The sequence below is a fragment of the Thermosynechococcus sp. QKsg1 genome (assembly GCF_031586415.1).
Taxonomy (GTDB): domain Bacteria; phylum Cyanobacteriota; class Cyanobacteriia; order Thermosynechococcales; family Thermosynechococcaceae; genus Thermosynechococcus.
Window position 1 is genome coordinate 452,522 of the sequence record NZ_CP134200.1, and the last position, 115,343, is coordinate 567,864.

Annotated in this window: 112 protein-coding genes, 1 tRNA gene, 1 pseudogene and 2 CRISPR repeat arrays (2 of these 116 running past the window's edge); of the genes and pseudogenes, 50 read left to right on the forward strand and 64 right to left on the reverse strand. The window is 53.1% G+C overall.

The features are described from left to right. The 7 genes from RHP47_RS02280 to RHP47_RS02310 form a co-directional block, all read left to right on the forward strand. On the forward strand, positions 1–1,952 hold the 3' portion of the coding sequence (locus RHP47_RS02280; RefSeq protein WP_302679766.1) for a GAF domain-containing protein. Its footprint begins 229 nt before the window's first position; only the last 1,952 of its 2,181 coding nucleotides appear in the window; its start codon lies off the left edge, out of view; its stop codon occupies positions 1,950–1,952. A gap of 286 nt (positions 1,953–2,238) precedes the next feature. Next, entirely contained in the window at positions 2,239–2,808 is a 570-nt protein-coding gene (locus RHP47_RS02285; protein ID WP_286626422.1) for a cell division protein SepF, read from the forward strand. After that, a complete protein-coding gene (gene proC / locus RHP47_RS02290; RefSeq protein WP_286626424.1) occupies positions 2,783–3,604 on the forward strand; it encodes a pyrroline-5-carboxylate reductase in 822 nt (273 codons plus the stop codon). Before RHP47_RS02285 ends, proC begins: the two co-directional genes overlap by 26 nt. Positions 3,605–3,610: 6 nt before the next feature. Next, complete coding sequence (locus tag RHP47_RS02295; protein WP_190278169.1) at positions 3,611–3,868, forward strand: hypothetical protein; 258 nt, start codon at positions 3,611–3,613, stop codon at positions 3,866–3,868. Continuing rightward, positions 3,861–4,751, forward strand: a complete 891-nt coding sequence (dapA, locus tag RHP47_RS02300) for a 4-hydroxy-tetrahydrodipicolinate synthase (RefSeq protein WP_310840946.1) — start codon at positions 3,861–3,863, stop codon at positions 4,749–4,751. The genes RHP47_RS02295 and dapA overlap by 8 nt, the downstream gene beginning before the upstream one ends. A gap of 59 nt (positions 4,752–4,810) precedes the next feature. Beyond that, positions 4,811–6,556: a ribonuclease J gene (locus RHP47_RS02305; protein ID WP_310840948.1), complete on the forward strand. Its 1,746-nt coding sequence runs from the start codon at positions 4,811–4,813 to the stop codon at positions 6,554–6,556. A 356-nt stretch (positions 6,557–6,912) separates the two neighbouring features. Further along, a complete protein-coding gene (locus tag RHP47_RS02310) occupies positions 6,913–16,764 on the forward strand; it encodes a hypothetical protein (RefSeq protein ID WP_310840950.1) in 9,852 nt (3,283 codons plus the stop codon). A 43-nt stretch (positions 16,765–16,807) separates the two neighbouring features. On the opposite strand, the gene RHP47_RS02315 is transcribed toward RHP47_RS02310, so the two are convergent. Continuing rightward, a complete protein-coding gene (locus tag RHP47_RS02315) occupies positions 16,808–18,094 on the reverse strand; it encodes an AMP-binding protein (RefSeq protein WP_310840952.1) in 1,287 nt (428 codons plus the stop codon). A 50-nt stretch (positions 18,095–18,144) separates the two neighbouring features. Between RHP47_RS02315 and rsfS the strand changes: the two genes are divergently transcribed. The 6 genes from rsfS (at position 18,145) to RHP47_RS02345 (ending at position 26,146) form a co-directional block, all read left to right on the forward strand. After that, complete coding sequence (rsfS, locus tag RHP47_RS02320) at positions 18,145–18,564, forward strand: ribosome silencing factor (RefSeq protein WP_181496254.1); 420 nt, start codon at positions 18,145–18,147, stop codon at positions 18,562–18,564. Between the two features lie 3 nt (positions 18,565–18,567). Further along, positions 18,568–20,445 (forward strand): GTPase, encoded by a 1,878-nt coding sequence (locus RHP47_RS02325; RefSeq protein ID WP_310840954.1) that lies wholly within the window; start codon positions 18,568–18,570, stop codon positions 20,443–20,445. A 72-nt stretch (positions 20,446–20,517) separates the two neighbouring features. Continuing rightward, positions 20,518–23,316, forward strand: coding sequence for a cation-translocating P-type ATPase (locus tag RHP47_RS02330; RefSeq protein ID WP_302679772.1), 2,799 nt, complete (start codon positions 20,518–20,520; stop codon positions 23,314–23,316). 30 nt (positions 23,317–23,346) lie between these two features. Beyond that, positions 23,347–24,021, forward strand: coding sequence for a two-component system response regulator RppA (gene rppA / locus RHP47_RS02335; RefSeq protein WP_149817808.1), 675 nt, complete (start codon positions 23,347–23,349; stop codon positions 24,019–24,021). 4 nt (positions 24,022–24,025) lie between these two features. Beyond that, positions 24,026–25,420: an ATP-binding protein gene (locus RHP47_RS02340; RefSeq protein ID WP_310840955.1), complete on the forward strand. Its 1,395-nt coding sequence runs from the start codon at positions 24,026–24,028 to the stop codon at positions 25,418–25,420. A 111-nt stretch (positions 25,421–25,531) separates the two neighbouring features. Further along, positions 25,532–26,146, forward strand: a complete 615-nt coding sequence (locus tag RHP47_RS02345; protein WP_310840956.1) for a hypothetical protein — start codon at positions 25,532–25,534, stop codon at positions 26,144–26,146. Here the strand turns inward: RHP47_RS02345 and thrC are convergent. After that, positions 26,143–27,231, reverse strand: a complete 1,089-nt coding sequence (gene thrC, locus RHP47_RS02350; RefSeq protein WP_149817814.1) for a threonine synthase — start codon at positions 27,229–27,231, stop codon at positions 26,143–26,145. The genes RHP47_RS02345 and thrC overlap by 4 nt on opposite strands. Before the next feature lie 123 nt (positions 27,232–27,354). Between thrC and RHP47_RS02355 the strand changes: the two genes are divergently transcribed. Continuing rightward, the gene (locus RHP47_RS02355) at positions 27,355–27,969 is read left to right on the forward strand and encodes a histidine phosphatase family protein (RefSeq protein ID WP_310840958.1); all 615 of its coding nucleotides are present in this window, start codon (positions 27,355–27,357) and stop codon (positions 27,967–27,969) included. A 52-nt stretch (positions 27,970–28,021) separates the two neighbouring features. Here RHP47_RS02355 and cas5 read toward each other — a convergent pair whose 3' ends face one another. From cas5 to RHP47_RS02405, 10 genes are all read right to left on the reverse strand, one after another. After that, positions 28,022–28,687, reverse strand: coding sequence for a CRISPR-associated protein Cas5 (gene cas5, locus RHP47_RS02360; RefSeq protein ID WP_149817819.1), 666 nt, complete (start codon positions 28,685–28,687; stop codon positions 28,022–28,024). Continuing rightward, a complete protein-coding gene (cas7i, locus tag RHP47_RS02365; protein WP_286649834.1) occupies positions 28,687–29,559 on the reverse strand; it encodes a type I-B CRISPR-associated protein Cas7/Cst2/DevR in 873 nt (290 codons plus the stop codon). The genes cas5 and cas7i overlap by 1 nt, the downstream gene beginning before the upstream one ends. A 29-nt stretch (positions 29,560–29,588) precedes the next feature. Then, positions 29,589–31,106, reverse strand: a complete 1,518-nt coding sequence (gene cas8a1, locus RHP47_RS02370; protein WP_310840959.1) for a type I-MYXAN CRISPR-associated Cas8a1/Cmx1 — start codon at positions 31,104–31,106, stop codon at positions 29,589–29,591. Next, positions 31,103–33,298, reverse strand: a complete 2,196-nt coding sequence (gene cas3 / locus RHP47_RS02375) for a CRISPR-associated helicase Cas3' (RefSeq protein ID WP_310840960.1) — start codon at positions 33,296–33,298, stop codon at positions 31,103–31,105. Before cas3 ends, cas8a1 begins: the two co-directional genes overlap by 4 nt. A gap of 85 nt (positions 33,299–33,383) precedes the next feature. Next, positions 33,384–34,052, reverse strand: coding sequence for a type I-MYXAN CRISPR-associated protein Cas6/Cmx6 (cas6, locus tag RHP47_RS02380; RefSeq protein ID WP_310840961.1), 669 nt, complete (start codon positions 34,050–34,052; stop codon positions 33,384–33,386). A gap of 221 nt (positions 34,053–34,273) precedes the next feature. Further along, a CRISPR array of direct repeats spans positions 34,274–41,929; the repeat unit is 36 nt; unit sequence GTGCTCAACGCCTTACGGCATCAAAGGTAGAGGCAC. A gap of 252 nt (positions 41,930–42,181) precedes the next feature. Continuing rightward, complete coding sequence (cas2, locus tag RHP47_RS02385) at positions 42,182–42,475, reverse strand: CRISPR-associated endonuclease Cas2 (RefSeq protein ID WP_149817829.1); 294 nt, start codon at positions 42,473–42,475, stop codon at positions 42,182–42,184. 3 nt (positions 42,476–42,478) lie between these two features. Further along, positions 42,479–44,137: a type I-MYXAN CRISPR-associated endonuclease Cas4/Cas1 gene (locus tag RHP47_RS02390; RefSeq protein WP_149817831.1), complete on the reverse strand. Its 1,659-nt coding sequence runs from the start codon at positions 44,135–44,137 to the stop codon at positions 42,479–42,481. 46 nt (positions 44,138–44,183) lie between these two features. After that, a complete protein-coding gene (locus RHP47_RS02395) occupies positions 44,184–44,756 on the reverse strand; it encodes a Uma2 family endonuclease (RefSeq protein ID WP_149817833.1) in 573 nt (190 codons plus the stop codon). A gap of 20 nt (positions 44,757–44,776) precedes the next feature. Beyond that, positions 44,777–45,388 (reverse strand): hypothetical protein, encoded by a 612-nt coding sequence (locus tag RHP47_RS02400; protein WP_149817835.1) that lies wholly within the window; start codon positions 45,386–45,388, stop codon positions 44,777–44,779. A 12-nt stretch (positions 45,389–45,400) separates the two neighbouring features. Then, complete coding sequence (locus RHP47_RS02405; protein ID WP_226971990.1) at positions 45,401–47,155, reverse strand: RDD family protein; 1,755 nt, start codon at positions 47,153–47,155, stop codon at positions 45,401–45,403. Positions 47,156–47,366: 211 nt separating this feature from the next. Here RHP47_RS02405 and RHP47_RS02410 point away from each other — a divergent pair, with 211 nt between their 5' ends. Together RHP47_RS02410 and leuD are read left to right on the forward strand one after the other, a co-directional pair. Beyond that, the gene (locus tag RHP47_RS02410; protein WP_149817839.1) at positions 47,367–48,419 is read left to right on the forward strand and encodes an adenosine deaminase; all 1,053 of its coding nucleotides are present in this window, start codon (positions 47,367–47,369) and stop codon (positions 48,417–48,419) included. A gap of 9 nt (positions 48,420–48,428) precedes the next feature. Continuing rightward, on the forward strand, positions 48,429–49,019 hold the full coding sequence (leuD, locus tag RHP47_RS02415) for a 3-isopropylmalate dehydratase small subunit (protein WP_206201324.1): 591 nt from the start codon (positions 48,429–48,431) through the stop codon (positions 49,017–49,019). Here leuD and RHP47_RS02420 read toward each other — a convergent pair. After that, positions 49,012–49,968, reverse strand: a complete 957-nt coding sequence (locus RHP47_RS02420; RefSeq protein WP_190278172.1) for a glycosyltransferase family 2 protein — start codon at positions 49,966–49,968, stop codon at positions 49,012–49,014. The genes leuD and RHP47_RS02420 overlap by 8 nt on opposite strands. A gap of 90 nt (positions 49,969–50,058) precedes the next feature. Here RHP47_RS02420 and RHP47_RS02425 point away from each other — a divergent pair, with 90 nt between their 5' ends. After that, positions 50,059–51,024, forward strand: coding sequence for a hypothetical protein (locus RHP47_RS02425; protein ID WP_310840963.1), 966 nt, complete (start codon positions 50,059–50,061; stop codon positions 51,022–51,024). On the opposite strand, the gene RHP47_RS02430 is transcribed toward RHP47_RS02425, so the two are convergent. Genes RHP47_RS02430 through RHP47_RS02440 form a run of 3 tightly spaced genes read right to left on the reverse strand, consistent with a single transcriptional unit; the run spans position 51,021 to position 52,954 of the window. After that, complete coding sequence (locus RHP47_RS02430) at positions 51,021–52,496, reverse strand: right-handed parallel beta-helix repeat-containing protein (protein ID WP_310840965.1); 1,476 nt, start codon at positions 52,494–52,496, stop codon at positions 51,021–51,023. The two genes, RHP47_RS02425 and RHP47_RS02430, sit on opposite strands and share 4 nt — an antisense overlap. A 47-nt stretch (positions 52,497–52,543) precedes the next feature. Continuing rightward, positions 52,544–52,741 carry a lipopolysaccharide assembly protein LapA domain-containing protein gene (locus tag RHP47_RS02435; protein ID WP_024125597.1) on the reverse strand — a complete coding sequence of 66 codons (198 nt, stop codon included), beginning with the start codon at positions 52,739–52,741 and terminating at the stop codon, positions 52,544–52,546. Beyond that, positions 52,742–52,954 carry a hypothetical protein gene (locus RHP47_RS02440; protein ID WP_206201319.1) on the reverse strand — a complete coding sequence of 71 codons (213 nt, stop codon included), beginning with the start codon at positions 52,952–52,954 and terminating at the stop codon, positions 52,742–52,744. Between the two features lie 261 nt (positions 52,955–53,215). Here RHP47_RS02440 and RHP47_RS02445 point away from each other — a divergent pair, with 261 nt between their 5' ends. The 5 genes from RHP47_RS02445 (at position 53,216) to RHP47_RS02465 (ending at position 58,413) form a co-directional block, all read left to right on the forward strand. Next, on the forward strand, positions 53,216–55,240 hold the full coding sequence (locus RHP47_RS02445) for a GspE/PulE family protein (RefSeq protein WP_149817849.1): 2,025 nt from the start codon (positions 53,216–53,218) through the stop codon (positions 55,238–55,240). Positions 55,241–55,307: 67 nt separating this feature from the next. After that, positions 55,308–56,405, forward strand: coding sequence for a type IV pilus twitching motility protein PilT (locus RHP47_RS02450; RefSeq protein WP_149817851.1), 1,098 nt, complete (start codon positions 55,308–55,310; stop codon positions 56,403–56,405). Positions 56,406–56,441: 36 nt separating this feature from the next. Further along, the gene (locus RHP47_RS02455) at positions 56,442–57,662 is read left to right on the forward strand and encodes a type II secretion system F family protein (RefSeq protein WP_286626454.1); all 1,221 of its coding nucleotides are present in this window, start codon (positions 56,442–56,444) and stop codon (positions 57,660–57,662) included. Between the two features lie 8 nt (positions 57,663–57,670). Continuing rightward, positions 57,671–58,144: a J domain-containing protein gene (locus tag RHP47_RS02460; RefSeq protein ID WP_302679782.1), complete on the forward strand. Its 474-nt coding sequence runs from the start codon at positions 57,671–57,673 to the stop codon at positions 58,142–58,144. Further along, a complete protein-coding gene (locus tag RHP47_RS02465) occupies positions 58,141–58,413 on the forward strand; it encodes a DUF3143 domain-containing protein (RefSeq protein WP_310840967.1) in 273 nt (90 codons plus the stop codon). Before RHP47_RS02460 ends, RHP47_RS02465 begins: the two co-directional genes overlap by 4 nt. Here the strand turns inward: RHP47_RS02465 and RHP47_RS02470 are convergent. Further along, positions 58,410–58,763 carry a hypothetical protein gene (locus tag RHP47_RS02470; protein ID WP_149817857.1) on the reverse strand — a complete coding sequence of 118 codons (354 nt, stop codon included), beginning with the start codon at positions 58,761–58,763 and terminating at the stop codon, positions 58,410–58,412. The two genes, RHP47_RS02465 and RHP47_RS02470, sit on opposite strands and share 4 nt — an antisense overlap. 294 nt (positions 58,764–59,057) lie before the next feature. Next, positions 59,058–60,203, reverse strand: coding sequence for a cysteine desulfurase family protein (locus RHP47_RS02475; protein WP_302679783.1), 1,146 nt, complete (start codon positions 60,201–60,203; stop codon positions 59,058–59,060). 191 nt (positions 60,204–60,394) lie between these two features. Between RHP47_RS02475 and RHP47_RS02480 the strand changes: the two genes are divergently transcribed. After that, positions 60,395–60,467: transfer RNA gene (locus tag RHP47_RS02480), tRNA-Ile, on the forward strand. 77 nt (positions 60,468–60,544) lie between these two features. Then, on the forward strand, positions 60,545–60,916 hold the full coding sequence (locus tag RHP47_RS02485) for a ferredoxin-thioredoxin reductase catalytic domain-containing protein (protein ID WP_286626456.1): 372 nt from the start codon (positions 60,545–60,547) through the stop codon (positions 60,914–60,916). On the opposite strand, the gene RHP47_RS02490 is transcribed toward RHP47_RS02485, so the two are convergent. Further along, a complete protein-coding gene (locus tag RHP47_RS02490; RefSeq protein WP_310841387.1) occupies positions 60,913–61,116 on the reverse strand; it encodes a spore coat protein U domain-containing protein in 204 nt (67 codons plus the stop codon). The genes RHP47_RS02485 and RHP47_RS02490 overlap by 4 nt on opposite strands. Further along, a complete protein-coding gene (locus RHP47_RS02495) occupies positions 61,085–61,363 on the reverse strand; it encodes a spore coat protein U domain-containing protein (protein ID WP_310840970.1) in 279 nt (92 codons plus the stop codon). Before RHP47_RS02495 ends, RHP47_RS02490 begins: the two co-directional genes overlap by 32 nt. A 111-nt stretch (positions 61,364–61,474) precedes the next feature. On the opposite strand from RHP47_RS02495, the gene RHP47_RS02500 reads away from it, so the two are divergent. Beyond that, a complete protein-coding gene (locus tag RHP47_RS02500) occupies positions 61,475–62,809 on the forward strand; it encodes an MFS transporter (RefSeq protein ID WP_310840971.1) in 1,335 nt (444 codons plus the stop codon). Here the strand turns inward: RHP47_RS02500 and aguB are convergent. Genes aguB through rplC form a run of 32 tightly spaced genes read right to left on the reverse strand, consistent with a single transcriptional unit; the run spans position 62,806 to position 79,805 of the window. Further along, positions 62,806–63,663 (reverse strand): N-carbamoylputrescine amidase, encoded by an 858-nt coding sequence (aguB, locus tag RHP47_RS02505; RefSeq protein WP_310840972.1) that lies wholly within the window; start codon positions 63,661–63,663, stop codon positions 62,806–62,808. The two genes, RHP47_RS02500 and aguB, sit on opposite strands and share 4 nt — an antisense overlap. Then, positions 63,660–64,685 carry an agmatine deiminase family protein gene (locus tag RHP47_RS02510; protein ID WP_310840973.1) on the reverse strand — a complete coding sequence of 342 codons (1,026 nt, stop codon included), beginning with the start codon at positions 64,683–64,685 and terminating at the stop codon, positions 63,660–63,662. The genes aguB and RHP47_RS02510 overlap by 4 nt, the downstream gene beginning before the upstream one ends. A 9-nt stretch (positions 64,686–64,694) precedes the next feature. Continuing rightward, positions 64,695–64,970, reverse strand: a complete 276-nt coding sequence (rpmE, locus tag RHP47_RS02515) for a 50S ribosomal protein L31 (protein WP_149817874.1) — start codon at positions 64,968–64,970, stop codon at positions 64,695–64,697. Between the two features lie 39 nt (positions 64,971–65,009). Then, entirely contained in the window at positions 65,010–65,423 is a 414-nt protein-coding gene (rpsI, locus tag RHP47_RS02520; protein ID WP_149817876.1) for a 30S ribosomal protein S9, read from the reverse strand. A 1-nt stretch (position 65,424) separates the two neighbouring features. Further along, positions 65,425–65,883, reverse strand: coding sequence for a 50S ribosomal protein L13 (rplM, locus tag RHP47_RS02525; protein ID WP_149817878.1), 459 nt, complete (start codon positions 65,881–65,883; stop codon positions 65,425–65,427). A 16-nt stretch (positions 65,884–65,899) separates the two neighbouring features. After that, positions 65,900–66,754, reverse strand: a complete 855-nt coding sequence (truA, locus tag RHP47_RS02530; protein WP_149817880.1) for a tRNA pseudouridine(38-40) synthase TruA — start codon at positions 66,752–66,754, stop codon at positions 65,900–65,902. A gap of 6 nt (positions 66,755–66,760) precedes the next feature. Further along, entirely contained in the window at positions 66,761–67,111 is a 351-nt protein-coding gene (gene rplQ / locus RHP47_RS02535) for a 50S ribosomal protein L17 (protein WP_149817882.1), read from the reverse strand. 22 nt (positions 67,112–67,133) lie between these two features. Continuing rightward, on the reverse strand, positions 67,134–68,099 hold the full coding sequence (locus RHP47_RS02540; RefSeq protein WP_286649836.1) for a DNA-directed RNA polymerase subunit alpha: 966 nt from the start codon (positions 68,097–68,099) through the stop codon (positions 67,134–67,136). Positions 68,100–68,128: 29 nt separating this feature from the next. Further along, positions 68,129–68,521 carry a 30S ribosomal protein S11 gene (gene rpsK / locus RHP47_RS02545; protein WP_011055959.1) on the reverse strand — a complete coding sequence of 131 codons (393 nt, stop codon included), beginning with the start codon at positions 68,519–68,521 and terminating at the stop codon, positions 68,129–68,131. 42 nt (positions 68,522–68,563) lie between these two features. After that, on the reverse strand, positions 68,564–68,944 hold the full coding sequence (gene rpsM / locus RHP47_RS02550) for a 30S ribosomal protein S13 (RefSeq protein WP_024125578.1): 381 nt from the start codon (positions 68,942–68,944) through the stop codon (positions 68,564–68,566). Positions 68,945–68,977: 33 nt separating this feature from the next. Beyond that, positions 68,978–69,091: a 50S ribosomal protein L36 gene (rpmJ, locus tag RHP47_RS02555; RefSeq protein ID WP_011055957.1), complete on the reverse strand. Its 114-nt coding sequence runs from the start codon at positions 69,089–69,091 to the stop codon at positions 68,978–68,980. Between the two features lie 60 nt (positions 69,092–69,151). Continuing rightward, positions 69,152–69,376 carry a translation initiation factor IF-1 gene (infA, locus tag RHP47_RS02560; protein ID WP_011055956.1) on the reverse strand — a complete coding sequence of 75 codons (225 nt, stop codon included), beginning with the start codon at positions 69,374–69,376 and terminating at the stop codon, positions 69,152–69,154. After that, positions 69,369–69,956 (reverse strand): adenylate kinase, encoded by a 588-nt coding sequence (locus RHP47_RS02565; RefSeq protein WP_286626462.1) that lies wholly within the window; start codon positions 69,954–69,956, stop codon positions 69,369–69,371. The genes infA and RHP47_RS02565 overlap by 8 nt, the downstream gene beginning before the upstream one ends. Further along, positions 69,956–71,266 (reverse strand): preprotein translocase subunit SecY, encoded by a 1,311-nt coding sequence (secY, locus tag RHP47_RS02570; protein ID WP_149817890.1) that lies wholly within the window; start codon positions 71,264–71,266, stop codon positions 69,956–69,958. The genes RHP47_RS02565 and secY overlap by 1 nt, the downstream gene beginning before the upstream one ends. A 12-nt stretch (positions 71,267–71,278) precedes the next feature. Then, complete coding sequence (gene rplO, locus RHP47_RS02575; protein ID WP_149817892.1) at positions 71,279–71,743, reverse strand: 50S ribosomal protein L15; 465 nt, start codon at positions 71,741–71,743, stop codon at positions 71,279–71,281. 13 nt (positions 71,744–71,756) lie between these two features. Further along, positions 71,757–72,281: a 30S ribosomal protein S5 gene (gene rpsE, locus RHP47_RS02580; RefSeq protein WP_011055952.1), complete on the reverse strand. Its 525-nt coding sequence runs from the start codon at positions 72,279–72,281 to the stop codon at positions 71,757–71,759. A gap of 11 nt (positions 72,282–72,292) precedes the next feature. Then, entirely contained in the window at positions 72,293–72,655 is a 363-nt protein-coding gene (gene rplR, locus RHP47_RS02585) for a 50S ribosomal protein L18 (protein ID WP_149817894.1), read from the reverse strand. Continuing rightward, a complete protein-coding gene (rplF, locus tag RHP47_RS02590; protein ID WP_149817896.1) occupies positions 72,656–73,219 on the reverse strand; it encodes a 50S ribosomal protein L6 in 564 nt (187 codons plus the stop codon). Positions 73,220–73,237: 18 nt separating this feature from the next. Beyond that, complete coding sequence (gene rpsH, locus RHP47_RS02595; RefSeq protein ID WP_149817898.1) at positions 73,238–73,639, reverse strand: 30S ribosomal protein S8; 402 nt, start codon at positions 73,637–73,639, stop codon at positions 73,238–73,240. A 29-nt stretch (positions 73,640–73,668) separates the two neighbouring features. After that, positions 73,669–74,214: a 50S ribosomal protein L5 gene (rplE, locus tag RHP47_RS02600; RefSeq protein ID WP_024125571.1), complete on the reverse strand. Its 546-nt coding sequence runs from the start codon at positions 74,212–74,214 to the stop codon at positions 73,669–73,671. 58 nt (positions 74,215–74,272) lie between these two features. Further along, complete coding sequence (rplX, locus tag RHP47_RS02605; RefSeq protein ID WP_226971991.1) at positions 74,273–74,626, reverse strand: 50S ribosomal protein L24; 354 nt, start codon at positions 74,624–74,626, stop codon at positions 74,273–74,275. Then, positions 74,626–74,994 carry a 50S ribosomal protein L14 gene (gene rplN / locus RHP47_RS02610; RefSeq protein ID WP_149817900.1) on the reverse strand — a complete coding sequence of 123 codons (369 nt, stop codon included), beginning with the start codon at positions 74,992–74,994 and terminating at the stop codon, positions 74,626–74,628. The genes rplX and rplN overlap by 1 nt, the downstream gene beginning before the upstream one ends. A gap of 12 nt (positions 74,995–75,006) precedes the next feature. Further along, positions 75,007–75,255, reverse strand: coding sequence for a 30S ribosomal protein S17 (rpsQ, locus tag RHP47_RS02615; protein WP_011055945.1), 249 nt, complete (start codon positions 75,253–75,255; stop codon positions 75,007–75,009). Continuing rightward, a complete protein-coding gene (rpmC, locus tag RHP47_RS02620; protein ID WP_149817902.1) occupies positions 75,255–75,467 on the reverse strand; it encodes a 50S ribosomal protein L29 in 213 nt (70 codons plus the stop codon). The genes rpsQ and rpmC overlap by 1 nt, the downstream gene beginning before the upstream one ends. 2 nt (positions 75,468–75,469) lie before the next feature. Then, complete coding sequence (gene rplP, locus RHP47_RS02625; protein ID WP_149817904.1) at positions 75,470–75,901, reverse strand: 50S ribosomal protein L16; 432 nt, start codon at positions 75,899–75,901, stop codon at positions 75,470–75,472. Between the two features lie 14 nt (positions 75,902–75,915). Next, complete coding sequence (rpsC, locus tag RHP47_RS02630; protein WP_286626471.1) at positions 75,916–76,632, reverse strand: 30S ribosomal protein S3; 717 nt, start codon at positions 76,630–76,632, stop codon at positions 75,916–75,918. A 12-nt stretch (positions 76,633–76,644) separates the two neighbouring features. Then, positions 76,645–77,013 carry a 50S ribosomal protein L22 gene (rplV, locus tag RHP47_RS02635; protein ID WP_011055941.1) on the reverse strand — a complete coding sequence of 123 codons (369 nt, stop codon included), beginning with the start codon at positions 77,011–77,013 and terminating at the stop codon, positions 76,645–76,647. A 30-nt stretch (positions 77,014–77,043) separates the two neighbouring features. Beyond that, positions 77,044–77,322, reverse strand: coding sequence for a 30S ribosomal protein S19 (gene rpsS / locus RHP47_RS02640; protein ID WP_011055940.1), 279 nt, complete (start codon positions 77,320–77,322; stop codon positions 77,044–77,046). A 22-nt stretch (positions 77,323–77,344) separates the two neighbouring features. After that, positions 77,345–78,211, reverse strand: coding sequence for a 50S ribosomal protein L2 (rplB, locus tag RHP47_RS02645; RefSeq protein ID WP_149817908.1), 867 nt, complete (start codon positions 78,209–78,211; stop codon positions 77,345–77,347). A gap of 11 nt (positions 78,212–78,222) precedes the next feature. After that, entirely contained in the window at positions 78,223–78,525 is a 303-nt protein-coding gene (locus RHP47_RS02650) for a 50S ribosomal protein L23 (RefSeq protein ID WP_206201513.1), read from the reverse strand. After that, the gene (gene rplD / locus RHP47_RS02655; RefSeq protein ID WP_286668904.1) at positions 78,518–79,150 is read right to left on the reverse strand and encodes a 50S ribosomal protein L4; all 633 of its coding nucleotides are present in this window, start codon (positions 79,148–79,150) and stop codon (positions 78,518–78,520) included. The genes RHP47_RS02650 and rplD overlap by 8 nt, the downstream gene beginning before the upstream one ends. Before the next feature lie 16 nt (positions 79,151–79,166). Next, a complete protein-coding gene (gene rplC / locus RHP47_RS02660; protein ID WP_149817915.1) occupies positions 79,167–79,805 on the reverse strand; it encodes a 50S ribosomal protein L3 in 639 nt (212 codons plus the stop codon). Between the two features lie 367 nt (positions 79,806–80,172). On the opposite strand from rplC, the gene tgt reads away from it, so the two are divergent. The 7 genes from tgt (at position 80,173) to RHP47_RS02695 (ending at position 85,725) form a co-directional block, all read left to right on the forward strand. Next, positions 80,173–81,309, forward strand: a complete 1,137-nt coding sequence (tgt, locus tag RHP47_RS02665) for a tRNA guanosine(34) transglycosylase Tgt (protein ID WP_149817917.1) — start codon at positions 80,173–80,175, stop codon at positions 81,307–81,309. Beyond that, positions 81,293–81,766: a DUF2752 domain-containing protein gene (locus tag RHP47_RS02670; RefSeq protein WP_190278175.1), complete on the forward strand. Its 474-nt coding sequence runs from the start codon at positions 81,293–81,295 to the stop codon at positions 81,764–81,766. Before tgt ends, RHP47_RS02670 begins: the two co-directional genes overlap by 17 nt. A 3-nt stretch (positions 81,767–81,769) precedes the next feature. Then, complete coding sequence (locus RHP47_RS02675) at positions 81,770–82,741, forward strand: bifunctional 2-polyprenyl-6-hydroxyphenol methylase/3-demethylubiquinol 3-O-methyltransferase UbiG (protein WP_149817921.1); 972 nt, start codon at positions 81,770–81,772, stop codon at positions 82,739–82,741. A gap of 86 nt (positions 82,742–82,827) precedes the next feature. After that, positions 82,828–83,259 (forward strand): BLUF domain-containing protein, encoded by a 432-nt coding sequence (locus tag RHP47_RS02680; RefSeq protein ID WP_149817923.1) that lies wholly within the window; start codon positions 82,828–82,830, stop codon positions 83,257–83,259. Between the two features lies 1 nt (position 83,260). After that, entirely contained in the window at positions 83,261–83,758 is a 498-nt protein-coding gene (locus RHP47_RS02685) for a DUF177 domain-containing protein (RefSeq protein WP_149817925.1), read from the forward strand. Continuing rightward, the gene (locus RHP47_RS02690) at positions 83,755–85,254 is read left to right on the forward strand and encodes an AAA family ATPase (RefSeq protein ID WP_310840978.1); all 1,500 of its coding nucleotides are present in this window, start codon (positions 83,755–83,757) and stop codon (positions 85,252–85,254) included. Before RHP47_RS02685 ends, RHP47_RS02690 begins: the two co-directional genes overlap by 4 nt. A gap of 3 nt (positions 85,255–85,257) precedes the next feature. Then, positions 85,258–85,725, forward strand: a complete 468-nt coding sequence (locus tag RHP47_RS02695) for an SH3 domain-containing protein (RefSeq protein WP_286626482.1) — start codon at positions 85,258–85,260, stop codon at positions 85,723–85,725. A 3-nt stretch (positions 85,726–85,728) separates the two neighbouring features. Here RHP47_RS02695 and RHP47_RS02700 read toward each other — a convergent pair whose 3' ends face one another. Then, entirely contained in the window at positions 85,729–86,163 is a 435-nt protein-coding gene (locus RHP47_RS02700; RefSeq protein ID WP_149817931.1) for a hypothetical protein, read from the reverse strand. Between the two features lie 15 nt (positions 86,164–86,178). Between RHP47_RS02700 and RHP47_RS02705 the strand changes: the two genes are divergently transcribed. The 6 genes from RHP47_RS02705 to RHP47_RS02730 all read left to right on the forward strand — a co-directional run bounded on the left by RHP47_RS02705 (position 86,179) and on the right by RHP47_RS02730 (position 90,781). Next, a complete protein-coding gene (locus RHP47_RS02705; RefSeq protein ID WP_255451700.1) occupies positions 86,179–86,304 on the forward strand; it encodes a hypothetical protein in 126 nt (41 codons plus the stop codon). A gap of 2 nt (positions 86,305–86,306) precedes the next feature. After that, on the forward strand, positions 86,307–87,671 hold the full coding sequence (gene murD / locus RHP47_RS02710) for a UDP-N-acetylmuramoyl-L-alanine--D-glutamate ligase (RefSeq protein ID WP_310840980.1): 1,365 nt from the start codon (positions 86,307–86,309) through the stop codon (positions 87,669–87,671). Then, positions 87,668–88,840: an AI-2E family transporter gene (locus tag RHP47_RS02715; RefSeq protein WP_286626485.1), complete on the forward strand. Its 1,173-nt coding sequence runs from the start codon at positions 87,668–87,670 to the stop codon at positions 88,838–88,840. The genes murD and RHP47_RS02715 overlap by 4 nt, the downstream gene beginning before the upstream one ends. Positions 88,841–88,844: 4 nt before the next feature. Next, entirely contained in the window at positions 88,845–89,522 is a 678-nt protein-coding gene (locus RHP47_RS02720) for a hypothetical protein (protein ID WP_310840981.1), read from the forward strand. A 2-nt stretch (positions 89,523–89,524) separates the two neighbouring features. Further along, complete coding sequence (locus RHP47_RS02725) at positions 89,525–90,325, forward strand: DUF1838 domain-containing protein (RefSeq protein ID WP_302679792.1); 801 nt, start codon at positions 89,525–89,527, stop codon at positions 90,323–90,325. A gap of 303 nt (positions 90,326–90,628) precedes the next feature. Beyond that, positions 90,629–90,781, forward strand: coding sequence for a hypothetical protein (locus tag RHP47_RS02730; protein ID WP_190278178.1), 153 nt, complete (start codon positions 90,629–90,631; stop codon positions 90,779–90,781). A 5-nt stretch (positions 90,782–90,786) separates the two neighbouring features. On the opposite strand, the gene RHP47_RS02735 is transcribed toward RHP47_RS02730, so the two are convergent. Further along, positions 90,787–91,809, reverse strand: coding sequence for an aspartate-semialdehyde dehydrogenase (locus RHP47_RS02735; protein WP_149817941.1), 1,023 nt, complete (start codon positions 91,807–91,809; stop codon positions 90,787–90,789). A 182-nt stretch (positions 91,810–91,991) separates the two neighbouring features. Between RHP47_RS02735 and RHP47_RS02740 the strand changes: the two genes are divergently transcribed. Further along, positions 91,992–96,932, forward strand: coding sequence for a CHAT domain-containing protein (locus tag RHP47_RS02740; protein ID WP_310840983.1), 4,941 nt, complete (start codon positions 91,992–91,994; stop codon positions 96,930–96,932). A gap of 34 nt (positions 96,933–96,966) precedes the next feature. Here RHP47_RS02740 and ribH read toward each other — a convergent pair whose 3' ends face one another. Beyond that, positions 96,967–97,503, reverse strand: a complete 537-nt coding sequence (ribH, locus tag RHP47_RS02745) for a 6,7-dimethyl-8-ribityllumazine synthase (RefSeq protein ID WP_310840985.1) — start codon at positions 97,501–97,503, stop codon at positions 96,967–96,969. A 47-nt stretch (positions 97,504–97,550) separates the two neighbouring features. Continuing rightward, complete coding sequence (locus RHP47_RS02750; protein WP_149817947.1) at positions 97,551–98,003, reverse strand: hypothetical protein; 453 nt, start codon at positions 98,001–98,003, stop codon at positions 97,551–97,553. A gap of 134 nt (positions 98,004–98,137) precedes the next feature. Here RHP47_RS02750 and RHP47_RS02755 point away from each other — a divergent pair, with 134 nt between their 5' ends. The 6 genes from RHP47_RS02755 to RHP47_RS02780 are packed head-to-tail and all read left to right on the forward strand — an operon-like array spanning position 98,138 to position 103,678. Then, a complete protein-coding gene (locus RHP47_RS02755; RefSeq protein WP_149817949.1) occupies positions 98,138–98,971 on the forward strand; it encodes a thiazole synthase in 834 nt (277 codons plus the stop codon). Further along, positions 98,968–100,122: a glycosyltransferase gene (locus RHP47_RS02760; protein ID WP_149817951.1), complete on the forward strand. Its 1,155-nt coding sequence runs from the start codon at positions 98,968–98,970 to the stop codon at positions 100,120–100,122. Before RHP47_RS02755 ends, RHP47_RS02760 begins: the two co-directional genes overlap by 4 nt. Before the next feature lie 52 nt (positions 100,123–100,174). Further along, positions 100,175–100,345 (forward strand): photosystem II assembly protein Psb34, encoded by a 171-nt coding sequence (gene psb34 / locus RHP47_RS02765; RefSeq protein WP_149817953.1) that lies wholly within the window; start codon positions 100,175–100,177, stop codon positions 100,343–100,345. 40 nt (positions 100,346–100,385) lie between these two features. Then, positions 100,386–100,964, forward strand: a complete 579-nt coding sequence (tsaB, locus tag RHP47_RS02770) for a tRNA (adenosine(37)-N6)-threonylcarbamoyltransferase complex dimerization subunit type 1 TsaB (protein ID WP_310840988.1) — start codon at positions 100,386–100,388, stop codon at positions 100,962–100,964. Continuing rightward, positions 100,954–102,408 (forward strand): CIA30 family protein, encoded by a 1,455-nt coding sequence (locus RHP47_RS02775; RefSeq protein WP_149817958.1) that lies wholly within the window; start codon positions 100,954–100,956, stop codon positions 102,406–102,408. Before tsaB ends, RHP47_RS02775 begins: the two co-directional genes overlap by 11 nt. Positions 102,409–102,421: 13 nt before the next feature. After that, positions 102,422–103,678 carry an exonuclease SbcCD subunit D gene (locus RHP47_RS02780; RefSeq protein ID WP_399381608.1) on the forward strand — a complete coding sequence of 419 codons (1,257 nt, stop codon included), beginning with the start codon at positions 102,422–102,424 and terminating at the stop codon, positions 103,676–103,678. Here RHP47_RS02780 and RHP47_RS02785 read toward each other — a convergent pair. The 5 genes and pseudogenes from RHP47_RS02785 to RHP47_RS02805 form a co-directional block, all read right to left on the reverse strand. Then, on the reverse strand, positions 103,675–104,418 hold the full coding sequence (locus tag RHP47_RS02785; protein ID WP_310840992.1) for a DUF928 domain-containing protein: 744 nt from the start codon (positions 104,416–104,418) through the stop codon (positions 103,675–103,677). The two genes, RHP47_RS02780 and RHP47_RS02785, sit on opposite strands and share 4 nt — an antisense overlap. A gap of 69 nt (positions 104,419–104,487) precedes the next feature. After that, positions 104,488–105,396, reverse strand: a complete 909-nt coding sequence (locus tag RHP47_RS02790) for a serine protease (protein WP_190278180.1) — start codon at positions 105,394–105,396, stop codon at positions 104,488–104,490. 112 nt (positions 105,397–105,508) lie between these two features. Next, positions 105,509–106,120, reverse strand: a pseudogene (gene ureG, locus RHP47_RS02795) (urease accessory protein UreG). Further along, the gene (gene era / locus RHP47_RS02800; RefSeq protein WP_149817962.1) at positions 106,116–107,039 is read right to left on the reverse strand and encodes a GTPase Era; all 924 of its coding nucleotides are present in this window, start codon (positions 107,037–107,039) and stop codon (positions 106,116–106,118) included. The pseudogene ureG and the gene era overlap by 5 nt, the downstream one beginning before the upstream one ends. A gap of 9 nt (positions 107,040–107,048) precedes the next feature. Beyond that, positions 107,049–107,543, reverse strand: coding sequence for a biopolymer transporter ExbD (locus RHP47_RS02805; RefSeq protein WP_149817964.1), 495 nt, complete (start codon positions 107,541–107,543; stop codon positions 107,049–107,051). 76 nt (positions 107,544–107,619) lie between these two features. Here RHP47_RS02805 and gmk point away from each other — a divergent pair, with 76 nt between their 5' ends. Continuing rightward, entirely contained in the window at positions 107,620–108,195 is a 576-nt protein-coding gene (gene gmk, locus RHP47_RS02810) for a guanylate kinase (protein WP_149817966.1), read from the forward strand. On the opposite strand, the gene RHP47_RS02815 is transcribed toward gmk, so the two are convergent. Then, positions 108,192–108,914 carry an ABC transporter ATP-binding protein gene (locus tag RHP47_RS02815; RefSeq protein ID WP_310840994.1) on the reverse strand — a complete coding sequence of 241 codons (723 nt, stop codon included), beginning with the start codon at positions 108,912–108,914 and terminating at the stop codon, positions 108,192–108,194. The two genes, gmk and RHP47_RS02815, sit on opposite strands and share 4 nt — an antisense overlap. Positions 108,915–109,286: 372 nt before the next feature. Then, positions 109,287–111,258: direct repeats of the CRISPR family, unit length 36 nt; unit sequence GTGCTGGGATTCTTTCCCAGCCGAACTAATGGAAAC. Between the two features lie 166 nt (positions 111,259–111,424). Here RHP47_RS02815 and RHP47_RS02820 point away from each other — a divergent pair. Both RHP47_RS02820 and RHP47_RS02825 read left to right on the forward strand, forming a co-directional pair. Further along, positions 111,425–112,438: a zinc-dependent alcohol dehydrogenase family protein gene (locus tag RHP47_RS02820; protein WP_310840997.1), complete on the forward strand. Its 1,014-nt coding sequence runs from the start codon at positions 111,425–111,427 to the stop codon at positions 112,436–112,438. A gap of 14 nt (positions 112,439–112,452) precedes the next feature. Further along, entirely contained in the window at positions 112,453–112,809 is a 357-nt protein-coding gene (locus RHP47_RS02825) for a hypothetical protein (RefSeq protein WP_286626503.1), read from the forward strand. A gap of 1 nt (position 112,810) precedes the next feature. Here the strand turns inward: RHP47_RS02825 and RHP47_RS02830 are convergent, their stop codons facing one another. Then, positions 112,811–113,947, reverse strand: a complete 1,137-nt coding sequence (locus RHP47_RS02830; protein WP_310840998.1) for a trypsin-like peptidase domain-containing protein — start codon at positions 113,945–113,947, stop codon at positions 112,811–112,813. Positions 113,948–114,021: 74 nt separating this feature from the next. On the opposite strand from RHP47_RS02830, the gene RHP47_RS02835 reads away from it, so the two are divergent. Both RHP47_RS02835 and RHP47_RS02840 read left to right on the forward strand, forming a co-directional pair. Further along, a complete protein-coding gene (locus RHP47_RS02835; RefSeq protein WP_149817974.1) occupies positions 114,022–114,216 on the forward strand; it encodes a hypothetical protein in 195 nt (64 codons plus the stop codon). Between the two features lie 3 nt (positions 114,217–114,219). Then, a complete protein-coding gene (locus tag RHP47_RS02840) occupies positions 114,220–114,714 on the forward strand; it encodes a hypothetical protein (RefSeq protein WP_302679800.1) in 495 nt (164 codons plus the stop codon). Between the two features lie 295 nt (positions 114,715–115,009). On the opposite strand, the gene RHP47_RS02845 is transcribed toward RHP47_RS02840, so the two are convergent. Next, positions 115,010–115,343, reverse strand: partial view of a radical SAM protein gene (locus tag RHP47_RS02845; protein WP_310840999.1) — the final stretch only. 1,265 nt of this gene lie beyond the right edge of the window; 334 of the gene's 1,599 nt are visible here — the last part of the coding sequence; the start codon falls outside the window, past its right edge; its stop codon occupies positions 115,010–115,012.

Here is a 115,343-nt window from a genome sequence, read left to right on the forward strand (position 1 = left end):
GGATGACCCTCACCGCTAGTCATTACCCCGACTATTTTGCTGCCCTCGAACAGGAGCGCACGATTACGGCCCATGACGCTTGGCACGATCCCCGCACGCGGGAGTTTCGCAAGACCTATTTAGAACCTCTTGGCATTACCTCGCTGTTGGATGTGCCCATCTGGGTTGAAGGGAGCATGATTGGCATCCTCTGCCACGAACACATTGGTTCACCCCGCCAGTGGACCATTGCTGAAGAGCAGTTTGCCGCTTCCCTAGCGGATCTGGTGTCCTTGGTGGTGGAAAGTCGCGATCGCCACCGCGCCCTCAGAGCACTAGAGGAAAGCGAAGCCCGCTTAGCCACCTTCTTTCAAGCCACCTCTGAGGCAGTAGTCATCCATGAGCAGGGGACAATTCTTGATGTCAACGCCGCAACTGAACGGCTGTTTGGCTATACGGCTTCAGAACTAGTGGGGCAGTCGGTGTTGTTGCTGACCCATCCAGAGGCGCGATCGCTGATTTTAGAGCGAATTCAGCAGCCCATTGATATTCCCTTTGAAGCCCTTGCTCGCACCAAAAGTGGTGAAGCACTGATTGTTGAGGTTCAGGGAAAATCCATTCTCTATCGGGGGCGCTGGGCGAGGGTGGTGGGAATACGGGATATTACCCAACGCAAAACCGCTGAACAGAACGTACAATTGGCTGCCCAACGGCAACAACTGCTGGCGGAAATTGCCCTCCGCATTCGCCAAACGCTGGAACTGCCAGAGATTCTCAATACCACAGTGGTGGAAGTGCGCCGCTATCTCCTCAGCGATCGCGTGTTTATTGTCTCTTTTGATCCGAGGACAGAGGAGATTCAAGTGGTGGCGGCGGCGATGGCGCCCCAATGGCACACGAATCTTGAGGTTCTCCTGCAAAACGTGCATTACCGTTCACGGCTGCTGACCACACCGGCCACACTCTCCTGCGAGCGGGAAATGCTTGATCCCCATCTGCGACAGGTGTATGCAGCGCACCATATCCAGTCTTGTCTGCTGATTCCGATCCAACATCAGCCCCAGGGCCCGTGCTTTTTACTGGGAGTCCACCAATGTGACCGCCCGCGAGAGTGGCAGCCCTACGAGCGCGCTTTTTTGGAGCAGTTGGCGACTCAGGTGGCGATCGCCCTGCAACAGGCAGAACTTTATCAACAACTGGCGGCCTTAAATGCCAACTTGGAACAGCAGGTGGCCGAGCGTACCGAGCAGTTGCAGCAAAAAATGCGTGAACTAGAGGAACTCAACCACCTCAAGGATGTCTTTTTGCACGCCGTATCCCATGATTTACGCACCCCTGTCCTAGGTACCCTGATGGTGATTAACCATCTCTTGCAGAACAACACCAGCGACACGATTCCTGTGCCCCGCAGCACCTTGACCTGTATTCAGCATAGCCAGCAGCGGCAACTACATCTGATTGAAACACTGCTGCATATTCACGTGGATCAGCAACCTTCCCTCTCTTTGGCGATCGCCCCCACATCCTTAGCCACGCTTGTCAAGGCGATCGTGGCGGAGCTACAACCGCTGCTCCAGAAAAATAAAGCCACCGTAAAGCTTCAGATGGCACCAACCTTACCCCTAGTTCGCGCTGATCCCATCCAACTGCGGCGGGTCTATGAGAATTTGATTAGCAATGCCCTGAAACACAATCGCCCCGGCCTAACAATCACCCTCACAGCAGAGGTTCAGGAGGACATGGCTTACTGCACCGTTCAGGATAATGGGGTCGGTATTGGCTCTGACCAGCGATCGCGCCTCTTTGATCTGTATTACCGTGGCCGGGAAAGTCACCATCGCACCGGTATTGGTTTAGGGCTATACCTGTGTCGGCAAATTATTACGGCCCATGGTGGTGAGATAGGGGTTGAAGACAACCACCCGCAGGGGGCTACTTTTTGGTTTCGCATTCCCATAGCCAGACCAACATAAGGCATCATTACCCTTGACAAACCCAAGGCAAAAGCGAGACACTTAAGGCCAACCTCATCTTTTTGTCTCGGTTTCCTGTAAAATGGCCAGTTGAACCTTCCTGTTTTAACTCAACTCTCGTGGCCGTTTGTGCATAGGTTCCCTTTTAGCCACGAAACTAGGATTGTTAAGACATGAAACATATTCATTTGGTTTTTATCCCTCTGACCTGTCGCGGTGACTCAGCTACGGCATGTCAGAAAATTCTTACAACTCATACATTTATTGGGAGCAATAGTGAGTCGTTATGTTGGGCAAACTCCGTGACCTCATGGGCCTAACCCCAGAGACTGACATCTACGATGAGGAATACCCTCAAAGAACGGCACGAACACTAACCACGGAATCCGACGTGGAATCGCTGCCCGCATCGCGGCCAACCCTGAGTCACGACTGTGACGCCAGTCCGTCTCCCTCAGTTGCCACTGGCTCAGTGCCGACGGGATCAGCTCCTTCGAATGTGATTGGGATGCCCAATGCCGGTCGTTGGTGGGGGGCAGTGGCGGAAGTTTTGGTGATGCAGCCCCGCAGTTTTAGTGAAATGCCTGAGGTGATCAAGGCTCTTAAAGAGCGGAAGTCTGTGGTGCTAAATCTGACCTTGATGGAGCCGGAGCAAGCCCAACGCTCAGTGGATTTTGTTGCTGGTGCCACGTTCACGATTGATGGCCACCAAGAGCGCATTGGTGAGAGTATTTTCCTCTTTACGCCAAGCTGTGTCCAAGTGAGTACGCAAGTGGGGGGAGTGCGCCCAGCCGCAACACCGGTTGCCCCATCACCAGCTTGGGGAATGGATGCCCAACAACAGCGCAGTGCCTAGGGTGCCTGCCCTGGGGATCATTGGCTGTGGCCGCATGGCGGAAGCAATGCTTTCGCGGTTGCTGGCAGATGGTCTATTGCCAGAGCAGGTGTGGGTATCGGCGCGATCGCCCCAGCGGCAGCAGTATCTAGCCCACACCTATGGGGTTAGGGTGACAACGAACCTAGAGGTCGCTACCGCCGAAACGCTCCTACTGGCGGTCAAGCCACAGGTCTTTGCCGATATTGAGTCAGAACTGGCGGATACGCCGGTAGCTCAGGGCACTGGCGTTGCCCTTTCCATCATGGCAGGGATTAACAGTGGGCGGCTGCGGCGGCTTTTTCCCCAGCGGTTGATCTTTCGCGCCATGCCGAATACACCAGCCCAAGTGGGCGCCGGCGTGATTGCCCTTGCTAGCGATAGTGCAGCGACTGAAGCAGAGATCGCAAAAATTAAGAATTTGTTAGGTGTGCTAGGGCAAGTGGTGGCCGTCAGTGAAGGGCAAATGGATGCGGTCACTGCACTTTCTGGCTCAGGGCCTGCCTTTATTGCCCTTATTGTGGAGGCCTTGTGCGATGCGGGGGTGGCGGTGGGCTTGTCGCGATCGCTGACACAGGAACTCGTTTATGGCACAATAGCAGGCACAGTACAATTACTTAATGAGCGCGGGCTGCATCCAGCGCAACTCAAGGATGCGGTCACCAGTCCTGCGGGGACAACCATTGCGGGTCTCGAAGTACTGGAAGCTGCTGGTGTGCGTGGAACCCTCATGCAAACGGTAAAAGCGGCCTACGAGCGTGCCCAAGCCCTCAACTAAGTGCCTATGCCCAACTCTCCCACAACCGCTGCCCCCCCCGCCATCGAAGGCTTAGATGGGAAGGTGGTGTTCATTGACTACTTTGCCTGTGTCACTGCCATCACTGCCTTGAGTTTGAGCCAAATTTGCTACTGGCGTCTGTTGTCTCCCCTGTTGGGGATTCGCCGTCGGAGTGGTGGTGGGGGCGATCGCCGGCGCGTGTACAGCCGCGCGGTCACAATTCGGCAACTCAACAGGACTTGGCTGAGGGTGGACTGTGACTGACTTTGGACGTGTGATTACCGCCATGATTACGCCATTTACAGCCGATGGCGCGATCGCCTACGATGTGGCGGCAGAACTGGCACAGCACCTTGTGGCCAATGGCTCCGATAGCATTGTGGTTTGTGGCACCACGGGCGAGTCCCCCACCCTCACTTGGGAAGAGGAATTTCAACTCTTTCAAACGGTGCAGCAGGCTGTGGCAGGCAAAGCCAAGGTGATTGCAGGTACGGGTTCCAACTCCACCCGTGAAGCGATTGAAGCCACTGCAAAAGCCGCCGAATTAGGACTTGATGGTGCCCTCTTGGTGGTACCCTATTACAACAAACCCCCCCAAGAAGGACTCTATGCCCATTTTCAGGCGATCGCCCAGGCGGTGCCGGACTTTCCCCTCATGCTCTACAACATCCCCGGCCGCACAGGGCAGAACCTGCTACCAGAAACAGTGATCCGCCTTGCTGACTACCCAAACATTGTTGCCATCAAAGAAGCCAGCGGCAGCCTTGATCAAGCCAGCACCCTTCGTGCCCAGCTGCCGCCACATTTTCGCATTTACTCTGGGGATGATTCCCTAACGTTGCCATTGCTGGCCGTGGGTGGTTATGGTGTCGTCAGTGTGGCCAGTCACCTTGTTGGCCCCCGCATTCAAGAGATGATCCAAGCTTTTATCCAAGGCGACACAGCGACAGCGACTGCTATTCATTGTCAACTATTGCCCCTGTTCAAGGTTTTATTTGTGACGACGAATCCGATTCCGATTAAAGCTGCCCTCAGCCTGCAAGGTTGGGCGGTGGGTACTCCCCGACTGCCCCTCACATCTGCGAGTGACGCTGTGATTAGCCAATTGAAGCCTGTTTTAGATGCTCTTGGCCTACTGAAGTCTTAAGACAACGCTGGGCATTTCCCAAGCTGCACCTTTTTTGTTGTTTCATCGTAAGGAGACCTATGAGTCAATCCGCTGCAACTGCTGCCCTAAAAATTATTCCCCTCGGTGGGCTGCACGAAATTGGCAAGAACACCTGTGTTTTTGAATTCCAAGATGAAATTATTTTGCTGGACGCAGGGTTAGCTTTTCCCACTGATGGCATGCATGGGGTGAATATCGTCTTACCCGATATGACGTACCTGCGGCAAAACCGCGAAAAAATCAAGGGAATGATTGTGACCCATGGCCACGAGGATCACATTGGTGGCATTGCCTTTCACCTCAAGCAGTTTGATATTCCCGTCATCTATGGCCCGCGTCTTGCGATGGCACTGCTCCAAGGGAAGCTGGAAGAGGCAGGGGTGGGCGATCGCACCGAACTGCGCACGGTACAGCCGCGGGAGATGGTGCGTTTGGGCAAAAACTTCCTTGTGGAGTATATCCGCAATACCCATTCCATTGCCGATAGCTTCTCCGTGGCGATTCATACCCCCATTGGCGTGATTATCCACACCGGGGATTTCAAGTTTGACTTTACCCCCGTTGATGGCGAGTGCTTTGACATTCAGCGGCTGGCAGAACATGGAGAAAAGGGAGTTCTCTGTCTCATTAGTGACTCCACCAATTCGGAAGTGCCCGGCCACACCCCCTCGGAGCGATCGGTGTTTCCCAACTTGGATCGTGCCTTTAGCCAAGCAGAGGGGCGGATTATTTTTACCACCTTTGCCTCTTCGGTACATCGCCTCAGTATGGCCTTGGAATTGGCGCAAAAGCATGGCCGCGTGGTTTCGGTCTTGGGGCGATCGATGCTCAATGTCATTGCCCATGCGCGGCAGTTGGGCTACATTCACTGCCCAGACGATCTCTTTGTGCCACTGCACATGATGCACAAGTACCCCGATCATCAGGTGATGTACCTGACCACTGGCTCCCAAGGGGAACCCCTATCTGCCCTGACGCGGATTTCCAAAGGAGAACACAACAAAATTAAAATTCGCCCCGGCGATACTGTGATTCTCTCAGCTCACCCCATTCCGGGGAACACGATTGCCGTGGTGAACATGATCGATCGCCTGATGATGCAAGGCGCCAAAGTCATCTACGGTCGCGAACAGGGCATCCACGTCTCTGGCCATGCCTGCCAAGAGGATCAAAAGCTGATGCTGGCGTTGACCAAGCCCAAGTTCTTTTTACCCGTACATGGCGAGCACCGCATGCTGGTGAAACACGCCCAAACGGCTCAGAGCATGGGCATTCCCCCGGAGAATATGGTGATTATTGACAACGGCGATGTGGTGGAACTCACCCGTGACTCGATTCGGGTCGTCGATAAGGTGCCTGCTGGCATTGAGTTACTGGATCGCGGTGGCATTGTCAAAGCCCATGTGCTGCAAGAGCGACAACAACTGGCTGAGGAAGGGATTATCACCGTGGCGGTGGCGGTGGGTACTGATGGCAGTCTGAAAGCTACTCCTGAAGTCCACCTGCGGGGTGTGGTCACGGCGATTGAGCCACAGGCTTGGCAGGCTTGGGTACATGCCACGGTCGAAACCGCTTTGAGCGATCGCTGGAGTGAATATGCCCGCAACGGCGATATCGATTGGGCAGGGGTCAAAGCCCACATTGAACGGGAACTGGTGCGACTGGTGCGCCGTGAACTTCAGGGCAATGCCTCAGTCCTATTGCTTCTGCAACCCATCGAAGTCACCCCCACTGTGACGACAGGAATTCGGCGGCGTCGCAGCACGGCTTCTGTGGTTGGCTAGCATCAAGCCCCTTGGGCAGGAGAAGGTGCCTATTTTGTAGGGCATCCCTGCCCGTTTATTTTTGTTGCCGCTGCGCTAGCTAGCGTTGAAACGATCGGGGGCTTTCGGTTGATTTCTTGCCGAGCAATAACCCCTCAACACGTTCAACTGATTAGGAAGCAACTCAACCATAGTTAACAACTAAAGCTAGAATTACAATAACAGACTAGTACCAATATCACAAATAAAAATTGTGGCGCGCAATGGATATTGATGATTTTGATGTTAATTCGATGACTACTGCAGCTCAGCATCCTGACCCTTGTGTACGTCGGCAGGTAGCGCAGTCTGCTACTACTTCACCAAACATTTTACGGATGTTGGCCAATGACCCCGATAAAAAAGTGCGCCTTGCGGTTGCTGCCAATGGCAATACCCCTGCTGAAGTCCTAGAGGCTTGGCTATCGGAAGCTCAAAGCAATAAACCGTTAGCAGAAGCTCTTGCCAAGAACCTCAGTGCATCCCATGCTCTCCTGACAACTTTAGCACAACATCCAGCGGCCAATGTCCGCCGTAAAGTGGCGATGAATCCCCAGACCCCTCCAGCGACCCTCTATAAACTAGCTGAGGAATTTCCAGTGGCAGTAGCTCGCAATCCTGGGATGAAACTCCTTGTGCTCCAAGACAGTGAACTACAGAGCATCAGTGATGAAACCTTAATACGAATATTAAAGCTTACAGAGCCGCCGACTTGGGCATTGACAGTTGCAGTTCAGCGTCAAAGCGCAAAAGTAAGACAGCAGGCGGCTAGGGCAAAAACGATTCTTCCTGAACTCCTCGAAACCCTTGCTGAGGATGAGGATAGCGATGTTCGTGAAGCAGTAGCGGGGAACCCCAATACTCCTGCTTCTGTTTTGGAAACCCTTGCTGAGGATGAGGATAGCGATGTTCGTGAAGCAGTAGTGGGGAACCCCAATACTCCTGCTTCTGTTTTGGAAACCCTTGCTGAGGATGAGGATAGCGATGTTCGCAGAGCAGTAGCACGGAACCCCAATACTCCTGCTTCTGTTTTGGAAACCCTTGCTGAGGATGAGGATAGCGATGTTCGCAGAGCAGTAGCACGGAACCCCAATACTCCTGCTTCTGTTTTGGAAACCCTTGCGAAGGATTTGTATTTGGATGTTCGTGAAGCAGTAGCACAGAACCCCAATACTCCTGTCTCACTCCTCGAAACCCTTGCGAAGGATTGGGATGTTCGCAGAGCAGTAGCACGGAACCCCAATACTCCTGCTTCTGTTTTGGAAACCCTTGCGAAGGATTTGTATTTGGATGTTCGTGAAGCAGTAGCGGGGAACCCCAATACTCCTGCTTCTGTTTTGGAAACCCTTGCGAAGGATTTGTATTTGGATGTTCGTGAAGCAGTAGCACAGAACCCCAATACTCCCGCCTCTGCCCTCGAAACCCTTGCTGAGGATGAGGATAGCGATGTTCGCAGAGCAGTAGCACGGAACCCGAATACCCCTGTCTCACTCCTCGAAACCCTTGCTGAGGATGAGGAGAGTAGTGTTCGTGAAGCGGTAGCGGGGAATCCCAATACTCCTGCTTCTGCCCTCGAAACCCTTGCGAAGGATTTGGATGTTCGCAGAGCAGTAGCACAGAACCCCAATACTCCCGCCTCTGCCCTCGAAACCCTTGCTGAGGATTGGTATTGGGAGGTTCGTGAAGTAGTAGCACGGAACCCCAATACTCCTGCTTCTGTTTTGGAAACCCTTGCTGAGGATGAGGATAGCGATGTTCGCAGAGCAGTAGCACGGAACCCCAATACTCCTGCTTCTGTTTTGGAAACCCTTGCGAAGGATTTGTATTTGGATGTTCGTGAAGCAGTAGCACAGAACCCCAATACTCCCGCCTCTGCCCTCGAAACCCTTGCTGAGGATGAGGAGAGTAATGTTCACGCAGCAGTAGCGGGGAACCCCAATACTCCTGCTTCTGTTTTGGAAACCCTTGCGAAGGATTTGTATTTGGATGTTCGTGAAGCAGTAGCGGGGAACCCCAATACTCCTGCTTCTGTTTTGGAAACCCTTGCGAAGGATGAGGATAGCGATGTCCGCAGAGCAGTAGCAGAAAGACCTGACATTGTTTCGTTGATTGAGGAGGCTAAGAGCAACGACACCGCTACCATCCGACTAGCAGAGCTAGCTAGCCACTTTTATACGGATGTTCGCCAAGCAGTAGCGGGGAACCCGAAGACGCCTACCTATGCCCTCGAAATCCTTGCTGAGGATGAAGCTCAGGATGTTCGCGCAGCAGTAGCGGGGAACCCGAAGACGCCTACCTATGCCCTCGAAATCCTTGCGAAGGATGAATATGAGGCTCAGGATGTTCGCGCAGCAGTAGCGGGGAACCCGAAGACGCCTACCTATGCCCTCGAAACCCTTGCGAAGGATTTGTATTTGGATGTTCGTGAAGCAGTAGCACGGAACCCCAATACTCCTGCTTCTGTTTTGGAAATCCTTGCTGAGGATGAGGCTCAGGATGTTCGCGCAGCAGTAGCGGGGAACCCGAATACCCCTGTCTCACTCCTCGAAACCCTTGCGGAGCATTGGTATTTTCGCGCAGCAGTAGCGGGGAACCCCAATACTCCTGCTTCTGTTTTGGAAATCCTTGCTGAGGATGAGGCTCAGGATGTTCGCGCAGCAGTAGCGGGGAACCCAAATACCCCTGTCTCACTCCTCGAAACCCTTGCGAAGGATGAGGATAGCGATGTTCGTGAAGCAGTAGCGCGGAACCCCAATACTCCTGCTTCTGTTTTGGAAATCCTTGCGAAGGATGAGGATAGCGCTGTTCGCAGAGCAGTAGCAGAAAGACCTGAAATTGTTTCGTTGATTGAGGAGGCTAAGAGCAACGACACCGCTACCATCCGACTAGCAGAGCTAGCTAGCCACTTTTGTACGGATGTTCGCGCAGCAGTAGCGGGGAACCCCAATACCCCTGTCTCACTCCTCGAAACCCTTGCGGAGCATTGGTATTTTCGCGCAGCAGTAGCGGGGAACCCCAATACCCCTGTCTCACTCCTCGAAACCCTTGCGAAGGATGAGGATAGCGATGTCCGCAGAGCAGTAGCGGGGAACCCCAATACTCCTGCTTCTGTTTTGGAAACCCTTGCGAAGGATGAGGATAGCGATGTCCGCAGAGCAATAGCAGAAAGACCTGACATTGTTTCGTTGATTGAGGAGGCCAAGAGCAACGACACCGCTACCATCCGACTAGCAGAGCTAGCTAGCCACTTTTATACAGATGTTCGCCAAGCAGTAGTGCGGAACCCCAATACTCCTGCTTCTGCCCTCGAAACCCTTGCGAAGGATAAGGATAGCGATGTCCGCAGAGCAGTAGCAGAAAGACCTGAAATTGTTTCGTTGATTGAGGAGGCTGAGAGCAACGACACCGCTACCATCCGACTAGCAGAGCTAGCTAGCCACTTTTGTACAGATATTCGCGCAGCAGTAGCGGGGAACCCGAAGACGCCTACCTATGCTCTCGAAATCCTTGCTGAGGATGAAGCTCAGGATGTTCGCGCAGCAGTAGCGGGCAACCCGAAGACGCCTACCTATGCCCTCGAAATCCTTGCTGAGGATGAAGCTCAGGATGTCCGCCAAGCAGTAGCGGTCAACCCGAAGACGCCTGCCTCTGCCCTCGAAACCCTTGCGAAGGATAAGGAGAGTAATGTTCGCGCAGCAGTAGCACGGAACCCGAATACCCCTGTCTCACTCCTCGAAACCCTTGCTGAGGATGAGGATTGGTATTTTCGCGCAGCAGTAGCGGGGAACCCCAATACTCCTGTCTCACTCCTCGAAACCCTTGCTGAGGATTGGTATTGGGAGGTTCGCAGAGCAGTAGCGGGGAACCCCAATACTCCTGTCTCTGCCCTCGAAACCCTTGCGAAGGATGAGAGTTCGAATGTTCGCGCATCAGTAGCGTGGAACCCCAATACTCCTGTCTCACTCCTCGAAACCCTTGCTGAGGATGAGGATAGCGATGTTCGCGCATCAGTAGCGTGGAACCCCAATACTCCTGTCTCTGCCCTCGAAACCCTTGCGAAGGATAAGGATTGGGATGTTCGTGAAGCAGTAGCGTGGAACCCGAGTACCCCTGTCTCACTCCTCGAAACCGTTGCGAAGGAGAACGATTTGATTGGCTGCATAGCAGTAGCAACAAGACTGTTGATTGAGGAGGCTAAGAGCAACGACACTGCTACCACCCGATTAGCAGAGCTAGCTAGCCACTTTTATATGTCTTTTATTTATACGGGTGTTCGCGCAGCAGTAGCGGGGAACCCCAATACTCCTGTCTCACTCCTCGAAACCCTTGCTGAGGATGAGGATAGATATGTTCGCAGAGCAGTAGCGGGGAACCCCAATGCTCCTGCTTCTGTTTTGGAAACCCTTGCGAAGGATAAGAATAAGTATGTCCGCCAAGCAGTAGCAAGAAGACCTGAAATTGCTGCTTTAATCACGGAAGCTAACAGTGGCAACACTTCTACGGATCGACTAGCCGAACTAGCTAGCCACTTTTGTACGGATGTTCGTGAAGCAGTAGCGGGGAACCCCAATACTCCCGCCTCTGCCCTCGAAACCCTTGCGAAGGATGAGGATAGCGATGTTCGCAGAGCAGTAGCACGGAACCCCAATACTCCTGTCTCTGCCCTCGAAACCCTTGCTGAGGATGAGGAGAGTAATGTTCGCGCAGCAGTAGCGGGGAACCCCAATACTCCCGCCTCTGCCCTCGAAACCCTTGCGAAGGATGAGGATAGCGATGTTCGCAGAGCAGTAGCACGGAACCCCAATACTCCTGTCTCTGCCCTCGAAACCCTTGCTGAGGATGAGGAGAGTAATGTTCGCGCAGCAGTAGCGGGGAACCCCAATACTCCCGCCTCTGCCCTCGAAACCCTTGCTGAGGATGATGCCCTCGAAACCCTTGCTGAGGATGAGGAGAGTAATGTTCGTGAAGCGGTAGCACGGAACCCCAATACTCCTGCTTCTGTTTTGGAAACCCTTGCTGAGGATGAGGATAGAGTTCGCAGAGCAGTAGCGGGGAACCCCAATACTCCTGCTTCTGTTTTGGAAACCCTTGCGAAGGATAAGAATAAGTATGTCCGCCAAGCAGTAGCAAGAAGACCTGAAATTGCTGCTTTAATCACGGAAGCTAACAGTGGCAACACTTCTACAGACCGACTAGCAGAGCTAGCTAGCCACTTTTGTACGGATGTTCGTGAAGCAGTAGCGGGGAACCCCAATACTCCTGTCTCACTCCTCGAAACCCTTGCGAAGGATGAGGATAGCGATGTTCGCGCAGCAGTAGCGGGGAACCCCAATACTCCTGTCTCACTCCTCGAAACCCTTGCGAAGGATGAGGATAGCGATGTTCGCGCAGCAGTAGCGTGGAAGCCCAATACTCCTGCTTCTGTTTTGGAAACCCTTGCGAAGGATGAGTATTGGTCTGTTCGCGCAGCAGTAGCAGAAAGACCTGAAATTGTTTGGTTGATTGAAGAGGCTAAGAGGAACGACACCGCTACCATCCGACTAGCAGAGCTAGCTAGCCACTTTTGTACGGATGTTCGCGCAGCAGTAGCGGGGAACCCGAATACTCCTGCTTCTGTTTTGGAAACCCTTGCGAAGCATTGGTATGTCCGCGCAGCAGTAGCACGGAACCCCAATACTCCTGTCTCACTCCTCGAAACCCTTGCTGAGGATAAGGATAGATATGTCCGCCAAGCAGTAGCGGGGAACTCCAATACTCCTGCTTCTGCCCTCGAAACCCTTGCGAAGGATGAGGATAGATATGTCCGCCAAGCAGTAGCGGGGAACTCCAATACTCCTGCTTCTGCCCTCGAAACCCTTGCGAAGGATGAGGATAGGGATGTTCGCAGAGCAGTAGCGGGCAACCCGAAGACTCCCGCCTCTGCCCTCGAAACCCTTGCGAAGGATAAGGATTGGGATGTTCGTGAAGCAGTAGCGGGGAACCCCAATACTCCTGCTTCTGTTTTGGAAACCCTTGCGAAGGATGAGTATTGGTCTGTTCGCGCAGCAATAGCAGAAAGACCTGAAATTGTTTCGTTGATTGAGGAGGCTAAGAGCAACGACACCGCTATCATCCGACTAGCAGAGCTAGCTAGCCACTTTTGTACGGATGTTCGCGCAGCAGTAGCACGGAACCCCAATACTCCTGCTTCTGTTTTGGAAACCCTTGCTGAGGATGAGGATAGCGATGTTCGTGAAGCAGTAGCGGGGAACCCCAATACTCCTGCTTCTGTTTTGGAAACCCTTGCGAAGGATAAGAATAAGTATGTCCGCCAAGCAGTAGCAAGAAGACCTGAAATTGCTGCTTTAATCACGGAAGCTTACAGTGGCAACACTTCTACAGACCGACTAGCCGAACTAGCTAGCCACTTTTGTACGGATGTTCGCGCAGCAGTAGCGGGGAACCCCAATACTCCTGCTCCTGTTTTGGAAACCCTTGCTGAGGATGAGGATAGATATGTTCGCAGAGTGGTAGCGCGGAACCCCAATTTCCCTGTCTCGCTCCTCAAAACCCTTGCGAAGAACAACAAATGGGTTGTCCGCTCCCTCAAAACCCTTGTGAAGGAGAACAATTGGATTGGCCGCATAGAATTAGCAGAAATCCGCATAGCAATAGCAGAAATACCTGAAATTGTTTCGTTGATTGAGGAGGCTGAGAGCAACGACACCGCTACCATCCGACTAGCAAAGCTAGCTAGCCACTTTTGTACATATGTTCGCAGAGCAGTAGCGGGGAACCCGAAGACTCCTGTCTCACTCCTCGAAACCCTTGCGAAGGATACGGAGGAGTATGTCCGTGCAGCAGTAGCGTGGAATCCCAATACTCCTGCTTCTGCCCTCGAAACCCTTGCGAAGGATAAGGAGAGTAGTGTTCGTGAAGCGGTAGCGGGGAATCCCAATACTCCTGCTTCTGCCCTCGAAACCCTTGCGAAGGATAAGTATGTCCGCGCAGAAGTAGCGGGCAACCCGAAGACTCGTGTCTCACTCCTCAAAACCCTTGCGAAGGATAAGTATGTCCGCGCAGAAGTAGCGGGCAACCCGAAGACTCCCGCCTCTGCCCTCGAAACCCTTGCGAAGGATGAGGATAGGGATGTTCGTGAAGCAGTAGCGGGGAACCCGAGTACCCCTGTCTCACTCCTCGAAACCCTTGCGAAGGATAAGGAGAGTAGTGTCCGCGCAGCAGTAGCGGGGAACCCCAATACTCCTGTCTCACTCCTCGAAACCCTTGCTGAGGATTGGTATTGGGAGGTTCGTGAAGTAGTAGCGGGGAACCCCAATACTCCTGCTTCTGCCCTCGAAACCCTTGCTGAGGATGAGGATAAGTATGTCCGCGAAGCAGTAGCACGGAACCCCAATACTCCTGTCTCACTCCTCGAAACCCTTGCGAAGGATAAGAATAAGTATGTCCGCAGAGCAGTAGCAAGAAGACCTGAAATTACTGCTTTAATCACGGAAGCTTACAGTGGCAACACTTCTACAGACCGACTAGCCGAACTAGCTGGCCACTTTTGTACGGATGTTCGCGCAGCAGTAGCGGGGAACCCCAATACTCCTGCTTCTGTTTTGGAAACCTTTGCGAAGGAGAACGATTGGACTGTCCGCGTGGCAGTAGCGGGGAACCCCAATACTCCTGCTTCTGTTTTGGAAACCCTTGCGAAGGAGAACAAATGGGTTATCCGCGCAGCAGTAGCGGGCAACCCGAAGACTCCTGTCTCACTCCTCGAAACCCTTGCGAAGGATAAGGAAAGTGATGTCCGCAGAGCAGTAGCAAGAAGACCTGAAATTGCTGCTTTAATCACGGAAGCTAACAGTGGCAACACTTCTACAGACCGACTAGCTGAACTAGCTAGCCACTTTTGTACAGATATTCGCGCAGCAGTAGCGGGCAACCCGAAGACTCCTACCTATGCTCTCGAAATCCTTGCTGAGGATGAAGCTCAGGATGTTCGCGCAGCAGTAGCGGGCAACCCGAAGACTCCTACCTATGCCCTCGAAATCCTTGCTAAGGATGAATATGAGGCTCAGGATGTTCGCGCAGCAGTAGCACGGAACCCCAATACTCCTGCTTCTGTTTTGGAAATCCTTGCTGAGGATAAGGAGAGTGATGTCCGCCAAGCAGTAGTGCGGAACCCCAATACTCCTGCTTCTGCCCTCGAAACCCTTGCGAAGGATAAGGAGAGTGATGTTCGCGCATCAGTAGCGTGGAAGCCCAATACTCCTGCTTCTGTTTTGGAAACCCTTGCTGAGGATAAGGAGAGTGATGTCCGCCAAGCAGTAGCACGGAACCCCAATACTCCCGCCTCTGCCCTCGAAACCCTTGCGAAGGATGAGTATTGGACTGTTCGCGCAGCAGTAGCGGGGAACCCCAATACTCCCGCCTCTGCCCTCGAAACCCTTACTGAGGATTGGTATTGGGAGGTTCGTAAAGCAATAGCAGAAAGACCTGAAATTGTTTCGTTGATTGAAGAGGCTAAGAGCAACGACACCGCTACCATCCGACTAGCAGAGCTAGCTAGCCACTTTTGTACGGATGTTCGCAGAGCAGTAGCAGAAAGACCTGAAATTGTTTCGCTGATTGAGGAAGCTAAGAGCAACGACACCGCTACCATCCGACTAGCAAAGCTAGCTAGTCACTTTTGTACGGATGTTCGCGTAGCAGTAGCGGGGAACCCCAATACTCCTGCTTCTGTTTTGGAAATCCTTGCTGAGGATAAGGAGAGTGATGTCCGCCAAGCAGTAGTGCGGAACCCCAATACTCCTGCTTCTGCCCTCGAAACCCTTGCTGAGGATGAGAATAGCGATGTTCGCGCAGCAGTAGCGGGGAACCCCAATACTCCTGCTTCTGCCCTCGAAACCCTTGCGAAGGATGAGAGTTCGAATGTTCGCGCAGCAGTAGTGGGGAACCCGAATACTCCCGCCTCTGCCCTCGAAACCCTTGCTGAGGATGAGGATTGGTGGTTTCGCGCAGCAGTAGCGGGGAAACCGAATACTCCTGTCTTTGCCCTCGAAACCCTTGCGAAGGACGAGAGTTCGAATGTTCGCGCAGCAGTAGCGGGGAACCCGAGTACCCCTGTCTCACTCCTCGAAACCGTTGCGAAGGATGAGAGTTCGAATGTTCGCGCAGCAGTAGCGGGGAACCCGAGTACCCCTGTCTCACTCCTCGAAACCGTTGCGAAGGATGAGAGTTGGAATGTTCGCAGAGCAGTAGCGGGGAACCCCAATACTCCCGCCTCTGCCCTCGAAACCCTTGCGAAGGATAGGTATTGGGATGTTCGCAGAGCAGTAGCGGGGAACCCCAATACTCCTGCTTCTGCCCTCGAAACCCTTGCGAAGGATAGGTATTGGGAGGTTCGCAGAGCAGTAGCGGGGAACCCCAATACTCCTGTCTTTGCCCTCGAAACCCTTGCGAAGGACGAGAGTTCGAATGTTCGCGCAGCAGTAGCGGGGAACCCGAGTACCCCTGTCTCACTCCTCGAAACCGTTGCGAAGGGTGAGAGTTCGAATGTTCGCAGAGCAGTAGCGGGGAACCCGAGTACCCCTGTCTCACTCCTCGAAACCCTTGCGAAGGATGAGGATAGGGATGTTCGCAGAGCAGTAGCGGGGAACCCCAATACTCCCGCCTCTGCCCTCGAAACCCTTGCTGAGGATTGGTATTGGGAGGTTCGTAAAGCAATAGCAGAAAGACCTGAAATTGTTTCGTTGATTGAAGAGGCTAAGAGCAACGACACCGCTACCATCCGACTAGCAGAGCTAGCTAGCCACTTTTGTACGGATGTTCGCGCAGCAGTAGCGGGGAACCCCAATACTCCTGCTTCTGCCCTCGAAACCCTTGCGAAGGATAGGTATTGGGATGTTCGCAGAGCAGTAGCGGGGAACCCCAATACTCCTGCTTCTGCCCTCGAAACCCTTGCGAAGGATAGGTATTGGGATGTTCGCAGAGCAGTAGCGGGGAACCCGAGTACCCCTGTCTCACTCCTCGAAACCCTTGCGAAGGATGAGAGTTCGAATGTTCGCGCAGCAGTAGCGGGGAACCCCAATACTCCTGTCTCACTCCTCGAAACCCTTGCGAAGGATGAGAGTTCGCATGTTCGCGTAGCATTAGCGGGGAACCCCAATACTCCTGTCTCACTCCTCAAACCTTTGCTGAGTTAGGGATAAGTATTGACTTTCGTTTTGGTCATGCTTATGGTGGTGGCTAGGTCTCAATCGAGGATAATCGCACTTTTCCTTGGGGCGTGCGGGGAATTTGGGGCACAGAAATCCATTTCTTAGGGCATTTGTAGGCGCTGCACTGCTGTTTGAGCCATCGGCTGAGTTCCTCAGGGGAGGCATCTCCCACATAGAGGGCAATGACCTGCTCACCCCAAAGGGGGTCGGGTGCGCCGTAGATGTAGATGTCTTGGACAAGGCCACTATTAAGGAGTAAGGCCTCTACCTCTTCGGGGTAGATATTCTCACCACCACTGATGATTTTGCGGCTGCTGCGTCCCAAAATGTAGAGGCGATCGCCCCGCCATTCGCCGCGATCGTCCGTTTGGAATATCCCTTCATGGAATAACCCAGGGTAATAGCCAAGGGCAAGGGAGGCGGCCTGAATCTGAATCTCCCCCGTAGGGGTTAAAGCAATTTGGGCATGGGGTAAGACTTGACCACAGGAGCGATCGCCCGCTAAAAACTCCCCCTGCCGTTGGGCACAGATCATGCCAGCAGTTTCTGTCATGCCATAACTGAGACATAGAGGCAAGCGCTGGGTTGCTGCTTCCTCTAATAGTTGCGACCAAGTGGGGCCACCGCCCACGAAAATGCCCCTTAAATCCGCTAGCCATGGCAGAGGGTCTGCAAGCACCTGTTGCAGTTGCCGCGGTACCAGAGACAGCCACAGATCGCCATTGGCAGGAGGCGCCGTTTGCCGTAGATCCCGTAGATGGGTACCGAGATAGAGTTCTCCACCACTCCAGAGCGATCGCACCACGGGCATCAGGCCACTGACATGGTATAGGGGCAAAATACTCAGACAGTAAATCGCCCTTTGTTGTAAATGGCTTTGCAGCCCCATTACTGCCGCTTGAAGGGTCGCGATCGTGTGAATTGCCCAGCGCAACCGCCCTTGAGTGCCGCCAGTGGGAATCAGAATCCAGCCTTGGGGCAATGGTTCTTCAGAGCCTTGGGGGTCGAGGGGGGGCACCGTTCCCCAAGCAAGGAAATTTCTAGGCAGAATCGCTGCCACCTGCTGCCACTCTTGGAATTGCCAGTGGGGATTGGCCAGTAATAGGGGCGTCCCTGTGGAGAGCGCTGCGAGAAAACCACTGAGAAACGAGAGGGGATCGGGTTCTGCAAGAACGAGGAGAGTGGGTTGTTGCTCTTGGAGTTGCTCTTGATAGTTGGCTAATTGCTCGAGGAGTCTGGCGGTAGCAGTGTGCCATTGTCCGTTGTGGGGATACCACAGCCAGTGGGGGGCAATACTCGTAAGGTTTTGTAACAAATTTGCCCTACCCCTCCCTAAACCAATAGGTAAAATCAAAGGATAAAGGAGTGCGTTTAGGAGACAGCAGCCTGACTATTCAACAGATGCAACGGGTAGCCGCAATTACTGACCCTAGCCTTAAACTAGCATGGACCGCCGCCTATGCCGCCGACGATCGCAAGGGAGTGGATATCTGCCTTTTGGATGTGAGTGGTGTGTCCTACCTCACCGATTACTTTGTGATCATTACGGGACTCTCAAAAACCCAAGTGCGCGCCATTTATCAAGGGATTGAGGAGGCGGCTCTTGAACATTGCCAACGCCAACCCCAACATATTGAAGGCCAAGCGGAATGTTCATGGGTGCTGATGGACTACGGTGATGTGATTGTCCATGTGCAATTGCCCAAGGAACGTCAATACTACAACCTTGAGGCCTTTTGGGGCCACGCCCAACGCATTCCCTTTGAGTCACTAGTGACCACCTAGCCGATGCAGCCCTCTTGGTGGCAGTGGATTCTTTTGATCTTGCCACTGGTGGCGATCGCCAGCTTTATCCTCACCGCCGCCTCGATCCAAATTCATACTTGGGGACTGAGTTGGGTCTGGGCAGTAGTCGTGCTGATTCTGCTGCTGTGGCGGTGGGGGGTTGCCCATTGGCTCAAGGGTCAGTCGACAGAGATTGACCCCCGTCCCTTTGATTTGCCAAGAAGCAGTGATTCAGAAACGGATCAACGCGCCCTGAAGATTCTCCAACACACCCTTGAGCAGAGTCGTCAAGACCCGCCCCCTTGGGAAAATTGGCCACTCTTTTGGCAGCGGGCACACACCCTTGTCAGTGAGATTGCCAAAGTCTATTACCCTAATGCCCAACGTCCGCTGTTGCAAATCTATGTGCCCCAAGCCTATCGCCTGCTGCGGGACACGATTGATGATGTGGATCGCTGGCTGGAAACCCTCAACCCAATTTTGTCGCGGGTAACTGTGGGGCAGGCAGTGCGCGCCTATGAACTCTCGCGGCAAGTGGCACCCGTTGCGCGTTGGGGCTTTACGGCTTGGAATTGGGCGCAGTGGCTCCTCAATCCCAGTGTGGCGATTACCAAAACCTTTACCCAAGAGCAGCAGCAAAAGGCCAATCAAGCCCTGATTGCTAACTTGGGACTCACCCTGCGGGAACAGGTGCTCAAGGCCTTGGGACTGCGGGCGATCGCCCTCTACAGTGGCAGCCTCACCCCACTGGAATTGCCCACCCCCACCCCGCGCACAGATACAGGCACATTACAGGACATTTTAGAGCAGAGTCTGCCCCTTGCCCGTGCCGAAACTGAGCCTGTGAACGTCTTTCTCGTGGGTCGCACCGGCGCAGGCAAAAGTAGCCTGATCAATAGTTTATTTGCTACCCCCACCACCCGTGTTTCCCCCTTGCCCAACACAAACGAGATCCAGCAATACCGTTGGCAGGAGGATTTGACCCTGTGGGATACCCCCGGCTACGAAGATATTCGCGGTGCCGATATTCAAGCTCGCCTGCGGGAATTACTGCCGCGCATGGATGTAGTGCTGCTGCTAACCCCAGCGCTGGATCCTGCCCTTGCCCCGGACATCACCGCCCTGCAACTGATTCGCCAACAGGTGAGGGACTTGCCGATTGTGGTGGCGGTCACCCAAGTGGATCGGCTACGCCCCCTGCGGGAATGGCATCCCCCCTACGACTGGCAACGGGGTACCCGTCCCAAGGAAGTGAGTATTCGCGAGGCGGTGGCCTATCGTCAAGAACAGTTGGGCACCTATACGCCCCATATTTTGCCGATTGTCAACGGCACTGAAGAACGCATAGCTTGGGGACTCGATGCCCTCAGTGATACCCTTGTGAATTTAATTGCCCCCGCCAAGCAGATCCGCATGGCTCGCTGGCTTAGCGATCGCCAGACACGGCTTCACGCTGCTTCTCGCCTCATTGACACCTATTGCCACCGCATCACCACCAGTCAGGGCATTACCGATTTGCTCAAGCGACCAGTGCTCCAGTTTCTTTCGACCATGCTCACGGGGTCTGCCGCCGCTGCATGGCTCCTCGCCGAACAACTGCCCCTAGAACACCTGCCGGTGATTCTTTGTAAATTGCAACTGGCCTATGAACTCTACACGCTGTTGCAAAATGCCAGCGATCGCATCGAGGTACCAACGCGCCCCTTTGATCTGAAAACCTTGGCTCCCTTGCTGCTACAACGTCGTAGCCCCCTCGATCAAGACACTTGGGCAACGGGACACACCCTCGTAGAGTTTTGGACACGGCCTAAGCCACCTCTGACGCTGATGGCGCGCTATGAGGACTATTGGCAGCGCTTTGGTATGGTTCCAGCAAAATAGACGAAGATAAAGAAAGGATAAAAACCGTTCATCTCCTCACCCGCCATGACCTCCTCCAATGCCTCCTCCCCCATGGATCGTGAATCAGTTTGGCATGCTCTGAGTGCTGATGAAGTCATTAGCCGCCTAGGGAGCGATCGCCAACAGGGACTGAGTTGTGCAGAAGTGCAACGGCGACAAGTCCAATATGGCCGCAATGAACTCGTTGACAATGGTCGCCGCCCGCGCTGGCAGATTTTCATTGATCAGTTTCGCAATGTCATGCTGATCATGCTGCTCGTGGTGGCCTTCATCTCTGGCACATTGGAGATTCTCGAATCCCTCGAAGAAAACACCATTCCCTTCCCCAAGGACGCAACCGCCATTCTGGTGGTGGTCATTCTCAATGCCATTTTGGGCTATGTCCAAGAAGCCCGTGCTGAAGAGGCGCTCGCTGCGCTGAAAAGTATGGCGGCGCCCAAAGTGCGTGTCCTGCGTGAGGGCAAGGTCATGGAAATTGATTCCCCTGAACTGGTGGTTGGGGACATTTTCTTTTTGGAAGCGGGGGTCAAAGTGGCTGCCGATGGTCGCCTCCTTGAAGCCGTCAACCTGCAAATCCGCGAGGCAGCACTCACCGGTGAAGCAGAAGCCGCCAGTAAAAATGCTGCGCAAATCTTGCCCCTTGATACGGAACTGGGCGATCGCGCCAATCTAGTCTTTGCGGGCACAGAGGTCAACCAAGGGCGAGGAGCCGCCATCGTCACCGCGATCGGCATGGACACTGAACTAGGGAAAATTGCCGCTGCCCTGCAAGGGGTGGAGCAGGAACCCACACCTCTGCAAAAACGGATGACCGAGCTGGGAAATCGCCTAGTCGCCATTGCTTTGGTGCTGGTGAGCATTGTCGTGATTGCTGGGGGTCTCTACGATCTCTCACTGCTGCCGCATCTCATTGAAGTCTCCCTCAGTATGGCGGTGGCCGTCGTCCCCGAAGGCTTGCCCGCCGTGATTACCGTCACCCTTGCCTTGGGAACGCAACGGATGGTGAAACGCCATGCCCTGATTCGGCGGCTGCCGGCCGTGGAGACACTGGGGAGTGTTACAACCATTTGCTCGGATAAAACGGGTACCCTCACCCAAAACAAAATGGTGGTGCAGGCGGTGGCAACCTCCTCCTATCGCGCCAAGGTGAGCGGCAATGGCTATGAACCAAGGGGGGAATTTTATGACGCCAATACCGATGACCCCTCAGCCCTATACGAACGCCAACTGCTCCTTCTAGCGGGAGCGCTGTGCAATGATGCCCTGCTTAAACAACACGCAGCGGAGTGGGTGATTCTCGGCGACCCGACCGAAGGCTCTCTCCTGCCCTTGGCCGCTAAAGGGGGGATTGACCTCAAAGCATTGCAGGAAAAGGCTGAGCGGGTAGTGGAGTTTCCCTTTGATGCCGATCGCAAGCGCATGAGTACATTCTACCGCAGTGAGTCCGTTCCTGCGATTGCCGCCAAGGAACCCTACTGGATGATTACCAAAGGGTCACCCGAGCTGACCTTGGAACGCTGTCAATGGCGCCAAGTGGGGCAAGACATTCAACCCCTCACACTGGCGGAGCGTCAAGAGATTCTGGCGCAAAACAATCGCTTTGCCGCTCAGGGTCTGCGGGTCTTGGGCATTGCCCATCGCTACTGGTCAGCGCTGCCACCAGCGGAGAGTGTAGACACCAGTGAGCAGGATTTGATCTGGTTGGGGTTAGTGGGCATTCTTGATCCCCCGCGTCCGGAGGTACTGGCGGCCGTCGCCACCTGTCGCACTGCTGGGATTCGCCCGATTATGATTACGGGAGATCACCAACTCACAGCTCAGGCGATCGCCAGTCAAATTGGTATCTGTGAGTGGGGCGACTGTACCCTCACGGGTCGGGACATTGAAAAACTCAGTACCGAGGAATTGGATGCCGCCACCCCCACCGTCAGTGTCTATGCCCGGGTCTCGCCGGAACATAAACTGCGGATTGTCAAATCGCTGCAACGTCACGGTGAGATTGTGGCCATGACTGGGGATGGTGTGAATGATGCCCCGGCTCTCAAACAAGCGGATATTGGCGTAGCCATGGGGATTACGGGGACGGATGTCACCAAGGAAGCCAGTGATATGGTGCTCTTGGATGATAACTTTGCAACCATTGTGGCGGCTACCGAGGAAGGGCGAGTGATCTACAGCAATATTCGTCGCTTTATTAAATACATTCTCGGCTCCAACATTGGTGAAGTGATCACGATTGCCTGCTCACCCCTACTGGGACTAGGAGGTGTGCCTCTAACGCCCTTGCAAATCCTCTGGATGAACTTGGTGACTGATGGCCTGCCTGCCCTTGCCCTTGCCGTTGAGCCGGGGGATCCCGATGTCATGAAGCGTCCTCCTGTTAAGCCCAACGAAAGTATTTTTAGCCGTGGCTTGGGTTCCTATATGATTCGTGTCGGTTTGATCTTGGCGATCGTCGGCATCTCCCTGATGGTATGGGCCTACAGCTACACCGCTGAACATCTGGAAGGAGGACTCGATCCAAGACGTTGGACAACCATGGTTTTTACCACCCTCTGTCTCGCTCAAATGGGTCATGCCCTTGCCGCCCGTTCCAGTACACGGCTGACGCTTGAAATGAGCCCCACCTCCAACCTTTTTGTTTGGGGCTCAGTCATCCTGACAACGATTCTGCAACTCCTGCTGATCTACGCCTCCCCTCTGCGACGGTTCTTTGGTACCTATCTGCTCTCGGGGACTGAGCTAGCCGTGTGCATTGGCTTTAGCACCCTTGTCTTTGTGTGGGTGGAGCTAGAGAAACTGGTGTTGCGGCTATTCAACAAAGGCCAAGAACTAAAATTATTAGAGTAGTGTCTCTAGGTTGACTCAGGGTTTGGTTGGATGCGCATTCTCCTCGTAGAAGATGATCCAGAGCAACTAGAGCCGCTGAGCACTGCCCTCTCCCACGTGGGGCATCTGGTGGATGGGGTTCAGGAGGGAGAAACAGCCCAATGGCTGATGCAGGAAAAAACCTATGACTTGCTGATTTTGGACTGGATGCTACCGAAAGTCAGTGGCCTCGAACTGTGTAGCCAGTACCGTCAACAGGGGAAGAGCACACCCATACTGTTGCTCACCGCCAAAGATACCACTGCTGACAAAGTGATGGGGCTAGATGCGGGTGCCGATGATTATTTGATCAAGCCCGTGGATGTGATGGAACTGTTGGCGCGGGTGCGTGCCCTTGGCCGGCGATCGCCCCAATGGCTAGGCGATCAATTGTATCTGCAAGATTTAGTCTTAGATTTGCCCTCAATGACACTCCAACGGGGCGATCGCACGATCGTGCTCTCCACAAGGGAATACCAGTTTTTGGAGTTTTTTCTGCGTCATCCGGGGCAAGTCATTAGTCGCGAACAACTGGAACTGAACCTTTGGGAGTGGGACAATCAACCAGAAAGTAACGCCGTCAGTACCCAAATTCGCCGCTTGCGCCTGCGCCTAGGGGAGCTGGGGTGTGCCGATTGGCTAGAGACCATCTACGGTATGGGCTACCGCCTACAAGCCAGTTCCTAGAACGATGCTGAAGGGATTATGCCTAAAGGTTCAAGGATGGCAGCGACTGCCCCCCACCCAACGGGGCATTGTCATCATTGCCCTACCTGTGTGCTGTCTCTTGAGTACTGTGGGGGTGTTGATTTGGCTCAGTGCTAGCATTGCGGACTACGAAGGATGGGTGCGCCATACGCAACGGGTGCAGCTTGAGGGACGGGAGCTATTAAATCACCTCATTGATGCTGAAACAGGGGTGCGCGGCTATCATCTCACACGACAGGTGGGCTTTCTCGAACCGTACTACACTGCTGCCGCCCAATTGCCCTTAACCCTTGAGAATTTAGAGGTACTGATCAGCGATAATCCACACCAGTTAGAGCACTTTCGGCACTTCAAATCCTTAGTAGAAGAAACTTTTCACTTGTTAGCCCAGCAACTGGAGGACGCCCCCAACCTTTCTCTAGCAGAGACGGAGCAACGACTCTACTTTTATCAGCAATTGGAGCAAGCAAAACAGGCAATGGATCGTTCCCGTGTTGCTATTAACGCCTTCATGAGCGAAGAAGATCGCCTTTTGGCCGATCGCCAACAACATTTAGAGGCGCTGCGGCAGATCAATACCGTTGTGCTCCTATTGGCGGTGGTGGTGGGGTTGGGCAGTAGTGGTTTAGCAATTCATTGGTTTCGCCAACTCTATCAGGAAGTGGATCTGCGGGGACAGCGTCTTGAGGCCGCCTGCGATCGCCTAGCTCGATTTACGGCCAATGCTTCCCACCAACTGCGAGCACCCATTGCAGCAATTCTCAGCCATGCCCAAGTCGGACTCCTGCTGGCTCGACAAGCCCCTGAGCAGTCCCTACCTCGGCTAGAAAAAGTGGCCACGCTGGCGAAGGCCATGGGACAACTGGTAAATGATTTGCTCTTTCTGGCTCGCTATGAGGGGGTATCTCCCCCAGACTTTGCCACATCCTTTGATTTAGTGCCCTTCATCGCGCAAGTCGTCCAAGAATGGCAGGAAACAGGCACAGCTAGTCATCACTTTTATCTCGAAGTGCCATCGGTTCCTATGTTTATTCAGGGCGATCGCGAGATGCTCAAGCAAGTGATCCTCAATCTGCTCACCAATGCCGATCGCTATACCCCCAAGGGAGGCACGATTACGCTTCGGTTAGAACCGCAGGGAAGCTCAGCAGTAATTCACGTCAGTGATACAGGCATGGGAATTAGTGAAGCGGCCCTGCCCCATATTTTTGATTATTTCTATCGGGATGAGCGGGTGCGACAACAGGGCATTAGCGGTTCAGGGCTAGGACTAGCGATTGTGCGCCAAATCGTCCATCTTCACCGGGGCAGCATCACAGTTCACAGCCAAGAGAATCAAGGTTCTACCTTTACCGTCAGATTGCCCCTTGCTCCCTAGAATAGGCTGTCACTTTTACGTCACTTTCACTTGATATTCTCAAGCTGTATCTGGCACAAACCACTGCTCCAAGCGCCAGATCTGCTTACTCAAGTTGAATTGGAGGATAGGATGATGACTCTACGATGGCAACCTCTTGTGGCAACCACTGTTGCAGCAATTCTCCTACCGCTGGCGATCGCTCCAGCCGCAATGGCACGTCCCGGCTCTCCTTCATCTAGCTCTGTGGAACGGGAGGCGCGGAGTGCGTTTCGAGACCTCGCCAAAGCGCAATATGAAGGGATGCGGGCAAAGTCCATGAGTGGGGTAGATGCCAGTCTCTTGAGCTTGGGCGATCGCCTACTGGCCTCAGCCCAGCAACTTCAGCAAAGCGGCAACTACTTCCAAGCCAAGGAAACGGCCAAAGCAGCCACCCGTATTTATGAAGCTGCTCGCAACCTCGGTGAGGCTCGCACGGGTCAAGCGGATCTCTCCCGCAGTTACTTTGATGCGCCTTTTCAAGTGAGTCGTGAGTTGACCCGCACCGAAGCAGAAATGGCCTACTTTCGTGGGGGCAATCCCACCGTGCGCGATCTGTTTAGCCGTGCTCAGCAGTTAGCCCAACCTGCCAGCTTGACAGCACCGGCACCCACCACCGCCAATGTTGCCAGCTTAGCCACCAATCGAGCCGCAGTACAACTCTTGAAGGCCAGTCGCCACCTGATGCGAGCGGAGCGCGGTTTCTAAAAGCCCATGACCTTGGCTACAGTTTGCTCAGTGGGTTCAATGTGGCGGTGGAAGCGATCGCTCTGTTGCTTGAGCGCTGTTTCTGGATCCTTGAGACCATTGCCCGTCAGCACACAAACCACCGTGGCACCACTGGGCACCTGATCGGCCAATTTCAAGAGACCCGCCACAGAAGCCGCACTAGCCGGTTCACAGAAGATACCTTCCTCAGAAGCCAGCAGACAATAGGCATTCAGGATTTCCTCATCGGTGACGGCATTAAAGGCACCTTGGCTGGCTTCTTTGACGGCGATCGCCCGTTGCCAGTTGGCAGGATTGCCAATGCGAATGGCCGTCGCAATCGTTTCGGGATGGGTGACAACCTCGCCCTTGACAAGGGGGGCAGATCCCGCTGCTTGAAAGCCCATCATCCGCGGCAGGCGATCGCAACGATTTTGCTCACGATACTGGCAAAAGCCCATCCAATAGGCAGTAATGTTTCCTGCATTACCCATGGGAATACACAGCCAATCGGGGGCATTGCCCAAGCTATCCACCACCTCAAAGGCGGCGGTTTTCTGCCCCTCTAGGCGATAGGGATTGACGGAATTGACCAGCGTCACGGGGTAAGTTTCCGCCATTAGGCGCACAATCTCTAGGGCTTGATCAAAGTTGCCCTCAATGGCAATCACTTCAGCACCATAGAGGAGCGCTTGGGCCAGTTTTCCTTGGGCAACGTACCCTTCGGGCACCAAGACATAGGCCCGTAAGCCTGCCCGTCTCGCGTAGGCCGCTGCTGAGGCCGAGGTATTTCCTGTGCTGGCGCAAATCACAGCTTCGGCTCCCGCTTCCTTGGCCTTGGAAATGGCCATGGTCATGCCACGATCTTTGAAGCTCCCTGTGGGGTTGAGGCCATCGTACTTGACATACACCGCGACGTTGCGGCCAATGCGGGCTGCAATTTGAGGCACGGGAATCAGTGGTGTATTGCCTTCATAGAGGGTGACCACTGGGGTGCGATCGCTCACCGGCAAAAACTCACCGTAAGCGTGAATCAGGCCATGCCAAGCAGGACGGATGGGGGGAGCAGAGAGTGTTACAGGCACAGGTACGCAGTCAAAAAATATGAATAAATTTGAGGCTGAAGATAGAGATTAGCCACACAGTAGGATAATTTTAGCGAGCAGGGGTTGCACTTGCCAATTGCCGCCCTAGGGGAGAGCTACACAATGCGCTTAATTTTGATCCGCCATGGTGAGGCTGTGGGTAATGCCTCAGGTGTCATGTTAGGACGGCAAGATGTGCCCCTCACAGAACGGGGACGGCAGCAAGCCCTTGCCCTGCGGGAAAAACTCCCCTTACCCCATGCCATTTACACGAGTCCGCTGCAACGCTGCCACGATACGGCGATGCTCATGAATCCTCGTCCTGACCTAAAGGTTCAAGAGTTGGCGGAGTTAATTGAAATTGATCAGGGCATTTTCACAGGACTCACGTGGGCACAGGCGCAGGCGCAACATCCCGAGCTTTGTGAAGAGCTAGAAGAAAGTGACTACCTGATTCCAGTCCCCGAGGCAGAGTCAATGGCCATGGCCTGGCAGCGGGCAAAACAGGCTTGGAAACAACTCCGACGCCACAGGGATGAGCAGTGTGTTTGGTGTATTAGTCATGGCGGCTTTTTGCAGTGCCTGATTAGCGTTGTGTTGGGGAGCGATCGCCTGTGGGGGATGGAAATTCCCCCCGCTGCTTGGTTTGACTTTTCAGTACGAGTGGATTTAGATGGCCGCTTTGAGGCAGAAAATATCCGCTGGTGGCGCATCAATGCCTTTAATCAGTGCTCCTAGACGGCCAGCTCAGGTTAAGGTTGTTAACAAACCGCAATTTGCTCGATTGGCATCAAGATCTGCGAGCGGCGGAGGGTCGCGATCTTGGGGTTGGCACAGTTAGCTGCGGAATCCTGACCCAGCAATGGTCTTCAAATTCGTTGCCTAAGCGAAAGCGTTGAAAGGTTCCTTGGCTGCTCTGGCGATCGATCCAGATGGGCAGGCTAATGAGACCTCGATTGTCTTTAATGAGCCAGCGGATCGAGCCATCGTTGTCCCGATAGGGGCGTACACCATTGACCAGTGCCCACGACTCCCCCAAACTCAGGCCACCAAAGCGGGAAATTTGCTGGGGTGTGGTGAAGGCGATCGCCAGCCGATCAACCAGCTTCAGTGGTGCATTTTCCTCACTCGAATCAACTTTGACAACCACTTGCACATCTGTGAGCAGTTCATGGTGATTCGGCTTGGAGAATTTACTCGTGGAATAGGTGCCGAGGCGATTCTTACTGAACTTGTGATGCCGCTGTTTACGCAGAATGCGAGAAATGGGTGGGTCAGCACCAATAATGCCAATGGCCAGTTTGACACCCCGATGTTGATCCAAATTCTCTTCACCGATCAGGGAAAGGAGCATGCCATAGATCGTGGAGGGGGGTGGATAGCGGTAGGTCTCCTTAAAGTCGCGGGCAAAGCTGCGGGGAAAACTGGTACAGGGACAATCAACGTAAAGTTGCATTAGGCGGGCACCTCAAGCTTGAGTTGTTGCTTTAATTGTTCTTTGGCGTGGGCGATCGCTTCTTTGACCCCGCGATAGACCTGAACCCCCAATGCCTTTAACTGCTGACCATAGGGAGTATCGGCAATCTCACCGCCCACCAGTAGCTCATCAGCCTTCACATCCCCCACTTCAACCAGTCGCACTAGCCGTGGGCAGCCCACCGACTCCCCAATGCGCTTAAACACCTCCATAATCCAAGGACTGGGATCATCTGTGATGCGAAGCACAATGGACTCTGGCCGAAAGTCGTACAAAAAGCGGGCATGGTTGCCGCCGACATGACGCACCGCCCCAATGGCATCGAGGGTAAGGAGGGCACGTTCTGGTTTCTTCAAACTCTCTGGTGTGAGGGCGATCGTGTACTGATAGGCAGTGCAGTGTACTTCGGTGCTATGAATCGAAGTTTTTCCCTTTTCGCCGCCTTTAGAACCAAAGGCAATATCCCCCCAATAGGGATCCAGACTCATAGCGCGACTAATTTCTAGGGCACCCCGCCGTTTGGTCGTGGCATCTTCATTATCCTTCCCCTTTTTGGCGTCCATGTAGCCAAACAAGTCATCATCAATGTATTTTTCAGCGCTGAATTGTTCATCCTTGAAGCTATACTTGTCAGTCTCAGCATTAAATGTGCGATTCACCTCTTTTTCATAATGATTTTGAAAATACTCCCGCAATCCCCAACGGATCGCTTCTGCACTCACAGTAGTGTATTGATCATTGCCACGGGTGATTTTTTGCAAAGTTGAGAGAGTGCTCCCATCCCCTTCCCCCCGGTTATTGGCTGCAACAGCAGTGGTCGTTACAATTGTTGCAAAAAGATGTTTTGTCATTGTTATTTCTCCTAAGTTAAAGACAGCAACTATTCATCAACAAAGGAAAACATTTCCTCTTCCGTTACATTCACCTCATCCATTGATTCAGAGGCAACCTCAGCACCATTGAGAGCATCTCCCTTCTTACTGCTGTAGGTGGCGATCGCCAGCAGTACCAGATCTCTTGCTCGCCGCCAGTTTTCCTCACGGTGAATCCAGTGAACAATTTGCGGGCCTTTATCGCGAGCGGCTTTGCTACGAAACTGGCTTAGGAAATCCACCAATGCAGTAGCAAATTCCTGTTGCGTACTCGGACGTTGGAATCGGTAGATAACCTTATCGGTCACTTGCCCATAGTCTAATTGGCGACCTTGCTTCTTAGCTTGCTGAATCTGCCCGTACAGGTATTTACTAAAAGCACCTTGTACCACCTCAAAGAGCACCTGTTCATCGGGATTCAAGTGTTTGGTCATTTTTACCAACCCTTCACGTTCATAGAGCTTATTACGTTTGTAAAATTCAAAGAAACCTGCATACCAAGGCTGACCTCCAATTAAATTGTCACAAATCCAAGGCAGTGCTTTAGAAAGAGCTAACCAAGTTTCACCATTCTCCTTTTGTCGCACGTGCGCAGGAAAAACTTGGCGAGCGACTTCATACAACTCTAGGACTTCATCCGTAACTTCGACGCGATACACTGCCTGTTTCAAATAAGCTTGCTGAGCATCCCAGACTTGCTTGCCCAACTGGTAAACCTCACAGTAGTGCACGCCAAAGGGTTGCACTGCTTCGACCACCTTTTCCTGCAACAGGAAATGCAACGCAGATTCCCCTACCCCACTGCTACGAAAGTCTCGATAGGTGTACCCGGACATCGCGCGACGGCGCTTAACCCAGTGCTTTAGATTTTGAACTTCAGGAATAACCAGTGCTGAGCGGGCAGAGAGCTTGCCACCAACAGCTTGGGGAGGAAGTTGGTAGTAGCCACAGGCAAGGGGCAAAAAAAGCAACGCCAGAAAGCCCTGCGGCGATTCTTGATAGGGACCATTGACAAAACATTCCACCAGTCCGGGCAGATGATTTCCCTTCAGGGGAATTTCTTTCTTGAAGGCTCCCTTATTGTTAAAGGCCTCCTTGATGTCGCCGGTGTAATAACAGCTCTCTAGGGGCTTCACCTCAATCGAGATCTCTGGTTGATCCGGCTCAATTAAGAACGTGCGAGTGACAGAAGTGTTGCTGAGTTTGCGCTGCGTATTGTGCTGGAGGAATGTGGTGAGTACCCCTTGGGTAAACGTGTATTGCCCCTGGGCATCAAGCTTGAGGGCAGGAACCTCTAGATAGCCTTGGTGATTAATCTGATAGGTTTGCTTTAGCAGCCATGTCACAACCTCTCGATCACTCCCTTTCCACGCCAGTTCAACGACCTCATCGGTGACGTTCCAAGTTAAGGGAGCCTGTGAACGTTGGCTTTCCAACTCGGATAGGGCTAAGGCTAGACCCGCAATTCCTGCTCGATGGGGTAAAAGAAAGTTTGGATCAAAGATCGATAAGGTAAATTGGCTCACAATTTCACCTCCTGCCGGGAAGCGAACGCCCCTAGGTTTGGGTCATAGTGCCACTGCTCCTTAGGCGCAATCAAATATCCGCTCTTGTGGCGCCGCCAACCCTTGATATTTTTGGTAGCGGGTAGGGGGATTGTGTAGCGCATCAGTTGACTAGATTTGAGGAACGCAATCTCCTCCTGATCCTGTTCGAGAAGGGCAGTGACGGTATAGCCTGCTTCGCGCAACGGTGCAGGATACGTTTTCCATCTGCCATCCAGCCAGACAAAGTGATCCTTGGGTGTGTGTGGAGTGTTGAGTTTTTCTAACCAAGCGGCGAGCTGGGCTTGGCTAACCAGCTGACCGACAAACCCTCGCACCAGTGCCCAACCCGCATCCAGTTCATCTGCACTGTAGGGAAAACCAACCTTGTCATCGGGGTAAAAGAGGGCATCAAGGGCGTGGCCGCAGTACTGACGGTTGAGCCGTCCCAAGCGCTGGATTAGACCTGCAGGGTCAGCAATTTGAGTCACGAGGAGTGTTGCCGACAAGTCCAGCGACATTTCTGCCACTTGCGTGGTGATGGCTAGGACGGGTTGATTTTGTTTGAAGGCCTCTACCACTTTGCGGTGATGGTGCACGCGATCGCCATAACGAAAGCGACTGTGATAGAGCAGAGGTTGAAGTCCCTGATTTTTCGCTTGCTGATAGGTAGCGATCGCTGTATCCACCTGATTGCAAACCCACAGAACTCTACCGCCCTGGTCAAGTTCTTGCTGAACCCGCTCCCAATCTGGCTGTGCTAGCTCATGGAAACGATAGCGGGGCAGGTCTTCTAGCGTTTGAGGGCCTTGAATTATTGCAATTTCCTCTGCCACTGCCTGCTGAATCGCCGCCACCTGCGCCGGTAGAAATGAGGCAGACATCAGCAAAATCGGCGCTTTAACAACCTTGAGAAATCGCAGTAAGGCACCAAAGAGAGCATCGTCATAGCAATGAACTTCATCAAAGACGAAAGCAGCCTTGGCAAGAGCTGGAAAGCAGTACAGGGGACGGCGATGACATTGCAGGAGTCCCAAAACGGTATCCACAGTGCAAACATTGACCTTTGCCCCCCAAGCCTTGAAGGCTTCTAATTTCTGAGCGGCCTCATTAACAGCTCCATCACCATTGTCTTCTTCTTCTCCTGTGCAAGCCAACTCCAAATCAACAGCCGACCGAGAGTGCAACAGCTCTGACTCTACTTGGTTATGAACATAGCCCAGAAAGCCCTCAGTGCTGGTGCCGGTTGTTGGATAGCAGAAAAATAACTTGCGTCCAATGCCGTGGCGGAGCGCCCAATTATAAGCCCCCAAGGTTTTGCCGGTACCGCAACCTGCCCGTGCCAATGTTACCCGTTTCGACTTGTCTTTAAGATCAATCTGAAATGGGCGCAGTGGATATTCCCCCCGACGCGCATCAATGACCTTTTGTAAATCAGCTTCCGTGAGGGTATTCTCTAGCTCTGATCGAATCCACTCCTGAATATTCGTTGAAACCTGCGCCGAGGCAGAACCAATGGCATCTGCTGCAATCAGTAGCGCTTTAACAACGGCAAGAAACGCTAGATCTGGTTCCCATTCGATGAAAGCATTCAAGACTTTGTCACGCTTATCTTTGATTGTTTTAATATCCCATTTGATTAACGCAAAAGGAGGAATGATTTGAGGCAGCCCTAGGGTTCTCACCCCATAGCGAAGCAGCTTGTGGAAGGAAGGATGATGGACATACCAGTACAGGTAAGGGTCGCCACTGCCCTCGCGGATCTCCCCCAGTGCACCGGTGTTTCGCCCCTGCTGACCGCCTAATTTGAGGTGATGTCCTCCTGCTGCGGCGATCGCTGTCATCAAGTCAGCATTGGGGCATTGGCAAAGCCAGTTTCGGAACTCCCACGCCAGCAAGACAGACCCCACTTCATGACGGATAAGTTGTGGGTATTGCAAGGGGTTCTGTTGAGGCTGCACCGATGGATTTGAAGCCCTGAGGGGGTACCTGACCACCCCTTGAAATTGGTGATTGGCCTTACCCCAATCGTGCAGATAAGCGGCCAGTCGCGCCGTTGCCCGCAGGGTTTCCCTAGTGTCGTTGCTAAATCCAAACTGCTGGAGCAACCCTGTGCCCAGTGCATCAACCAAGGTGGTAATTGACTTCACAACCGCCGCGGTATGACCAGCCAAATGATACGTTCCTCTCCAGTCGGCGCTGCTTGGGAGTGAAGATTTTGCCAACAAAATATCTGGGTCTAGTTTTGGGGGTGGAGAACTAGGCAGCATTCGGTTCCTCCTTGACCGGGTAAAACCAGCCGCAGCCAAAATGTCTTCGTCCTCCTAATCCATGCCACTGCAACTTTAGAGAATCTTCAGGAGTTAAATCTTCAACAATCACGCGGTAGCCTACGACTTTTTTGCCTTTCACTTGAATCGTGCGCCGTGCTAAATCACCATTCGGATCAGAAGGAATAAATACCTTTCCCTGAATGCCTAAATGAGTTAGGCCTTTTTGACAAGATTCCAAAAAATAGCGGGGCACTTCTAGGTGATCAATTGCTTCTAATTTGAAAGTGACTAGGCGAGCTGCGAGGGTTCCTGAAGGCTCTGGCAATGTAATTCGAGGTTGCACAAGGCGAATCAGATGCCCCTGAATATCCAACACTTGGTTCTGGAAAAAGCGATACCACGTCTGCACTTGATCTGTAGGACAGCGAAGGCGAAAGCGTGAAGCACGATTTAGATAAATCATTCCCTCACCGTTAGGAATTCCAGCAATACTGCTAAGGCGAAGATCACTTGGTATATCTGAAGGTAGATCTGGCCGCCCCAATTGTTGCAACTGTTTTTTAATAGCAGAGTACAATGCATAGCCATGATCTGCTGGCAGTGTTCTTCCACGCAAGCTGTAATGGATTTCAAGAAAGTGATTGTGGCTAGTCATGACGCTATCTTATTATCCCCGCCTAATCTGAATGCTTTCCCTCAATTATGGGTCTCTGGAGCACTGCCAAGGGTAGCCACTGTCTAGTTTCAAGAATCATGCTAACGGATAACTTATAGTTGTCAACTTACAAAAATTTTAACTTCTACTGTAGGTAACCACAAGGAGCAAAAAAGCTTTTGGATACAATTTTTTATTTTTATTCAAGAAAGTTAACCAACCGCTGGGCTAGCCCACAGCACCAGAGGTAGAGGCACGTTTCTCTACTTCACTCAATTCTTTTTTGGATCTGTGCTCAACGCCTTACGGCATCAAAGGTAGAGGCACATAGTTGGAATTTTATGTTGCCCTTTGTATTTACTAGTGCTCAACGCCTTACGGCATCAAAGGTAGAGGCACTAGATTGGTGCGGACAGAAGAGCGGCTTCGTGTGCTCAACGCCTTACGGCATCAAAGGTAGAGGCACGGCACCGTCCAGTAAGTTTTATGCCCAAAAACCTGACGTGCTCAACGCCTTACGGCATCAAAGGTAGAGGCACACCACAGCAACATCAAATGCTCGGATGATATTTTGTGCTCAACGCCTTACGGCATCAAAGGTAGAGGCACTCAACAGGGGTCGGTCTTGGTGTAGGTGGTGCAAGTGCTCAACGCCTTACGGCATCAAAGGTAGAGGCACCCTAGGGCTGGAAGTAGTAGGGTTGCTTCCTGAACGTGCTCAACGCCTTACGGCATCAAAGGTAGAGGCACTTGATTCCTATTAACCACTTTGATCCACCCACTGTTGTGCTCAACGCCTTACGGCATCAAAGGTAGAGGCACCTTCAGTAATATCGCTTTCTTCTTTGAAAGCTAAGTGCTCAACGCCTTACGGCATCAAAGGTAGAGGCACATCTAGTAGAAAATCAACATATCTAAGTTCAATGTGCTCAACGCCTTACGGCATCAAAGGTAGAGGCACATAATCGTACACTTCTTCGTTTTTCGTTAACATGGGTGCTCAACGCCTTACGGCATCAAAGGTAGAGGCACTTCAAATTCTCAGCGGGTATACCGATACCCGTTCGTGCTCAACGCCTTACGGCATCAAAGGTAGAGGCACTCAAAGACTACAACTTTGACACCATTTCAGAGAGTGCTCAACGCCTTACGGCATCAAAGGTAGAGGCACACAGCAATTTGTTCTTCAGACATGTTTAAGTACTCTTCGTGCTCAACGCCTTACGGCATCAAAGGTAGAGGCACAGGTCATCGATGTTTTCTTTTATGACGAGGTGGCGTGCTCAACGCCTTACGGCATCAAAGGTAGAGGCACGCGCAAGGAATCACCACAATTCCAGAGCTAGCTAAGTGCTCAACGCCTTACGGCATCAAAGGTAGAGGCACCGAGCCGCAGCTTGAAGCAGTTGAGCAACGATTTCCTGTGCTCAACGCCTTACGGCATCAAAGGTAGAGGCACGAAGATACATATGAGAATTGGATTAATGACGAGGCAGATGTGCTCAACGCCTTACGGCATCAAAGGTAGAGGCACCCCACCAATTCCCCACTGGATGCCCACCAGTCACCCGTGCTCAACGCCTTACGGCATCAAAGGTAGAGGCACATCTTACAGGAATATGCCAAGCTTACCCCTTCTTTAGTGCTCAACGCCTTACGGCATCAAAGGTAGAGGCACCTAGATCAGCAGCCACTTCGTCAGGGTCGGCGTCAAGTGCTCAACGCCTTACGGCATCAAAGGTAGAGGCACAAAGCAGTAGGGAAAGTAGGGGCGCCTAGGGAAGGTGCTCAACGCCTTACGGCATCAAAGGTAGAGGCACCTACCGACTGCCTACTGGTTCCCTCGACTTTCCCGTGCTCAACGCCTTACGGCATCAAAGGTAGAGGCACAAGGAAGCAACCAATACCGCTATTGTCCCAATCGCGTGCTCAACGCCTTACGGCATCAAAGGTAGAGGCACTAGGAGCGCCTAGGGAAGTCTGCGGGAAAACTAGGAGGTGCTCAACGCCTTACGGCATCAAAGGTAGAGGCACTCGGTGGGTTCGCGGTGTTCGTAATCAACGCGAATCGTGCTCAACGCCTTACGGCATCAAAGGTAGAGGCACCAGCATAATCAGACACAACTAACTTAACAATATTGGGGTGCTCAACGCCTTACGGCATCAAAGGTAGAGGCACATCAGTAGAGGTTAACGGTTCTTTAGTGGTGGGGTGTGCTCAACGCCTTACGGCATCAAAGGTAGAGGCACGTTTGCGCAGGTAAAACATTTGCCAGCCCTTGGTGCTCAACGCCTTACGGCATCAAAGGTAGAGGCACCAGCTTTAGCATCAACTGCTTTCATGCCTACAGCAGGTGCTCAACGCCTTACGGCATCAAAGGTAGAGGCACCATTGCGCGCCACTATTGGGTTTGGCTCTTATCAAGTGCTCAACGCCTTACGGCATCAAAGGTAGAGGCACTTGAGTATACAAATCGCAAACATTCAGAATAATTGCAAGTGCTCAACGCCTTACGGCATCAAAGGTAGAGGCACATTTGTCTGCGAGGTATTTTGAAAAAAACTTTACTGTGCTCAACGCCTTACGGCATCAAAGGTAGAGGCACTTTCTGCATTTTGGGGAACTCAAGTTCCCTAAAACGTGCTCAACGCCTTACGGCATCAAAGGTAGAGGCACGATTTGACAAAGTTAGCACTGACAATTGTTTACTTCGTGCTCAACGCCTTACGGCATCAAAGGTAGAGGCACCCGCAAGGTCAATCATTCCTACAGTAACGTACCTGTGCTCAACGCCTTACGGCATCAAAGGTAGAGGCACTTCCCTACTTTAGGCGCCCCTACTGCTTCCCTAGTGCTCAACGCCTTACGGCATCAAAGGTAGAGGCACAGCATCTTGTTTTTTCAAGTTCTGAGACTGCGCCATGTGCTCAACGCCTTACGGCATCAAAGGTAGAGGCACAGTCTGTTCCAGAACTACTAATGTTGAGCGCCCTTAGTGCTCAACGCCTTACGGCATCAAAGGTAGAGGCACCCCCACAGACTTCCCCACAGATTGCCCCAGTTTCCCGTGCTCAACGCCTTACGGCATCAAAGGTAGAGGCACGCCGTGCCTCTTCAAAAGGATTTAAGCGAAACAAGGCGTGCTCAACGCCTTACGGCATCAAAGGTAGAGGCACTTTGTGGGGCATAATCTAAAGTTTGATTTATGCGTGCTCAACGCCTTACGGCATCAAAGGTAGAGGCACTCACGAGTAACTTGGGATTTTCCAATCCCAGGCAGTGCTCAACGCCTTACGGCATCAAAGGTAGAGGCACTTGCTGGATCAAAGTATACTCTCCATCGAACTTGACGTGCTCAACGCCTTACGGCATCAAAGGTAGAGGCACTTACTGCTGAGCGTATTTATAAGAAAACTAATAGGTGCTCAACGCCTTACGGCATCAAAGGTAGAGGCACATAATCAAGAAAACCAAGGCGAACAATCTCAAGGTGTGCTCAACGCCTTACGGCATCAAAGGTAGAGGCACTCAGTCATTCCTTTAGTAACGTACCTCGTGACTACGCGTGCTCAACGCCTTACGGCATCAAAGGTAGAGGCACTTACTCATGAATACCAAGTGTATGGTCAAGCTTCCGTGCTCAACGCCTTACGGCATCAAAGGTAGAGGCACCTGGGGCAATCTGTGGGGAGTCTGGAGCGCCTAGGGTGCTCAACGCCTTACGGCATCAAAGGTAGAGGCACCGACTCCTTCTGGGTTATACCAAAGAGCTGCCGATTTGTGCTCAACGCCTTACGGCATCAAAGGTAGAGGCACAAGAAAATCTTGGGGATTTTTTGACGTACGCTTGTGCTCAACGCCTTACGGCATCAAAGGTAGAGGCACATAGGTAGGTTTAGCAGCGACCTAATTTTATTCTGAAGTGCTCAACGCCTTACGGCATCAAAGGTAGAGGCACAAACTCTTTATAATTTGGTGAATAATGGCTAGCGTGCTCAACGCCTTACGGCATCAAAGGTAGAGGCACGCCATGACCCCCACACAGGTTTTTTGCGAATACTCGTGCTCAACGCCTTACGGCATCAAAGGTAGAGGCACTTGTTTCAAGTCATAAACAGTATTAACGGCCGCCCGTGCTCAACGCCTTACGGCATCAAAGGTAGAGGCACCGTATTCAGAAGAGTTCATTACGCTGTAGTCGTAGTGTGCTCAACGCCTTACGGCATCAAAGGTAGAGGCACCTCAACGCCTAGTAAATGAGCCTAGGTATAAATACTGTGCTCAACGCCTTACGGCATCAAAGGTAGAGGCACTTGGTCTGCTGCTGTTTCAAATAACGCTCATGAGCAGGTGCTCAACGCCTTACGGCATCAAAGGTAGAGGCACAGGCAAGTCCGCGGGAAAACTAGGAGCGCCTAGGGTGCTCAACGCCTTACGGCATCAAAGGTAGAGGCACGGGGACACGATTATTAGCTAAGGCAGAAATATGTGCTCAACGCCTTACGGCATCAAAGGTAGAGGCACTGGCGCAGAAGATCTCGGTAATTATCTGCGCCTTTCTTACGTGCTCAACGCCTTACGGCATCAAAGGTAGAGGCACAAAACAATGGCTAACGACTCATAATTCGCATAGACTTGTGCTCAACGCCTTACGGCATCAAAGGTAGAGGCACGCAGTTTACAGGTGACCAAGGAAAATCTTGAAAGTGCTCAACGCCTTACGGCATCAAAGGTAGAGGCACCTTAGGTACTGTCCAGCAGGTTTTATGCCCAAAAAGTGCTCAACGCCTTACGGCATCAAAGGTAGAGGCACATGGCATAACCAAAAACCTGATTATGCCAAATAAGTGCTCAACGCCTTACGGCATCAAAGGTAGAGGCACCTCCACCAGCAAGTGAGTCTGGTCTTGCGGGAGTGTGTGCTCAACGCCTTACGGCATCAAAGGTAGAGGCACTGGCGACTGTTTTCGCTATCTGGGGGCAGGTCTGTGCTCAACGCCTTACGGCATCAAAGGTAGAGGCACTTTCTCCCACGAGCGTTGCGTGGGAAATGGTGCTCAACGCCTTACGGCATCAAAGGTAGAGGCACGCCAGTAGGGAAAAGGGGAAAAGTAGGGGCTCCGCGTGCTCAACGCCTTACGGCATCAAAGGTAGAGGCACGCCCGGTAAGGGCCAAAACAATTGCACGCCCTGGACGTGCTCAACGCCTTACGGCATCAAAGGTAGAGGCACTCTAGTTACAATGTCTTCTTTCTTTGCATATTTGTGCTCAACGCCTTACGGCATCAAAGGTAGAGGCACAATTCCCTCACCTACTTGAGTGAGGGGTTTAAGGGTGCTCAACGCCTTACGGCATCAAAGGTAGAGGCACTTGCTCTAGAATACTTCTAAACTCTGCTAACCTTGGTGCTCAACGCCTTACGGCATCAAAGGTAGAGGCACAGCCCTCTTCAGGAGTTGGTTCCTGCTGAAGCTGAGCGGGTGCTCAACGCCTTACGGCATCAAAGGTAGAGGCACTTTGAAACGTTCTAGACGTCTGGTAAACAGATTCTAAAGTGCTCAACGCCTTACGGCATCAAAGGTAGAGGCACACCAAAATTTAGTTCAGCCTCAAAATGTATTTGCTGTGCTCAACGCCTTACGGCATCAAAGGTAGAGGCACGTAAAACAGTTAAGATTCCCTATAAGAAATGCATCGTGCTCAACGCCTTACGGCATCAAAGGTAGAGGCACATTTCATTAGGATCATAGAAATTCGTCCTGATATTGTGCTCAACGCCTTACGGCATCAAAGGTAGAGGCACATTATTGCTACCAGGCAGAATGGTACCATCGGGAAGGTGCTCAACGCCTTACGGCATCAAAGGTAGAGGCACCAGTCATCGTAGACCGCTTTTGGTACCTTTGTATAGTGCTCAACGCCTTACGGCATCAAAGGTAGAGGCACATCCAAGATTCTGGAAATGGAGCAATTCCTGTCGTGCTCAACGCCTTACGGCATCAAAGGTAGAGGCACTCAAGATATCTCTATAATTTTATTCCGCCCCCATGTGCTCAACGCCTTACGGCATCAAAGGTAGAGGCACAACGTGCGAGAGGGGCAATGGAGCCACTATGAAGTGCTCAACGCCTTACGGCATCAAAGGTAGAGGCACCTCTTCAAGGCTTGGGCTATCAAGTTGCTACAGGCGCTGGTGCTCAACGCCTTACGGCATCAAAGGTAGAGGCACTTTGTGATAACTAAAGTATCCCACCCACGTTTAAGTGCTCAACGCCTTACGGCATCAAAGGTAGAGGCACCTGCTGTTGTGTTCAGCGTGATCGTTTGAGCTTCATGTGCTCAACGCCTTACGGCATCAAAGGTAGAGGCACAGGACGACCAAATTGTCGATATTTTCTACTACGAGTGCTCAACGCCTTACGGCATCAAAGGTAGAGGCACATTGATTTGAGTTGCTAAAGACTGTATACCTGTATGTGCTCAACGCCTTACGGCATCAAAGGTAGAGGCACAGGATCAAACAAGAACCGCTCACATACAGGGAACGTGCTCAACGCCTTACGGCATCAAAGGTAGAGGCACCCATTAACCAGAGAACAGATATTATCGGGGTTAGGTGCTCAACGCCTTACGGCATCAAAGGTAGAGGCACTTTTTGTGCCAAACCACTACGAGAACGAATCGTTACGTGTGCTCAACGCCTTACGGCATCAAAGGTAGAGGCACTAATCTGCCCTAGGATGATCTAGTAAAAAGTCAAGTGCTCAACGCCTTACGGCATCAAAGGTAGAGGCACTTTAATCCAGACAGAACTCTTTGTCGTATAGACGTGCTCAACGCCTTACGGCATCAAAGGTAGAGGCACAAAATGGGCAGCAGATATAATCGTTTTCTGCTTGTGCTCAACGCCTTACGGCATCAAAGGTAGAGGCACCTAGCTCTAGGTATTGATACTTATTCCTCTTCAGAAGTGCTCAACGCCTTACGGCATCAAAGGTAGAGGCACGCCATGACCCCCACACAGGTTTTTTGCGAATACTCGTGCTCAACGCCTTACGGCATCAAAGGTAGAGGCACGGTTAGAGAGAGCACTTCAGTGGATTGTTTGATAGTGTGCTCAACGCCTTACGGCATCAAAGGTAGAGGCACATGGGTAAGTCTCAAATTTGTAGTGTGGCTTACCCTAGTGCTCAACGCCTTACGGCATCAAAGGTAGAGGCACTTTAAAGATTGTCGATCCATATTCATACCGTTTTGATGTGCTCAACGCCTTACGGCATCAAAGGTAGAGGCACCTGTTACAGCGCTTGAAAATATGGCACGTATAGGAGGTGCTCAACGCCTTACGGCATCAAAGGTAGAGGCACATAAATGAGGCGCATATAATGCAATATAACATATGCGTGCTCAACGCCTTACGGCATCAAAGGTAGAGGCACATACCAACAAAAAAACTAGGCAATTATGCCTAGTTTAGTGCTCAACGCCTTACGGCATCAAAGGTAGAGGCACCTGGGCGATTAATGCCCCAGAAAGTTTGTTGTTTTTGGCGTGCTCAACGCCTTACGGCATCAAAGGTAGAGGCACGAAAATCGTTCTGGAAATAGTAGCTCACCCTTTACGTGCTCAACGCCTTACGGCATCAAAGGTAGAGGCACGACTCCTTCAGCCCCAGAGCGTCCCCGACTACTCGTGCTCAACGCCTTACGGCATCAAAGGTAGAGGCACTTCCTATCCTTTGGCGTCCACTGGCGTCCACTGGCGTCCCCGTGCTCAACGCCTTACGGCATCAAAGGTAGAGGCACGGTCAACTGACTTGGAAAGATGCCCGCACAGGTAGTGCTCAACGCCTTACGGCATCAAAGGTAGAGGCACAGCGGCGCCCTAGAAATGCCTCTAGGACTAGCTTAGCACAGTCACTTTTCAAGCACCTCAGGCACTTTGTTTTTTTGTGACTGTAAAATTTTTAGCCTCGGACAGTATTCAGTTGTCAATCCCGCTCTGGGGAATAGGTTCAGAGATTTTCAAGCACCTCTAAATCTAACAAAAACTCTCAAACCTAGTCAAGGGGCTGTATTTGAATATCGGTGCGTTCGGAGAATATTTGAGTCCAGAGGTGCTTGTATGCTAAAAGATTTTGAAGTTCTGCTCCGACATTGGCCATGTCCCCGCTCGGTTGCAAGCGCATACCCGCTCAACGCATTGGCTGCACAATCCTACGATTAGGAGACTGTCTTCCTTTGTGAGGATTTTTTCTAGTTGCCAGCGCAGCTTTTCCCGCTCCCGTGGCGTGAGACGACAGCGAAAAATCGAGAACTGTAATCGTTCACCATAGCCCTCTAACTGCTTATAAGCCTGTCGCCATCGCTTGGGGTCGCGGATGTCGTAGCAGATGAGGTACCAATTTTTGGATTCACCCATGGGTCAACGCAAAATGAGTTTGCCAAATAGACCTGCTTCACCACACCATTCCTTTTCGAGCAAACGTACTTCCAGCTCCAAGATTCGCCGATAAGTGAGCGAGTAGTTGGTCACTGGATGTTTCCATGTTTCACCTTTGCGGGCTTCATAGAGTTCAATGAACTTACGCCGACCATAGTCACTTAGCCATACGTGATCTCGGTGTACCTCAAAGCACTCGTCAAAGTTCCACTGCATACGGTTAATCGAACCAATAACGACCATATCCACAAGGGGGACGCGGAAAATTTCCATCAAGTCCAACGCAAGGGGTGGTGCTTGGGTACGCGGCTGATGATAGAAGCCAAAGGCGGGTTCAAGACCAACAGTGAGAATGGCATTCATCACGTCCTTGAGGAGCATGCCATAGCCAAAACTGAGCAGCGCATTAAAACGATCTTTCGGGGGGCGGCGATTGCGACCGTTGAAGTGCAACTCCTTCGGAACGTGATCCCCCAGTAAATAGGGCAACGCTGAAAAATACAGGGCGCCAAGATTGCCTTCAATGCCGCGTAGAGCCTCTAGGGAATTGGCGTGGGAGATGCTGCTAATGAGCCGATCCATTTGCGTAGTGGTCTCTTGCAATGCAGGCAGAGCATCTTGGCGATTCCGCTGTCCTCGGAGTAACAGGCGACGCTGACTCTGTCCCCGGCAGTTCACCAGTAACTGGGCAAGACGTAAACATTGGTCTGGGTTCGTCAGGGCTTGATATTGACGAATACGCCGTTGAATACTGCCCTTGCGGTTGTCAATGCTGCCGATATAACGCCCACCACTGCTGATGAAGTGAACACCGACATCCTCATAGGCACAGAGATGAATGGCTGGGGTGGTAATTTGGGCAAATTTGTGGATAACAACTTGACCCACCTGCTGAATGGGCAGCTTTTGCTCAGGTTCATCGTCAATGGCAATCCGTAGCTGCTCGCCAGCTCGCCTGATTACCGCTTTGCCAGCCGTGACATGGATAATCTCACGCTCGTCATCTCGCGGAAATAACCGCAGGGGTAAATGCTCAGGATCTCGGGCGAGGCGGGCTTCTTCAGGCAGGCAAACAGGCGCCAAGGAGCAGTTGAGACAAAGTCTTTCGTTGCTACAGACAGGGGGACGTTCTAGGGAAGCACGCAGTTGACGCGCTTGCTCGATTGTGTCCCGCACCAGTTGGCGGCCTGCCTCATCCACAGGAACCCGTACAGTGACGTTATCGCGGTGATAGTGAATGCGGCCTTCGGGGACAGTGACGCCGAGAACGGTTTCTAGTAAACAGGCATAGGCCAGAATTTGTACCCTGTCGCTGTGCCAAGCTTGGGGCTGTTGCTGGCGATCGCGATAACAGCGACCGATTTTGTGCTCGTAGGGAATCAAATGCCCCTCTAGGGTACGCAGTGCATCAACCCGCCCCCGGAGGCCAAGGGCTACACTTTCCAGATTGAATTCTTGCCAATCTTCCCGTTCTAATTTTTGTAGCTCAGCGTGGAGCCGTCGCCCGGCAAAGACGGATTCATTTTGGGTGTAAAGTTCCTCAACTTCTTCGAGATAAAATAACCGCTGACAGTAGGCAAAAGCATGGAGAGAATTAACGCGCAGTGTCTCCGTTTCAGCGCAGGCAACGGTCTGTTCCATGATTGATATCTCCAGTGAGAAGATTCCACTGGTTTATCCATTGGCCTTAGGGAGAAAATGCAAGGCAAAAGTCAGGAAGAATTTCCTCTCCTGAAAGCGTTGTTGGCAGAGACACGCTCTCTGGTGTTTGCTGGGGGCGATAAATTTCTGCCATTTGTTGCTGGGGGACAATCAACCAGCCAAGGCGGCAACCATTGTCCATGTATTCCTGCATTTTTGCCCTTAAATGGGACAAGTCATCACTAGCAGACGCGAGTTCAATCACAAAATCGGGGCAAAGAGGCACAAAGCCTTGGCGTTCCTCTGGGGTTAGGCGCTGCCAATGTTCCTTGGTAATCCATGCAACATCGGGTGAGCGAATGGCGCCATTGGGCAGGCGAAATCCCGTTGAGGAGTCAAAGACCTCCCCTAGTTGAGTTTGGCGATTCCAAAGACTAATGTCAGCCGTGAGGGCGGCATTGTAGCGACCCGTTTCGCCGCCTGTAGGGGGCATAACAACCAATTCTCCCGCAGCAGTTAATTCAAACCGTAGATTAGGATTGGCTTTGATAATCTCTGCGAATTGCTCTTCAGTGAACTGAAGGGTTTTGGGTAGATACACGGGGGGAGCATGGTGCATAGCTATTGCCCCTCAAAGATCTAACGGTTTTTCCACCATTCAAAACTACGTTTCCATTCTCGCGATCGCGGGGGTAATTCCTGCAATGATGCTGCCACATGGTTAAAAACCTGCTCCATCACGGGTAAGGGCACTTGGTCTTCCGCTTCAAAGAGAATAGCTAGCCGCTGCCCCCCTTGGAGATGCATCAAATATAACTCTTGGTGAATCGGTCGGGGGGTTGGATAATAAAACATTTCACCACGGACTCGCCGTCCCAAAATTCGCCGCTCAATGCGTGCGGGGGCTGCTGAGAGAGGACCCCCCACTTGGGTAAACCGTAGCCAACTGCGCAACTCTTGATCCGAAAGTCCCCCCAGTACCTCGCTTGTTTTGGGTAGGCTAATCAGGCTCACCATTAACTCGTGCTCCCCCGGTACGGCATTGGCGGGATAGACCACAGCAACGCCATTTTCACCAAAAGAAGTGGGTGGCGAAAATTGTAGGGGTGTTTCAAAGGATAACCCCAGTAGTTGATAGCGTTGGGGGACAGGGGCAGCAGCCTGAATTGTCGGTTCACTCGCCCGACCCATGAGCAGGGGAAAGGCGCCCAAAAGGGTCAGACTACAACCAAGGGTCAGCAGCAAGCGCATAACGGCCTCACACTAGGGGGATGACTGGTATTGTTGACGATAGGCAGTGTATAGACCTTCTAGGAAGTCCTCAGCACTGAGGGTAGGCCAGTGGGCGGGATAGGTGGGCAGCAACAGGGGTTCTAATTGCTGACGCAGCTCTTGAGCCGCTTGATAGCGACCGACAGGACTCAGGCGATCGCGATTGTTGAGGTAATTGCGTACTAGGAGATACTGTTCGGGAGTCATCCGTTCCCAATGGGCGAGCGATCGCAACTCCTGCACCCAAGCCCCCTGTGGTTGCTGAAGGGTTGTAGCTTTAGGAGCCAACCGTGTCGCTTGTTCATCTTGAATCACAAGGGTACCCGCCACCATATCTCCCAAACGTTTTTCTGATCGAGATAACGCCACTAGGAGTGCCCCTATACCGAAAAAAGCAAAATCAATGGGTTGCAGCAGACTGCGCAGGGTTGCTTCCTTCAGACCAATGGGAAGGCCATTGTCTTGGACGACGCGAATTTCCGCAAAGCACTTGCCGGGGGTTTGCCCCTGCCAGTAGGTTTCAAAGAAAATGTAATAGCCGTTGTAGAGGGCAAACATTACCAACAGGTAAATGCCCAAACTCCAAGCTTCAATACTCTGGCCACTAGCGGGCAGCACCTCAATCAGCCACGGGTAAAGGGCATAGAAGTAGATGTACCCTGCCGCCAGCGAAAAAAGCACAAGTGCCGTGTAGAGAATCACCTGATCAATCAGCCAAGCCAAGACGCGGCTGCCAATTCCCCCAAGGGCAAAGTCCAACTCGATGCTTTCCGGTGTGCGTAGTGTGACCCGCCGCAACCAGCGCAGGGGATTCACTGCTTCAGGGCGGACTTGAAACGCTGCTCCTTCATTGCGGACTCGCAGATCCCAGTACAGAACTGCCTTGATCCCTTGCCAGAGGGGCAGGAGTAAAACCCCTACAAAGAGGCCAGCAACGGGAATAATCACCACGCTGTTGATAATACTGCCAAGGAGATTGGCGGGAATCGTTGCAAGGGAAGCAACAAAAAATACCGTTAGGGTATGCCATGCCTGTCCCTGCGTCAGTTGCCAACTGCGCCGAACGGATTTGAGGGGCGTACAGTCCGGTTCAAGGGCTAAGACCACATCAACAAGGGAGAGCCGCGCCATAAAGTAGCTAATCACCAACAGCGCAAGGAGCACTAGCAACAGGATACTGAGCAGAAAAGTTAAAAAGAAGAGACTTCTTGCGGGTTCCGTTTGGATATTCTGCTCGAGGAATTGCACTAAGGGGGATGCCACCAAATAAATTAAGTAGCCGATCGCCCCCAAGACCCCATACACCAAGAGCAAAATGACACCGACCATCAGAGTGGCCAGCAAATAATTCAGCATCTTGGGAAAAATGAAGCTGCGGGCTGCCGATTCTGATTCCTCAAGAGCCGTCAGGACAGCGTAAATACGACGAGAAAGCAGCGCACCACTGGCCATTAGCCGTGTCCAACCAAAGAGATACAAGGGCAAAGCCACGAGGATACTAATGCCTGTGAGCCAGAGAAAGGGGGCAACATTATCCATCGCCCCAGCAAGAATCCCCCCAACAATCAGTGCTACGGCCACGATCAGCACGGCGGCAATGGTGAGCAGAAAAAACCACGCATGGGCAAAAAGGCTCAAAAGAAAGTAGCGATTGCCCTGATGACGGTACAGTTCCAAAGCAATCGTGACGACATTGCCACTAGAGAGCGCAGAGGGGAGTCGTCCTCGCCGCCGAAAAGGCCACATTCGCGATACCCAACCAATTGGAGATCGAAATGATCCTAGCGTTTGCGCCCATTGGTTCCTGCGCCACCTTTGTAAAATTTGTTAACATTAGAACAATTTAATCCTTCGTTCATCACTGTTTTCGTTCTGTTTTCGATGGCTGAGGTGCGGGCATTGACCCCTCTGGCCAGCTTAGGTATTGATTGCGTTTTGGCCAGTTTAAGGAGCAGGTATGGCACTGTACGCAGAATTACATCGGCATTTGGGTGGCTCAGTGGTACCGCGGATTCTTTGGCGGTATTTTCAGCGGAACGATCGCGCCCTTGCAGATCGCTTTCCTGACTATGAGGAATTTGAAACCTTTTATACTCGCCCCCGCCAATCCCTTGAAGAATACCTCGAACTCCACACCCTAGTGGAGAGTGTGCAAACGCCGCAAACTTTGCCCTATTTCATCTTTCGCTTGATTCGCGGCGCCTATATTTTTGAAAACTTGGCCTATCTAGAGCTGCGCTATACCCCCTATCTGCGCACGGATCCGCAGCGATCCCAGAGCGATCGCATTGAGCAGATGGCCGACATTGTTAAAACGGTGGGTCTGGCTTGCCAAGTACCAGAATACCCGATTGTCACGAGCCAAATCCTCTGTATGCACACGCGGCTACCCTATGCGGTGAACCGTGCCATTGTTGATCTGGCGGCGAGTTTTCCGCAGTTTGTCTGTGGCATTGACTTGGCCGGGGGCGATAGCGTCTATGGCGATCGCATGGCGGAATTTATTGAACTCTATGCCTATGCCCGCGATCGCGGTCTCAAAACCACCGGCCACCTCTACGAAACGGTGAATGGCTGCTATCCCGAATTGCTACCCTACCTGCAACGCATTGGTCATGGCATTCAAATTCCCCTGCGCTATCCAGAGCTGCTCAAGGAAGTGGCGGCAGCCGGTCAATGCCTCGAAGTGTGCCCCACCACCTATTTTCAAACGGGTACCCTTGAGAGCTACGCGCAATTACGCCTCGTCTTTGAACGCTGTTTTGAAGCAGGGGTGGACGTGGCCATCTGTACCGACAACGCGGGTCTGCACAACGTGCGGCTGCCCTTTGAGTACGAAAACTTGCTCACCCACGACATCCTCAACTTCAAGGAGTTACAAGCCTGTCAGGAAGCCGCCTTTCGCCATGCCTTTGCTTGGCCCCATGCGCAACCGCCGACCCTATTGTTGAGTAACCTGCTTCAGGGCAATTCCCCCCAAAATGCACTGGCAGGCTGCGCAATCCAGTAAGATAGGCCTATGAGCAAGATTGAACGCATTACGGGTCGTGGCCTTCCTCTGCGGGGCAACGATATCGATACGGATCGCATTATTCCGGCACGGTTTCTCCGCTGTGTTACTTTTGATGGCCTTGGGGAACACGTTTTTGCTGACGATCGCCAGTCGGGGCAACACCCTTTTGACCTGCCTCAGTACCAAGGGGCACGGATTCTGGTGGTGAATGCCAATTTTGGCTGTGGCTCTAGTCGCGAACACGCCCCCCAAGCGATCGCCCGTTGGGGAATTCAAGCAATTGTCGGCGAAAGCTTTGCCGAGATCTTTGCCGGAAACTGCTTGGCAATGGGGGTTCCCTGTCTGACGGCAGCTCCAGAACAGGTACAAGCACTGCAAACCCTCTTAGAAGATCAGCCCACTACGGAACTGACCCTAGACTTACAGGCGCTGACCTTGACAGCAGGCGATCAAGTGATTCCCTTAACCATGGCGGAAAGTACGCGGCAAATGCTTCTTTCTGGTCAATGGGATGCCTGTGGTCAACTGTTGGCCAATCAGGACAAAATTCACGACGTTGCAGCGCGGCTGCCCTATGTGCGGTGGGCAGTTAGTTAACCCGTCGCAGTAGCCAAAGCCAAGCCCCAAAGAGCCAACGCCAGCCTTGCCAGCGGCGCGATCGCCCCAATGCAATCACCTCTGGTAGATCAAACAGCTGGTACACTGCCTGTGCCCGTTGCCATTGCCGTCGCCGCAAAAATCGCCATGTTCCCGCCAAGATAAACTGGTGAAAAAAGTCACACTGGCACTGCCGTAGTTCCGCTGGTGAGAGAATCGATAAATTCGCAGCGGCGGCAAAAATATTCCCTAGGGTAGCCAAGGTCTGGGCTTGAAACATCCCCATCGTCAGAGCTTGATCGTGGATCATGTAGGCAGCAGTGGCATGGGGAACCGTGTAAACCCCCTTCTGGGCAAAGAAGCGTAGCCATTGGTAGAGGTCTGTGGCTTCGCCGTAGGCGGGATCAAAATAGCCGACCTCCTCGAGGAGCGATCGCCGCCAGATCAAGGCGGGAAACCGTACAAACGAGGAATGACGCAGCAATTGCCTAAGGGCTTGAGCTGGGGAGAGCCATGTTTGCTGCCGGGGTATCTGCCGTCGCAAACAGCGTTGATGCGAATCCACCAAATGCACGCCAAAGAGAAAGACATCAAAGGCAGTGCCCTCCTTGGTGAGGATGTCGAGAATTGTTGGTATTCCTTGGGGCAGGAGGTAATCATCGTCGTGCAACAGCAGGATAAAGTCCCCTGAAGCCTTCGCCAAGCTGGCGTTCCAATTGGCCACCATCCCTAAGCGCTGGGCATTGTGTTGGTAGTGCCAGCGGCCTGACCATCCAGCCAGTAAATCCTCTACTGCTGTGGGGGTGGCAGAATCATCGGTAATAATGACTTCCACCGGATCGTGGCTCTCAGGGGGCAAGGCTGCGACAACTGAGCGAACCGCTTGTGCCAATCCTTGGGGACGGTTATAGGCCGGAATGCAAATGCTCAATAGGGGTGCTTGTGCCATTGTTGGGAACCTGCACAGGGTGCTGCATAATCCATTGGGGTGGTGCGTTCATCCAAGAGACTTTAGGGCACTGTTTTCGGAGCGATTGCTATGACCTCTGCCACCGTCGATCGCCAACGTTTGCAAGCGGCTTTGGCTTCCCTCAACCTTAGTTTAGAGGCAGAACTCACTCAATATCGCTGCCATCGCATGGTACAAGCCCATTCCCCCTTTGAAGCGCCGCCGGTTCCCGAGTCTGCAACTTGCCCAGAACCGAGTGTCACCCCTGCTGCTGCCGCAGAGCCGATTTCACAAACTGTTCCTCCCGTTGCCAGTTCTTTAGCCCTCACCCCTGAGACAGCACCAGCCACCGATGAACGCGCCAACGGGGGACTCGCCGATCCATTTTTCGAGTTTGATCCCACAGATTTAGCAGAACTCTTGCCCCCCTCCTATCCCAGTGATCCCCCTGCTCCCCAAACACCAAACCCAACAAAGCGTCCCTTTGCCTCTACCCGTGAACTACTCAAGCAGGCCCGAAAAAACCAACAGCGTCCTTGGTTCCAACGGCGTGAAAGCAATAGTCACCACCTAGTGCAACGCTGGTTAATTGTGGTTGGCATTCTTGCCGGCTTTAGTGGTGCAGCCCTGTGGTGGTTCAACCGCCGACCTGCCCCCGTTGCCACTGAATCACCTGCAACGCCAACAGCAGCATCACCCACGCCCCCCGTCGGCCCTGATATGACTGCGCGGGAATTTCCCGATGTCAATCGCAGCACCCTTGCCCAATTAGAACCTGCGGCGAGTCCATCAACCAGTGCATCACCCACCCCTACGGCCAGCCCAACCCCGGCTGAACCTGAACATACGACGCAGCTTTTTGTGGAAAAAATGCCCAATGGTCGCTACTATGTGCTGGCTCCCTACAAGGAACCTGCGGACTTAGAAAAAGTCCAAGCTGTGGTGCCGGATGCCTTTTTGGTGGGCAATGGCGACCAAACCAAGATTCAACTGGGGATGTTTGTCGATGAGGCCTCGGCTCAAGCGATGGTCAATCAGTTACGCGATCGCCTCTAGGGGATGAGCCAGCGATCGCTGGCATTGCCATAGCGTTCCTGCCACTGCGACCAAGTGAGATTTTCCCCCTCTAGGCGAAAGGGATAGGCCGCTTCACTCCACCAGTGGTTATCCTGCAATTTCAGCGTTTGCAAGAAGGGTTCCCCCTTGAGGGTGGTCAGGAGTTGCTCTTGGCGGCTACCAATCCAATTCCCCTCTAGGTACCAATCTTGAGAGGTCATCGTGACTTCCTCACCCGTTTCGGGTAGGGTGACGGTTCGAGGCGAAGGATCGCGGACGCCAATTTGTGCCCCTTGGTTTTCCCAAATCCAGTTGTGGCGCAGGGTAACATGGGCAGCCGCCCAGCCAAAAATGCCGGGGGTTTGTAGATAGTTCGGGGCAATGCTGTAGTTATAGGCAATTAAGGAATCTTCAATGGTCACTGGACCTGTGCTCGCCTCGAGGAAAAGACCGACAACGGCATTGCCGAGAAATTGCGATCGCCGAATCTCAACGTTTTGATTATCAGTATCAAGCCACAGACCGGCCGCTTGGTTCTCAATAGCGCGGTAGCGATCGAAGACAGCACGGCGCAGATGAAAGTACTTATCCCCCGCATCCCAATCGTAAAAGCCTGCCCATGCCCCCCGCCAATTATTCCCTTGAACCAGCACCTGCTGCACTGTGAAGTCCCGCAAATGAACCCCCGCCATGCCCCGCCAGCCATTTTGCAGAAACTGTGTTCGTTCCACCCGCAGGCGATCGCTCTGGTGACTTTCGAGGCCGCCCCAATTATTGCCCCAAAAAGTACAGTCTTTAACCTCAATGTCATGGCTGCGTTCAATGCGCACTGCTTGGGTAAATGTGCCACCATAGTGCTCAAAGCGTAGCCCCACCAAACTGATAAAACCACTGTCTAAGATGCGTAAGGCCTCACGGTGAACAGCCACTTCTAATTCACTGGGTGAGATACCCGCAGGCAATGCCACATATAGTTGCTGCTCTGCATCATCCACGTAGAAATCATTCCCCTGCAATTCCCTAAATGAGAGTCGCTGCCGCAGGGGAGTATCCCGCCACCACACCAGTTCGCCCCGCTGTGTCACGAGGGGTAACTCAATGTCATAGTTTGTCCACGGGTTACCCGAAAAGCCCCAAGACAATGTCCAAGGGTGACGGTAAATGGTGAACCTAGGCGTGCTGGAGACTTCTTGCCAATCTGACCATCGTTGGCTCCCTCGCACAATCACGCGTTCGCCTGCCTGAGCCACCAGTCGCAGGGGCGTCTGCCGCTGATGAATCGTTCCCAATGCCTCCCGATAAATGCCGCCATGAATGTAAATGTCGGTGGGGCGATCGTGCGCCTGTGCCCAAGCCAAAGCAGCAGCAATCGTACGGAAAGGGGTTACGGCATCGCTGGCTTGTGGATTGGCTGGATTGACTTCTAGGGTGAGGGGTGAGGCTGGAATGGCCGCAATTCTTGGTTGCCTCATCAAGCACAAAACAATCACAAGTACAATGAGCAGCGCGTGTGGCCCCTTCATCGCCGCAGTGGACGAGCTAGATAGGGCACCCACAGAGCGATCGCAGCCACAAAGATCAAGAGCAAGCCAAGGGGCATCTCAATGGATTGCCAAAATAAAAATTTTAGGGACACCGCTTTCGCATTCTGTACCGAAAAGAGGGCGATCGCCCCGCTGCTGATCATCCAGAGTAAAAAGAGCAAAAAGCGGCGCATTTACTTCCCTTCCGCTTGGCGGATCATCTCCTCCGTCTTATGGTAGCGGTTATAGACAGAAAACCCCGTAAACATGCCCTTAAGAAAGTCATTCAGTTGCTCGCGGGTACTGGCACTGGCCGTACTCAAAGGTGCCGGCAAAAAGCGATCGCCAAAACCAACAAAGACCAAACCAACCACCAGCACAGGCAAAATCAAGTCTTTGACACGCATAGAGCAAACCTCCACAGGATGATGGCGGAATCGAGAGGACGCGCTAACAGGGAGAACAGATAACTAATAGTTTCTAATGTGCCGCAGGATTGTAAATAATTTTCAGCCTATGCAAAAGAGGGCGATCGCGGTTACAAAGCGTCTATAACAAGAATTGTCAACAAAAATGTCAATAAACATAAACCGTGAAAATACCCATGAAATCTCTGGGAAGGTTGTTGCTACTATAGTAGGCAAGCCATCCAGACCCGAACGCGCCCTATGGTCAACACATCGTCATCTTCTTCTCGGAAAGCACTTACCGTGCGCGGCAGAGCCGCTAGCCCCACAGAACGAGCCATTGTTGCCTCCGGTTACGCCAGTATCGATCAGGTGCGAGAAGCCATGAACACCGCCCGCAAAACGGGCAAGTCCCTCGTAACCGTGTTACAGGAGATTACCGGCAGCACCATGCCCCCCGATGTGTTGCGCCAGTACCACAAGCAACAGCTTTTTGAACTCAAAGTGATCTACGGCGTTGATTGCCTCGATCCCGAACTCAATCGTTTCCCCACCGAGCAAATCGAGGAACTAATCAACACGATTGTACCGATTGACACCTGCCGCACCTACCAAGTCATCCCCATTGCCAAGCACCTCGACGCTGATCCCCCCTATCTGCTCGTGGCGATGGTGGATCCAGATAACCTCCAAGCCATTGACAACCTCACCCGCTTACTCCGCGCCCACAACCTCACCCTCAAGCGAATGGTGATCACCCTAGAGGATTACCAACGCCTCATTGACCCGATTCTCAATAAACAGGTAGCTGAAACCACTGCTGGCAAAAACGCCCCGGCCGCGATCGGTGACATCAACATCGAAGAAGACATCGAAGCCATGGGCGGCCTCGAAGAGCTGGAAGGGGAGCAGGAGGTTGACCTTGCCGAGGCGCTGAAAGGCGCAGAAGATGCTCCGATTATTGCCCTTGTCAACAAAATTTTGGCCAAAGCCCTCACCGAAGGCGTTTCCGACATTCACATCGAACCTCAAGAGGAATACCTGCGGATTCGTTTCCGCAAAGATGGGGTGCTCCACCAAGCCTTTGATCCACTGCCGAAGAAAATCGTGCCAGCCGTCGTTTCCCGCTTCAAAATCTTGGCTGACCTTGATATTGCCGAGCGGCGTGCCCCCCAAGATGGTCGTATCCGCAAAATGTTCCAAGGGCGACGGGTGGACTTCCGAGTGAATACCCTCCCCAGCCGCTGGGGCGAAAAAGTCGTACTGCGAATTCTCGATAACTCCGCCACCCAACTCGGTCTCGACAAGCTGATTACTGACCCTGAGAGCCTTGCTATTGTGCGGGAGATGACCAAGCGCCCCTTTGGCCTCATCCTCGTTACAGGTCCCACTGGTTCAGGGAAAACCACCACGCTTTACTCAGCGCTGGCTGAATGTAATAGTCCCGGTGTCAACATCAGTACAGCGGAAGACCCGATTGAATACACGCTCCCCGGCCTAACGCAGGTACAGGTTATTCGCGAAAAAGGCATGGACTTTGCCTCCATTCTGCGTGCCTTTCTCCGCCAAGACCCCGATGTGATTCTGGTGGGGGAAACCCGCGACAAGGAAACAGCAAAAACCGCTATTGAAGCTGCCTTGACAGGTCACTTGGTGTTAACCACCCTGCACACCAACGATGCCGCCAGTGCCGTTGCCCGTCTCTCGGAAATGGGGGTGGAACCCTTCATGGTCTCCGCTTCCTTAATTGGGGTCGTTGCCCAGCGACTTATGCGGCGGGTATGCAGTGAGTGTCGCATTCCCTATACGCCCACCCGTGAGGAACTGGCACGCTTTGGCTTGTCTGCCTCCAAGGATGTCAACCTCACCCTCTACAAAGCCAATAAACTCACACCCGAGCAGATTCAAGCAGCCAAAGCCAGTGGCCAGCCGATTTGTAGCAAGTGTGGCGGTGTTGGCTACAAAGGACGGGTCGGGGTCTACGAAATTATGCGGGTGACGGAGCGCCTGCAAAGCCTGATTACTGAGGGTGCCCCCACGGAGCGGATCAAGGAAGCGGCGGTTGAAGAGGGCATGAAAACCCTGTTGGCCTATAGCCTGAACCTTGTCAAAGAAGGGGTCACCACCCTCGAGGAAGTCGAGCGCGTCACCTTTACGGACACGGGTCTCGAATCAGAACTCAAGGCCAAACGTAAGAGTTCTTTAACCTGCCGTACCTGCGGTGCCGAGGCGCAGCCCGAATGGTTAGAATGCCCCTATTGCATGACACCCCGCTTTGTGGATTAACAAGATTATTAATGTCAGTGATGAACTTTCGTGTTGTTGACCAAACTGCTTAGACGAGGAACACCCTATGGAGCTAATGATTGAAGACCTAATGGAGCAAGTGGTGGCCAATGGTGGCTCCGATTTGCATATCTCCGCTGGCTTACCCCCCTACATTCGCATTAGCGGCAAATTAACCCCGACAGACTACGAACCCCTCACCCCAGAGCAATGCCAGCGCCTGATCTTCAGCATGCTCAACAATACCCAACGCAAGCACCTAGAGCAAAACTGGGAGTTGGACTGCTCCTATGGTGTACGTGGCCTAGCCCGGTTCCGCGTCAATGTGTATAAAGACCGGGGAACCTATGCTGCTTGCTTGCGAGCACTCAGTTCCAAAATTCCCACGTTTGAGCAGTTGGGATTGCCCAACATTGTCCGCGAAATGAGTGAGCGGCCACGGGGCTTGATTCTGGTGACTGGGCCGACAGGATCAGGGAAAACCACAACCTTGGCGGCAATGATTGACTTGATCAACAAAACCCGCGCTGAACATATCCTGACGATTGAAGACCCCATTGAGTTTGTCTATGAACCCATCAAGAGCCTGATCCACCAACGGCAGGTGGGGGAAGATACCAAGAGCTTTGCCAATGCTCTGCGGGCAGCGCTGCGGGAAGACCCCGATATTATCCTTGTGGGTGAGATGCGTGACTTGGAAACAATTCAGCTTGCCATCTCAGCAGCGGAAACAGGGCACTTGGTCTTTGGTACCTTGCACACCAGTTCAGCTGCCCAAACCGTTGACCGTATGGTGGATGTATTCCCCCCAGAGCAGCAGCAGCAAATTCGCGTCCAGTTGTCCAACTCGTTAGTGGCGGTCTTTAGCCAAACGCTGGTTCCTAAGAAAAATCCCAAGCCCGGTGAATTTGGGCGGATTATGGCGCAAGAGATTATGGTAGTGACCCCTGCTATCTCCAACCTGATTCGCGAAGGCAAGACCTCGCAGATTTATTCGGCAATTCAAACGGGCGGCAAGCTGGGGATGCAGACCCTCGAAAAAGTCTTGGCCGATTATTATCGTGCGGGCATCATCACCTATGAAGCAGCAATGGCCAAGTCCTCGCGTCAGGACGAGCTGCAACGTCTGATTGGTACGGGTACACCTGCGGCAGCAGCACGCTAGTTAGCAATTATTGATCAAGAGAAGGGGTATTGAGTCATGGCAACCTATGAAGTGCGGATCCGGGATGCCCAAGGCAAATACAGGACCGTTCGCGAGGAAGCTTCGACACCACGGGAAGCACGCATGGCCTTGCAATTGGAAGGGGTACAGGTTCTAGAGGTCAAGGAGGCCAAAAAACTCACCCTCAAGTCCGACCTCGACCTCAGCTTCCTCTCCAAAATTACGGTGAAGGATCGGGCGATCTTTGCGCGGCAGTTTGCGGCACTGGTGAATGCCGGTGTGGCCTTGGTGCGCGGAATCGGTGTATTGGCGGATCAATGTACCAACCCGAAACTGAAAAAAATCCTCATGGCGGTCAACAATGATATTCAGCAGGGAAGTACCCTAGCTGATGCCATGCGCCCCCATCCAGAGGCCTTTGATAATCTGTTTGTGGCCATGATCCAAGCGGGGGAAACGGGGGGGGTGCTCGATGAGGTGCTCAACCGTCTCTCGAAGTTGCTGGAGGATCAAGCCCGCCTCAATAACCAAATCAAGTCCGCTCTGACCTATCCCGTGGTGGTGGGTCTGTTGGCGGTGGGGATTTTCTTGGGGATGGTGATTTTCCTGATCCCTGTGTTTGAGGGTATTTTCAAACAGTTGGGGGGGGAATTGCCGCCCTTTACCGCCATGATGGTGGCGCTTAGTGAATTCCTGCGCACGCCGCAGTATATGGCATTGTTGATTATCTGTGTGGTGGGCTTGGTATTGGGGATTCGCTTTTATTACAAGACCCCGGCTGGCCGGCTGATGATTGATGGCTTGCTGTTGAAGCTACCCCTCTTTGGTGATTTGGTGGAAAAAACAGCGGTGGCACGGTTCTGCCGCACGTTTGGTTCGCTGTCCCGTTCAGGGGTACCGATTTTGCGCTCCCTTGAAATTGTCAGTGCCACAGCGGGTAACCAAGTGATTTCCAATGCCATTGATCGTGCCGCGAAGGAAGTCCAGACAGGGGGGATGCTCAGTCTTGCCCTACAACAGGAACGGGTCTTTCCAGTGCTGGCGACCCAGATGATTAACGTGGGCGAAGAGACAGGGGAACTGGATAAGATGCTGATGAAGGTGGCCGACTTCTATGAAGATGAAGTGGAACAGGCGGTGAAGTCCCTGACCAGTGTGATGGAACCCTTGATGATTGCGGTGCTAGGGGGTATGGTAGGGTCAATTCTGGTGGCGATGTACCTGCCCATGTTCAAGATCTTCGATCTGGTCAAGTAAGCCTTGCCATGGCACATCTGTCCCCGTCGCGAACCCACTACGACATTCTCGAGGTGGCACCCACGGCCTCGTTGACGGAGATTCGCCGTGCCTATCGAGAGAAAAGTAAGCTCTACCATCCGGATACGACGACGTTGCCGGTGGCGATCGCCCGCGAGGAGTTTCATCGCCTCAATGAGGCCTATGCAGTGCTGACCAATCCAGAGCAGCGGCAGTGGTATGACTTGCAATTACGCCTGCGGGCACAGTCAAAACAGTCAAGCACGATGGGGATAGGTGCCTCTTCTCGCTCTCAGGGGTCTGTTCGCTCTACTGCTGTGCCCCCCGACGATCGCCCCCTCTCGCCGGGGGAGCTATTTGCTCTGTTTATCTTGGGGGTCACCTTTGTCGGCTGTCTGGTTCTGGCGGTAATTGTCGGTTTGTCCCAACAGGGGCAAGAATGGATCTTGCAAATTGTCAGTCGCATCTCAGAACTTGGATGAACACTCTGCCTAATCCCCAAACCCCCCTCTACAACCATGCCCTGCCGCAAATTGAAGCATGGCTACAGCAAAAGGGCTGTGTGCGGGATGAAACCGATATTCACTGCTGGGAGCTAGATTGCCCCCAGTGGTCAGCTCGGATTTGCTTGGATATTGAGGAGCTACAGGTGGTCTATCACGATCGCCTTGAGGGCAGTGTGATTCAGCGCTCTTTTAAGTACTCCTGTCCCCGTGCCGAGGTGGAGGAAGCCATTTTTGCGGGGCCTTAAATGCCCACGGCCATCATAATCGGCATTGCAGGGGCTGCTTCTTGGGTGGCTTGATTCTTGATCCGCTTCAGGCCAAAAATCCAGAGGATTTGATCTTCGATGGCTGCTGCTTGCTCTTTTGCCCCTGCTTTCAACAGCAGTTGATGGGTCATCATCAGCTTCTCAATTTCAGCCACTTGGGTGCGGACTTCTTCCTCATCTAAATAAAGGCTCTCGAGCACCGCATTCAAGTCTGCTTCGGGATCAGCCACTAAGCAAGCCCCTTCCACCACGACGGATTTGAGCTGTCCTTGGTATTGCCGCAATAGACGGCGAATTGTGTAGGCAGTAACGGGCAATAATTTTGTCATGTTGTGTTCCCCCAACTACTTATGTCGGCATCTTGTGAATTGATTTCCCGCTGTCCACTTCCACCCATGGGCAAATTTTGTGGGGGATCAACAGGGGATATAACTGCTCGTTAAGGATTGATTTACTGTACGTTATTATTCTATGAACTTCGCAACTTGGGGATCATGCGTAATTCCACGTAAAAGCGCTTTTAGATGTGATTTAGATCACGGAAACCATGACATTATCGGCATTTGGGAATATTGTAAATTTATGTCAAGAAATCATAAATATTAAGAAATATAAATCTATCTCTAGTGGCGTAGTTGTTGAATGCTGTGGTGAATCTGCTGAAGCGCTAAATCAATCTCGGTCTCTGTGGTGGTACGTAATAAACCAAATCGCAGCGAAGCACGAGCAAGGGTGGGCGATCGCCCCAAGGCAAGAAGAACGTGAGACGGTGTTGGTTTGTCGCTACTACAGGCTGCCCCCGTTGAGAGGGCGACATGGGGATAGATGGCGCGCAGCAGAGCATTGCCCTCAACCCCACCAATACTGACATTGAGACAGTTGGGTAAACTCTGTTGCCAATCACCATTGAGATAAATGTCTCCAAGGGAGGCTAAGCCCTGCCACAGCCGTTCTTTCAGGTGCCGCAGATGGGGAATATCCGTGGCTTGACGTTCCTGAGCGAGTCGTACTGCTACCCCAAAGCCGACAATGAGGGGAGTGGCCAAGGTTCCGGATCGCCAGCCCTGTTCTTGATGACCGCCGTGGAGTTGAGGTGCCAGTTGGACGCGGGGGCGATCGCGCCGCACATAGAGGGCACCAATGCCCTTTGGTCCGTAGAGTTTATGGGCAGTCAGGGACATGAGATCCACCTGAAGCGCCTGAACATCCAAGGGAATTTTGCCCAAGGCTTGAGCGGCATCGGTGTGGAAGAGTACCCCGCGATCGCGACAGCGGCGACCAATCTCGGCCAAGGGTTGGAGCACCCCAATTTCATTATTGGCGGCCATCACGGATACCAAGATGGTCTCATGGGTAAAGGCTTGCTCTAACTCCGCCAGATCAATGAACCCTTTCTCATTCACCCCTAGATAGGTCACCCGAAAGCCAAGGGACTCCAAATAGCGACAGGGAGCAAGCACCGCATTGTGCTCCGTCTGCACGGTAATGATATGGCGACCGCGACTGTAGTAGGCTTCAGCCACCCCCTTGATTGCCAAGTTGTCTGCTTCAGTGGCACCACTGGTGAAAATGATTTCTTCGGGATGGGCATGGATGGCTGCGGCAATCGTTTCACGGGCAAGATCAATGGCGGCGGCGGCCTCCCAACCGTAGGCATGGGCACGATTACTGGCATTGCCAGGGCGATCGCTAAAATAAGGCAACATTGCGGCTAGTACTTGTGGATCAACGGGTGTGGTCGCCAGTCCATCTAAATAAATTGGCTTCATGGCAAAACCTCCGAGTAACCCCTGCATAGGGAGAGCGCTAACCGCAACACCTTTGAAAACCTCTGAATGATGGGGGACATTATAGGGGACAAACAAGGGAATCAAATGCTATCCCACTCTAGGTTTCCCACTCTTGGGTGTGTTCGAACCTTGTGAAAAGGGCTGTATATTGAAAAATAATAATCACCTGCCCAGGGTTGGCCGAGCGGATGAGGCAGCGAACTCATAATTCGCCATAGGCTGGTTCAACTCCAGCACCCTGGATATTTCAATCCCCTGAACCCTGACGGGGGGATCGCCTTCCGTTACACTGAAAGAAGTTTCGTGTCGCAAATTTTGCCATGAGTAACACCTATAAACCGCAACAGGCCTCCGACAAAAATCTTGAAGCCATGCGCAAGTTTGCGGAAACCTATGCCAAGCGCACAGGAACCTACTTTTGCTCAGATTTAGGGACAACGGCGGTTGTTCTGGAAGGATTGGCCAAGCATAAGGACGACTATGGCTCTCCCCTGTGTCCCTGCCGCCACTATGAAGACAAAGAAGCAGAGGTAGAAGCGGCCTACTGGAATTGCCCCTGTGTGCCCATGCGCGAACGGCGGGAGTGTCACTGCCTTCTCTTTTTAACTCCGGATCATCCCTTTGCGGGTACAGCCCAGGAGATTTCCTTTGAACAAATTCGCGAGGAAACCAATCGCTTTACGGTTTCTTAGTATTCCAGTGTCACTACAATCGTATCGCTGTAGATGCCCGCAGGCACAAACTGCCGGGTGGGAATGCGACCAAAAATTTCAAGGGTTGTAGGGGCATTATTCACAGGCACTAAGGTACGCAAACTGCTCCCACCGGTACCATCCCCCCAGATTTGGGTGCGAGCGGCATCAATGTAAAGGTTGTAGTCGCCCCCTGCCAGAGGTCATTTGTCGAGGGGTAAAAGAACCGGCATTGCCAGTGCTGAGGCGAATCGTAATTGCCCTTTGGACATTCGTACAGACGAAGATAAATTGACCAGTGGCATCGTTAGCAGAGGCACTAGAAGTACTGTAGGCGCCAAAGTTTAGGCCAGTCACGCTGTTAATGGTGCAGTTTGCAAAAGTAACTGTCGGTAGAGCTAGGCCGCTGGCGATCGCGAGCAGGATACTGAAATGTGGTCGCACCACTCACAAGTATTTAAGAACAACCTACGCCAATCATAGTTCATCCGTGATTTCCCTTGGCAGACATCCCCCTAGGGGGGATATAGTAAACGTGTGGGTTCTGAGGTGGCCACCATGACCTTTCAACTTCCTCCCCTGTTGCAGTGCCTACGGAATCGAGCCTTTGCCGGTCTCTATACGGCGCAAACGATCAATCTGATTGGGGATGCGTTCACATGGCTCGGCTTAGCACTCCTTGCTTTTGAGTTAGCAGGAGAGAAGTCTGGACTGTGGCTCTCCACTGCCTTAACGCTGCGGGTCACCATTTTTGTGCTATTGGCTCCTATTGCTGGTGTCTTAGCAGATCGATTGGATCGCAAGGGATTGATGGTGACTACCCATCTTGTGCGGATGGTTTTGGTGTCGTTCTTGCCGTTTGTTACTGACGGCTGGCAACTGTATCTCGTAGTGGCTTTGCTGAGTGGCTTTCACGCCCTTTTTACCCCAACCTACACGGCCACATTACCCTTGATTACGACGGCTGAGGAGTGCCCACCGGCGATCGCCCTCTCGAATGCCACGTACCAACTCCTGAGTGTTTTAGGCCCAGCCCTCGCAGGTAGTGTTGCGGCGTTATGCAGTACCCGTTCAGTGTTCTTTTTGGATGCTTTGACCTTTTTGGTTGCAGCGGTGTTGATTGCTTGGCTGCCCACTGCTTTGATCGTACCTAGAGCAGGATCAGTCCCCCCCCGTAGCGGATTTCTTGAGGAGCTAAGTGTTGGTAGTCAGTGCCTTTGGTGGGATGCAGCAATTCGCTATGGATTACTACTGCAATTGGTGGCGGCGATCGCTGGCGCAGAAATTTTGGTGAATACCGTCGGCTATGTTCAGGGCACGCTACAGGCAGGAAGTCAGGCCTACGGCTCAATCATGGCGGCATTTGGTGGGGGTGCTACTTTGGCTGCGGTGATTTGGGGTTCTTCCTGTCGCAGGATGAGTGCCGTGAGGGTGATGGGTCTAGGGGGGATACTGACGGTGCTGCCGTTGCTGGCTGCCTATAGTGCCAATGTCCCTACCCTCGCTCTGTTGTGGGCGATCGCGGGTATCGGTAAAACCCTCGTCAATGTGCCTATGCAGACGGTAATTGCTGAGAGAGTGGCCGTGGAATTGCAGGGTCGGGTTTATGGCGCTCAGTTTGCTTGGAGTCATCTTTGGTGGGTCTTGGCCTATCCCCTAACGGGATGGTTCGGCAGTCAGTTTCCAGCCCAACATTTTTTCTATACTGGCCTCAGTAGCATGGTGCTTTTCATCGCTTTTGTGGTGTTGACCCAACCGTGGCACTTGCGGCATCTCCCCGCTGGTTTTTGGCACACTCATCCCCATGAGCACGACAGCGAGCATGATCATTGCCATCGGCTACAGGCTCATCAGCACCTACACTTTCATCTCCAGCCAAGCCACGGCAATTAAATAACACCATCCGCAGTCAACAGGGCTTTGTAGAGGCCGGGTCGGCGATCGCGAAAGAAGCCATAGGCCGCCCGTAGGTGCTCAATTTCCTCTAAATCAAATTTATGGACAAGCACTGCTTCTTGGGTGCGATCGGCCTCAGCCACCAGATCTCCCCTTGGATTAGCAATAAATGAACTGCCATAAAATACTTGCCCCCCCTCATCACCCACACGGTTCGCTGCCACCACTGGAATCACATTTGCCACTGCATGACCAACCATCACCCGCTGCCACGGGTCTTTGGTGTCCAGTGTGGGATCGTGGGGTTCACTACCAATGGCAGTGGGATACACGAGCACTTCTGCTCCCATCAGGGTCATCACCCGTGCAGCCTCTGGAAACCACTGATCCCAGCAGATGCCGACACCGATTTTGCCGTAGCGGGTACGCCAGACTCGAAAGCCTGTATTGCCGGGGCGGAAGTAAAACTTTTCCTCATAGCCGGGGCCATCGGGAATATGACTTTTGCGATAGACACCGAGGTTGACACCCCCCGCATCAATCATGGCCACACTGTTGTAATAGACGGTGCCCGCCTTTTCAAAAAAGGACACTGGAATCACCACCGCCAGTTCCCGCGCCAAGGCCTCAAAGTGGGCAATTGTTGGGTGGTTTTTCACGGGGTGTGCCCGCCGAAAGTGACTCTCCCGCTCTTCCTTACAAAAATAGTGACCTTCAAATAGCTCTGGCAGGACAATGACCTGTGCCCCCTGCTGATGCGCCTGCCGCACTAGATCACTGAGGTGCAGAATATTGGTCTCAACATCATCGGTCAGTTGAGCTTGAATGGCAGCAACGGTCAGTGTTCTCATAGTTCCTGCTGCGTAATGCAATGGAAGGCGCCTCCCCCTTCTAAAATCATCCGTGCGGGAAGGCCAACGGTTCTGCGACTGGGAAAGAGCTTAGCGATCGCCTCAACCGCTTTGGCATCGGCTTCGACACCATAGGTGGGGACGACAACAGTGGTATTGGCGATATAAAAATTGACATAGCTAGCGGGTAAAATCTCCCCCTTTCGACTCGTCACCCGCCCCGGCGAAGGCACTGGGATTACCTCTAGGGAGCGCCCCTTGGCATCCGTTAGCGTTTGCAACTGCTCATAAATCGTCAGCAGGACATCGTAGTTCGGATCCTCAGGGCTGTCGGGCAGCATACAAACCACGGTTGCCGGAGCCACAAAACGCACCAGCGTATCGATGTGACCATCGGTGTGATCGTTGGCCAGTCCCGATTCAATCCAGAGGATTTTGCTCACGCCAAGGGCGGGCTTGAGGCGGGCTTCCACTTCTTCGCTGTCTAAATAGGGATTGCGGTTGGGGTTGAGGAGACACTGGCGGGTGGTAAGGCAGGTTCCTTCGCCATCCACTTCGATCGCCCCCCCCTCCAAGAATAACGGCACCGCCTCATAGGGAAGGCCGATGGCTAGAGCAAGGCGCACAGCCAAGTCACTATCGCCGGGAAGTTGATACTTCTTGCCCCAACCATTAAAGGGTAAACAGAGGAGTCGGCGCTCCCCTGCCTCATTGATTAAGCCCACAGGAGCGGTATCCCGCAGCCAAATGTCACCAAAGGGGAGCTGATAAAACTGTGGATTCAGATCCCCGAGATAAGAACGAGCAGTGGCTTCTCCCACCTCGTCCAGCACCAGAATCTTCAGTTGCTCCCCGCGGCACTGACCTGTTACGGGATCGGGGTCAGCGATCGCCCGACACAGGGCTGCAAACTCTGAGCGTACTTGAGGTAAGAGATCGCCCCACAAATCCTCGTGACTGGGGAAAGCTAACCAACAGGCGCGATGCGGCAGCCACTCAGCGGGCTGAAAAAAGGGGGACATGAAGAGCGATTAGCCCTTTTTGTTGGTTTTGGGTGCAGGTTTAGCGGCGGCTTTTTTCCCTTTAGCAGTTTGCTGGGGCTTGGCACCGCTGTATTTGCGGCGGAAGCGTTCCACCCGCCCTTCAGCGTCAACGATTTTCTGAGTACCCGTGAAGAAGGGATGGTTGCCTGACCAGATATCCACGTGTAGTTCGGGTTTCGTGGAACCCACGGTCATCACCACTTCACCGTCACAATAAACTTTGGCTTCGGGATACCACTGGGGATGAATGTTCGGTTTTGGCATAGGAGTCTCACCACAAACGAGAAGTAAAAAACAAACATCTTAGCGTTTTGAGTATTGGGGGGCTTTGCGGGCTTTGCGCAGACCGTATTTACGCCGCTCCTTGGCACGGGGATCGCGGGTGAGATAGCCTTCCGTTTTCAGAGGCTTGCGGTTTTCGATGTCCAGTTGACACAGGGCGCGGGCAATCCCTAAACGAATGGCATCTGCTTGCCCCGTCAAACCACCCCCCGTGGCATTGACATAAATATCATAGCTACTTTCAAGGCCAAGGGTTTCAAGGGGGGCTTTCACCAAGTTGAGATAGGTGGGGTTGTTTTGCAGGTAGTCAGCCCCATTGCGGCCATTGATCAACAGTTGACCGCTACCAGGGATCAGGCGCACCCGTGCCACCGCCGACTTACGGCGACCGGTTCCCAAATAAACTACCCGCTTAGACTGATCAGCAATCTGCATGTTAGGCTCCCGGAATCGTGTTAATGGTCAAAGGCTGGGGTTTTTGCGCTTGGTGGGGATGCTCTGGCCCAGCATAAACTTTCAGCTTGGTAAAGAGTTTACGGCCAAGGGAATTTTTCGGCAGCATCCCTTTGACAGCATGCTCAATAATCCGCTCGGGAATGCGGGCTTGCAGTTGATCAAAGGTTTCAATTTTCATGCCGCCGGGGCGTCCCGAGTGACGACGGTAGAGTTTTTGGGAGCGTTTTCTGCCAGTGATGGTGACTTTCTCGGCATTGATGACAATCACAAAGTCACCTGTGTCCATGTGGGGGGTGTAAATGGCTTTGTTTTTGCCCCTGAGAATACGGGCAATTTCTGCAGCTAGCCGACCCAAGCGTTGATCAGCGGCATCAATGACATACCACTGAGGAGCAAGGTCATCCACGGCGGGCAGTGGTGTCTTTACGGTACTGGTCATCACAAACTCCATGATTCTATGCAATGGACAATTCAGGGGTAATGGAGGCTAACTGAAACTGGGGCATCGCCTCGGTGCACAGGGCAAGGGGGAAAGGCGATTCAGGATAACCCACCCCCAATAGACAAAGGCCTACAGGGGGGGCAGCATACTTGACGAGGTGGCGTTGCTCCTGCTGCCAAATTTCCGTAAAACTGGCGGGCGATCGCTGGCCTTGCCCCACCTGTACCAAGAGTCCCACCAACAGGCGCATCATGCCGTAGAGAAACCCCGAAGCTTGCACCTCAATTTCCACAAGGGCACCGCGCCGCTGGCAGCTCACCGCCTGCACCTCCACCCAAGAATGGGCACGATTCGAGCCAGAACGGTGAAAGGCACTGAGGTGATGCCGCCCCAACAATGGCTGAAGCACGGCTGCCATTTTTTCCACATCTAAGGGGGCATAGTAGTAGTGCCATGTCCAAGGGCGCAGAAAGATATTGGGGCAGGGATCGGTATAGAGGGTATAGCGATAGCGACGCCACAGCGCGGAGAAACGGGCATGCCAGTGATCGGGCACCACCGCCGCCGCACGAATCACCACATCGGCGGGCAAGCGAGCATTGAGAATCCCCGGCCAACGATGAACGGGAATGGGCGAGTTGACCGTGACGTGAGCCACTTGACCAGCAGCATGAACCCCTGTATCGGTACGACCTGCTGCGACAACAGAGACGGGATGGTTGACAACACTGGCGATCGCCTGCTCAATCACCTCCTGTACCGTGCGCTGTCCCACCTGCCGTTGCCAGCCGTGGAAATGGGTGCCCTGGTACTGAATAAGCAGTGCCAAGCGTTGGCCACTCTGAGGAGGTGCGATCGCCGTCATCATTGCCTGCTACACCAGTTCAATGACTGCCAATTCGGCATTATCACCCCGCCGCCGCACACTGCGGATAATGCGGGTATAGCCCCCCTGGCGATCGCCATAGCGCTCTGGGGCTTGGGCAAACAGAGCATGCACCAGTTGCTTATCGTAGAGATAGCCAAGGGCACGCCGCCGTGCCGCCAAGGAGCCATCCTTTGCCAAGGTGATCATCCGCTCCGCCTCTGCGCGTACTGCCTTTGCCCGCGCTTTGGTGGTGGTAATGCGGCCATGGCGAATCAATTCAGTGGTCAGTGCCCGCAGCAGTGCTTTTCGTTGATCGGCTGGCAGTCCTAGCTGGGGAACCCGACGTTGGTGACGCATAGACAAACCTCATTCAATCTCTCTAGTTACGGGCAGCTTTTTGGGGCGGTAGCGTAATGCCCAAGTGTTTTTGCAGTGCCTCGATCACTTCCTCGGCAGACTTTTGACCAAAGTTTTTGATCTCCAGTAGCTCTTCTTGGGAATACTCAAGAAGGTCAGCCACCGTATTCACTTGGGCACGCTTGAGACAGTTGTAGGCACGCACCGACAAATTGAGTTGCTCAATGGGAATTTGTGCCGTTTCATCATGCTCGTCGGTGGTGGTGGCCTCGGAGGTGTGCAGGGGCACTTCCTTCAAGGGGCTAAAGAGATCCACAAGAATCGTTGCCGCCTGATTGAGGGCATCTTGGGGGGTCAAGCTGCCATTCGTCCAGATTTCCAGCTTTAGATAGTCTTGGAGTTGGCGATCGCCCTCTGTACCGGCACTGCGCACCGAATCAACGGTATAGTTCACCCGCCGCACGGGCATAAAGACCGCATCCAATTGCAGATAGTCCAAGGCAAGGCGATCGTCCCGTACCCGCTCCACCGAGCGATAGCCGCGATCCTGTTCAATCTTGAATTCCATCTCCAAGGTTGCCCCCGGCATCAGCGTGGCAATATAGTGGTTGGGGTTGACCACTTCCACTTCAGAGCCAAGTTGCACCATGCCAGCAGTAACCGTCAATGGCTCATTCTCAGGGGCTTGGGCAAAAAGGCGACCCATTTGGGGTTCTGAGGTGTGGCTGCGAATCACCAACTGCTTCATTTGCAGCAAAATGTCCATGACATCTTCGCGCACACCGGGAATTGTTGAAAACTCATGATTCACACCGGCAATGCGCACCGCTGTCACGGCACTACCGGGTAAGTTGGCAAGAAGAACCCGCCGCAGGGCATTCCCCACCGTAATCCCTTGACCGGGGGCGAGGGGGTGCAGCGCAAATTGGCCGTACTGCCCTTGATCCTCCTCAACCCGTGTTTCCAAACATTCAATTTGATATGCCATAGCTGTGCTCCCAAGTGACCCAAACCAACCTAAACCCGCCGCCGTTTGGGGGGACGGCAACCATTGTGGGGAATGGGGGTCACATCCCGAATGAGGGTAATTTCTAGACCTGCGGCTTGCAACGCCCGAATCGCTGTCTCGCGACCGGAACCGGGACCACTCACCATGACCTCAATTTGCCGCATCCCCTGATCAATGGCACGGCGAGCTGCATTATCAGCAGCAGTTTGAGCCGCAAAGGGTGTGCCTTTTTTGGCACCTTTGAAACCACTGGAGCCAGCGGAGGCCCAAGCAATCACCTCACCATTGGGGTCGGTAATTGAGACAATCGTGTTATTAAATGTGGACTGAATGTGGGCAACGCCACTGGGGACATTGCGCTTTTGCTTACGAGGGCCAGAGCGTTTTGCAGAGGGTGCCATAATCTATCCAAACCGTGAATCAGGTAGCAGGAGCGGAAAAATTTATTTCTTAGCAGCGGGTTTTTTCTTACCCGCCACAGTGCGGCGACCACCACGACGGGTGCGAGCATTGGTACGGGTACGCTGACCACGAACCGGCAATCCAAGGCGATGCCGCCGCCCGCGGTAGCAGCCAATGTCCATGAGCCGCTTGATATTCATGGCCTCGAGACGGCGCAGATCCCCTTCCACTTGGTACTCGTCAATCGCAGCCCGCAGTGCCGCAATATCGGCATCCGTCAAATCGCGAGTGCGGGTATCTGGGTTAACACCCGTTTTTGCCAAAATTTCTTTGGAGCGGGTCAAGCCGATGCCATAGATGTAGGTGAGGGCAATTTCAATGCGTTTGTCGCGGGGTAAATCAACACCAGCAATACGAGCCATGAATCTAGTTCCTATGTGTGCAACAACAGTGGGTTACCCTTGGCGCTGCTTGTGCTTCGGATTGGTGCAGATCACCATGACCCGACCACGTCGCCGAATGACGCGGCATTTTTCACAAATACGCCGTACCGATGCTCTTACTTTCATATCAGTTGCTCATGTAGTCGCAAATTTTATATCTTAGCAGAGTGGCCAACAAAGATCAAACTACTTTTTGCGCAGGCGATAGGTAATCCGCCCCTTGGTCAGGTCATAGGGGGTCAATTCCACCTTCACGCGATCGCCCGGCAAAATTTTGATGTAGTTGCGGCGAATCTTACCGGAAATATGGGCAAGGACATTAAAGCCATTGTCCAGATCCACCCGAAACATGGCGTTGGGCAATGACTCGGTCACTGTCCCTTCAATTTCAATGGCATCCTGTTTAGACACGGTTCACCTCCCCAATACGTGCTTGAATGGCAGCAGTTACCTCTTCGATCGTACGTGTTCCATCAATGTGTACAAACTTGGGATGACTCATGTACTGTCGAATCATTGGTAGGGTTTCCCGCTCATAGACCTGTACCCGCTTGAGGATGGTTTCAGGAGTATCATCGGAGCGCTGCTGACCATTGGCCGCTTGCTTGGCGCGATTGAGGGCGCGTTCTTGGAGAATCGCAGCAGGCACATCTAAGAAGAGCAAATAATCATAGTCTTGGTGAATGCTTTTGAGCATCTCCTCAAAGACTGCCGCCTGTGCCCCATTGCGGGGAAAACCGTCCAAAAGCCAACCCGCAGCCGTATCTGGCTGTTGCAAGCGATTGGCCACCATATCCACAATCACCTGATCCGGTACCAGTTCACCGCGATCCATATAGCTTTGAGCCTGTTGACCGAGGGGGGTGCCCGCAGCTCGCTCTGCCCGCAGAATATCCCCTGTGGAAATATGGGGAATCCCCAAAAGCGTGGTCAGAATTGCTGCCTGTGTCCCCTTGCCCGAACCGGGACCGCCAAACAAAATTAAGCGCATTACTGCTTCACCATCCCCTCATAACGTTGTGAAATCACATAGGTTTGAATCTGTTTTGAGGTGTCAATGGCCACCCCCACCAAGATCAACAGGGAGGTCGCCCCCAGCCCTTGAAATGTTGTTACTTTGGTTGCACTTTCGACTGCCGTGGGAATAATCGCCACCAGACCCAAAAAGATCGCCCCTAGGAATGTCAGGCGGTTGAGAACCCGCTCTAGGTAATCAGAGGTGGCTTTCCCCGGTCGGATTCCCGGAATACTGGCGCCCATTTTTTTCAGGTTTTGGGACATATCCACGGGGTTGACCACTAAGGAAGAGTAAAAGTAGCTAAAGAAGAGAATCAACAGTAAATAGAAAATCACATATAGCCACGGCGTCGGCCCTGCTGGAGAAACATAACTCGCAAATCGCGCCACGAGTTCATTGCGGGTAAACTGCGCTAAGGTCGAAGGCAGAATCAGTACTGCTGAGGCAAAAATGATTGGCATCACCCCCCCTTGGTTTAAGCGCAGGGGCAGGTAACTGGTTTGCTCGCGGTAGAGTTTGCGCCCCACTTGGCGACGTGCCGAAACAATAGGGATGCGGCGGGTACCCTCTTGCACAAAGACAATGCCAACAATCATGGCCAAAAAGACGGCCACCAGAATAACAATGCCGCCAATATTGCCACCACTTTCGGCGAGGGCGATCGTCTGACCCACTGAGGCAGGCAAGTAGGCAACAATGCTCAAAAAGATCAAGAGTGAGGCTCCATTACCCACGCCCCGCTCAGTAATCAATTCCGAAATCCACATCACCACCATTGAGCCAGCGGTCAGGCCAAGGACAATTTCAGCCACAAACCACGCCCCTGGATGCAAAGCCGCACCGGGAATGGAACTCACAAAAATGGCAATGCCAAAACTTTGCAGAACTGCCCAGCCCACAGCCACGTAGCGAGTAATTTGGGAAATTTTGCGGCGGCCGGCTTCTCCCTCATCCTTTTGCAGCCGCTCCAAGGAGGGGAGAGCAGCAGTCAGCAATTGCATGATGATGGAGGCGTTAATATAGGGCAGGATGCCGAGGGCAAAAATCCCAAGGGCAGAGAGGCCACCGCCTGAAAAGATGTCGAGGAAGCGAATCACGGCATTATCTTGGACGCTCTGGGCAAAAACGGCGCGATCGATCCCCGGAATGGGTAGATAAATCCCCAGCCGTACCAAGATCAATAGCCCAATGGTGATCAGGAGTCGCCCCCGCAGACCAGCCGCTTGAGCCATCTGCATAAAGGTTTCTTGGGCAGTGGGTGCCTTGCCGCGATTCACAATCATATTGGGGTTCCTCTATTCACTGTCGGCAGCAACGCAGGTCTCCACACATACCCCACCAGCAGCTTCAATCTTGCTGCGGGCACTGCCACTAAAGGCAGCGGCATGAACCTCTAGCTTGACGTTTAGCTCACCATCCCCCAGCACTTTGAGGGGATATTTGGCGGTGGTGAGAATGCCAGCCTCAAGGAGAGACTCAACCGTCACTACACTATTGGCGGGTAGGGTATTGAGACGACCCACGTTGATCGTAGTGTAAACCTTCCGGTTGACGAGGGGAAAGTGCTTGAGTTTGGGGAGACGACGGTAGAGGGGGTTTTGACCGCCTTCAAAGCCGGGACGGGTGGGGCGGCCAGAACGGGATTTTTGCCCGCGCATCCCAAAGCCACCACTTGCCCCTTGACCTGCGGCAATGCCCCGACCAATCCGCCGTTTGCGTCGTCGCGATCCCGCTTGGGGGTGCAGATCTTGAAACCGCATGGACAACTCCTACCTATTTGCTATAGAGGTTTTCAATGGGGATTTCCCGCTCCTCGGCAACTTCTTGGAAGGTGCGCAAGGCTGCAAGAGCTTCGAGGGCGGCGCGGGCATTGTTGAGGGGGTTACTGGAGCCTAGTTGTTTGGCCAGCACGTTGCGTACCCCTGCTAGTTCCAGAACGGTGCGCACAGAACCACCAGCAATTACCCCGGTTCCCGGTGCAGCGGGGCGAATCATGACGCGAGCAGCACCGCCTTCGCCAAAAGTGGGGTGGGGAATAGAGTTGGATTTGGTGATCGGGACATCAATCAGGTGCTTTTTGCCATCGGCCACACCTTTGCGCACCGCACCAATGACATCGGCAGCTTTACCGACGCCCACACCCACTTGGCCACGCTCATTGCCAACAACCACAATGGCGCGGAAGCTTAGTTTCTTACCGCCTTTGACTACTTTGGAGACGCGGCGGATCTGGACGACCCGCTCTTGCCAGTCGGTTTCTTTTTCAACTTTGCGGGGGTTTTTACGACGATTTGCCATCGGGTCATCCTCTAAAAGTCTAGTCCAGCTTCACGGGCGGCATCCGCCAAGGCCTTGACACGACCATGGTAGATATTGCCACCGCGATCAAAGACAACGCGCTCAATGCCAGCGGCTTTGGCACGCTCTGCAATTAGTCGCCCCACTTCAATAGAGGCGGCACAGGTGCTCCCTTTTCCTAGTTTTTGCCGCAGTTCTGGCTCAACACTGGAAGCGGCCACAAGGGTATGGTGCCGGGTGTCATCAATCACCTGGGCATAGATATGCTGATGGGAACGAAAGACAGCGAGGCGGGGGCGATCGCTGGTACCTTTGACTTTGCGGCGAATGCGCTGATGCCGACTTTGGCGAGCCGCAGTACGAGTTTGTTTCATCTATTTCTTCCCTGTCTTACCAACTTTACGACGCACAAATTCACCCATATAGCGAATGCCCTTGCCCTTGTAGGGTTCAGGGGGACGTACGGCGCGAATACGGGCAGAGGTGTTGCCGACTAGTTCTTTATCAATGCCACTGACAAGGACAATCGTGCCCTGCTGCACTTTTTTACCTTGGTTGTCCTCAATTTCTAGGGTAATGCCCTCGGGTGGCACAATCTCAACGGGGTGGCTGTAGCCCATACTGAGGACAAGGGTTTTGCCTTGGAGTTGGGCGCGGTAACCGACCCCTTGAATCTCCAGCTTTTTCGTAAACCCTTGGGAGACGCCTTCCACCATGTTAGCCAGTAGCGTGCGGCAGAGGCCGTGGCGTTCTTTAGCAGGTCGAGAATCATCGCGGCGTTTGACAACAATACTTTCGCCCTCTTGGGCAACATTCACCTCGGGCGGCAAAACCCGACTCAGTTGACCCTTGGGGCCTTTGACCGTGACCTGCTGCCCGTCTAGGGTGAGGGTAACATTCTTTGGCAGGGGGATGGGACGCTTGCCAATACGAGACATGTGGGACTTCCTCCGAGCTTACCAAACGTAACAGAGTACTTCGCCGCCAATGCCCTGCTTCCGTGCCTCGCGATCAGTCATGATGCCGCTAGAGGTGGAGATGATGGCAATGCCGATGCCACCGAGCACCCGGGGCAACTCACGGGAATTGGCATAGACGCGCAGACCGGGTTTGCTCACCCGCTTGAGCGCAGTAATAATCGGCTGGCGCTGCTTACCGCGATATTTTAGGGAAACCACAAGATGCCGTTTGATGCCGTCCCCTTGCTCTTCAAAATCGCGAATAAACCCTTCCGCTTTCAGCACCTGCGCAATACTGCGGGTCATGCGCGTGGCCGGAATGGTGGTGGTTTGATGACGCGCAAGGTTTGCGTTGCGGATGCGAGTTAGCATATCGCCAATCGTGTCATTTACTGCCATAGTTGCTCCTTAAAAATCTGCCTCCGGCGTTAGTTCTCACGGAACGGCATGCCCATTGCTTTGAGCAGGGCGCGTCCTTCTTCATCAGTATTGGCAGTGGTGATGATTGAGACATCCATGCCGCGAATTTGATCAATGTCGTCGTAGTTGACTTCGGGGAAAATCAGTTGCTCGCGCAAACCTAGGGTGTAGTTGCCCCGGCCATCAAAGCTTTTGGGGTTGACACCGCGAAAGTCACGGATCCGTGGCAGTGCCAAGTTAATCAAGCGATCCAAAAAGGCATACATGCGATCGGATCGCAGCGTCACGGCCACACCAACGGGCATGCCTTTGCGAATTTTGAAGCCAGCGATCGCCTTCTTGGCGCGGGTAACGACGGGCTTTTGGCCGGTAATCGTGGCAATTTCTGCCAGTGTGGCTTCAAGGGCTTTGGCATTTTGCGCCGCTTCACCCAGACCGCGGTTGACAGTCACTTTGACAATCTTGGGGACTTGGTGAATGTTTTTGTACTGGAATTGCTGCATGAGCTGCGGCACAACGGTTTTGTTGTAGTGATCTTTGAGGCGTTGGGACATGGGGCTTCTCCTAGGGGCATTCTCTGGGCTGGGTCAGAGAGGGGAAAACGGGTTAGACCTAATCAATGATTTCGCCAGTTTTCTTGAGCATCCGCACCTTACGGCCATCTTCGGTGTAGGTGTAGCAGATGCGACTGGCCACGTTTTGCTTGGTGGAGTAGAGCATCACCTTACAACTGTGAATCGGGGCTTCTTTGGTGATGATTTGCCCAGATTCGCCCTCTTGGCGGGGCTTGACGTGTTTGGTTTTTAGGTTCACCCCTTTGACAATCACCTGACTGGTCTTGGGGAAAACGGCGAGGACTTCACCGACTTTGGCTTTGTCACTGCCAGCGATGACTTGAACCGTGTCCCCTTTTTTCACGTGCATGCGATAGCGCACTGGCTTTTTGTTTGCTTTCTTGGCCGCCATTAGAGTACCTCCGGTGCCAATGAAACAATTTTCGTAAAGTTTTTATCCCGCAGTTCACGAGCCACAGGACCAAAGACACGGGTACCGCGAGGGTTACCCTCTTGGTTGATCAAGACAGCGGCATTGTCATCAAAGCGAATGCTCATGCCACTTTCACGGCGGATGGTTTTGCGGGTGCGCACAATGACAGCGCGAACCACATCGGATTTTTTCACTGCCATATTGGGGGTGGCATCTTTGACGGTGGCAATGATCACATCGCCGACACTGCCGTAGCGACGGTTACCGCCGCCGAGCACACGGATGCAGAGGAGCTTTTTGGCGCCGCTATTGTCGGCGACGTTGAGATAGGTTTCCTGTTGAATCATGGCTGGCTCTCCTTAGGCAGTGCGAGGACTGAGAATCTCGGCAATGACCCAACGCTTGGTGCGACTCAGGGGACGGGTTTCCCGAATGCGCACGCGATCGCCCACTTTGGCTTCGTTATTTTCATCATGGGCTTTGTAGCGGCGGGTTTTGACGACAATTTTGCCGTACTTGGGGTGGGGGGCGCGGTTTTCGACGGCAACGACGACGGTTTTTTGCATTTTGTCGCTGACGACGACGCCAACACGTTCTTTAACTGCCATTAGTCTTGGCCTCCACTGCGGCGACGTTCATTCTCAAGGGTTAAAAGCTGTGCCAACTCATGGCGCAGATGCTTAAATTGATGGGGCTTGACCTCTTGGCGGGTGGCTTTTTTGAAGCGCAGATCAAAGAGTTCTTTCTTAATGGCGGCAATGCGATCGCTCACCTGTTGATCACTCAGTTCCCGCAGGTCTTTCATTTTTGTCAGTGCCATTCTTAACCCTCCTGTTGTTCCTCTTCTTGATTGCGCACCAGAAAACGGGTCTTGATCGGCATTTTGTAGGCAGCAAGGCGCATGGCTTCGCGGGCAACCGCCTCCGGCACACCGGCAATTTCATACATAATGCGACCGGGTTTGACCACTGCCACCCAGTATTCCGGTGAGCCTTTCCCTGACCCCATCCGCGTTTCGGCAGGCCGCATCGTCACGGGCTTATCGGGGAAAATGCGAATCCAGATTTTGCCACCACGGCGGATATAGCGGGTCATGGCACGACGGCCAGCCTCAATTTGCCGTGAGGTGATCCAAGCGGGCTCAAGGGCTTGAAGGGCATAGTCGCCAAAGTGGATAGAGTTACCGCGACTGGCAACCCCCGTCATGCGACCCCGCTGCTGTTTGCGAAATTTTGTACGCTTTGGACTTAACATCGCTGGCTTCCCTGTTAGTTAGAGCGATTTTCAAATTGGGGTAGGCGGCGTTGGGGACTGCGGCGACTGGGTTCCCGTGTTACGGCTTCGGCTTGTCCCGGCAGTACCTCACCCTTGAAGATCCACACTTTCACACCCAAAATGCCGTAGATTGTGCGGGCGGTGCGGTAGGCATAGTCAATGTCTGCCCGTAGGGTATGCAGAGGAACGCGACCCTCTCGTGTCCACTCGGTACGAGCAATTTCCGCCCCATTCAGGCGACCCGCCACTTGGACTTTGATCCCCTCAATGCCTGCTCGCTGTGCCCGCTGAATGGCTTGGCGCACGGCGCGTCGGAAGGCCACCCGTCGCTCTAGTTGCTGGGTGATGTATTCCGCCAAGAGGCTGGCCTCAGCATCGACACGGTTGACTTCCACCACGTTCACTTTGATCGTGCGGTTGCTAGGGAGCATCTGCCGCAGTTGCTTGCGCAGTTCCTCAATCCCTTGGCCGCCTTTACCAACGACGACGCCGGGACGAGCGGTGCGAATTTGCAGCTCCACTTGATCCGCTTTGCGCTCAATGCGCACTTCCGCAATGCCAGCGTTGGCCAGTTGCTTGTTAATAAACGTGCGGATGCGGTGATCCTCCTGTAATAGCTCAGGATAGCGATCGCTATCGGCGTACCAGCGGGAGCGATGTTCTTGTGTAATGCCGAGGCGAAAGCCAATTGGGTGAATCTTCTGTCCCACGGTGGTATCCTTCTACGATTCGTCAGCAGTGTTTTGGGGCGCCACAGCAATCGTGATGTGGCAGGTGGGCTTGCGAATTTGGTAAGCGCGGCCCTGGGCGCGAGGGCGAAACCGCTTCAGGCAAGGCCCTTGATCGGCATAGGCTTGACTAATTACCAAGGTGGCGGGATCCAAGCCTAAATTGTGGGTGGCATTGGCTGCCGCCGATCGCAAGACCTTTGTAATCGGCTCACAGGCACGATAGGGCATAAAGCGCAGCATAATCAGGGCATCGCGGTAGGTGCGACCCCGCAGTTGATCCAGTACCCGCCGCACCTTGTGGGGTGACATGCGGACATACTTGGCGCAGGCACGGGCAGTAGGAGAAGAGGTAGAAACCATAGACGGCTATCCCAGACGCGAACAAGAGAATCAATGGCGGGCTTTTTTATCGCCCTTAACATGACTGCGGAAGTTGCGGGTGGGGGCAAATTCCCCCAGTTTGTGACCCACCATCTGCTCAGTGATGTACACGGGCACGTGCTGCTTGCCGTTGTGGACGGCGATCGTGTGGCCAATCATTTCTGGCACAATCGTTGAGGCACGCGACCACGTTTTGATCACTTCCTTGGCATTGCGCTCATTGAGGGCTTCAATCTTGCGTAAGAGATGATCCGCCACAAAGGGGCCTTTTTTTAATGAACGTCCCATAACCTAACTTCTCCGCAAAAACCTAAGACTGACGACCACCGCGACCCCGCTTGGAAGACTTCTTACGACGCCGCACGATGAGAGCATCGCTGAGTTTTTTCTTCTTGCGAGTTTTGTAGCCAAGGGTGGGTTTACCCCAAGGCGTGACAGGCCCGGGACGACCAATGGGGGCGCGCCCTTCACCACCACCGTGGGGGTGATCCACCGGGTTCATGACCGAACCGCGCACCTTCGGACGACGACCTTTCCAGCGATTGCGACCCGCTTTCCCTAAGCTGATGTTGTTGGCTTCAACATTCCCCACTTGGCCAATGGTGGCATAGCACTCCTTGCGGAAGAGCCGCACTTCACCCGAGGGAAGCTTGAGGGTGACCATATCCCCCTCTTTGGCCACTACTTGTGCCATCGCGCCGGCAGCTCGCACCATTTGCGCACCACGACCGGGGGTAATTTCCACATTGTGCACACTAGTACCCAAGGGAATTTTGCCCAGAGGAAGGGAGTTACCCACTTCAATAGGGGCATCGGGACTGGCAATAACCTCGGTGCCGGGGGTCAAATCTCGAGGATGGATGATGTAGCGTTTCTCGCCATCGCGATAGTGGAGCAGGGCAATGCGGGCATTGCGGTTGGGATCGTACTCCACAGTTGCCACTTTGGCGGGGACATTGAGCTTGCTGCTGCGGCGAAAATCAACAATGCGATAGCGACGCTTGTGGCCACCCCCCCGCCGCCGACTGGTAATGACACCGCGATTGTTGCGGCCTTTGTCGCGCTTGAAGCCACGGGTCAGCGACTTTTCGGGCTTGTCGGTGGTAATTTCAGCAAAGTCAGAAACAGTTTTTTGGCGAACGCCGGGGGTGTAGGGTCGGTAAACGCGAATGCCCATGATCTACTCCGTTAAACTTCGGGGAAGAGAACGATCTTGCTGTCGGGGGCAAGGGTGACGATCGCCCGCTTGTAGCGAGGACGATGACCAACAAACCGACCCACGCGGCGCTCTTTAGGGGGCAGATGATAGGTATTCACTGCCGTAACTTTGACGTTAAAGAGTTCTTCAATCGCAGCCTTGATTTGCGGTTTGGTGGCGCGCCGGTCCACATCGAAGCTGTATTGATTGTTTTCCAATAAAATCGTGGCCTTCTCTGTGATGATGGGGCGCTTGATGAGATCCGCAAGGGCGCGGGGTTGGACTTTAGTCACCGTACACCTCCTGAATTTTGGCGATCGCGCCAGTGGTGGCAACAATGCGATCGGCATAGAGTAAATCAAAAACATTCAATTGATCGGCACGCAGCAACTTCAGGGTGGGCACATTTCGCGCCGAGAGTGCCACCATTTCGGCAATGTCTTCCACCAGTAGCAGCACCTTTTGCTCTGGCTCAATGCCCCAGCGTTGCAGCGCGGTCACCAGTTCCTTGGTTTTGGGACGGGGCAAGTGATCGGCAAAGTCCTGAACCACAATCAAGTCTTCAACGCGGCTCATCAGGGCTGTGCGCAGGGCAAGTCGCCGCTCCTTACGATTCATTTTTTGGCTGTAGTCGCGGGGCTTAGGACCAAAGATCACACCGCCACCCCGCCAGAGGGGAGAACGGATCGAACCAGCGCGGGCACGCCCTGTTCCTTTTTGCCGCCAAGGTTTGCGACCGCCGCCACGCACCTCAGCACGGGTTTTGGTAGATGCCGTTCCCTGACGCGCATTGGCTAACTGCCGCAGAAGGGCACGATGAACAATATGACTGGCGGTTTCAGGTTTTGCTGTCGCCAGATCAAGGGTGGCTTCACCACTGTCGGCACCCTGCCAGTCTTTAACCACACATGCAACCATAACTACTCTCCAGCCCCTATTTGCGACCGACACCCTTGGCGGGGGTAATGCTCACTAGTGCCCCCGGTTTACCCGGTAGTGCCCCTTTGATCAGGATTAAGTTGCGCTCAGCATCAACGCGCACCACCTGCAACTTGCGAATGGTGACTGCCGTATTGCCCATGCGACCGGCCATCCGCTTGCCGGGGAAAACCCGACCCGGGGTGGTTCCTGCCCCAGTGGAACCGGGTAAACGGTGGTTTTTTGAGCCATGCGCCATTGGACCGCGCTTAAAATTGTGGCGTTTTTGATAGCCCGCAAAGCCTCGGCCAATGCTGGTGCCGTGGACATCCACAAGCTGCCCCGGACTAAAAATGTCAACAGTGATGGCCTGACCCAATTGATAGGCAGAGGCATCTTCAAGGCGAAATTCCCGCAGATGACGCATGGGGGGCGTTTGCGATTTGTTGAGGTGGCCGCGCTCGGGGCGACTCAGGTTTTTCTGCCGCACTTCGCCGTAGGCCACTTGAATTGCCGTGTAGCCGTCGGTTTGGGGGGTTTTGATTTGTGTGATCGGACACGGCCCCGCTTGTACCACCGTAATGGGGACAGATCGACCCGCCTCGTCAAAGATTTGGGTCATGCCCAACTTTGTCCCTAAAATACCAACTGTCACGATCGCGTTCCTTAAAAATACGACTCACAACAAAACAGCGAGAGGCAGCCGCAAGGCTACACCTCGGCAGATTCCTACAGTTAGGAATGGTGGATTGACCCAGCAGTTACACGGTCAAGACGATGACGCTTAAAGCGCATCCATCGTTGATCAAGGACAGGCGCAGGTAAAGATGGCAAGGCTATGATTGCAAGTTGCGAACACGCTGCCACCCCTGGATCAGTGGAACCAAGGACTTAAGGGGGTTGAGGCGATCGCGCCCACTCAGTATCCGTTTTTGGTCACAAGTTTTAATCATAGATCAGCGATTGTGGGTTTGTCTAGGCATTTGGTAACATTTTTTACGCCTTCTTGTGGATCCAGCAGCGTGTTTGAATTTGTCTGCCAGCAGGACTGTGCCCATACCCAAGCGCGGGCAGGCCTGTTTCACACCCCCCATGGCGCAGTGGCAACGCCGCGTTTTATGCCCGTGGGTACTTTAGCGAATGTGAAAACCCTCACCCCAGAACACCTCAAGGCGGCGGGCGCTCAAATGGTTTTGGCCAACACCTACCATTTGCACCTGCAACCGGGGGAAGACATTGTGGCCGCAGCGGGGGGGCTGCACCGTTTTATGGGCTGGTCAGGGCCAATTCTCACGGATTCGGGGGGGTTTCAGGTCTTTAGCCTCAGTGAAATGCGGCAGATTTCCGATCAGGGGGTGGTGTTTCGTTCACCCCACGATGGTCAAATCATTGAACTGTCACCTGAGCGGGCGATCGCCATTCAAGAGGCCTTGGGGGCAGATGTGATCATGGCCTTTGATGAGTGCCCCCCCTACCCTGCGAGCCGGGAGGCAGTGATCCAAGCGACGCAACGCACACTACATTGGTTAGAGCGCTGTATTGCCGCCAAACAACGATCGGATCAGGCTCTCTTTGCCATTGTTCAGGGGGGAGTGTATGCCGATCTGCGGCGGGAATGTGCTGCGGCGATGCTGCCCTATGACCTGCCGGGCTATGCCATTGGTGGGGTGAGTGTCGGGGAACCCAACAGTGCCATGCACGAAATTGTGGCGGTGACGGCTCCCCTCTTGCCTGCCCATAAGCCACGTTATTTGATGGGGGTGGGAACTCACTTAGAAATGTTGCGGGCGATCGCTGCTGGGGTCGATCTCTTTGATTGTGTGATTCCTACCCGTCTGGCTCGCCATGGCTGTGCCATTGTCCAAGGGCAGCGCTGGAACCTGAAAAATGCCCGCTTTCGCCGCGATTATGAACCCTTGGATCCCACCTGTCCCTGCTATACCTGCACCACCTTTAGCCGAGCCTACCTGAGTCATTTAGTGCGTGCCAAGGAGCTACTGGCCTACACCTTACTCTCGATTCATAATGTGACGGAACTGATTCGGTTCACCCAAGCAGCACGCCAAGCAATTTTAGAGGAGCGATTTGTGGCGTTTGCGGCAGAATGGGAGCAGCGACTAGTGGTGGATGCTGAGGAACCCGATGCTGCGCTTCTCTGATGCCGTTTTATCAAGGCAGGAACGCTTGAGCCGCTGGGGCTTTTTGGGACTGACCACAGCACCTTTAGTGGGAGCGGCACTCTTTAACCATACGGGGACGCCGCCTTTTTTACTTTGTCTTTTTCGGGCAACAACGGGCATTCCCTGTCCAGGCTGCGGTCTGACCCGTTCCTTTATGGCGATCGCTCGCGGCAATGTTGAAGATGCCCTGAGAATGCATCTCTTTGGCCCTGTGCTCTTTCTCGCATTTACAGTGGCCGCGATATTGATGGCCATTGAACTAAGAACCGGGCGGCGATTGCAGCACACCCCCTTTCGCTACATCAATGAACGCATTCAAAACTGGTGGTGGCTAGGGGTGATTTATCTTGGCTACTATGGTTTGCGGCTGTACAGCCTATTTCACACCGGGGAATTTTATATCAATCCCCTAAAAAACATCTTTCTGAGGAGTTAATCAATGACTATCTCCATTCATTACGTTGATCCCAAGACGAAAGCACCACTTAGAAAGGATCATACTGCGTACTATAGTGAGACGGGTTCTGTTTATCCAATTGTTAATCAGATTCCTAGATTTGTAGATTCAAGCCAAAACTACACCCAAAGTTTTGGTCTGCAATGGAATAAGTTCTCAAAAACACAAATAGATGATACAGATCAAAAACAATCTGAAACTCGATTCTTTGCAACAACAAACTGGCAGCCTGAGGAGCTTGCTGGCAAAAGTATTTTAGAAGCCGGTTCTGGTGCAGGTAGATTTACACGGGTTATCTTGGAAAAAACGTCTGCTTATCTTTGGAGTTTTGATTATTCAGAGGCGGTTGAGGCAAATTGGCAAAATAATTCTGATATTGCTGGCGGAAGATTACACCTATTTCAGGCGAGCATCTATGACATCCCTTTGCCTGAAGCCTCTTTTGATAAGGTGTTTTGTTTTGGGGTTCTACAACATACACCTGACTTTGAAGAATCTGTAAAAAATCTGATTAAATACGCAAAAATCGGTGCTGAGATTGTGGTTGATTTCTATCCGATTAAAGGTTTTTGGACAAAAATACACGCAAAATATCTTTTAAGACCCTTGACAAAAAAGATGTCACACCAAGCTCTGTTGAATTTGATTGAGAAGAATATCGATGGTTTAATTACGTTATTTGATTTTTTAGTGAAAGTTAAACTAGGCGTACTGACTCGATTTTTACCAATTGTTGATCTACGAACAATTCCTAGTACTGTGGATCAGCAAAAACGCCGTGAATGGGCAATTTTAGACACCTTTGATATGTTCTCGCCGGAGTATGACAATCCCCAAAGAATAAAAGATGTTGCTGCTATGTTTGAACGTCACGGAGCTAAGGTTACTTTTGCCGGATTTGTCAAATCAAGTGCTGGCACTAGCGCAGTGGTCAGAGGCGTTCGCGAAACTTAAAGTAAAGATCACGGGAGTCGTCTTTAGCAAGGGTCCCTTTCATGGGATATTGAAATCGGTTGTGTGCGATCGAGAACCGGAGACCCATGAGATTACATCGCTTGCTTTATCTCAGTTGTGCCACAGATGGCCTGTCCTACCCGGATCTGCGGGATATTATGGCCAAGTCAGAGGTGAACAATCTCCGCGATGGCATTACGGGAATACTGTGCTACGGCAACGGCATGTTTCTGCAAACCCTAGAGGGCGATCGCCAGAAAATCAGTGAAACCTACGCCCGCATCCTCAAGGATCCCCGCCACCACAGCGCCGAACTCATTGAATTCAAGGCCATCGCAGAGCGCACCTTCATCAATTGGTCAATGCGTCTGGTGCAGTTGGGCGAGATGGACAGTGATAAAATTCGGCACCTGCGGTTAAAATACTCACCAGCAGCAACCTTTCAGCCCACCTCAATGACGGCTGAGCAATGTTTTCACTTCCTCAAAGAACTCTATGAAATGAGCCAAGGAACTTAGTGTGAGCGATGCCCACTGGCTAAGTATTCCCGATCTACTGCGGCTGCCCGCCCAGACCTATGAGTGGCGGGTGGATACCGGTTTTCCAGACTTGGCAACGCTAACTCCCGTGCAAGGAATGGTGACTGCCAGTCACCGCTACACCTATTTAGAAGTTAGTGCCAGTGTGAGTACGATCGTTACCCTCTGTTGCGATCGCTGTTTGCAGTACTATAACCATCGCTTGGTGTGTACGACTACGGAACTCATTTGGCTTGCAGAAACGCCGGCGAGTCAACCGGACGATGATCTGGTGGAAACCTTGCCCGCCAACGGTCGCATTGATCTTGCGGATTGGCTCTACCAGCAACTCTGCCTTGCCCTGCCCTACCCCCAATACTGTGACCCCAATTGTGGCGGTATTCACCCCCCTGTCCCTGCGGAACCCCCCATTGATCACCGCTGGGCAATGCTTGCGCAACTACAATCGGTTCTGGAGCGTTCGGAACCATCGCCGTGAGTGCTCAGTCTGACCTTGAACTGTTGCTGCGGGCACGCTATCCCCTGTTGTATGTGGCCACAACAGAGGAAGAACGCCTTGAGGCAACACTGCACACAATTAGCGATCGCCTGAATCAGCGCCCCATCTACATTTGGGATTTTGTCGAGGGGTATCAGGGCAATCCCAATGATCTGGGGGTCGCCAAGCGCAATCCCCTCAGTGCCCTTGAATTTGTTGAAAAACTACCGCCACCGGCAGCGGCGATGATTCTGCTGCGAGATTTTCACCGCTTTATTGAGGATGTAGCGGTCTCTCGCAAACTGCGTAACCTTGCGCGGCAACTCAAGTCCCAGCCCAAAAACCTGATCCTGCTGGCTCCGACGGTGCAGTTGCCCCCGGAACTGCGGGATGTGATTACCGTTGTCGAGTTTCCCTTGCCCCAACGGGAGGAAATTCGCCTTGAACTGGTGAAGCTCTGCCAAAGCCTCGGCAACATTCCCGCAGAACCCATTCTCGATGAGTTGATCCGCGCCTGTCAGGGCTTGACCCTAGAGCGCATTCGCCGCGTCATTGGTCGGATTATTGCCCTCCACGGCATGCTCGACGGTAGCCATGTGGATTTGATCTTGGAGGAAAAGCGGCAGATCCTGCGGCAAACCCAAATTCTCGAGTTTTACCCCACCCAAGAAACGATTGCCGACATTGGTGGTCTTGATAACCTCAAGGAGTGGTTGCTGCGGCGCGGCGGTGCTTTTTCCGAGCGGGCACGGCGCTATGGGCTGCCCTATCCGCGGGGGGTGCTGCTAGTGGGAATTCAGGGCACCGGTAAATCCCTAGTGGCAAAGGCGATCGCCCACCAATGGCACTTGCCGCTGTTGCGATTGGATGTGGGGCGACTCTTTGGCGGCCTTGTGGGGGAATCCGAAGCGCGAACCCGCGAAATGATTCAAATTGCTGAAGCCCTTGCCCCCTGTGTCCTCTGGATTGATGAAATGGACAAAGCCTTTGCGGGCATTGATGGCCGAGGGGATGGCGGCACCAGTAGCCGCGTCTTTGGTACGATTATCACTTGGCTAGCGGAGAAAACCTCTGCTGTTTTTGTCGTGGCCACTGCCAACAATGTGCAGGTCTTGCCCCCGGAACTGCTGCGTAAGGGTCGCTTTGATGAAATCTTTTTTGTCGGACTACCCAATGTGGATGAGCGGCGAGCGATTTTTGAAGTGCACCTCAGTCGCGTGCGGCGCGATCGCCTGCAAAACTATGATCTAGAGCGGTTGGCCTACGAAACCATTGACTTTTCTGGGGCTGAAATTGAGCAGTGTATCATTGAGGCAATGCACCTTGCCTTTAGCCAAGACCGCGACTTTACCACCGAAGATCTGCTGCACGCGGCCAGTGAGATTATCCCCTTGGCACGGACAGCTCGCGAACAGGTACACCAATTACAAGAATGGGCGGCCTCCGGGCGGGCACGGTTTGCCTCACGGATCCTCTCTCCCCCCACAGGGCGTTAGATCATGAAACCAGTGGTGCGTGTGCTGCAATGGCTCCTAGGAACCTTTTTGGGTTTAGGTCTGATTACCCTTGTGGCCGCTGCTATCATTACACCCCTCGTCTTTAACTTGCTCTGGCCACCCCCCCGCCCCAAGGTCGAAGCACAAAATTCGCCACCGCCTACGCCACCAGAGTCGTCACCGAATTCCCCCTCACCCACTCCTGAACCAACCCCGACCCCCTCACCGCAGCCAAACTCTGAAGGGCGGGTGATCTATGGCGATGGTTTACGGTTGCGCGATCGCCCCAGTCGCGAGGCAAATGCCCTAGGCGGTGTGGCCTTTGATGAAGTGGTGACGATCCTAGAGCGCAGTGAGGATGGGGAATGGCTGAAGATTCGCACCGCCAACAATCTTGAAGGCTGGGTACTGGCCTTTGGCGTGCAGGAAACAACAGCTCAATCCCCCACCTCCAGTGAGACGACCCAGTAGGCGCTATTGGGAAAATTCCTGCATTTGCTGAAACGAACGGTACTCGCGATCGCCACTCAGCCATTCCACGAGCGTGATTTTCACCCGCCCCCCCGCATTGGGAGTTGCCAGAAACTCCGCCTCCCCTTCACTATTAATCACGGGATTGCGCAACTGGGTGGATCCCGCTTCCAGTAGTCGCTTGCTCGTCGGGTCATAAATCTCGTAGTAGATCTGGACATTGCGCGCTGGTGTCGCCGTTTCATTGCGCACGCGCCCCGTCAGGCGGTGGTACCAGACACCCGCAATATTCTCGCTCTGCAATTGGACATCGGTGACGCGCACCACTTTGGGCGCTTCGCGACGGCGGGCGATCGCGGGCATGTCATCAAGAGATACGAACCCGACACTAGTCGTCAACAGCAGACCACAGAGCCAAATTGTGCGTAAGCTAGGCATTGTTCTCTAACCGGTGTGACAATAATAGAGTCTAAGACGCAACATTCAGCGGGAGCGATCGGCCTCATTGGCCTTGAGGATACCACCTTAGTGACCGCTGCCCCGAGTCTGTACCTGCTGGATTGGATTCACCCCACTTAACTATGCCAACTGTTCATGTGATTGGTCTTGGTCGCTCTGGCATCGCCGCTGCCCGTTTACTGAAACGTCAAGGCTGGCAAGTGGAGGTGAGTGATAGTCGTCAAACCCCTGCCCTACAATCCCAGCAGCAACTCCTAGAAGCCGAAGGCATTGCTGTTCAACTCAACTACGACTTTGATTTACAAACCCTCGCCAGTGTGGGTCTGCGTGTCCCGGCGGAAATTGTCATTAGTCCCGGTGTCCCTTGGCAGTCTCCTGCTCTGATTGCCGCTCGCCAAGCAGGCATCCCCGTTCGGGGGGAAGTGGAAATTGCTTGGCAGACCCTCGCCCATCTGCCGTGGGTATGTATTACGGGCACCAATGGCAAAACAACGACCACCGCACTCACTGCCGCCATTTTTCAAGCAGCGGGGTACAATGCTCCCGCCTGTGGCAATATCGGCAATAGTATTTGCGAAGTGGCTTTGACCGCTAGCGCCCTTGATTGGGTGATTGCTGAGATCAGTAGCTATCAATTAGAGTCTAGCCCCCCCCTGCAACCCCAATTTGCCCTTTGGACAACCCTCACACCAGATCACTTGGAACGCCACGGCACCCTCGACGCTTATGTCGAAACCAAAGCTCACCTCATGAATGGTGCGAAACAGGTGATCCTCAATGGGGATGATCCCTACCTGCGTCAGCACATGGTGAATCGTTGGCCGCAAGCTTGGTGGATCAGTACCCAAGGGGCGGCAGCCCTACCCAAGGGGATTGAACAGGGCATCTATATTGCTGAGGATCAGGTGTGGTTTCAAGATCAACCCCTGCTGCCCACCCATGTCCTGCAAATGCCGGGTCAACACAATCAGCAAAACTTTCTTCTAGCCGTGGCAACGGCCCATTTAGCCGGTATTCCTGCCGAAACAATTGCCAAAGCGGTGGCAGGGTTTGCCGGTGTGCCCCATCGTCTAGAGCGGATTCGCCAATGGCGACAGGTGGAGTGGATCAACGACAGTAAGGCCACCAATTATGACGCCGCCGAAATTGGGCTGCGTTCGGTGACCGGCCCTGTGATCCTGATTGCGGGTGGACAGGCCAAAAAGGGGAACGATCGCGCTTGGCTCAAGCTGATTCAGGAGAAAGCCGCTTGGGTGCTCTTAATTGGTGAAGCGGCACCGCAGTTTGCGCAGCGCTTAGAAGCCACGGGCTTTACAAATTATGAGATCATGGAGACACTGGATCGGGCAGTGGCGGCGGCTGCTGAACTGGTGACCCAGTACCCGATCAAAACCGTTCTCTTTTCCCCTGCCTGTGCCAGCTTTGACCAGTACCAGAATTTTGAAGAACGTGGTGATCACTTTCGTCAACTGTGCTTAGAGCTATGAGCCAATCTGCGGCCTCGGGTCACTGGTGGAATCGCCTCTCCATTGCCAGTCGGTTTCTGATTATTGGCTTGGCAGGGCCTATCCTGACGCTGAATTTCTGGGCCTTTGCGACCATTCTCAAGTTTTTTGGGCCGCTGGTGGCGGTTCTGGTGCTGGCTTCTCTATTTGCCTTTTTGCTGAACTATCCGGTGCGCTGGATGGAGGAGCAGGGAAATCCGCGAGGCCCCTCAGCAATTTTGGTCTTTCTTTTGGCACTGGTACTGATTGCCATCATTGCCTTGGTCGTGGTGCCCAATGTCTTTAATCAGGCACAACAGCTCATTGCCCGCTTGCCCGAATGGTTTAACTCCAGCCAACGGCGACTCTTGGAATTTGGCCAGTGGGTGGACTCCCTGAACCTGCCGGTGACGGTGGATGTGGATGCCCTTGCCAACCAACTCTTGGAAAAACTCAAGGATCAACTGCAAAGTTTAGCTCGCGAGGCGCTGAATTTAATTTTGGGCACCCTCAGCAGTGCGGTGGATGTGCTCATTAATCTGATTTTGACCGTTGTTCTCACGTTCTATTTGCTGCAGCATGGTGACGAATTGTGGGATGGCCTCCTCAGTTGGTTGCCTGATACGCTGCGCCCCACGGTTTCAGAAACGATACGCCGCAGTTTTGAAAGCTATTTTATTGGTCAGTTGGTGCTGGGACTGTGCATGGGCATCGGGTTGACCACGATTTTCATTTTCCTCAAGGTGCCCTATGGACTGCTCTTTGGTGTCATTATTGGCGTGATGGCCTTGGTGCCCTTTGGCGGTACGGTGGGGATTATTTCAATTAGTTTGCTCGTCGCCCTTCAGGATGTGTGGTTGTCCCTCAAGGTAGCGGGATTTGCGTTTCTCTATCAGCAGTTTTTGGAGAATGTGGTTGCCCCTCGGATCATCGGTAGCTTTACGGGCTTAAATCCAGTCTGGGTTTTCTTGGCGATCCTGACTGGGGCTAGGGCTTCGGGGTTAGTCGGGGTTCTCATTGCGGTTCCGATCGCGGTAGTGATTAAAACGTTCTTGGTGAGTGTGCGATCGCGCCTCAATGCCGAGGACGTGGATGCCACCGTTGCACTCCCTAGTAATCCGCCCCCCTTATCACCTGTTTCTTCGTCAATGAAGCCATCCTCAGTGGAGTAGAACAATGCTGCGTGCCCTTCAACCCGGAATTCTCACCTCCCTTGTTTTGATCAGTACAACAGCCGCCATTACAATAATCACGGCTTTTATTGGCTACCACCTAGGGCGAGAGTCATTGCGCGGTGTGTCCCAGCCCGTGGTGAATCCCATCCTTGGCAGTGCCGTGAATGCCAATGATCAATCCCAAGGGGAGCGATCGCCCATTCTTGACGAGGCACAGATTATTGCCCAAACCAAAGCCCGCATTGCCGAAATGACTGAAGGTGCCAGCGATCGCGAGATTGTGCCTGCCCCCACCACTGCCAATGACCCCCCAGCAGCGGAACCGGCGACGAGTCGGACACTGCCCATCGTTGCTGAGGATAAGGGGGTGCGTCTAGAAATTAGCCGTGTGGATACCATTGGCCAAGATTTAGCCCTGCACGTCAGCTTGAAAAACGACAGTAGCCAAGGGGTGCAGTTTATCTACACCTTTCTTGAAATCAAAAATGATAAAGGTACCCTTTTGAGTGCCCTCACCGAAGGCCTACCCACGGAATTACCCCCCGGTAGTGATCTGGTCAAAGGCACAATTTTGATTCCCAAAAGCCTCCTTGACAATGCAAAAACCTTGACCCTACGCCTTGCCAGCTATCCGAATCAGGATGTGCAATTGCAGGCTGCCAATATTCCTGTGGAGTAGCCATGCCCGCCGCTGAATTTGTTCAAAAATGGTTGAGTGCTCGCGATTGGGTGCGGGTACGGGCAGATTTGACGGGCAAGACCACGTTTATCGCGTGGCAGGGAGCGGTGTATAGTTTTGTTCCCCAAGAGCGTCGCCGTCACCTCTTCAACATTGTTGGCATGAGTGCCGCTCGCTGTTTGCCCCATCCCGAGGGCGGGTGGTATTTTCTCTCCCGTGAATTGACGTTTTATCTGGATCCAGAAAAGCAATCCCTGTGCGATCGCTGGCACAATCCTTGGACAGAGGACGTGGTTCCCGTGATTCCCGTTGCTAATGATCCCGTGCAGGGGCTATTTCGCCGTGAGGTGCCTGCCCAAGTCAGTGAGCGAACCACTACGTTTCAGTTTGATCTATTTCCCTACTATGACAATCCCCTTGCGGGTGAGGAACGGTTTCAGGCCTACAGCCCCCAGCCGATCTACCAAGCGGCAGAACTCTTTAAGCTAACGGTGGCCACCGCCGATTTACAACAAGATACGGAGACGATTGCCGCTGTCCATTTGTGTTGGAGTCGGATTGGGCCTTGGTTGCCTTGGATGAAGATGGGCGATCGCCCCGGTTATCTCATCTACAGTGCGACTGGCTGCAAAGCCCTGACCGTCGAAGACTTGCCCTCCCTCCTACAAGACCAATTAGAGCGACTGCCCCAATACCGTGAAGCCCCCACTGAATACCGCGAGGGTGCTGATATGACCTCTTGGCTGTATTTTCAGGAGCACTTTGAAGCCTATTTAGAGGGTGCACTGTTTCCAGTGACTTGATGAATACCAACCTATCCCTATTCCCGTGGGGGCAGGCTAAAAAGCGGCAACTCGGTAAACTGTGGTTCTACAGGACGGGGTGAACGGGGGGTTGTTGGCGGAGCATGCGTTGACTGGGAATTTCGACGCGAAAGTGATCTCCCTCCAGAGAAATGGGAGCGCCAAAATTGCTCGCTGGCTTACTCATTGGGGATGCTACTGATACACGTCGTCGTGGGAGAGATTCAACCCTAGCTCTTTGGTAGCCTGCCCGACACCCTTGAGGACGAATGGATTGACAACATCGAGGAACTCGAAGACCTGATGGACAAGTACCTCCACCTACGCCAAGAAGCCCGCAATGCTTTTGAATTGCGCTATGAACGCCATGTCAGCGACGATCCCGATCAGTGGCGCAACTGTGCGCGGGTATTGGCACAGCAGGACATTCTCAATGTACTCAGTCAACCGTGGTAAGCTCTTTAGAGGAGTCCTTGGGCAATCAGAGATTCAGCAATTTGCACCGCATTCAAGGCTGCCCCCTTGCGAATTTGATCGCCACACAGCCACAGTTCAAGGGCATTGGGTTCAGAAATATCTTGGCGCAGCCGCCCCACGAGCACTGGGTCTTTACCTGTGGCCTCTAGGGGCATGGGGAAATAATTGCGCTGCCAATCTTCAACAAACTGGACACCTGCGGCCTGTTGCAGGCGATCGCGCGCCTCTTGCAGCGGAAAAGGCTCAAAGAACTCAACATTCAACGCTTCCGAATGGGCACGCAGCACAGGGACGCGCACACAGGTGGCCGTTAGCCGCAACTCTGGGGCATGGAAAATTTTGCGGGTCTCATTGACCATCTTCATCTCCTCTTGGCAGTAGCCCTGCTCATTGAGGGGAGAATTGTGGGGAAAGAGGTTAAAGGCCAAAGGATAGGGAAAGGCCTCTGTACGCGGTGGTTGCCCCTTGAGAATATCGAGGGCTTGATCCTTGAGTTCTTGCATGGCCTTTGCCCCCGCCCCACTGGCAGACTGGTAGGTAGCCGCCACAATTCGCCGAATCGGTCGCACCTGATGCAAGGGCCATAGCGCAACCGTCATCAAAATCGTCGTGCAGTTGGGATTGGCAATGATGCCTTGGTGGGTTTTTAGATCTTCAGGGTTGACTTCGGGCACCACTAAGGGGACGTTGGGATCCATGCGATAGGCACTGGAATTATCAATGGCAATGGCTCCTTCCTGAACCGCAATTGGTAGCCACTGCCGTGACACACTTGCCCCCGCCGAAGCCAAAATCAAATCCAGTCCTTTGAGGGTCTCCTCACTCACCGCCTGCACAGGCAGCACTGTCTCCGCAAAAGAGAGGGTTTGACCGGCTGAACGGGGCGAAGCCAACAGCCGCAACTCTGCCACTGGAAACGAGCGTTCCGCCAAAATGGCCAAAATTTCCGTGCCAACCGCACCTGTCGCTCCTAAAATGCCAACCCGTAATCCCTGTGCCAAGACCATTACTCCTAGGAAGATAAGCTCATTTTACGATCGTTGCGGATTGAGAAATCGCAAAGCGTAGCATTTTGGAAATTTTACTGCCATATCTATAATGGCTATAGCCAATTTCCACCACAGCCTCTGCACTCCCCCACAAGAGTCGCCAGCGGCAGGACTCGATAAATCATCTGGAGGCTGGGATCGTGAAAACTCTCCAACAGTACCTATTTTCCATCACCTTAGTCTTTTGGGGACTGTTGAGTAGCGCTGCTTACAGCCAAATTACCCCAGCCACCAATGGCACTGGAACCACCGTCATCCAAAATGGTCAACAGATTGATATTGGTGGTGGCCGCCTATCGGGGAATGGTCAGAATCTCTTTCACCTCTTCCACAACTTCAATGTCGGTAACGGCCAAGTTGCCAACTTTCTCTCTAATCCGCAAATTCGCAACATTCTCGCGGGCGTCAATGGTGGCAACGCCAGTTACATCAATGGCTTGATTCAAATTACGGGTGGCAACAGTAACCTTTATCTGCTCAACCCTGCGGGAATTGTCTTTGGCCCCAATGCCCGTTTGAATCTCCCCGCTGTCTTCCATGCTTCTACCGCTCAACGGGTGCTGTTTGAGGGAGGGATCTTTGATGTCAATGGCCAGAATCTCTATCAATCCCTCAATGGTCAGCCCACAGGTTTTGAATTTCTGAGTAAAGGCCTCATCATCAATGAAGGTGAGCTGAGGGTGGGTAGTGGTCAAACCCTCAGCCTAATGGCACACCAAGTGATCAATACGGGTACACTCGCAGCCCCCGCAGGAAATATCCACATTGCGGCTGTACCTGAAACAGGAATGGTGCGCGTCTCCCAAGAGGGAATGCTGCTCAGCCTTGAGATTCCTCAAGAGCGACTACCGACTGGGGGAGCGATCGCTGCCGTGGACTTACCCAGCTTACTCACTGGCAATGGTTCACAACCTGTCAACAGCGTCATTCAAAACCCCGACGGCACAATTCGCCTTGTCCATGACCCCAACAAAATTCCCACCACAACGAACACCGCCGTCATCAGTGGCAGCCTTTCCGTCGCCAATCCCATCGGTATGGGTGGCCAAATCACGATCACTGGTCAAAATATCGCCCTCATCAATGCCAACTTAACCGCCTCTGGTCAACTCGGGGGTGGCACGATTCTCTTGGGGGGCGATTACCTAGGGGGCACCACTGGCAGTAACCGCTTGCATAGCAGTTTCAATGCCCAGAATCTCTTTATCAACAGCGGCAGTGTGATTGCAGCGGATGCCTTCAATCAAGGCAATGGTGGCACTGTCATTGCATGGGCAGACAACAGCACCCAATTTGCCGGCACGATCAGCGCACGCGGCGGGCAACTTAGCGGTAATGGCGGCTTTGTGGAAACCTCTGGGCGAGAATTACTTAGCGTTCGGGGAACAGTAGATGTCAGTGCAGTGAATGGTCAGCCCGGTACATGGCTCCTTGATCCACGAAATGTCACCATTTCTAACTCCCCTACGAGTGGCGGGAGTTTCTCTGGGAGCAATCCTGATGTCTTTACCCCCACCACTGATGATGCTTTTGTTGTGAATACTGCCATTGAAGCTGCTCTGAATCTCGGCACTAGTGTCATCATCACAACTGGTGATACTGGAACCCAAGTAGGGGATATTTCTGTACTTGCCTCGATTACCAAAATAGGCGGCGGCGATGCCTCCCTAACCTTGCAAGCTGCAAATAACATTTTTGTTTACAGTAACATTACTTCCCAAGCCGGCCGACTGAATATCATTCTCCATGCCGATGCCGATAACAGTGGTGCAGGAGCAATTAGATTAGACTCAGTTACACTCACTACCAATGGTGGCAATATTATTTTGGGGGGTGGCTCTAATCCCTTCACCAGTCCAGCGATCGGTCTCGGCACTGCTGGGGTTCGTATCATAAACTCTACCCTCAATGCAGATGGCGGCCATATTAGGATTCATGGCAGCGGTGCAACAATTGATGGCCAAGAAGGGGTGCTGATCGGTGGGAGTTCAATCTTCACCTCAGGGTCTGGAGAGATCACCATTCTAGGGACAGGTGGTTCTAGTGTTTATAGCCCTGTGGATGGTATCTCGATTCAAAACTCCTCCATCAGCGCCGAAGCTGGCAATCTGACCTTAACGGGTACTGGGGGCAACGTCTCCGAAGGAGTTTCCAACGTTGGCATCCATCTTGAAGAGTCAGGAATTCGAACCACGACTGGAAATATTACCCTGACGGGTACTGGTGGTACGGGCTTTGCCTACAACCAAGAAGGTATTCTGAGTAGCTTCACAAGTATTACCAGTCAAAGTGGTGACATTATCCTGAGAGGTACAGGGGGTGAATTCGGTGCTGGTCTTCGCTTTAGGGCAGCAACTGACACAGAGTACTCTACTGAGGTCAGAACGGCTGGAAATGGAAATATCCTCATTGAAGGTCGCGGCACTGATGGCAATCCCGGTCTGGTCATGGAAGTCTCTGGCGCCCTGACATTAGCTGTTCAAGATGGCATGCTCACATTAGCAGCTCAGGGGGGGATTGAAGTCTTTGGTGATCCTCCCTCTCTGCTAGATATCCATAGTGCCGGGGCAGGCCGCCTTGTCTTTCAACCGATTGATGCGCATACTCCCGTCGGCATTGGCGATGGTGCAACGGGTGACTTGATCATTGATCAGTTTCTCCTCAACCAAATCACAGGTGGATTTTCTTTGGTGACCATTGGTCACCCTAATGGTACTGGTCTCATTGATGTTCGTCCCTTTAGCCTCAACTACAATCTTGCGCTGCAAACACCCGGCGTAAGTTCCCTAGGTATTCAGTTCAATGGCTCTGGCACGACGAATCTCTATGGTCGCAATCTCACACTTAATAGCGGTGGCGGCGTTACTCAGGGCAGTCATGTCATTTCTGCGGGAACGCTGCAACTTCTTGGACAGGGGACTTTCACCCTCAACAATGTCAACAATGGGTTTCAGGCACTCTCAGGCAATGTCAGTGGAAATGTGAACTTGAGTAATCAAGGTGCCCTAGGTATCGTTAGTTTCAACAATGGTGTCAATGGCCTCACCACTGGCATCAATACCAACGGCAATACCCTAATCCTCAGCTTAAACAGTGGGAACCTAACGCAAAGTGCACCAATTCGAGCAGGCAACTTGGGTTTAACTTTACGAAATGGCAGTGCAATCCTAACCAACCCCAATAACCAAGTGGGGATCCTAGCTGCTGAGTTGAACAGTGCGAGTGATTTGCAATTTGTCAATAACAGTACCCTTACCGTTGGCAATGTTAACCCAACAGGCATTACAGGGCGCAACATTTTCCTACAAACACTAACAGGCGATATTGTTCTCAATGCGCCAATTTCTGCCGTTGGGACTGGGGATGCGATTGTCCTTGCTGCGGAAAATAACTTTGTTAACAACTATGGCTCCGGTGTCTTCAGTACCCCCAACGGTCGCTGGCTAGTTTATTCGACTGACCCGAATTTCAATATCAACGGCGGCCTCACGGGTTCAGAGCAATTCAACACTACTTATCCTGAGCCTGCCCTATTTTCTGGTTCTGGTTTTCTCTATCGGGTTTCTCAAGCACCGCCAACTCCACCCACGGAGCCATCCACACCCCCAACTCCACCCACGGAGCCGTCCACACCGCCAACACCACCAGAACCCCAAACTCAAGAGAATCTGGGTCGGATTTTATTGGGAGAGGAGACAAAAGGCACTCAGCTGCCAGAGAATACCGCTCAAGTCATATATTTTCCGGGCGTTGAGATCATCCGTCAGCAAATCGGTGCTGCTTTTGATCAGGGAGACTACAACAGTGCGATCAAACTGCTTCAGCAGCTTTATTCCTTTGAGTTTAGTGAGTACTTTGATGAATTTTTCAGCACTCCTAGTCAAGAGGGACTACAGTTCCTTGACATTGATCAAATCAAAGAATTATTGGGGCGTATGGCTGAAGAAACAGGTCAAAAACCTGCCCTGAGCTATGTCTTTTGGCGACCTGAACAGTTGGATATTCTCATCATCACACCCGAAGGGGAACCCATTTATCAACCCGTTCGAGTGCCCCAAGAAGTAGTGCGCCGCGTCATTTCTGCCTTTAATCGCGAGGTGCGAGATCCAACGAAAACCAATAGCGAATCCTATCTACCCTTTGCGCAGCAGCTTTACCAATGGATCATGGGCGGCGTTGATGCTGAATTGCAAGCACGAGGCATTAATACACTGGTTTTTGCCCTTGATCAGGGGTTGCGGAGTGTGCCGATCGCGGCTTTGCACACGGGGTCAAATCTTATTTCCTCAACGGTCAGTGATAGTCCAATCGGTCGTAATGGTCAGTTTCTAGTGGAACGCTATAATCTGGGTCTCATTCCCAGTATCAACTTGGTGGATACCCGCTACCAACCGTTGCAAAATGCTTCTGTACTGGCAATGGGTGCCTCGCAGTTCACAAAGCAAAGTCCTTTGCCAGCGGTTCCCATCGAGCTACAAACCATTACGCAACTGGTAGGACGAGGGCAAGTATTCCTCAATGAAGCTTTTACGGTCTCAAACTTGGAAACTCAGCGGCGGCGCAGTCTCTACCCTATCCTACACTTAGCGACCCATGGTGAATTTAATGCGGGTAAGCCACAAAATTCCTATATTCAGTTTTGGGATAGCCAGCTTTCAATGGCTCAAGTGCGGCAGTTGCGGTTATTCCAGCCACCCACAGAGCTAATGACGCTGAGTGCCTGTCGTACAGCGGTAGGAGATACCAATGCAGAACTTGGGTTTGCTGGACTGTCACTCCAAGCGGGCGTGAAAAGTTCGGTTGCTAGCCTTTGGTATGTCAGTGATGAAGGGACGCTGGCTTTGATGACGGCATTTTATGGACAGTTGAGAATCGCTCCCATTAAAGCAGAGGCCTTGCGACAGGCGCAGCTTGCCCTGATCCATCAGCAGGTTGTGATTGAGGAGAATCATCTGCGTAGTGCTGGGGTGCAGGGAGGGCTCTCAATTCCTTTGCCCCCAGAAGTTCAAACTGGGGGTGGGCGTCAACTTTCCCATCCGTACTTTTGGGCAGGATTTACGATGATTGGCAGCCCTTGGTAGCCTTAGGAAGAAATTTCTACTTCACCATTTGGGATTACCCATCAGCGAGAACAGGGGTACTGGGGCTGAGTTTGGCTGTGGGTGAATTGATGCTGCTGGGGAGGGTTTGCATCAGGTTTGCCATTTCGAGGGCATTGAGGGCATATTCCCAACCCTTATTGCTTTTAATGCCAGCGCGCTCAAGGGCCTGTTGCATCGTGTCGGTAGTGAGAATGCCGTAGATAATCGGCACACCCGTTTGCATAGAGGCCGTCGCAATCCCTTTGGTGACTTCAGCAGCCACATAGTCAAAGTGGGGGGTTTGGCCACGGATGACTGCCCCGAGACAAATAATGGCAGCATAGCGACGACTGGCCGCCAGTTGAGCCGCCACAAGGGGAATTTCAAAACTACCGGGCACCCAAGCATAGTCTACTTGAGAACCGTGGGGATTGGGATCAACGCCATGACGACGCAGGCAATCTTGGCAACCCTCTAGCAGCTTGGTGGTAACCAAGTCATTGAAGCGGGAAATCACAATGCCAAAGCGAGGCGTTCCCAGAACGTGATAGGTGCCTTCAAAAACAGCCATAGGTGGAGGTGCCAAATCTTACTCAAAAGAGTATAACCTGCAACGGCCTAGGAGGAGCGATCGCCCTGCTCCACGAGGACGTCTTGGGGCTGCCACTGCCGCACAATACTGGTTAACTTGGTAACAAATGGGTCAGACGCTAAATCAGGGTGAAATTCACTAATTTTTGTATTGCTAGGTGTCTCTGAAAGGCGAGAGGGAGTAGGTTCCGGCACACTAATGGGCAATGACTGGCAGATAATGGCTTCAAACTCACTGTTGAAGTGATAAATCGGTTGCTCACGACGTTGCCATAGCTCTAAAATTTGCTCTACGGAAATGGCTTTATAGCGCCCTAGATAAAGAGCTTCAATGAGGGCGAGGCGAATCCAACGGGGAGGAAAATGGCGCAACCAACGATCTAGGATGACCTCAACTGAGGAGCCATCCAAATCAAAGCCATATTGACGTAGCAGGCGATCGGCAGCCTGAATGGCGGCATTGTTGCCAATATGTGCCATGCACCAACTGTTGCACTCCCAAAGTTATGGTGCCTCTATGATGCCACAAGTTTTCCAAGGTCGCAGCAGTGAAGAGCGTAACCCTGATATCGTAGAAAGGCAAACCCTAGTGCTTTTCACGTCACAAGTGCATCATGGTAACTGCGCCTCCTCCTGAGCTGCTAATTGAAGATGCCCCGCTAACAATCGCTGGGCGTCAGTTCCGCTCACGCCTGATGACCGGTACGGGCAAATATCGTTCTATTGCGGATCTCCAAGCCAGTGTTGCCGCGAGTGGCTGCGAAATTGTCACAGTAGCCGTACGTCGCGTTCAAACCAATGCCCCCGGTCACGAAGGCCTCGTGGATGCTCTTGACTGGAGTAAAATCTGGCTGCTGCCCAACACCGCTGGCTGTCAAACCGCTGAGGAGGCGATTCGCGTTGCCCGTTTAGGCCGCGAAATGGCCAAGCTCTTGGGTCAAGAGGACAACAACTTTGTCAAGTTAGAGGTGATTCCCGACCCGAAATACTTGCTGCCCGATCCCTTCGGCACACTGGCAGCTGCAGAACAACTGGTCAAAGAAGGATTTGCGGTTCTTCCCTACATCAATGCAGATCCCCTGCTGGCCAAACGCCTTGAGGAAGTGGGCTGTGTTACTGTGATGCCTTTGGCCTCCCCCATTGGGTCGGGGCAAGGTCTGCGTAATGCCGCCAATATTCAAATCATTATTGATCAAGCTAGTGTTCCTGTTGTGGTTGATGCCGGCATTGGCACGCCCAGTGAGGCAGCCGCCGCGATGGAGTTAGGGGCAGATGCACTCTTGATTAATACCGCGATCGCCCAAGCGGGAAACGCCCCAGCAATGGCCAAAGCCATGGCACTGGCAACCACGGCGGGTCGTCTTGCCTACTTGGCGGGTCGAATTCCCGTCAAAGCCTATGCCAGTGCCAGTTCCCCCCTGACGGGAACAATTACGACAGCACCATGATGGTTGTCCTCCTTCTCCTGAGCCTGCTGAGTATCACGGGAAGCCTGTTCTACATTGTTGCCGCTGCCCTCACCTATCAATTTTTCACCACCCAGCGGACGACTCGCCTAGAGTCCTTACCGGCGGTCTCGATCTTGGTTCCTGTCTGCGGCTTAGAAGCAAGGGCTTGGCAAAACTGGTCTTCACTGTGCGAGCAAGATTACCCCCTCTATGAAGTCCTCTTTGGGGTTCAAGACCCCAGTGATCCAGCCATACCGCTGTTAAAGGCCATTTGCCAGACCTATCCCCACCGGGCTCGCTGGTATCTTTGTCAGCGGATTTGCGGGCTGAACCGTAAGGCCAGCAATGTCGCCCAATTGTTTACCCATGCGCGCTATGGGGTAATTGTTGAAACCGATAGTGATGTGCAAGTTAGACCCCATTACTTAGCCACTTTGGTGCAACCCTTGGCGGATCCCCAAGTGGGGGTCGTTACCTGTGGTTACATTGATCACCATCCCCGCCGCTTAGGAGCTGCGTTTCTGGCCATGGGGCGATGCCTTGACTTTATCCCCAGTGTGCTTGTTGCCCGCTGCCTTGATCGGGGACTGCGTTTTGCCATTGGGCCAACCGTGCTGCTGCGGCGGGAAGTCCTAGAAAAAATTGGTGGCTTTGAGATTGCGCTCAATCGCATTGGTGAGGACTACCAACTGGGGTATGCAGCGTGGCGTGCTGGGTATCGCGTGGAGTTATCGTCCTATATTCTTGACAATGACTGCGCTGATGAGTCCTTTTTGAAGGCGGTGCAACGGGAACTGCGCTGGTCTCGCAGTATTCGTGCCAATCGCGGCAATCAGTATTTTGGCATGGTGTTGATGTTTGGCACCGTCTATAGTGCCCTGCTGTGGGGACTGTTTCCAACCCCATGGACCCTCAGCGTCTTTCTGGGGGTTCAGGGCCTTCGCTGGTTGCAGGCGATCATGAGCATGGTCTTGATGGGCACCCCTCGGCTGCTGTTGTGGCTCTGGCTATTGCCCCTGCGGGATGTGATGAGCTTCCTGATTTGGCTGGGGGGCTGTTTTGGCAATCGCATCTACTGGCGCGGTCGCTGGTTGCGGGTCTATCGCCACGGTCAATTGCAAGAAATTGTTAAGGATTCTCAAGAGTCGTAAAGTTTGCTTGTTAGAATAGCTGCACTGTAACGCTGAATTGAGGTTTGTTTCGATGCGCTATACCACCGATGAGGGCGGTCGCCTCAACAACTTTGCTATTGAGCCTAGGGTCTATCAAGCACAGCCTTGGACACCGCAGCAAAAAGTACGGGCAGCCCTGTTGGTTGTGGGCGGATTGCTTTTAGTGGCTGGCTTGGTGGCGATCGCCGTCGGAGTGAGCTAATCTGCTTTGTCTTGGTTTTGATACCAGCGATGCCACCCTAGTGGCAGGCCTCTATGACTTGGGGGCAGATCAACTGCTGGAGATGAAAACATGGCCCTTGGGTCGAGAACTGGCCAGCCAACTTCACCCTTGCCTTGGGGAACTGATGGGTCGCTACACTTGGGGTGAACTAGGGGCGATCGCTATTGGCTGTGGCCCGGGCAGCTTTACGGGAACGCGCTTGGGGGTCGTGACTGCCCGCATCCTAGCCCAGCAACTGGAAGTTCCCCTTTTGGGTCTGTCTAGCCTTGGCACAATGGCGTGGCACTATCGTGATGAACTCATAGAACAGGATGGGGTGGTGTCGCGTCGTGCCCAGCAGGGGCATCAGTACCTTGGCATTTACCGTTATCAGGGGGGAAGTCTTAACTCTCTTTGGGGCGATCGCCTGCTGGCCGACCACGAAGCAGAAACGCTTTTAGCTACTTGGCCTCACCCCTACAAACCCCTGAATCCCCCCAACCCCATTGACTATGGCCGCGCTCTGCTCACATGGGCAGCCCAACAGTGGCACGATACACTAAGGGCAGGGGAAAAACTCCCCCATTGGTCAAGCGTGGTGCCCCTCTATGGCAAATAACTGGGAACTTGGTCGCTTTCTCGATACACTGCGCTTTTTTCAAGCCCTCCCCTTTGTGGGAACACTGGAGCCCCTCCGCCCTGTGCTGTCACCCCTTTTACCGGATCTCTTTAAGCCGCCCGCCTATCGGGGCAGTGGTCTTGTTGTGGTGATGGGGGCAACGGGTCGAACCGGTCAAGCAGTGGTGAAAACCCTCTTGGCTCAAGGCTATGCGGTGCGGGCAGGGGTGCGCGATCGCGCCAAAGCTGAGAATGTACTTCCCTCAGACCCTTTTTTAGACATTGTCGTTGCCGACGTGACTCAACCCTTGCCTGCCGATCTCTTGCAGGGCAGTCGGGCGGTGATCAACTGTGTTGGGGCAAAGGTACAGCCCAATCCCAACGCGCCACCCCCCGGCCTTGAAATTGTCGGTGCGAGTCCAGAGGCGGTTGAATTTGAGGGCATGCGGCATTTGTTGGAACGTGCCCAACCCTATTTTCAAAGTCAACCCAACACCTATCCCCTCTTCGACTATCGCTATCCCACGCCCCCCCTGAAGGAAGTTTGGGGTGCCCTCGATGATGTGGTCATGGGCGGCGTCAGTGCCAGCCAGTTTTACCTCAAGGATCACAGCGCCCTCTTCACGGGGCTGGTTTCTACGGAAAATTCTGGGGGGTTTGTCTCGATTCGCACCCGCAACCTCACCCCAGCCCTCAATCTCCAAGGCTACACGGGCATTCAACTGCGGGTTCGCGGCGATGGCCAGCGCTATAAATTTTTCCTACGCAGTGACCCCGCTTGGGATGGCGTCGGCTATGCCATGTCCTTTGATACGGTGGCCGATCAGTGGATCACGGTTGAATTGCCCTTTAGCCACTTTATTCCGGTGTTTCGGGCCCGCACCGCCACCAATGCGCCGCCTCTAAATGTGGGGCAAATTTACTCGCTGCAACTGATGCTCAGCAAATTTGAGTATGACGGTGCCCTCAACCCCCACTTCCGCCCCGGCACCCTCAGCCTTGAGATTGAGTCGATTCAAGCCTATGGGGGGTTGCCCTTGCCCCGCATGATTCAGGTGAGTTCTGCGGGGGTGACCCGTCCGCAACAAGCGGATCTTGACCTGAAGGGACAGCCCTTGGCAGTTCAATACAACGACCAACTGGGGGGCATCCTCACTTGGAAACTGGCGGCAGAAAATATGCTGCGCCAAAGTGGCCTACCCTATACGATTGTCCGCCCCTGTGGTCTGACGGATCAGCCCGGTGGCAAAGAGCTGCGCCTTGATCAGGGCGATCGCCTGACGGGCTCTCTGAGTCGCGAAGATTTAGCGGCGTTTCTGGTCAGCTTACTGAATTTGCCCGTGGCCTGCTATCGCACCGTAGAAGTGGTAGCCACAGATCAAGCCGCCGAGGCCTATCCCAATTGGGCAGCACGCCTTGCCCAAATCCCTAGCGATCGCCCCTAGGAGACAGTGCGAAATGGTGCGTTTCCTCCATGTTGCCGATGTCCACCTTGGCTTTAATAAGTACCGTCAAGAGAATCCCAATCGCACGTTTGATTTTTTCACCGCCTTTGACAGTGCCCTGCAAACCTACGCCATCGAGGCACAGGTGGATTTTGTCCTGATTGCCGGCGATCTCTTTGAGGAGCGGCTGATTACCCCCGGCATTCTCAATCAAGCGGAATACGTCCTCGACAAGGTGCGATCGGCGGGGATTCCCGTGCTGGCGATCGAGGGCAACCACGATAACTGCCCCTACGGTGTCAAGTCCAACTGGCTCCGCTACCTCTGTGAAAAAGACTATCTCTATCTACTGGAACCTGACGAAAGTGGCCAATTACAGCCGTGGGACGCCGAGGCAGCGCGGGGTGGCTATATGGATCTCCCCTGTGGCGTGCGCGTCATTGGTTCCCAGTGGTATGGTGCCAGTGCCCCCCGTGCCATTCAACAGCTTGCCAGTCAAATTCAGGCACTACCGCCCGCTGCTGGTGCGACGATTTTGCTCTTTCACCACGGCCTTGAGGGGCAAGTCTCCCGTTACCAAGGGGCATTGCGCTACAACGAACTCCTACCCCTGCGCCAAGCGGGTGTAGATTACCTTGCCCTAGGGCATATCCATCGCCATTACGCCGTTGAGGATTGGATCTTTAATCCTGGCTCCGTTGAGGCCAATTCGATTCAGGAAAATCAGCAGCAAAATCCGCGGGGGGTGCTGTTGGTCACCCTTGAGAAGGGGTCACCCCAAGCGGAACTCAAGCGCGACTATTGGCAGCGTCCCATCCATCGCTACACCCTTACCCTCACCCCCAGTGACACCGTGAGCCATGTGGAGAGCCAACTCCAGCAACTGGTGCAGCGGCATCGCTCAGACATGGCAGAGGCGATTGTCGAAGTCACCCTAAAAGGCGAAGTGGGGTTTGAGCGCGGCGATTTATCTGTGCGATCGCTCCAAGAGCAACTGCAAGAGGCAGCCAATGCTTTTATCTTTCGATTGGGGTTTGCCGCAACCCCTGTGGCCTATCAAACCTACCGTGATGCGACGGCTGAACCACCCCCCCGCGCCCAGATCGAAGAACAGGTGTTTACGGATCTGCTGGCCAGTGTTGCTGAGTACCGCGATCGCGCCGAACCCTTGGCCAAGGTGCTGATGCACATCAAAGAAGATCTGCTACAACCCAATGCCAATATTCCTGACCTCTACCAGTGGCTGGCAGACCTCTCCCTAGAAAGTTAGGGCTGGGGTGGTAATGGGATGAGGGGTTGATTCGCCACATTGGCCAACTGGACAGCGGGAGACTGCAACAGGGCTTGCCATTTTTGCTGGAGCTGGGCATTCCGCGGCTGCGCTAGGCGTTGTTTGGCCAGTTGATTGAGGGTGTCGTACCAGTAGCCCGCCATGGCAAAGGCATCCGCCACATCCTTAGCTTGCACGATTCGCTGCTGTTGGCTTGGCGATAAGGGCATCGGTCGAAACCAACTGACGGTTTTGACGGCTGTGGTGCCATTGGTACAGGTGAGGGTGAGTTGCCACTGGTAATCCACCCCATTTTTGAGGGCAACATTCTCCACAGGCCAGCCAATAATACCCGCTTCCGTGGGGGCAAGACGCTCTTGGCGATAGACTTCTGTGCCTTGGGGATCCCGCAGCGTCAGGGTTAGGGTTGCGCCCTTGGTGGCGGGAATGAAGCTATAGAGGGTAGGGGTGGGGGTGCTGCTAAGGCCATTGTTATCCTTGGGCACAAGGGCAACCACAGTTTGTTTTGGCTCAGTTAGACAGCTTTCGATGCCACCAGTACTTTCCCGCAGTAGCATGGGACGGGCAATCCGCGTTGCAGCTCCCTCACGGTTACCGGGGCGGCCAATATTAGCGGGTGGACGATAACTTGCCCAAGAGGCATGGGCGATCGCCCCAATCATGACCACTGCCAAACTTAGGGGAATGGCAATGGGGCGGATCCCAAATTGAATAGCCATATCACTCAATCCTCGCAATTGAACAGGCAATGAACCGGGACTCAGTTCAACAGGTCATTGGAATTCTTTCTAAAAACTAAAGATGTTGCGAATGACGCTGACACCCGTATTGACGGTATTCAAAATTGAATTGATGTTCTCAATGCGATCGCGACTATCGGGTTGACTCGGTGCGGTCACAACCACAGGCGCAGTGCCACTGGCGATCGCCTGATTATCTACTTGCAGAGAGAGAAATACACCCGCCGCTGGCGCACCCGTCAGAAAGGTGTTAATCGGAATCGCGTAATTAAACCCCGGCTTAATCAAGCTGGCAATGCTCGCTGCCGCCTCTGGACTCAAGCCTTGGCGCTCAAGGGAGCGGGGGTCTTCTGTATCACCGAGACCATGAACCCCGACCACACGCCCTGCACTATCCAAAACAGGGCCACCACTCATACCGCGACGGGTAACATTGGTGTAGATCATTTTATAGCCATCAATGGGTTCAATCAAAAAGCCGGAGATACGGCCATCGGTAAACTGCCGCACTAACTGACCACTGCCCCCCGGCTGCGGCCACCCCGAGATAAAGACCTGCGACCCTTCCTTGGCAAAGTCAGAGTTTGTCAGCGTAGCCACCTGATAGTCTTTTTTCTCGCTTGTGAATTCCACAATAGCTAAATCTGTATTCGGCAAAAATTTAATCTTACTGAAATCAACGGCGTAGGCCTGCTGATCAATGGGAATCACGCGGTAATTATCCTTACGATTGACAACGTGCTTTGCCGTAAGCACATAGTAGGTCGAACCGGAGCGGGAAATAATGGCACCAGAACCGTGGGAATCTTTCCCCACAATCAAGACTGTGATGTTGCGGGCAATCTCGTTAATTTGCTCACCACTCAGGGGTTGGACTTGACCCACTGCGGGTAAAGCCATTGCCACTAACCCCGTTGCTCCGAGCATCGCACCCCTCACCCCTGCGTAGTTCATCATACTTCCTACCTGACGACACCGATAGGACGATTCTAAGGGGCAAATTGTTGCCGTGCCAGTGATGGTGATCAGTGATTTTTTGTGCGTTGGGTCAACTTCCGTACCATCCTGTTTAGGCTGCTAAATGGGATGCGAGAAAGGCAATCACCTGATCTAGCCCAAGGCCAGTTTTCAAGTTCGTCATCACATAGGGGCGATCGCCCCGCATTTTCGGGGTGTCCCGTTTCATTACCTCTAAATCAGCACCCCCATAGGGGGCAAGATCAATTTTATTAATCACCAATAAATCCGACTTGGTAATCCCCGGCCCGCCTTTACGGGGAATTTTATCGCCAGCAGCCACATCAATCACGTAAATCGTTAAATCCACCAGCTCTGGGCTAAAGGTCGCAGCCAAATTGTCACCGCCACTCTCGACAAAAATCAGATCCAAAGGCTGAAGCGCCGTCTCCAATTGCTGAATGGCCGCGAGATTAAGGGAGGCATCTTCCCGAATAGCGGTGTGGGGACATCCCCCCGTTTCAACGCCGAGAATTCGCTCGGGGGGAAGAGCTTGGGAGCGCACCAAAAACTGGGCATCCTCTTGGGTGTAAATATCATTAGTCACAACCGCTAGGCGATAGCGATCGCCCAAAGCTTTTCAAAGGGCATCCCCAAGGGCGGTTTTACCTGACCCCACAGGCCCTGCCACACCCACTCGCAATGCTGTCTCCCTCGGCTTAATCCTTCTCAATGCGATAGCCCAACTCCGCCAAGCGCAACCGATCCTGTCGCCAGCGGGGGCGTACCTTGACAAACAGTTCTAAGTAAATCTTGCCCCCAATGAGGGTTTCAATTTCTTGGCGGGCAGCGGTGCCCATTTGTTTGAGCAACTGACCTCCTTGGCCAATAATAATCGCCTTTTGCGTTGGACGCTCCACATAAATCACGGCGTGGACACGGGTGAGCTTGCGATCCTGCTGCACCTGTTCAATGGTCACGGCCACCGAATGGGGGACTTCCTCGCGGGTGTGGTGCAAAATTTGCTCACGGATCAATTCCGCCATGATGAAGCGCTCTGGCTGATCGGTGACCATCTCTGGCGGATAGTAATAGGGGCCAAGGGGCAACTGCGCTGCGATCGCCGATTGCAGCAAACCCACTCCCTCTCCCGTGAGCGCCGAGCAGGGATAGGTTGGCCAAGGGCCAAGGGTTTGATAATCCTGTTGCCGCTGTGGACGCTCCCCTTCTGGCAGCAGGTCAATTTTATTGATGGCCACCAGCACAGGAGATTGGGTTGTGGTCAGGAGATCCGCCACATAGCGATCGCCTCCACCGGGAGGACTGGCAGCATCCACCACAAAGACAATCGCATCTACCCGATTGAGAACGCCCTTGGCATTATGCACCAGCACTTCTCCGAGCCGATGGTGGGGCTTATGGATACCCGGTGTATCCACAAAGATCAATTGCGCCGTTGCCGTGGTCAGGATGCCCCGCAAGCGATTGCGCGTGGTTTGCGCCACCGGTGAGGTAATGGCCACCTTCTGACCCAAGAGATGGTTAAAGAGGGTAGACTTGCCTACATTGGGACGACCCACTAAGGCGACAAAGCCAGAGCGAAAGCCCTCTGGGGCAACAGGAATACTGGAAATGGGTTCCACCGTGAGTCCCTATGGATTGGAGGGCGTGGGTTGATCGTTGGCTGGTGGCGAGGGGAGAGGGTTAGGACGGGTCTCCGTCCTCAGCACCGGTTGTTCTACCGGTTGAGTCGCCAAGGCCACACGATTGCCTCCTACTGAGCGCAGCAGATCCAAAACTTGAATAACTTCGTTGTAGCTCACCACCTGGGATGCCCGCAAAATCACCACCCCTTGCGGATTCGTTTTCAAGTAGGTGGCCAAGCGTTCATAGAGTTCACTGCGGTTGACGGGGTCTTTATCCACAAAGAGTTGCCCCGCCGGATCAATGCTCACCACCAACATCTTTTGCGACTGCGCTTGACTGGTGCTGGCTTGGGGCAGATTCAAGGTAATCGCCTGCTGCCGCGTCAGACTCACCGCCGCCAAAATAAAGAACGTGAGGATACAAAAGACCACATCAATCAGCGGCAGCATTTCAATGCGAGCATTTTCACTTTCACTGGGCAAATGAATCTTCACGGCCATTCCTCAACCACGCTGCCTCAATGATAAAACTCTGAGCAAACACAGTAGGATCAAAAAGTTTCCCACCCGTGCAGTTATGACCAGTGCAACGCCCCAGCCCGGACAACTCATTGTGATTACTGGCCCTAGTGGGGTCGGCAAAGGGACGCTCCTACGGCAACTGCGACAGCGACATCCCGAACTGGCACTTTCGGTTTCAGCAACGACCCGTCCGCCACGCCCCACGGAGGTTGAAGGGGTGGATTACTATTTTGTCTCTGTAGAAGAATTCAAGGGAATGATTGCTGCTGGGCAACTCTTGGAATGGGCAGAGTTTGCCGGCCACTACTACGGTACCCCACGCGATCCGTTGCTGCAACTCATTGCCCAAGGAAAAACCGTCATCCTTGAAATTGAACTGCAAGGGGCACGCCAAGTTCGCCAGTCCTATCCTCAAGCGCGTCACATTTTTATTCTGCCGCCATCTTTAGCGGAACTTGAACACCGTCTGCGTAGCCGTGGCCAAGATAGTGAGGAGGCGATCGCCCGCCGTTTAGCTCAAGCGGAAACCGAAATTGCTGCGGCCCCAGAATTTGATGTTCAAATTGTCAATGATGATTTGGAAAAAAGCCTGATTGCTCTTGAAACAGCAATTTTTAGCCCTGTGCCCTAAGGCTCTGCCCGCACAATTCCGAGGTAGAGTTCCCCCACTTTAGGGTCATTGAGTAATTCGCTGCCCAATCCCTCATAGCGATCTTTGCCCATTTCCAAGACATACCCGCGATCGCTCATGGCAAGGGCTTTCCGTGCATTTTGCTCCACCAAAATAATGGCCGTCCCTTGGGCATTAATCTCCTTGATTTTGGCAAAGACATCATTGACAAGAGCTGGGGAGAGAGCAGCGGAGGGTTCATCCAAGACCATAATTTGGGGATCCAACATCATGGCGCGTCCCATGGCCAGCATTTGCCGTTCTCCCCCCGAAAGGGTACCGGCCCGTTGCTGTCGGCGCTTAGCCAAGCGGGGAAAGGTGTCATAGACTCGCTCTTTGAGGGCTTTGAGGTTGCCTGTCTTGGTAAAGGCACCCATCTCCAGATTTTCTTCAACCGTCAGGGTACGAAAGACATTGGCAATTTGCGGCACGTAGCCAATTCCCTTTTTGACGATTTGGTTGGGACGCAAGTAGGTAATATCTTCGCCGGCGAGGGTAATTGTGCCGAGGCGGGGCGTCAGCAACCCAGCGATGGTTTTTGCCAAGGTTGATTTTCCAGCCCCATTAGGGCCAATCACCGCTACCAGTTCTCCCGCTTCGAGGCGAAAGTTTACCCCCCGCAAAATATCCACATCGGGAATATAGCCGGCATAGACATCAGACACTTGGAGCAAGCTCATGGTTCAAAAACACATCGCCAGAGGTTCAACATCCTCAGTATAGAGGTTTCGCCCTGTGTCCCTAATTTTGCTCCTGAAGGCAAGGGATTGCTGTGGTGAATTGAGAGCCTTGAGGGGTTGATCAAGCACCTCTGGACAAAAATATCCTCTCAGCTCGGCAATTTTCTCAAACCCAGTCTCCACAACGCTTTGAGCAATTTCTAACAGATTTAGAGGTGCTTGAATTTTCCCGAAATTCAGTTCCAGAGTGACTTTCACGCCCTGTGACCCTGCGGATCTAAAAATTTTACAAAAACAAAAAAATGATCCCGTCTAGGTGCTTGAAAATGACCTGTGCTATAGTAGTCGTAGAGCGCCTTCTAGGAAGGTGCCGTGCTGGGATTCTTTCCCAGCCGAACTAATGGAAACGCGATCGTTGATAATCACCTTAATTGCCAACGGGTGCTGGGATTCTTTCCCAGCCGAACTAATGGAAACAAAGAGTGAAACTTAAACACTCTTCACGATGCGGATAGTGCTGGGATTCTTTCCCAGCCGAACTAATGGAAACTTTTTGGCCACTGCTTGGCGGACAGTAGCCTTGAGAGAGTGCTGGGATTCTTTCCCAGCCGAACTAATGGAAACCCTTTTTCTACTTGTTGTTTTCTGGAGGTAGAAGTGCTGGGATTCTTTCCCAGCCGAACTAATGGAAACCAGACTTCATCTGGAAGATTCTGCAAACTTAAACCGTGCTGGGATTCTTTCCCAGCCGAACTAATGGAAACTCCCTCTTGGGTTTCTTTTCTTGGGTGGAGCAAACTCGTGCTGGGATTCTTTCCCAGCCGAACTAATGGAAACCGTCCCTGTCCCTTGCGTCTGCGTCCCTGTCCCTTGTGCTGGGATTCTTTCCCAGCCGAACTAATGGAAACTATTTTCAATAGTGTTCACTCTAATCCGCCAATACGTGCTGGGATTCTTTCCCAGCCGAACTAATGGAAACAATAGTTTTACAGAAGATCATTCTAGTGTTTCTACCTGTGCTGGGATTCTTTCCCAGCCGAACTAATGGAAACTCCCCTCTAAAATCGCCTAGAAGGCCTCTGAAATGTGCTGGGATTCTTTCCCAGCCGAACTAATGGAAACAAAAGAGAAAAATGCTAGTTTATTTGATCCTGATAGTGCTGGGATTCTTTCCCAGCCGAACTAATGGAAACGGGCAGATTAAGCAGCCATGTGATAGCTTCTCGTAAGTGCTGGGATTCTTTCCCAGCCGAACTAATGGAAACCCTCAGTTCCCCAGTGCCTCAGTTCCCCAGTGCCTGTGCTGGGATTCTTTCCCAGCCGAACTAATGGAAACGTACCATCGGGAAGCAATGTGTCTTGCACAAAAATGTGTGCTGGGATTCTTTCCCAGCCGAACTAATGGAAACGATTGGGTGGCAGTTTTTCTTCAACTAACTTTTTGTGCTGGGATTCTTTCCCAGCCGAACTAATGGAAACTTAATAGGAATACCTTCTTCTTTCCCACGATTGATGTGCTGGGATTCTTTCCCAGCCGAACTAATGGAAACTTTAGCACGGCTCAATACGTCTGTAGCTTTATGGGGGTGTGCTGGGATTCTTTCCCAGCCGAACTAATGGAAACCGATCGCCTAGTTTTTTTGCGCGTGCTAGACGCACGTGCTGGGATTCTTTCCCAGCCGAACTAATGGAAACTTACCTATAGATCAATTACCTTTATTAAAAGTTTATCGTGCTGGGATTCTTTCCCAGCCGAACTAATGGAAACTTGTAAACAGCAATTGCATGATTAGGTAATTGATCTGGTGCTGGGATTCTTTCCCAGCCGAACTAATGGAAACGCGAGAGGCAAGATGTCCACCGCCAGACTCTTGCCGTGCTGGGATTCTTTCCCAGCCGAACTAATGGAAACAAGCGTTGATTAAGAATGTTACTAACGCATTAAAAAAGTGCTGGGATTCTTTCCCAGCCGAACTAATGGAAACGTTTTGGGGATTCAAAATCAACTACTGCTACTGCTGCGTGCTGGGATTCTTTCCCAGCCGAACTAATGGAAACTTCAAGAGTACACAAAACTTACACCCTCTTTGAAAGAGGTGCTGGGATTCTTTCCCAGCCGAACTAATGGAAACTTACAACCAAATTAAGGAAAATTTGAACTGTGAAAGTGCTGGGATTCTTTCCCAGCCGAACTAATGGAAACGCTTCTGGTAAATTCAGAAGCCAAGTTACACCCTCGTGCTGGGATTCTTTCCCAGCCGAACTAATGGAAACGCAGCTTAGAATTAATGAAATTAATGCAAGAATTGTGCTGGGATTCTTTCCCAGCCGAACTAATGGAAACCCTTCCTCCTAAGAAGGGGCTGCAGGGGGGAGATCAGTGCCTGAACCTGAGGTGGTAAGCAAGGTCGCGGAACCAGTAACAAGCATCCCTGACCTTTAGGGCGGGCAGTGTGTCAAAATTGGGGTTAAGTCCTGTACCCAGCGGAGTCAACGGAAACGCAGCAACAATGAAAGCCGTTGCCATCACAGAGTTTGGCGAACCCGATGTTTTAGTGCTGCGGGAGATGCCTGAGCCGCAGATTCAAGCTGCCAATGAGGTGAAAATTCAACTGCGGGCGGCCAGTGTGAACCCCATTGATACGAAGCTGCGACAGCGGGGAACATTTTTTCCCGATCGCCGACCCGCCATTCTCGGCTGTGATGGGGCAGGGGTGGTCGTGGCTGTGGGTGCAGCGGTGCAGCGGTTTCGCGTAGGGGATGAAGTTTATTTTTGCTATGGGGGCTTGGGCGATCGCGGCGGCTGCTATGCCGAATACACCGTTGTTCCTGAAGTTGCCGTTGCCCACAAGCCCAAAACCCTTTCCTTTATTCAGGCGGCTGCCTTGCCCCTAGCGGTGATTACGGCTTGGGAAGCCTTGGGCGATCGCGGTGCAGTGCCACCTTTGAATGTCCTCTCCACCGCAAAAACCGTTCTCATCCATGCCGGGGCAGGCGGGGTGGGGCATCTCGCCATTCAACTGGCGCGGCGTTTCGGAGCCCAAGTGGCCACGACAATTAGTTCCGCAGCAAAAGCACGATTTACCCAAGATCTGGGTGCCACCCTTGCCATTAACTACACCACCAGTGATTGGGTACAAGCAGTCTTGGACTGGACAGGGGGCAAAGGAGTTGATTTTGCTCTTGACACCGTCGGCAGCACAACCTTTAGCGACACCTTCAAAGCGGTGCGTCCCTATGGCACCCTCGCCACCCTCTTGGAACCCGCCGCCGATACGCCGTGGAAAATTGCCCGCCAACGCAACCTCTTGATCCAACTCACACTGATGCTGACGCCGCAACTCATGGGGTTGAGTGATGCCCTTGCCCATCAGGGAAAAATCCTTGAACAGGTGGCCACCCTTGTGGATCGCGGCGAGCTAAAAGTGGTTGTGGATAAAACCTTTCCCCTAGGGGCGGCGGCGGATGCCCATCGCTATCTCAGCCAACGCTTGGTGCAGGGTAAGGTGGTACTCGTCCCATAATTGGGGATTTTCTGATGGTTGCTCAGATTCTTGCCGCCCTTCTCATCGGGCTAGAACAGGCTCAAGGGGTGCCGACATGGCTCAGTCAAACGCCCCGCAGTGATGTTTATCGGGTTTGCCGCATTTTTAACGGACGCCTTAGCTATTGTGGCCGTTGGTTCACAGGGGAAACGGTGCTGTTGCAGAACAACTTCTATCGCACCTGCCGCATTTTTAATGGGCGCCTCAGTTACTGTGGTCGGTGGTTCACGGGGGAAACGGTGCTGTTGCAGAACAACCTCTATCGCACCTGCCGCATTTTTAATGGGCGCCTCAGTTACTGTGGCCGTTGGTTCACGGGGGAAGCAGTACTGTCGGAGCCTCGACGCTAACCTATTCTGGCTGCGAAGAGGGATACAATTCTGGTGGCATTGGCTCCGGTTGCAGGCTCACGGTTTGCCGGCGATCGCCCCGTTGAATCTCCAAAGTCACTTTCTCCCCCAACTTTGTTTGCTCAACCACGCTTTGTACCTGTTGGGGGCTGGGTTGATTGAGATCGTTAATTTTGGCAATCCAATCTCCCACTTGCAGCCCCGCTTTAGCCGCCGGCGAATTGGGGGCAACACCAACGATTAGCGTCCCTTGGGTTTGATTCAGTGTCCAGTTGGGCTGATCTTGACGGATTTGGGCAGCCACTTCTGGCGTCAATTGCACCATGCGAATCCCCAGATAGAGGTGCTGGGCGCGCCCCGTAGTAATAATCTGTTCAGCAATGCGATAGGCCGTATTGATGGGAATGGCAAAACCAAGACCCTGCGCTTGGGAAATCACGGCGGTATTGACGCCCACCACTTGACCAGCAGCATTCAGAAGGGGGCCCCCGGAATTGCCCGGATTAATCGCCGCATCCGTTTGAATGAAGCTCACCCGCTTATCGGCAGCGCCAATTTCATTACTGGCACGCCCTGTTGCACTAATAATGCCGGCGGTTACGGTGTTACTTAGCCCCAAGGGGTTACCGATGGCGATCGCCCACTCACCGGGGACAAGGCTATCGGAATTGCCCAGTTGTACCGTCGGTAAATTCTCAGCCTCAATCTGCACCACCGCCACATCCGTCAGGGAATCTGCACCCACCACCTTGCCATCATACTGGCGACCATCGGGGAGCGTGACTCGCACGGCAGTAGCCCCCTCCACCACATGGGCATTGGTCATAATCTTGCCATCGGGGGTAAATATAAACCCAGAGCCTTGACCTTGGCGCAGCGGCACCTCTGGTATTGGAAAAGGATTGAGAAAACTATCCTCTTGACTGCGGCGCAGTCGTAGGGTATCAATGCTCACCACTGCTGGCCCTGCCTCAGCAACCACCTTGGCAATGAAATTCTCCCCCGCATTGGGTCGCTCCGTGGGGGCAAGGGGAGGCAGAGACGCCTCCGTATTGCGATCCGGCAAACGTAGTGGACAGCCCGTCAGTGCCACAAGGGCGATCGCCATCCCAACGCAACTCAACCGTGTGCGAACCATACTCAACTCAACTCGGCAGCAGATCCACTCTAGCCTTATCCTGAAAATAGTGAGTTTGTCGAACCTCTGCTGGCATGCTGACTGTGATTAGCTACCTCGAACAGCCCATGACCTTTGATAGTTTCTTTGGACCTGTGACCCTGCAGCCCGGTCGCAATGAAAATGTCGATGAGCGGCGCTGGCGCAACTGCAAAACCCACAATGCTGACCTGCAAGCGCTGCTCAAAAAGGGGCTTATTGTGGTCGAAGACGTGGGGGTCAGCTCATAGGCCATGACGGATGCAGTCGCTGCCCTCTTTCAGCAAGGGCAACAGGCCTTCGAGCGGGGAAACTACCAACAATCGATTGTTCTTTTAGGACAGGCGGCGGCGCTGGCGGAGGGAAATGCGGTGCGATCGGGGGAAATTAGCCTCTGGTTAGTCACGGCCTATAGTGCTGCTGGCGATCAAGGGGCTGCCGTCAGCCTCTGCCGTCAACTCCAACAACACCCGGATCATCACACGCGGCAGGAAAGTCGTCGCTTGCTAGCGATTTTGGAGGCTCCCCAACTCAAACGCCGTCCGGAATGGTACAGCGAAATTCCTGACCTATCCCATGTGGGCGATCGCGCCTACACGTCCCCCTACAGCCGTTCCCCGAAAAAGCCATCGGCTGCCCCCCCAAAACCCCAAGAACCACCGCCCCCTGCTACGCCTTTACCGAATGCCTTCATCTGGCTTGCCCTCACGGGCTTGGGCGTGGTCACACTCTTGGCAGCTTGGTTATAGTAAACTTCCCACCGACTAAAGTCGGGGGCTTTCAGTATCGGAATTTAGGAACACATGGGTAGAGAGCCACGGCAAGGAAACGCTGGTGTATATCGATGAAACGGGGTTTGACTCTTGGGTGGCGTGTGAGTATGGGTGGTCAGCGCGAGGCCAACGAATTGATGGAGAGCGAGCGGGGAAGCGTCAGAAAAGAGAGAGTTGAGTCGCAGGACGGTATAGACATCAGAAAGACTTCATCGCCCCAATGCTGTTTTCAGGCTAAAGTCACTAAACAGGGGTATCAGCGCAGACTGGCCTAGGCGATCGCTCGCTGCAGATGATTTTGCAAGGTTTTAGTGGGCAGGCCACTCTGGAGATGCTGCCACGGTAAGATCGTTTCCTCTGGCCAATTAGCAGTGACGTAGGCTTCAAAGTCGGGCAACTGTCCGCGCAGTTCCTTAAATGCCCGCCGATAACTGCCCAAGGAAGTGCCATAGTGACGCACCTGCTCAAGCAGGGGAGCAAGCCGGCGATCGCCCCGCGAAATTAAAGCTTGAATCAGCGAGTCATTATAGGATTCAGGACGAAACTCAATCCCCAATTTGGCCAATTCTTTTTTCAGGAACTTAAGACGTTTTTCGGCTACGGGT

Excerpts from the sequence above, each read along its gene's own strand:
- RHP47_RS02700 (WP_149817931.1), bottom strand. The coding sequence starts at position 86,163 with ATGCCTAGCTTACGCACAATTTGGCTCTGTGGTCTGCTGTTGACGACT.
- rplN (WP_149817900.1), bottom strand. The coding sequence starts at position 74,994 with ATGATTCAACAGGAAACCTATCTCAACGTCGCCGACAATAGCGGCGCC.
- murD (WP_310840980.1), top strand. The coding sequence starts at position 86,307 with ATGCCAACTGTTCATGTGATTGGTCTTGGTCGCTCTGGCATCGCCGCT.
- RHP47_RS02720 (WP_310840981.1), top strand. The coding sequence starts at position 88,845 with ATGCTGCGTGCCCTTCAACCCGGAATTCTCACCTCCCTTGTTTTGATC.
- RHP47_RS02675 (WP_149817921.1), top strand. The coding sequence starts at position 81,770 with ATGACTATCTCCATTCATTACGTTGATCCCAAGACGAAAGCACCACTT.
- rplX (WP_226971991.1), bottom strand. The coding sequence starts at position 74,626 with ATGGCGGCCAAGAAAGCAAACAAAAAGCCAGTGCGCTATCGCATGCAC.
- rpmJ (WP_011055957.1), bottom strand. The coding sequence starts at position 69,091 with ATGAAAGTAAGAGCATCGGTACGGCGTATTTGTGAAAAATGCCGCGTC.
- RHP47_RS02670 (WP_190278175.1), top strand. The coding sequence starts at position 81,293 with ATGCTGCGCTTCTCTGATGCCGTTTTATCAAGGCAGGAACGCTTGAGC.
- RHP47_RS02285 (WP_286626422.1), top strand. The coding sequence starts at position 2,239 with ATGTTGGGCAAACTCCGTGACCTCATGGGCCTAACCCCAGAGACTGAC.
- rplQ (WP_149817882.1), bottom strand. The coding sequence starts at position 67,111 with ATGCGTCACCAACGTCGGGTTCCCCAGCTAGGACTGCCAGCCGATCAA.
- RHP47_RS02295 (WP_190278169.1), top strand. The coding sequence starts at position 3,611 with ATGCCCAACTCTCCCACAACCGCTGCCCCCCCCGCCATCGAAGGCTTA.
- rplO (WP_149817892.1), bottom strand. The coding sequence starts at position 71,743 with ATGCGGTTTCAAGATCTGCACCCCCAAGCGGGATCGCGACGACGCAAA.
- RHP47_RS02540 (WP_286649836.1), bottom strand. The coding sequence starts at position 68,099 with ATGGCATATCAAATTGAATGTTTGGAAACACGGGTTGAGGAGGATCAA.
- RHP47_RS02330 (WP_302679772.1), top strand. The coding sequence starts at position 20,518 with ATGGATCGTGAATCAGTTTGGCATGCTCTGAGTGCTGATGAAGTCATT.
- RHP47_RS02565 (WP_286626462.1), bottom strand. The coding sequence starts at position 69,956 with ATGCGCTTAATTTTGTTTGGCGGTCCCGGTTCGGGCAAGGGGACACAG.
- RHP47_RS02830 (WP_310840998.1), bottom strand. The coding sequence starts at position 113,947 with ATGGTTCGCACACGGTTGAGTTGCGTTGGGATGGCGATCGCCCTTGTG.
- RHP47_RS02785 (WP_310840992.1), bottom strand. The coding sequence starts at position 104,418 with ATGGCTATTCAATTTGGGATCCGCCCCATTGCCATTCCCCTAAGTTTG.
- RHP47_RS02435 (WP_024125597.1), bottom strand. The coding sequence starts at position 52,741 with ATGCGCCGCTTTTTGCTCTTTTTACTCTGGATGATCAGCAGCGGGGCG.
- cas7i (WP_286649834.1), bottom strand. The coding sequence starts at position 29,559 with ATGACAAAACATCTTTTTGCAACAATTGTAACGACCACTGCTGTTGCA.
- RHP47_RS02805 (WP_149817964.1), bottom strand. The coding sequence starts at position 107,543 with ATGGCCGTGAAGATTCATTTGCCCAGTGAAAGTGAAAATGCTCGCATT.
- RHP47_RS02680 (WP_149817923.1), top strand. The coding sequence starts at position 82,828 with ATGAGATTACATCGCTTGCTTTATCTCAGTTGTGCCACAGATGGCCTG.
- truA (WP_149817880.1), bottom strand. The coding sequence starts at position 66,754 with ATGATGACGGCGATCGCACCTCCTCAGAGTGGCCAACGCTTGGCACTG.
- rplB (WP_149817908.1), bottom strand. The coding sequence starts at position 78,211 with ATGGGCATTCGCGTTTACCGACCCTACACCCCCGGCGTTCGCCAAAAA.
- RHP47_RS02510 (WP_310840973.1), bottom strand. The coding sequence starts at position 64,685 with ATGTCCCCCTTTTTTCAGCCCGCTGAGTGGCTGCCGCATCGCGCCTGT.
- psb34 (WP_149817953.1), top strand. The coding sequence starts at position 100,175 with ATGCGCTATACCACCGATGAGGGCGGTCGCCTCAACAACTTTGCTATT.
- RHP47_RS02730 (WP_190278178.1), top strand. The coding sequence starts at position 90,629 with ATGGACAAGTACCTCCACCTACGCCAAGAAGCCCGCAATGCTTTTGAA.
- rpmE (WP_149817874.1), bottom strand. The coding sequence starts at position 64,970 with ATGCCAAAACCGAACATTCATCCCCAGTGGTATCCCGAAGCCAAAGTT.
- rplR (WP_149817894.1), bottom strand. The coding sequence starts at position 72,655 with ATGAAACAAACTCGTACTGCGGCTCGCCAAAGTCGGCATCAGCGCATT.
- ribH (WP_310840985.1), bottom strand. The coding sequence starts at position 97,503 with ATGGCTGTTTTTGAAGGCACCTATCACGTTCTGGGAACGCCTCGCTTT.
- RHP47_RS02340 (WP_310840955.1), top strand. The coding sequence starts at position 24,026 with ATGCTGAAGGGATTATGCCTAAAGGTTCAAGGATGGCAGCGACTGCCC.
- RHP47_RS02780 (WP_399381608.1), top strand. The coding sequence starts at position 102,422 with ATGGTGCGTTTCCTCCATGTTGCCGATGTCCACCTTGGCTTTAATAAG.
- RHP47_RS02820 (WP_310840997.1), top strand. The coding sequence starts at position 111,425 with ATGAAAGCCGTTGCCATCACAGAGTTTGGCGAACCCGATGTTTTAGTG.
- rplV (WP_011055941.1), bottom strand. The coding sequence starts at position 77,013 with ATGGTTTCTACCTCTTCTCCTACTGCCCGTGCCTGCGCCAAGTATGTC.
- RHP47_RS02395 (WP_149817833.1), bottom strand. The coding sequence starts at position 44,756 with ATGCACCATGCTCCCCCCGTGTATCTACCCAAAACCCTTCAGTTCACT.
- rpsM (WP_024125578.1), bottom strand. The coding sequence starts at position 68,944 with ATGGCTCGTATTGCTGGTGTTGATTTACCCCGCGACAAACGCATTGAA.
- RHP47_RS02840 (WP_302679800.1), top strand. The coding sequence starts at position 114,220 with ATGACGGATGCAGTCGCTGCCCTCTTTCAGCAAGGGCAACAGGCCTTC.
- RHP47_RS02460 (WP_302679782.1), top strand. The coding sequence starts at position 57,671 with ATGGCACATCTGTCCCCGTCGCGAACCCACTACGACATTCTCGAGGTG.
- rppA (WP_149817808.1), top strand. The coding sequence starts at position 23,347 with ATGCGCATTCTCCTCGTAGAAGATGATCCAGAGCAACTAGAGCCGCTG.
- RHP47_RS02445 (WP_149817849.1), top strand. The coding sequence starts at position 53,216 with ATGGTCAACACATCGTCATCTTCTTCTCGGAAAGCACTTACCGTGCGC.
- secY (WP_149817890.1), bottom strand. The coding sequence starts at position 71,266 with ATGATTGTGAATCGCGGCAAGGCACCCACTGCCCAAGAAACCTTTATG.
- RHP47_RS02695 (WP_286626482.1), top strand. The coding sequence starts at position 85,258 with ATGAAACCAGTGGTGCGTGTGCTGCAATGGCTCCTAGGAACCTTTTTG.
- cas6 (WP_310840961.1), bottom strand. The coding sequence starts at position 34,052 with ATGACTAGCCACAATCACTTTCTTGAAATCCATTACAGCTTGCGTGGA.
- cas2 (WP_149817829.1), bottom strand. The coding sequence starts at position 42,475 with ATGGGTGAATCCAAAAATTGGTACCTCATCTGCTACGACATCCGCGAC.
- RHP47_RS02815 (WP_310840994.1), bottom strand. The coding sequence starts at position 108,914 with ATGAGCTTGCTCCAAGTGTCTGATGTCTATGCCGGCTATATTCCCGAT.
- gmk (WP_149817966.1), top strand. The coding sequence starts at position 107,620 with ATGACCAGTGCAACGCCCCAGCCCGGACAACTCATTGTGATTACTGGC.
- RHP47_RS02465 (WP_310840967.1), top strand. The coding sequence starts at position 58,141 with ATGAACACTCTGCCTAATCCCCAAACCCCCCTCTACAACCATGCCCTG.
- RHP47_RS02355 (WP_310840958.1), top strand. The coding sequence starts at position 27,355 with ATGCGCTTAATTTTGATCCGCCATGGTGAGGCTGTGGGTAATGCCTCA.
- leuD (WP_206201324.1), top strand. The coding sequence starts at position 48,429 with ATGAGCAAGATTGAACGCATTACGGGTCGTGGCCTTCCTCTGCGGGGC.
- rpsE (WP_011055952.1), bottom strand. The coding sequence starts at position 72,281 with ATGGCAAATCGTCGTAAAAACCCCCGCAAAGTTGAAAAAGAAACCGAC.
- rplP (WP_149817904.1), bottom strand. The coding sequence starts at position 75,901 with ATGTTAAGTCCAAAGCGTACAAAATTTCGCAAACAGCAGCGGGGTCGC.
- RHP47_RS02390 (WP_149817831.1), bottom strand. The coding sequence starts at position 44,137 with ATGGAACAGACCGTTGCCTGCGCTGAAACGGAGACACTGCGCGTTAAT.
- RHP47_RS02715 (WP_286626485.1), top strand. The coding sequence starts at position 87,668 with ATGAGCCAATCTGCGGCCTCGGGTCACTGGTGGAATCGCCTCTCCATT.
- RHP47_RS02455 (WP_286626454.1), top strand. The coding sequence starts at position 56,442 with ATGGCAACCTATGAAGTGCGGATCCGGGATGCCCAAGGCAAATACAGG.
- rpsS (WP_011055940.1), bottom strand. The coding sequence starts at position 77,322 with ATGGGACGTTCATTAAAAAAAGGCCCCTTTGTGGCGGATCATCTCTTA.
- RHP47_RS02790 (WP_190278180.1), bottom strand. The coding sequence starts at position 105,396 with ATGATGAACTACGCAGGGGTGAGGGGTGCGATGCTCGGAGCAACGGGG.
- rpmC (WP_149817902.1), bottom strand. The coding sequence starts at position 75,467 with ATGGCACTGACAAAAATGAAAGACCTGCGGGAACTGAGTGATCAACAG.
- rplE (WP_024125571.1), bottom strand. The coding sequence starts at position 74,214 with ATGTCCCAACGCCTCAAAGATCACTACAACAAAACCGTTGTGCCGCAG.
- RHP47_RS02500 (WP_310840971.1), top strand. The coding sequence starts at position 61,475 with ATGACCTTTCAACTTCCTCCCCTGTTGCAGTGCCTACGGAATCGAGCC.
- RHP47_RS02405 (WP_226971990.1), bottom strand. The coding sequence starts at position 47,155 with ATGTGGCCTTTTCGGCGGCGAGGACGACTCCCCTCTGCGCTCTCTAGT.
- RHP47_RS02420 (WP_190278172.1), bottom strand. The coding sequence starts at position 49,968 with ATGGCACAAGCACCCCTATTGAGCATTTGCATTCCGGCCTATAACCGT.
- rpsQ (WP_011055945.1), bottom strand. The coding sequence starts at position 75,255 with ATGGCAGTTAAAGAACGTGTTGGCGTCGTCGTCAGCGACAAAATGCAA.
- RHP47_RS02735 (WP_149817941.1), bottom strand. The coding sequence starts at position 91,809 with ATGGTCTTGGCACAGGGATTACGGGTTGGCATTTTAGGAGCGACAGGT.
- RHP47_RS02470 (WP_149817857.1), bottom strand. The coding sequence starts at position 58,763 with ATGACAAAATTATTGCCCGTTACTGCCTACACAATTCGCCGTCTATTG.
- RHP47_RS02775 (WP_149817958.1), top strand. The coding sequence starts at position 100,954 with ATGGCAAATAACTGGGAACTTGGTCGCTTTCTCGATACACTGCGCTTT.
- RHP47_RS02440 (WP_206201319.1), bottom strand. The coding sequence starts at position 52,954 with ATGCGTGTCAAAGACTTGATTTTGCCTGTGCTGGTGGTTGGTTTGGTC.
- RHP47_RS02400 (WP_149817835.1), bottom strand. The coding sequence starts at position 45,388 with ATGCGCTTGCTGCTGACCCTTGGTTGTAGTCTGACCCTTTTGGGCGCC.
- RHP47_RS02725 (WP_302679792.1), top strand. The coding sequence starts at position 89,525 with ATGCCCGCCGCTGAATTTGTTCAAAAATGGTTGAGTGCTCGCGATTGG.
- RHP47_RS02475 (WP_302679783.1), bottom strand. The coding sequence starts at position 60,203 with ATGAAGCCAATTTATTTAGATGGACTGGCGACCACACCCGTTGATCCA.
- RHP47_RS02755 (WP_149817949.1), top strand. The coding sequence starts at position 98,138 with ATGGTAACTGCGCCTCCTCCTGAGCTGCTAATTGAAGATGCCCCGCTA.
- RHP47_RS02825 (WP_286626503.1), top strand. The coding sequence starts at position 112,453 with ATGGTTGCTCAGATTCTTGCCGCCCTTCTCATCGGGCTAGAACAGGCT.
- RHP47_RS02345 (WP_310840956.1), top strand. The coding sequence starts at position 25,532 with ATGATGACTCTACGATGGCAACCTCTTGTGGCAACCACTGTTGCAGCA.
- RHP47_RS02835 (WP_149817974.1), top strand. The coding sequence starts at position 114,022 with ATGCTGACTGTGATTAGCTACCTCGAACAGCCCATGACCTTTGATAGT.
- RHP47_RS02485 (WP_286626456.1), top strand. The coding sequence starts at position 60,545 with ATGAGTAACACCTATAAACCGCAACAGGCCTCCGACAAAAATCTTGAA.
- RHP47_RS02430 (WP_310840965.1), bottom strand. The coding sequence starts at position 52,496 with ATGAGGCAACCAAGAATTGCGGCCATTCCAGCCTCACCCCTCACCCTA.
- RHP47_RS02305 (WP_310840948.1), top strand. The coding sequence starts at position 4,811 with ATGAGTCAATCCGCTGCAACTGCTGCCCTAAAAATTATTCCCCTCGGT.
- rplF (WP_149817896.1), bottom strand. The coding sequence starts at position 73,219 with ATGTCTCGTATTGGCAAGCGTCCCATCCCCCTGCCAAAGAATGTTACC.
- RHP47_RS02325 (WP_310840954.1), top strand. The coding sequence starts at position 18,568 with ATGCAGCCCTCTTGGTGGCAGTGGATTCTTTTGATCTTGCCACTGGTG.
- RHP47_RS02425 (WP_310840963.1), top strand. The coding sequence starts at position 50,059 with ATGACCTCTGCCACCGTCGATCGCCAACGTTTGCAAGCGGCTTTGGCT.
- RHP47_RS02750 (WP_149817947.1), bottom strand. The coding sequence starts at position 98,003 with ATGGCACATATTGGCAACAATGCCGCCATTCAGGCTGCCGATCGCCTG.
- RHP47_RS02450 (WP_149817851.1), top strand. The coding sequence starts at position 55,308 with ATGGAGCTAATGATTGAAGACCTAATGGAGCAAGTGGTGGCCAATGGT.
- rpsH (WP_149817898.1), bottom strand. The coding sequence starts at position 73,639 with ATGGCAGTAAATGACACGATTGGCGATATGCTAACTCGCATCCGCAAC.
- rplD (WP_286668904.1), bottom strand. The coding sequence starts at position 79,150 with ATGGTTGCATGTGTGGTTAAAGACTGGCAGGGTGCCGACAGTGGTGAA.
- rplM (WP_149817878.1), bottom strand. The coding sequence starts at position 65,883 with ATGACCAGTACCGTAAAGACACCACTGCCCGCCGTGGATGACCTTGCT.
- RHP47_RS02760 (WP_149817951.1), top strand. The coding sequence starts at position 98,968 with ATGATGGTTGTCCTCCTTCTCCTGAGCCTGCTGAGTATCACGGGAAGC.
- proC (WP_286626424.1), top strand. The coding sequence starts at position 2,783 with ATGCCCAACAACAGCGCAGTGCCTAGGGTGCCTGCCCTGGGGATCATT.
- RHP47_RS02310 (WP_310840950.1), top strand. The coding sequence starts at position 6,913 with ATGTTGGCCAATGACCCCGATAAAAAAGTGCGCCTTGCGGTTGCTGCC.
- cas5 (WP_149817819.1), bottom strand. The coding sequence starts at position 28,687 with ATGCAACTTTACGTTGATTGTCCCTGTACCAGTTTTCCCCGCAGCTTT.
- aguB (WP_310840972.1), bottom strand. The coding sequence starts at position 63,663 with ATGAGAACACTGACCGTTGCTGCCATTCAAGCTCAACTGACCGATGAT.
- rpsK (WP_011055959.1), bottom strand. The coding sequence starts at position 68,521 with ATGGCACCCTCTGCAAAACGCTCTGGCCCTCGTAAGCAAAAGCGCAAT.
- rpsI (WP_149817876.1), bottom strand. The coding sequence starts at position 65,423 with ATGCAGATTGCTGATCAGTCTAAGCGGGTAGTTTATTTGGGAACCGGT.
- RHP47_RS02410 (WP_149817839.1), top strand. The coding sequence starts at position 47,367 with ATGGCACTGTACGCAGAATTACATCGGCATTTGGGTGGCTCAGTGGTA.